Raw genomic sequence first — 115,343 nt, 5'->3', positions numbered from 1 at the left:
ATCGTGATGTTCCTGGTGGCGGCCTTGTCGCTGGCGGCCGTGCGCGCGCTGGAATCGACTAAGGTGGCGGAGCAGCGCGACCGTGAGGTCGAGCTGCTGTGGCGCGGTATGGCCTATCGCGACGCGATCCACGACTACTACGAGAATGCACCAGGCAGTATACACACCCATCCTGAAACAGTGGCCGAACTGCTGTACGACAGCCGCTTCACCAATCCGCGTCGCCACCTGCGCAAGGCATACCGTGATCCCATGGCTGCAGATGGGGCATGGGAATTGCTTCGCAACGAGGATGGCAGGGTGACAGGCGTGCGGTCACGTTCGGCTGTAGCGCCGCTCAAGCGCGCTGGCTTTCCCGAAGGATTCGATAGCTTCGCGCAAGCCAGGCGCTACAGTGACTGGCAGTTCGTGTACATTCCGGAAAAGAAGCCGCAATGAAACGAGCCAGTTTTTACGGTGGCGCGCGCGGTTTCACCCTGATTGAACTGCTGGTGGTGATCGTCATCATCGGCCTGCTGTCAGCCTTCGTGGCGCCACACTATTTCAGCCATATCGGACGTTCCAAGGCGCAGATCACCAGAGTCCAGATCGAGGCGTTCGCCACTGCGCTGGACCAATACCGCATCGACACTGGCCATTACCCGAGTACCGAAGCCGGTTTGGCCGCGCTAGTCGTGCGGCCGGCGAATGAGCCCCTTTGGCAGGGCGGCTATGTAAAGAAGGGTATTCCGATCGATCCTTGGGGGAATGCCTATGTCTACGTCATACCCGGCAGGGCAGAGCGCGAATACGACCTCTTATCGTATGGCGCCGACGGCAAACCTGACGGTAACGGCGAAGATGCCGATATCGCTAGCTGGAACTAAATCATGCAATTTCGTGCCAAGATTTTGACAACTGCGCGCACTGTCGAAGACATTTCGGTCGACGCAGCCGGCGAAGCCGAAGCCCGCCAGCTGATTGCAAGCAGCGGGGGGCGCGTACTCGAGCTGCGTGCCGGAGGGGCCTTGCCTGCGTTGCGTTCCGCCCGCAAAGGTTTCGACCTCAAGGTGTTCAACCAGCAGATGCATTCGCTGCTATCTGCAGGGCAGACCGTGGTCGATGCAATCGATTTGCTGGGGCGTAACGACCGCAAGCCGGGCAGCAAGGCCGTGTGCGAGGCACTGTTGCGGGCGTTACGCCAGGGCCAGCAACTGTCAGATTCCATGGCCGCTTTACCGTCGGTTTTCCCGGAACTGTATGTGGCCATGGTGCGCGCCAGCGAAACCACAGGTTCGATCCGGGCATCGATCGAGCGCTACATGTTGTACCAGCGCCAGGTCGACGAGATCCGCGGCAAGCTGGCCGCAGCCGCTACCTATCCCACGGTCCTACTGGGCATCGGCTCACTGGTGATCGCTTTTTTGATGCTGTACGTGCTGCCGCGCTTTGCCGCAGTGTATGACGACGTGGGCACCATGGGCGCCAGCCAGGCTGGCGTAGCCCGGTGGTGGGGCGCATTCGTGCAGGAGCATACCTTGATCGCCTGGGGCGCGGTGATTGCCACCTACGGGGCGGTGGGCGCTGCCATCCTGCATCCCGCGCTGCGGGCCGCGCTGTATATCCGGGTGATGCGTTCGCCGTGGATCGGTGAGCGCTTGCGGATGATGCAATTGGGGCGGCTGTACCGCACATTGAGCATGCTGGTCAGGAGCGGCCTCAGCGTACTCGCCGCCATGCGCATGGCGCGCGCCTCGCTGCCACTGGTCCTGCACGATAATCTGGACCAGGCAGTGCGCCTGATCAGCGAAGGACGGGCGATGTCGTACTCGATGCAGCAGTGCGGCCTCAGTACCGAGATCGCGGTACGCCTGTTGGAAGCGGGTGAGTCGTCCGGCAACCTGGAAGAAATGATGGGGCATATCGCCGATTTTTATGACCAGGAGACGGCGCGCTGGATCGACTTGGCCGGACGCTTGATCGAACCTGTGCTGATGCTGGCTATGGGCCTGGTGGTGGGCGCCATCGTCCTGATGCTGTACAGCCCGATTTTCGACCTGGCCAATATTGTATGAGTGAGATTGTTATGGAATTGCAACAAATCGCGGCCGCCTGCAAGGAGGGGGCACCTGCTAAGTGGCTGGAGCGGCTGGCCGCCCGGCACGGTTTGGCGCCCGACGACGCCTTGGAACCGGCGGCAGTCCTGCTCGGCTACCCGGTGCTGGCGGACGTGAACCTGCTTGGCGTGCAGCCAGATTTCGCGCTGGCCGAGTACGGTGAAATGGTACGCCGCCATACACTGGTTGGCCGCCTGGATGGCCAGTTGGTGGCCGTCCAGGGGCTGCCGCTGCAGGACAACTTGGGAGCATGGCTGGCCACGCTGAACATCGAGCATTGGTTCCTGGCCAATCCTGTATCTCTGCTGGCGGCACTTGAGTCGCACGAAGCCATGTTCAGTGCGGTGGCCGATGCGGTTGGTGCCGACTTGGTTGTCGAGGCGGAGCGTGACCTGAGCGGCGAACTGACGCTGACTGCTATCCAGGGAGAGGCCAGTCCCGCCGTCAAGCTAATCAATTCGACCGTGTTTGACGCCTTGCGCCTGGACGCAAGCGACATTCACCTTGAAACCTTGCCGCAGGGCCTGCAGATCAAGTTCCGCATTGACGGCGTATTGAGCCGTATTGCCATGGTGCCTAGCACCGCCTTGGCGGAGCAGGCGATCGCCCGCGTCAAGGTGTTGGCCGAGCTTGATATTGGCGAGAAGCGCATCCCGCAGGATGGCCGCTTCCGCGTGGGTTCGCGCGGGCGCGACATCGATATCCGGGTATCCATCATGCCCAGCATCTTTGGCGAAGATGCAGTGCTGCGCGTACTCGACAAGAAAGCCCTGATGGACGGCGTCCAGCGCCTGACGTTCGATTCGCTGGGTTTCGACGACCAAACGATCGGTCTGCTGCGCCGCCTGGCATCGGAGCCTTACGGCATGATGCTGGTGACGGGACCTACCGGCAGCGGCAAGACCACGACGCTGTATGCGGCGCTGACGGAAATCAATCACGGCGAGGACAAGTTCATCACCATTGAAGATCCGGTCGAGTACCAGTTGCCCGGCGTGCTCCAGATTCCCGTCAACGAGAAGAAAGGGCTGAGTTTTGCCGTGGGGCTTCGCTCGATCCTGCGACATGATCCCGACAAGATACTGGTGGGTGAAATTCGCGATGCCGAGACCGCGCAGATCGCCGTGCAGTCGGCGCTCACCGGCCACATGGTGTTTACTTCAGTACACGCCAACAACACTTTCGACGTCATCGGCCGCTTCATGCACATGGGTGTCGATCCGTATAACTTCGTCTCGTCGCTGACCGGCGTGGTGGCACAGCGTCTGGTGCGCCAGAATTGCCCACACTGCACGGTTCCCATGCAGCCCGACGCGGCTATGCTGGCCGAATCCGGCATTGCTGATCCGGGCAGCTATCACTTCATGGCGGGCGCCGGCTGCAGTCATTGCCGCAACAGCGGCTACAAGGGCCGGCGCGCCATTGCCGAGGTGCTGCGGCTGACCGACGACATGCGCGAATTGATCGTGGCGCGCGCGCCAGCACGTGCGCTGAAAGAACAGGCACGACGGCAAGGCACACGTTTCCTGCGCGACGTCGCGCTGGATCTGGTCAGGTCAGGTCGCACCACTTTACAGGAGGTCAATCGTGTCACCTTTGTGGCTTGAGCGCCGTGCGCTCGGCATCTTTCCCGGTCGGACCTGGTTATACACCGGCAGGCAGCTGGTCAGCCCGCCAATCGGCGCTGTGGCTGGCGTGGCGCTGGCCGACATGCTGCTGGCGCAGCGGCCGGCGCCGCGCTGGTGGCCCCTGCACCTGGACGTTACCTTGAGCGATGAAATAGCCCGCATGGTGGTGCTGCCGTGGCAGGATACCTTGCGCACAGCTGCCCAGCAGATGCGCTATGCGGAAGCCTGCCTGGAGGATGTTGGCGCGACAGTTGCCGCTGGTTGGACCATGCAATATGGTTACCGCCGCCACGGTAAGGCGGGCATGGCGTATGCATTGCCTGTTGTTGAGCTTGAGCGGCTGAGGACGCTCGCGGCTGCCCATCACCTGCGCCTGCGCAGCGTGCTTCCGGTGGCGGCAGCCGCGTACTGGCGCTATCCGCTAGCGCAGCGCCGTGCGGCGCTCCTGCTTCTGGCAGAAGCAGGCCGCTACACGTCGCTGCGCTTCGAGCACGGCGCCTTGGCAGCCGTCGATGTGCAGCCTGCTGGAGCCGAGCGTGATCTTGCGCTACGGCGCCTGATGCGGCGGTCGCAGGCACAGGCGAGCGCCATCGAACGGATTGGCAGCTGGAGCTTTGACGGTGGCGCGGTACCCTGCGATCCGCTCGCGGCATCCTACCCGGACGCAGTGCTGCAGACGCTGGATCACAGGAGCTGGGAATGATGGGGTCTGAGTATCAGGCCCTCATGCGTCCGCGCCCGCGTGCTCAAGCATGGCTGTGGCTGTCTGTCATTGGCATTACGGCTGCAGCTGCCTGGACGGCAGACAGGGCGCTGCAGGCAGCAACGGATGCCCGGCAGTCAGAGGCGATCCTGGCCAAGGTGCGCCTGCAGCAGCGCAGTATTCCAACACCAAAGCCGTCCCGCGAGGAAATCGAGCGGGCTAAGCGCTGGGATGCGCTGGCGGCAGAGCGGTCTTATTCCTGGTATCCCTTGTTTCGGGCACTGGAGCAGGCGAATAATCAGGATATTGAACTGCTGGAGTTCATTCCGGACAAGCTAGGGGGGAAATTGATTTTGCGCGGGGAGGCCCGAAGTGTAGAGGCATTGAGTGCTTATTTGACGTCGCTCGCTGAGCAGAGAGGATTCAATGGCGTGTATTTGGCACATCAGAAAAACGTTACGCGCAGTGGTTTAGTGGTGCTGGCTTTTGAAGTTCGTACTGACGTGGCGCCGTAACGTTCGGGCTAGGAGCGAAGATGGGGCGCACGGCGCGCGTTCTGAATAGCGTCCTTACCCACAACCGGCAAAGGAATACATTGCAAATTAAAAATAGTTGTCAAAAGTGAATATTGGTTAGAATTTAATGATTTCATTTCGCTCACAATAGTTGCTCTCTGAAATTTCGTCATATCGGCGGTTCTGGCCAATATGGTAAGAGTATTGACTGGCAGGGCAGGACGCGGTGTCAATCTGCGGGAGCTGTACGTTATGGAGCAGCCTCCGGTGCGGTTTCATCGATGCACTGGTTTAGGGGGAAATAAGTGTCCGAGGCAGCTCAAGTTCAGCAGTCTCGCGTGCCCGCAGTTCGCGTGCTGCACGCGTTGGCTTACTTGCAAGTCGGTAAGATTTTATAAAACCACCATGTGATCAGATGAGGTGGGCCGATCAGCACCGACATTTATCATTGGTACGCGTATTTATACTGCAACACTTCTGAAAAAAATGTTTTAAATTTCTATCGCAGCATTGTTCTTCGAAAAATATATTTGTTGGCCGTGCGGTGCTCATGCGTGGGAACAAAATAGTATGACTCCAAGGCTATTATGAAAATTTCGGTTGGCAAACGGTTGAACTGTCTTTTCGCATCAGCGGCAGAAAAATTGTTCACATTCTCTGCTGTGTTTTTTTCTGTCACAGTGCTGTTCTTATCCGTCCCGGATAGCGCAAACGCCGGCTGCATATCGGGTCGGTGTAATGCACCTGTCATCGATACGCTTTCACCGAATAGCGGCACCGTCTTCCCTGCGACTCAGAACATTACGGTTTCTGGTCGGGCGCTCGGCAATATTGTCTGGTCACCAATAGGCGATCCCTATACCTTTGTTATTCGAAGAGTCGATATCTATTTAGACGGCAATGTGGTAGGGCAAGCGAATTTGGGGGCGATGCAATACCGAGACGACGAAACTCCCTATAATGATTTTAGTTACACTTTTATTGGCGGCTTGCCTGTGGGCGCACATACGCTCGGTGCGAAGCCATTCGATAATGGCTCCAATGCTGCCAACGGGGCTGGCTTGGTGAGGACGGTGTCGATCACCATTTCTCCGCCGCCTAACATTCCTCCCTCAGTAAGTATTGCACAGCCAGCCAATGGTACGGTTTTTCCCTATGGCACTCGGGTTGACGTGGTCGCCATGGCGTCGGACGTCGATGGGAGTGTTAGTCGAGTCGAGTTCTTCGATAATGGCCAATACTTGGGTATCGCCAACGCACCGCCTTATTCAGTTGTACTGCCCAATCCGACATCAGGGTCACATACACTCACCGCAAAGGCCACTGACAACAGTGGCGGAGAAAAAACTGCCAGCGCGACGATTCATGTCGCAGCAAATACACCGCCTGCGGTGGCGATCGCCTCACCAGGCGAGGGGGCCAGCTTTGCCTATGCAGCCAACATACCCGTCTCCGTCAGCGCTTCGGATTCGGATGGAAAGGTTGTGAAAGTCGAAATATTCGACGGATCGATGCTCCTGGGAACCTTTTCATCTGCGCCGTATAATGTAACACTGACGCAAGCGGCGACAGGACGCCACGTTTTGACGGCCAAAGCTTACGATAACTACGGATTAACAAACGCAACTTCCGTCACGATCAATGTTGCTGATGCACCGGTTACCCCGCCACCAGTCGGCATCGATTTAAGCACTGCCGATGCAGGTACACTGCCTGGTGCCTTGAGCGTCGGGGCAGATGGCCAGGCACGGTACAGTGTCGCGTTGGCTGTGCCTCCCGGTACTGCTGGCATGCAACCGGCGCTATCACTGAATTATGTGAGCAACGGCAGCAACGGTATGGTGGGACTGGGCTGGTCGCTTGGTGGATTGTCTTCCATTCACCGCTGTGCAAAGACGATTGCTCAGGATGGCATCGCCGGGCGTATCGCGTTCGATACCGCAGACCGACTTTGTCTCGATGGGAAACGTCTGTTGCGTGCGGATGGCCCTGTTCCCGGGACAAACGAGAGCGGGCGCGACGCGATTTATTGGGCTGCCGGGGCACAGTACCGTACCGAGTTGGAGGGCTATGCGCGTATTACGCGATGGAATTCAGGTTTCAAGGTCGAAGAAAAAAATGGGCTTATTCGCTACTTTGGCATAGACGGTAACAGCGCTATTGCAGCCCAGGGGCGCAGCGACGGGCAACCATTAGTATGGGCGCTGGCCCGCGTTGAAGATCGCTCCGGCAATTACCTGACAGTCAGGTATAACGTTGACACGACCACCGGCGAGTACACGCCAAACCAGATTCACTACGGCGGCAACACCACCGCGGGTACGGCACCGGATATTATTGTCCGCTTCGGCTATGCCGGGCGCAGCGATGCGCAAACCCAGTACATGGGCGGATCGCGCAATGACTTGCGCAGCCTCCTGACGCATGTGAAAACGTACATTAATACCGCAGCCGATGGGTCAGGTGGAACGTTGACGCGCGATTACGAAATTGCTTACACCAATAGCGCAGGTAGCGGTAGAAGCTTGGTAACTTGGATCCAGGCGACGGCACGCCATCCTGTGACGGGAGCCATGGAACCATTACCGCGCACCGATTTCAACTGGGGACATGGGGGCGTGCCGAAGCTGGAGCTGAAACAGCAGTTCGACGTCTACGTGTCGGGTGATGGCGACACTTACCCCTTGGGTCCTGTTGTTACTGGCGCCGTACATGGGGACAAGGTGAGCTCGGTCCTGGTGCCTGCTATCAAATGCGGCTTCCCCGTGTGCCGCGATTTCTATTTGGAAAATACCGTCAACATATATGGTATTCACGGAGAGTTTTGGCATGTCCAGCTGGACTTCTCGCAACTGACTGGTCAGTACGACATGATGCTGGCAGGGGATCTGAATGGCGATGGTATCGACGATCTCGTTTTGCGAGGCTCCGGACGCTGGGCTTACTGTCTGGCTCAACAGCCTTCCGGCAACGTTCCAGCTTTTTCCCCATGCCAGTTTGGCGGGACATTACCAAATATTGGTAAACGGGCTGCGTCCCTGCTGGCCAATTTTGATGGTAATGGTAAGTCACAGCTGCTGTACTTCGACGAGGCAAGGCAGGCGCATGTATGTGGTTATAACGGTACCGTGACATGCCGAACAGTAACCACGAGTGCGCCTGCCGGCGTAGAGCTGCGTGATCTCATCCCCATAGCCTTGAGCAAGCAGGGACAGTCGGACTTTTATATGGTCCGCGATCCGGTGCTATATCCGGATTCTCCACAATTAAATGTAACCATTTGCCGCATGTTCCAGTCGGGACTGCAATGCAGCATTGTCGATGCCGGCGACCGTTTCAGTGCAGGTTTGGGAGCGGGGGACACCAATGGTGATGGCCTGACTGATTTCTTCTACGGCGTAACCAACGGCAGCAAACTTTGTCTCAGTACAGAGACGGGCGTCAACTGCAGACCGATGGCAGTGCGGGGCGCGGTCGCCGAAGCGCATACCCAAGTGGGGTTCGGCTATTATTTTTCCGGCATTGCCGACATGCTGGGCGATGGTGTCAATCGTTACTGGGGCTACAGCGCCCAGGCCAGTCGTCCCGATGTGTTGTGCCAGGTGAAGGATGGAGCAGAGACATGTCAGCCGGTCGACATGAGTGGCTTGCCGACAGTGTGGCCGCGCGCGAGGTCGCAACAGGTCTTCATCGATGGTAGCGGCGTTCCCGCGTCTCTTAATTGCGATCCTGAGGCACAGCCCAAAAACTCCAGTTTTATTCAGCATTGCTCGGTTACGTCGTTGGTGGTGTCTGCTGAGCGTGATCGCTTGACCAGCGTCAGTAACGGTCTTGGTTATACCATGCAGGTTGACTATGCGCGGGGCAATGATTCGGCGGTATACAGCCGCTTTGCCAACGTTGCAGGCAACTCACAGCGAGCGGTATATCCACAGAAAGAAATCGATCCAGGCGTGGTGGTGAAACAACTGCGTCACTCGAATGGACAAGGCGGCTGGATTTACAGCGATTACCGATATGCCGGCGCCATGGTCGATGCGCTCGGACGCGGTTCACTGGGATTCACCACGATGAGTGTGGTCGACGTCGCGGCAGGTTTAACCATGGAAGGCACATACTCTCAGAACTTCCCGTTTACGGGTATGGAAATCGGGAAGCGGAAGTTCTCCGGTAGCTGCGAACTGGAAAATACATCGTATAGCCTGGCGCAGACTACGCTGCCTTTGACCAGCGGCGCGGTCAATTATTTCCCCTACCTGGGGGGAGTCACCACAGTCAGCCGTGACCTGGATTGCAGTAATCTGGGTACCACGCGCGTGGTCAATGAATACAATGATGGATGGGGGAATCTGAACGTACAAACGACGAACACGGAAGGAGGCGGGCGCAGCTTTAGCCAAGTGGTCACCACCGGGTATTTCACCGATGGCGGCGTCAACTACCTGGCGGGCCTGCCACGCTCTGTCGTTACTACCCGCACCGATGGCACGAGCGTCTCGCGTGAAGTCGCATATACCTACAACAGCACCAGCGGGCTGCGTGAAACGGAAACCATCGCCCCGAACCATGCTGCGTTGACGATCAAAACCACATATGATCGTAGTGGTAATTTGTTTGGACAGGTGAACAAGGTAATCCAGACTTGGTCCGATCCGGCTTGCAGCGCTGCCGGGTGGCCCCAGGCCGGATGCGTCGCCGCCAAATCGCGTACGGTAAGCGACACCATGTACGATGCGAAAGGGCGCTTCCCTCTGACGCTCAAGAATGCGTTGGGCCACACGAGCAGTCAGACTTTCGACCCGGCGACCGGCGCCATGGTTACCCGACGCGATGCCAACAATCTGCAGACCAGCTGGACGGTGGACGGGCATGGACGGATACAAGTCGAACGCCGCGCGGATGGAAATGAGACACGCAGCTATTTCAAGCGCTGTGCTGGTGATTGTCCTTTCAATGCCAACACTGCACAAGTGACTGAAGTGTTTCATGGCAATGATCGGGTCGTGGTGCCGCAAGTGGCATACCGCGACAGTGCGGGTCATGTGGTGCGCGGCATGACTTGGGGCTTTGATGGCCGTGCAATCTTGACCGACCAGGCATACGACGAGCGCGGGCGCCTGGTCACGAGTTATCATCCCCGCTTCCTGAACGAGGCTGCGGTGCTGGCTAGCCGCCTGGAGTACGATAACCTCAACCGCGTCACCGCGACGGTAGTTCCTGATGAAGCTGGCGTCGAGCGTCGCAGTACGATCCAGTACCGTGGGCTGATAATCGAACAGATCAATGCCAAGCAACAGCAGCGAACCGAAACACGTGATGTGCTGGGACTGTTGCGCTCCGTGCTGGACTCCAACGCGCCGCGCGGCACAACCTCGTTCAGCTACGAGCCATTTGGCGCACTGTCGACGACAACCGATCCCAACGGCAATGTGATTCGGGTCGACTATGATGGACTCGGACGCAAGATCGGTTTGCGCGACCCGGATCTCGGCTGGATTGCCTACGACGTCGATCCGCTTGGTCAGGTGTATGCGCAAACGAGTCCAGTGCAGCGTGCTTCCGGCCACAAGAACTGGATGGCATATGACTTACTTGGCCGGATGACGGCGCGCTATGAGACATCTTCGGTGCACGCTCTGGAAAGTCACTGGGTCTTCGACACGGCGGCAATGGGGGTTGGCCAGCTCGCCGAAGCATTTACAGGACAAGTAAACAACAAGGACTATCGTCGCATTCACACCTATGACGAGCTCGGACGTCCCAAGCTGACGACCCAGTATCTTGCTGACGGGGCGTATTCGGCATTGACCACATATGACACCTGGAGCCGGGTTGTGGGGCAGAGCTATCAGCGCGGCAATGACGCGGCCAAGGTGTTCTCGACGCGCTTCAATAACTATGGTTTTACGGCGCGCCTGGAGCGTGGCCCATTGGTGCTGTGGCAGGCGACGCAGCAAGATGCGTCTAACCGCGCGGTGAAATCAGCACTGGGCAACGGTTTGCTTCAGTCGCAAAGCTATAACGCCTACACTGGAAGGCTGGAACATGGTGCGGTGACGTTGGCCAGTGGGGCTGCCCGACTTCAAGAGAATTATCTTTACGATGTGCTTGGCAACGTTAAAGAGCGCAGCCAGTATTGGGATGTAGGCGGTTTCCAGGAGAGCTTTGAATATGATGGCTTGAACCGCTTGTCCAGCAGCCAGGTGCTGGGCAAAGCGGCGCAGCAGTTTACCTATGATGCGGCAGGCAACATCTTGAGTAAAACAGGCCTTGGCACCTACATGTATCCGGCAGGCGCCAATGCTGTGCAGCCGCATGCGGTCCAAAGTGTGAGCGGAATTTCGGGAACCTTCGGCTACGACAACAATGGCAACATGGTGAGTGCTGCCGGCAAGACGGTGACATGGACCAGCTTTGATATGCCGTTGACCATCAAGAAGGGGGCGGCAAAGGCCACCTTCTACTATGGTCCCGAGCACCAGCGCTTGCGCCAGTTGCGTGGCGAGGACAACGTTATCTATGCAGGTGTGCAGGAGGTGGAATCGAGCGCGAGTGGTGGCGTCAAGGTAAAAACCTATTGGCCAGGTGGCGTCGGCATGGAGGTTGACGAAGCGGGCGTGACGAAACTACACTGGTCGCACGTAGATCGTCTTGGTAGCTTAATTGCTTACACGGGCGAAGACGGCACCATCCGTGTGGACGGCAGACTTGAGTACGACGCCTGGGGCAAGCGACGCAGTGTGGCCGATCATGTCAGTGTCGATGACAGTATCGATGGCGCGATTGACAATCGCGGCTTCACCGGACACGAGATGCTGGACCAGTTGGATCTGGTGCACATGAATGGGCGCGTGTACGATCCGTTGCTGGGCAAGTTTATGTCAGCTGATCCGGTGATCCAGGATCCTACGAACGGACAGAACTATAACCGTTATAGTTATGTGCTGAATAATCCGACCAACCTGACCGATCCTACTGGATTCCGGTTTGAAGGATATGTCACCGGATCGAATATATACAAGAAAGATGCATCCTATATTGATGCTTTGGTGGACACCCAGAACTTGTCATTCTCGGACGCCAATGCCATTAAAGATGGTATAAATAGTGCTGCGGGCAGACCGGCTTTGGCAAACGCGGGTACTCGTTCGGAAGGGGAAAGCAAAGGTTCGGCAAGCGGGGGAACTGCCCCGGCGACTGGTGGCGGTGAGGCTACTGGCGGCACTACTCAAGCCGTAGCAATGCAGCGTACCGCTGACAAGGTGGCGGGCGCTACTTTCGGTGCTATGGTTGGAGCGACCGCAGGTGTGGCTGTTTCGGCTGGATGTGACATCGCCTCGGTCGGGGTTTGTGCCCCGGCAAATCCCGCCATAGTTGCAACAGGCGTGGCTGGCGGTGCGGTCGTGGGTGCTTTGGTTGTACCTCCTTTCATGGAATCTAGCAGGCTACTTGCGAAGAATATCGCCGCCTTCGCCAGTCAGTTGAAATTGCCAGGACAACATTCTCACCATATTGCGGCGGAAAACGATCCGCGGGCAGCCTTGTCGGTCGCAATTCTTAATAACAATGGAATGAGTGTTAATAGCGCGTTCAACGGAATGAATATGAATAGTTCCTACCATGCTCGCATTCATACGGACGTATATCATGCTGCGGTGACGGGAGCCCTAGTTGGATCCAAGTCGTATGTTGATGTTGCTGTGAGGTTAACTGCGATCAAGGCGCAAATATATATGGGAATTTTCCCTTTTTAATATGACTAAAATTTTTCGCCCGGATCCCGATAAGATTCATTATCCAGTACTATGGAGTAATCCTAGTGACTTCGCAAAATGTACAGATCTTAACTTTAAGAGCGTTAGAGGAAATTGGCATGCGTTTAATTTTGAGTTCTATAGAACAGGAAAATCCGAAGGGCGGGAGCCTGATGTTGCCTGTGTGACTCCAGGTTTCGCTTTTAGGAGAGATCTCAAAAAACTCTTATTTCCAGAGGGCAACCAAAACATCGAACTGTTGCCTATTATTGTTGCCGGCGAGGATTGGTATTTGGTAAATTGTTTGAATTCGATTCGTGAATACAATGAAAGTCGAAGTATCGTTCATAAGGACCCTGCTGGGTCCATATTTATGGTGCAGAGGCTGATTATCGATGAATTTCCGGTAGATAGCGAGGAACTCTTTACCATTGAAAATTCAAATCGCTCTACTATCTTCGTTACTGAGTCATTTGCAAATAGAGTAAAACACTTGAACCTCAAAGGTCTACAGTTCAAGCAAATAGGAGAGGTTAGCAACAAGTGACGAAGCAGCGAGCCCGGTTCTGCAATTTAGAACGGACTTAGCCGCGGAGAAATTTGAACGATCTGGTTAGCCGCTGCGCGGTCCGGTTCTGTTGCGTTGTCGATCAGAGGGTGAAATTTTCCCAGAATGGCACTGCGGCCCTCAAACTGGACGGACCTGTTCTGTCAGCGCATAAAATCGGTCGGCGAACGATATTGCATTCGCACCGTCAAGTGCGAACTAGCCCTTGCGGATCATGTGCATGAGCTCGGCAAACAGTGAGGTCACAAGTGTCGTTAAGCAAGCGGATAGCTCGATAAAGAACTTCCTTGATGGCGGGTATGGTAACTTGGCAGGCTGGGCTCTGTAGTGGTCAACCCATCCCGGACACTACGTTAAGTTTTTCTTCGGCGACGGCCGGTGCCAGTCCCTGGTTGAACTGATGTGGTCGTATCCAGTTATACCGGTGCATCAGGTAGTGGCTGATGTCCCGTTGTGCTTCCTGTGCCGTCATGTAACCAGTTGACGGCAGCCATTCAGTTTTGAAGCTGCGGAACAGCCGTTCCATCGGGGAGTTATCCCAACAATTTCCCCGACGGCTCATACTCTGTCGTATCCGATAGCGCCACAAGCGCTGACGGAATTTTCGACTGGCGTACTGGCTACCTTGATCCGAATGAAACAGCAGCCTCTGCGGTCGACCTCGCTGCTCGTAAGCCATTTCTGTTCTTTTGCATGCCGAATTGACCCACTCTGTTTGACCCTCCCTCCATTGCCTGGCGAACGCCGCCACTCGGTCGTAAGACCCCTTGAACCCCAATTCCGTCAAGCACTCCTATCCCCTACTCATTCAGATAAGTAGGATTGTGTGCTAAACGTGGGTCAATTTTCGATGCAAATTATGCGGCTAAGTGTGGCAGTTTTCGGTGCAAATCAACATCTGGGCGCCGCATTGTGTTGCGCGGGGAGGCACGCACTAGCGATGCACTGATCAGCTATCTGGGGGCGATGGCGGTGCAGGGGAGCTTCGACGAGGTGTATCTGGCGCACCAGAAGCGCATTCAACGCGCAGGCATGTCCCTTATATCGTTCGAAGTGCGTGCCGTTATTGCGGTCCGCGCCAGCAAATAGCGGTGTGTCGACGTGCCAGAGCTGTTCGCCCTGGCGCAGCAGCGTTGGCGTTAGAACTATCCTTAAGTGGTTGAAAATAATAAATATTTAATAATTGTGACTTTTTGCTAGTTTTCACAATGTTGAAATAAGGCAAACTTTGCCTAAAATTAATTAATGGCTTGTAATGATGGGCCGCCGCTTGGGGAAGCTATGTCTAGTTTGTCGTTGGCGTGCAGATGCGCGTGCGCAATTTTGTTTCGATTCTTTCGCACTATCGCCGCCGTTGTTGGCTTGTTGTTGTTTAGTCACAGCGCCATGGCGCAAATCACCTGGAGTAATGTATTTATTTCTCCAACCAGTGGGACGGTGGACCCGTCCACTGGCACCCTACAAGTCATCGCCTCCGGCAACGTTATCGCGTCTACAGGGGACACCGTGCAGTCGGTCAACCTTTATTACGACAACGTTCTCGTCAACACGCAATTCTACCCGGTCGTCATAGACGAAAAAAAAGATATGCCCATTAACGTGGCCAGATCTCCCTGGATGACGGTGCCTGTTAGACAAGGTACCCACTCTGTATGGCTCGAGGCGACAACCTACAACGGCAATACGCTGAATACGGCGACGTACACGATCAACGCCAATCCGGTGAGCTTAGTGAATGCGGCACGATATCTGGGACAAAACGTACCTTCAACCATGGTGGCGGGGCGTACCTATAACGTATCGGTGACGATGCAAAATACCGGCACGACCACGTGGGTGGCTGATCCCTCGCGTCCGTATCGACTCGGAGCCCAAGGCAATGCGGCGTTGTTCGGTGTAACTCGCGTTGAAGTGCCAGGGACTGTTGCGCCGGGCAATAGTGGCGTCTTTAATTTTACGTTGACGGCGCCAAGTAGTCCGGGAAGTTATGCCGTCCAGTGGAAAATGTTTCAGGAGAGCGTGGAATGGTTTGGCGACTTGACACCCAACATATCCATCAACGTGGTTGTGTCGCAACCAAGCGCAACGATTACCTGGCCCGCTGAAGGAGCAAGCTATCCGGCAATTGGTAGCACCGCCAGCGTATCCTTTACCGGCAGTGCTGCGCCAAGTAGTGGTGGCACATTGAGTAGTGTGCAATTGCGCGAGAACGGTGTGGCATTCGCTTCTGGATCCGCCAACACAATCAGCGGCAGCAAAGACCTCACCATCGGCACCCATGTCATTGAACTGTGGGTGGCGGACAACTTCGGGCAAACTATCAGTACCTATCGCACCGTCAATGTCACGCTTCCGGTTCCTGGTATAACCTGGACTGGCGTGGCAATTAGTCCGAAGAACGGAACGGCGGACCCATCCACCGGTAAGCTGAAAGTTGTTGCTTCCGGGCAGGTTACAACGACGATTGGCGACAGCGTGCAGTCAGTCAATTTGTATGATGACAACGTTATCGTTGCGTCGCAGCTCTTTTTTGTCAACTATGATGACAAAAAAAATATGCCAATCAATCAGCTGAGGGAGATCGCGATGTCAGCGTTGCTTTCTCCTGGCAGCCATTCCATGCGGCTTGAGGCAGCGACCTATAATGGTCAGAGTTACTTCTCGATTCCGTACGCAGTCAATATCGCTCCACCTCCCCCCATTAATGATGCGAAATATCTCGCTCAGAGCATACCGACAACGATGGTGGCCGGACAGACATATAGTGCGTCGGTCACTCTGCAAAATACCGGCAACACTACCTGGATCCCTGACCCGACGCGGCCATATCAGCTCGGGATCAAAAATCCAGGGAACACGACGACATTCGGTATCGGCCGCGTTAACGTGCCAGGAGCAATTGCGCCCGGCGCCAGCGCCGTCTTCAATTTTACGTTGACAGCTCCGCGTAATGCAGGAAGCTACGCCGTGCAGTGGCAAATGTTGCAGGAAAACGTGGCTTGGTTCGGTGACGCCGCGCCCAATGCGGCAGTGTCCGTAACGACGGCGAAACCGGTTGCCACGATTACTAGTCCTGCAGACGGCACGGTGTATTCGACCAGCGGAGACACAATGGTTGTCACCGTAAAGGGGAGCGCCAGCCAGGTCGGGGACGTGGCCATCACAAAACTAGAGCTGCTGGACGGCAATACGGTAATCGACGCTGGAGACGGCACTGTAAATTTCAATAAGGCGATTACGCTGCCATTGGGCCATCATGCGCTGGTGCTGAGGGCGACTAATGCGGCGAGCTTATCAGGCGACAGCCTGCCGGTGTCGGTGCGGGTGGTCAGTCAGGCACCTGGTGGCACAAGTGCCGTCAACATCACACCTCCGCATTTGGGCAATGAGAACGCAGGGACGTTGCCTGGCAATCTGAGCGTGGGGAACGACGGCGCGGCGCTCTACAGCATCGAACTCGCGGTACCACCGGGCACGGCTGGCATGCAGCCTGCGCTATCCCTGAGCTATTCGAGCAACGGCAGCAATGGCATGGTCGGCCTAGGCTGGTCGTTGGGTGGCCTTTCTACCATTCATCGTTGTCCGAAGACGGTAGGCCAGGATGGTGTTGCCGGCCGTATTTCATTCGATGGGGCCGATCGCCTATGCTTGGATGGCCAACGCCTGTTGCGTGCCGACGGTGGCAACCCCGGCGCTAGCCCGAGCGCACAGGACAGCGCGTACTGGGCTTCGGGCGCCCAATATCGTACCGAGATCGAAGGCTTTTCGCGTGTCACCCGGATTGCGGCCGGCTTCAAGGTCGAAGACAAGAACGGCCGGATCCGTTACTACGGCGTCAACGCGAATAGCGCCATCGCTGCCCAGGGGCGCGGCGACGGCCAAGCCCTGCTATGGGCGTTGTCTCGGGTGGAAGATCGTTCCGGCAATTACTTTACGGTAAGTTATGAGGTTGACGCCAGCACTGGCGAATACACGCCGGCGCAGATCCGCTATGGCGGCAACACCAATGCTGGCAGTTCGCCGGACCTTACGGTCCGCTTCAGTTACACCAGTCGTAACGATGCGCAGGTTCAATACATGGGAGGCTCGCGCAATGACCTGCGCAAGCTACTCTCGCATGTGCAGACGTATATCAATACTGCTGCGGATGGCAGCGGCGGCACGCTGGTGCGTGATTACGCGCTTGGCTACACCAATAGCGCCGGCAGCGGCCGCAGCTTGGTTAGCTGGGTACAGGTCTCAGCGTTCAACGCGTTGACCGGAATTGCCGAACCAATGCCACGCACCGACTTCAGTTACGGTGACGGTGGCCGACCCAAGCTGGTGCAAAAGAATAGCTTCGAATTCAATGTAATGGCAGACGGCGAGAATATACCAATCAAAACTTATACCGGAGACTTCCATGGCCTGGGGGAAACCTCGATTTTCGTTCCATGGCAGGTGTGCATGCCGGCAATGCCGAACTGCAATCTTCGCTACTTTAACGGAAAGCTTGCCGGACGTAGCAATAGCATTTCCGGTTGGGACGCCACATTGGATATGTCCCGGCTCACTGGTAAATATGATCAGATATTGACCGGCGACTTCAACGGCGATGGCCGCGATGACATCGTATTACTGGACTCAGGAGGGCGCAGTTGGGCTTACTGCCTAGCCCTGCCAGCTGGGCCCTATAACCCGCTATTCGCGGCATGTCAGACGGGAGGCGCGCTGCCCCCAATGCGGGATTTCAATCGAGACGGCGACTTGCCCACCTTGGCGAGTGTGGATAATGACGGCCGTTCGCAATTAATGTATTTTGATGCAGCTAATCAGGCGCATATATGCAGTTACAACGGCACCGTCAGTTGCCGCACGTTGCCGACCACCACGCCAGGGGGCGTTGTGACGACGGGCTTCATGCCGATCGAACTGAGCAAGCAAGGGCAATCGGATTTTTACATGATAAATAATCCAGACCTGCAAGGTGGTGTTATATCTTATTCATCTAACGTGACGGTATGCAGACGCAGCAAAGATTCTTTTCTGTGCGACCTGTTATCGTCGAACGGCATTGGCATGTCAGGCGCTGGCGCCGGCGATCTCAATGGCGATGGCCTGACAGACTTCTTCTACAGCGATAACGGAGGCAATAAGCTATGCCTGAGCAGCGAAACCGGTGTGAATTGCCGTCCGATGACGTCACGTGGTGTCGCACTCCCGGACATGGGATCTATTGGATTTGACTATTTCTTTGCCGGTGTCGCTGACATGTTGGGCGACGGCGTCAACCGCTACTGGGGGTATATCGGAAATACGTCGGTGCCTAATGCGCTGTGCAGATTGGCCGATGGTAGCGAAAAATGCCAAGAGGTTGATGTCAGCGGCATACCGGCAGAAACGCTTGCCATTATTCGGACTGGTTCCGGAAGCCGCTCGCGGCCGTTCACTATCGATGGCAGTGGCGTGCCGGCGGCACTCAATTGCAGCGAGGTTCCCAATTTTAAGGATTCCTCATACCGTCAATCGTGCTGGATCACGTCGCTCGTCATGCCCGCATCGCAGGATCGTCTCGTTTCGGTAACCAACGGCATTGGTCATAGCGCTGAGATCGACTATACACGAGGCGATGACAGTAGCGTCTATAGCCGCTTTGCCACAGTGGTCGGCACCGAGCGCCGCCCTGTCTATCCGCAAAAGTCAACCGTGCCGGGCGTCATGGCGAAACAACTGCGCCAGGCGAACGGACAAGGGGGCTGGATCACCAGCAACATGAACTATGCCGGTGCAATGTATGATGCTGGCGGTCGTGGTTCGCTGGGTTTCGCATTGATGCGCACTACTGATGCCACCACGGGTATTGCAGAGGAGACCATATTCTCGCAGACTTTTCCTTTGGTCGGCATGGTGGAAGCCAGCCGCCGTTTCAACAGCCGTTGCACACTCGAGAGTGTTACCAATCAACTGCAGCAGCAGTCGCAGTCGATGGGCAGCGGTGCTGTCAGTTACTTTCCATATATTAGCGGGACAGGTGTCAAGCGTTCGGATTTGGATTGCACTGCGCTGGGGACGGTGACGGTTACCAATCAGTACAATGATGGCTGGGGCAATCTTACCTCTCGGAATACTGTCACTGAGGGTGGTGGGCGCAATTTCGTACAAACAGATACCACCACCTATTTCACAGCGCCAGGATGGGTCCATTTATCGGGCCTGCCGCTGAGTATGGCAATTGCGCGCACCGACGGCGCCAGCCTCACGCGCAGCACAAGCTACACCTACAATAGTACGACGGGCCTGCGGGAAACCGAAACGGTCGAACCGAACAACCTTGCGCTCGCTGTGTTGACGACCTACGACCGCAGCGCCAACCAGTTCGGCCAGGTCAACAAAATCACGCAGAGTTGGACCAATCCGGCCTGCGCCGCTGCCGGCTGGCCGGAAGCAGGCTGCATATCCGCGCAATCGCGCACAGTGAGCGACACGACGTACGATGCCAAGGGACGCTTCCCGATTTCCGTCAAAAACGCAATGGGACACGCGACGAGCCAGGCATTTGACGACGCCACCGGCGCGCCGACCAGGCGTACAGATGCAAACAACCTGACGACAAACTGGACGGTGGACCGGTTTGGTCGCGTGATGGTTGAGTTGCGACCGGATGGCAACGAAATGCGCAACTATCTGAAACGTTGCGCCGGCGATTGCGCCTTCCATGCAACAACGGTGCAGATCAAGGAGGCATTCCATGGCAATGACCGTATCGCAGTACCACAGGTGGTGTACCGCGATAGTGCTGGCCATGTCGAGCGTAGCAAGACCTGGGGCTTCGACGGCACCCCCGTTGTGGTAGACCAGCGTTACGACGACCGCGGGCGATTGGTGGAAACCGATCAGCCGCGTTTCGATGGCGCTGCCGCCTATCTGGAAACTCGCTGGGGCTATGATGATTTGAATAGAACGATCAGCACCAGCTTGCCGGATGACGCAGGTACCGTGCGGACGACAAGCACGACTTACCGCGGACTGGAGATCGAGCACAAAAATCCCGCTGGACAAGTACGTACAGAAAACCACGACGTACTGGGCCAGTTGCGCCAGGTACTAGACTCTGGCTCGCCACGTGGCACGACCAGCTTTACCTATGAGCCCTTCGGTGGCTTGCAAACCACGCTAGACCCGAATGGGAACAGGATCACGGTAAATTATGATACGTGGGGTCGTAAGATAGGTTTGCGTGATCCCGATCTCGGATTTATCGAATACGCAGTCAATCCGCTAGGACAGGTATACCGGCAGATTAGCCCGGAACAACGCGCCAAGGGGACGCGGACCTGGATGGCCTACGATTTGCTGGGTCGCATGACCGCGCGCTATGAAAGTGACCTGGAAAGCCACTGGGTCCACGATACGGCGGCGAAAGGCGTGGGGCAGCTGGCGCGGGCGTACACCGGCCAGACGGCCACGCCCGATTACATCCGTACGCATAGCTACGACATCCTGGGCCGTCCTGCGCTGACGACACAGAAGCTTTACGATGGACTCTACTCGGCCACGCCGACATACGACTCGTGGGGGCGGCTGGTAAAGCAGACCTACAAGCGCGGCAATGATACCGCCAAGGATTTTAGCTTTGCATTCAACGGTTACGGCTACCCGTCACGCATTGAGCGCGGTCCGCTGGTGCTGTGGCAGGCAACGCAGCAGGATGCCGCCGGACGTGCGCGCAAAGTGCTACTGGGTAATGGCTTGATCCAGAACCGTGATTTCAATACCTATAGCGGCAGGCTGATACATGGCGGTGTATCGACGGCAAGCAGTGCAATGCGTCTTCAAGAAGACTATGTTTATGATGTGCTGGGCAATGTGAAGAATCGTAGCCAGTACTGGGACAGTAACGGCTTCCAGGAGAGCTTCGACTACGATACTTTGAACCGCCTGAAGAGTAGTCAGGTGCTGGGTAAAACAGCGCGCCTGTTCACCTACGACGCCGCAGGTAATATCACCAGCAAGACAGGGGTGGGTACCTACGCGTACAGGGCACAGGGCGAAACGGCGGTGCAGCCTCATGCGGTGCAAACCATCTCTGGTATCCCCGGCATCTACAGCTACGATACAAATGGCAACTTGTTGAATGGCGGCGGTCGCACGATCACTTGGACCAGCTTCGACATGCCGCAAACGATCAAGAAGGATGCGATCACGGCAACCTTTAACTACGGTCCTGAGCACCAGCGCGTTGGGCAGTTGCGCCGCGGTAACCAGGCGGGAGGCACCGATGAGCGCGTGATCTATGCGGGTGCACAGGAGGTGGAATCTGGCGTCAATGGTGGTATGAAGGTGAAGACTTACTGGCCGAACGGTATCGGTGTGGAAATCGATCAGGGCGGGACGACGCAGTTGCACTGGACGCATGTAGACCGTCTGGGTAGTCCTGTTGCCATGACCGGAGAAGACGGCACGATTCGCACGGATGGCAGGCTGGAGTACGATGCATGGGGCAAGCGCCGCAGCGTGGCCGACAATGACAACACCGACGACAGCATCGACGGGAAAATCGATAACCGAGGCTTCACTGGTCATGAAATGCTGGACCAGTTGGACTTGGTACACATGAACGGGAGGGTGTACGATCCGCTCACGGCTAAATTTTTGTCGGGTGACCCACTGGTCAGTGATCCCAAGAACGGGCAGAATTACAATCGTTATTCTTACGTATCAAATAACCCTATCAATTTAACCGACCCGACTGGATTTCTCGAGACACCGCTAGGAACCGCTATTCCCGGTGGCAGTCCTCCAGCTGGTTACTCGTGCGAGGGTAATTGCTCAGCTGTTGGTTCCGGTCGTGGTGATAAAAATGGGAACTCTGGCGACAAGGAAAGTAAAGCTGCAACTGGAGGGGGGGCAGCCGCTGGCCGAGTCGAAACGGCGAAGAAAGGATCGGCAAACAATACAGTTCGCGACGCAATGCTATCGAGCCCCAACCCAGCCGTTGCGCAGGGGGCGGCATGTGTGGGGCACGAAGGAGCTTGTGCCGGAGGACTCGGTTCCTTGCTCGGTGGTGGTTGGCTAGGTACCACCAAAGTTGGACAGGTAGTCTTGGGACTCTTTGGATTCGGGTCTCAGGTACAAAACATGGCTGACGGTATTCCTCCTACTGTTATTCCATCGGTTATTGTTGCCGGGTCAAAAGCAGAGGCTGCTGCTTTAAGGGCCGCAGATGCTGCGGCGCAGGGTGAGCTGAGTTTTGGACGAAAGTTAGACTTCCTCTTCAATAGAGGGATTGATCAATCCAATGCCTATAATGCAGCGCGTGCAGCTGGTAACGCGGGACGTATTGGAATTGCTGACAATCCACTCAATCGTGCAGAGGTTACCCGTTTATTCAACAATGCATATCGAGATTCATCTACCATTGTCCCTAGCTCCGTACCTGGTCGAACTATGCATGAATTCTTTCTTCCTGGAGTAACTAGCACTGGATCAAAAATTCAGTTCGTCGAAGAAGAAGGTCGGGTAATCACAATTATTTCTAAGTAAAAATATATGGCTATTACAACTATTGAATGGACCGGAGTCGAATCCAAAAGTGCTCTTGCTTCAGTTTTGCTAGATGAGGTTCCCATGGGACATGTCGAAACCGCTGACGCGAATACTTGGGGTTTTTTTTGCTTGCCAAATGGAGAGAAAATCACTGTTGGGTATGCTAATTTGGGTTTGGTGCCAATAGGGATTTTTATAAAAGAAAATATTTTTGTGGGGGTATGTGAAATTGTTGCATGTTTTAACTCCAATAATTTTGAGAAGAAGTTTTCATATAGAATGCCTTGTGTTTTCCATGAATTTATATTTTTTTCTGGAAAATTAATTCTTCGAGATGAAATTGGATTTATCAATATTTCATTTAATGGTGATGAGAGATGGAAATATCTGACTAATGGGCCAATTGATAAATTTGAAATAAATGAAAATTTCATTAAAGGAACTACTATTGATGATGAAGGATTTTATTTTTCTATATAAGTAACATAAAATCCTTTTTCTGGAGAGTGACAGTACGATGGAAGATGGCAGCCAACTTGGCACGAGACGGGGAGTCCCCGCTCCCCCGACCATTCCAATGGATGCTGACGATAGTGACCACGTGCATTCGTGGAAATGATCGGTTGAAAATTTGTGTCCATAATCCAAAATTGTGGGCACAAATACCGTGCCAAAATTCGATCATGGATGACGCTGGTCAGGCAGTCCAGACGGTGCTAGGAAGACGCTTACTCCTGCTCAGGGCGGACGCACTGATTCATCGGGTATAACGAATTGATTTAGATCCTGGCACCCGTCTTGTTCGCACTGGTTTGTTTGAAATCTCGAAAGACACCGATTCGACCGGGTTGGTATGGGTATAGCACTCGGGAGCGAACCAGTGAAATCGTGCAATAAAGAAATATCGATGTTATCCATATGCGCGGTATTAGCTGTACAGCTAATCTTAGCTCTCTTGGGGGCGGCGGAGCCCAGCGGCAATGAGATAATTCTCAAATGGCTCGGTGGCAGTTGAATTACACGTGGTTTTGACCTGCCACGCGGGCGTGTTTTGCATTTTGCGTTGACCCACAACCCATCCTGCGCAGCCCGATGTTACGCTCCGGTAGCATAGTGAGCATCCTGAATACTAATGAATTTTACAACCTATTAGTAGTGGACCTTAGTTAAAGACCGATTACTATTCACGGGTCGCAATGCGGCATTGCTTAAGTTCCACTACCTTTTGCGGCACGCCTCTTGACCAAGTCGTCTACTGGCACTGGCCACGAACAGTTCGTCTTGCAGTATGTGTATGGCGACTTCCGCCCACCCCATTCATTTGTACAGACATGCACCGACTGACAGCGAGACATAAATTGCATCAGACCGCTTTTGCCACTTGCTAGCCACAACCTTCACCTGTTTTCTACTGCCGAAATCTTGCTTGCGGCGGACTTCGTTCTCAGGCATGGCCGTGTCTCAGAGGGAAGAACGTGTGCTGATGTGCCAGGGCGTGAAGTTGCACTATGATCTCAAGCGATGAGCGAAAAAATGTAAACAACTGCGTGGAAAACGGCTATTTATTGACATTTTTTCTTTATGATTCTGTAGAAGCCTTGAGAACAAAAGCTTACAAGGCTGTTTACACTTTTTGTTGCGCATAAACGTTCTAAGACGCACTACGGCTCATTGCTGCATAACGCCTCGCAAATCCTGGATTTGCGAGGCGTTTTTATTTGTTGTTGTGGGTCTCTTTTTTTGCGGGTCTCTTTCAGGTGCTACGGGCGTTCAGCTCAAGCAGATAACCGCTCCCTTCCTTGATATATGTTGGTTATCGCCATCGTGGCTCCCCCTATAATTTAATCACTGCTTTCAGCACTCCATCTGCCATGCCACACCAGAATCGGGAGAAAATGGTGGCTATTTCGACCAAAGCGCCCCTGGTTGTCGATCTTGACGGCACGCTGACGCCAACCGATACCCTGCTGGAATCCGTCATCCAAGTGGTGAAGCGATCCCCGCTCAATGTGCTCCGCATGCCGTTCTGGCTCATGCGAGGGCGGGCGGGCTTCAAGGTAGCCATTGCGGCGCGTGCCGGCATCTCGGGCGAACACCTCCCTTACCGCGCGTCCCTGCTGGATTACCTGCGCGAGGAAAAGCGGCAGGGCCGCATGATTGTCCTGGCGACGGCGGCCCACCATTCGATTGCCCGCAACGTGGCCGGGCACCTGGGCCTGTTCGACAAGGTGCTGGCGACGCAGGACGGTCGCAATCTCAAGGGCAAGGCCAAGCTGCAAGCCATCCAGGAGCAGGTCGGGCCATGCTTTGTGTATGCCGGCGACAGCAAGGCAGATATTCCCATCTGGCAAGCCGCCGAGGCGGCGGTGCTGGTGGATGTCGCCTGGAATACGGCCCAAGCCGTGCGGCGGCACGTTCCGATCGAACGCGAGTTTCCGGGAGCGAGCGGCGGGCTTGGTGTGTGGCTCAAAGCCCTGCGTGTCCACCAGTGGTTAAAGAATCTGTTGCTGTTCGTGCCCCTGCTGACGGCATTTTCCTTCCTCGACCTGGGCAAGATGGGCACCATGGCCGTGGCTTTCCTGGCGTTCTCCTTGGCGGCCTCCGCCACCTACATGGTCAACGACCTGTGGGACCTGGAAAGCGACAGGGCGCACCCCCGCAAGCGGCTTCGCCCTTTTGCCAGCGGCCGCCTGCCGATTCTGAAGGGCCTGGTCGTGGCCGCGGGGGCCTTGCTCCTGGCCCTCGTTCTGGCCTGGTCCGTGTCGAATGCCTTTCTCCTGATGCTCGTGCTTTACCTGGTGCTGACCAGCGCGTATAGCTGGGTGCTCAAGGAATACGTGCTGATCGACGTGCTGATGCTGTCCTTGCTGTATACCTTGCGCATCCTGGCCGGTTCCGTTGCCATTGGCACTGCCACGAGTTCCTGGTTGCTGGCCTTCTCGGTCTTCATGTTCCTCAGCCTCGCGCTGGTGAAGCGCTGTGCGGAGCTGGTCACCCTGGAGGGAAATGGCAAGGCAGCCACGCGTGGACGGGATTACCGGGTGAGCGACCTGGCCGTGTTGTGGCCCCTGGGGGGCGGGGCGGCCCTCTCCGCCGTGGTGGTGTTCGGACTGTTCATCAGTGCGCCGGAAACGCAGGGGCGCTACGGCACCCCGCAGATGCTGTGGCTGGTTGCCCTGGGATTGATTTACTGGCTTGCGCGCCTGTGGGTGAAAACTTCCCGAGGTGAAATGCACGATGACCCGGTGATCTACGCCCTCAAGGACCACGGCAGCCGCATGACCGTCTGCGCCATGGTGGCCGTCATGCTGGGCGCGCATTTTCTGGTGTTGGGTACTTACCCATGAACACGTTCTGCATTGCCATCCTGAGCATCGCGCTATCCGTCATGGCGCAGTTCTCATTGAAGACCGGCATGTCCGGTGACGGGGTGCAGGCGATGATGGCGCAGCCCAAGTCCTTCATGACCCTCATGCATATCCTCACGGACAAGTATGTACTGGGGGGATTCCTCCTGTATGGCCTGGGAGCGGTGGCCTGGCTGGGCGTGCTGTCGCAATGGGAAGTGAGCAAGGCCTATCCGCTGGCAGGCCTGGGATTCGTGCTCACCCTGCCAATCGCCTGCCTGCTGGGCGAGCAGGTCAGCCTGTCCCGTGTGATGGGCGTGGCGCTGATTTGTGCGGGGGTGTTTTTGGTGGGGAGGAGTTGATGAATGACAAGCATGATGCCCAACAACAGCGAGATTGGCTGTGGCTGGCAATCATCGCCGGCATCGGCCTCGCCCTGAGGGCGGCGGCAATTGCGGGCTTCCAGCATGTGCCGGAAGGCGATGAACTTGCCTACCGGAGCATGGCGCTTAACTTGCTTGGCGGGAATGGCATCGTCGACAGCATGGGTAACCGCGCGATGTATAACGTGGGCTATCCCCTGTTGATACTCGCGCCTGTCTTTTTTCTCTTTGGCGACGATCTCCTGGCGGTTCGCCTGGTGAACATGTGCCTGGGCGGCGCGGCAATCGTGCTGTGCTACCTGGTGGCCAAAGAGGCTGGCGCAGGCCGGTCGGGGCGTCTCATCGCCGCGGCTGCCTGGGCGCTCTATCTGCCAGGCGGCATCTACGGGATTTATCTGGCGAAGGAAAACCTGATGATTCCCCTGATGCTGGGTGTCATGTGGTGTGCGCTGAGACTGGCACGCCAGCCCTCGAAGAGCGTGGCGACCGGGTGCGGAGTACTGTTCGGTCTGTTGGCACTGACGGGTAACGCCGCCTTGTCACTGCTTGCAGTCCTTGCATGGGCGCTGCTGCTGTCTCCCGCATCGACGGCCCGGCGGGCAAGCCTGGCCATGCTCGCGCTGTCAGCGGCGCTGGTGATCTCCGGCCCATGGCTGCTCCGGAACATGCAAGTGATAGGCGCCCCTGTCTTGAACACCAATGGCGGCTTCAATCTGTATTTGGGTAACAATCCCGCCGCGACTGGCATGTTCATTTCCATCTCGGAAACACCACGCGGCCCCACCTGGGATGCCCTTCGGAAAACGGGGGAAGTCCAGGCTTCCGAGACCTTGAAACAGGAGGCCATTTCCTGGGCGAAGGCCCACCCGGCAGCGTTCCTGGCATTGGCGCTGAAAAAAGCGGCATACTTCTGGACGCCTCCCCTGCATGCGGGAAAAGGCAACCAGTCGCCGGCAGAAAAGCTTGTGCGTTTGCTGTGGGCGATACAGTTCCTGCTCCTGATTGCTGGTGCTATCGGGACTGTGCTGATGCGAAAATTAAGGAATCGGCAGGTCGCCCTGCTCTGGCTGGCGCTTGCGTGCTACACGGGCGTTCACATGCTGTTTTACGTGATCTTCCGATACCGTGAACCCATGATGCCGGTCCTGGCAGTGATGACGGGCCTGGTGCTGGAATCGCTCGTGGCCGCCCGACGCCAGGCAGCGCATCCGGCCAGATAAGACAGGGGCGGCGCTCCCGCATCTTAATGGCCCCTTGCAATAACATGGGGAGCATGTGGTGGCGCACGCGCCTCTTGCGCTGTCATGGCCGCGGAGACTCAATTGCGCAGCCGCATCTCCAGGCTGTAGCTGGCCACGGCATTCCTGCGCGCCGCATTGCGCATCAAATACACTTGCACCGTGTACTCGCCATCGGCCGGCAGTGTTGCCTCGTAACTGTTGCCGCCGCTCGAGCCGATGAACAGGGCGTCCTCCTGCCCGGCTTGACGGAGGTTGAAATAATTCGACGGTTGATTGGTCTTGAGCTTGACGCCGAGAGTCTGGCCCGCCTTGCCTGCCAGCGTGTATTCGGCCGTGGCATAGCCCTTGATCTTGCCTTTCACGCTGAGCGCAGCCTTGCCTGCCGTTAGCTCTACTGTTTCCTTGTGGACAGCATCGGCGCTCCAGGCGGGCGCCGTGAAAATGAGGGCCGCCAGCAGCAGGCTGGCGCGGATGGGCAGGTGACGATGCAGCATAAGCAATTTCCCTTGAACGTGGTGCCGGCGCACTCGCCGACGATACCGTCCATCTTACGCCAGGCGCGCGGTGGCGGCATCTTGATTGGCGCCGGCGTGATGTATGCCTATAATTCCTATTGTTCGGCATAAGCGGACAGATAATGGCGGGTTGAACATGCCCGCTTGATTATTTTTATATCGCTGAGCGTAGCGTGGCTGCAATATGCTGTGCGTATATTACGGCCATTGGTGCGCAGATAATGTCACTGGCTTAATTGAAGAAAAATCTTGTAATGCATATAGCTGTCGATTCATCAGGTTCGCAATGGCTGGTTCTGGAGCGCATATTCGGCAAGGAAAAGGGATGGCTGCTTGCATCGCTGGCGAATTTTCAAAAAAGAAAATATCTATTTCTCTTGTGCGATGTGCTGGCATTGATTTTCATCCTGATCGGACTGGCGTGGACTTTGTATCCAGGACGTATTTTTCTGCAATCTTTTCCAGTCAGCATAGTGTTATTGCTACTGGCCGGCAAAGGGCTGCGTTTTAAAACGGCCGCCGTGCCGCCCGTGGCCGGCCGGGAACGACTGGATATCTTTTTAAAAATCCATCTGGGACTATTGCTCCTTGCCATGGTGTTCTGTGTGGTACAGGTGGGATGTGCGCTGCGCCAGATCTTTTTTCTGGCCTGAAAAAGTACCGGGCCCGCCGTAAACAAAACAGGCCGCGCTTTCACGGATAGGGCGGCCTGTTTGCGTTGCATCAAGGTTCCATTGCAGCCTTAATTCACGCTGACTTCCTTGCGGTTATCGCGCGAGACCCGGTCGATCATCTTGTTGTACGGATCGACACCCACTTCAAATGGTTTTTCCTTCACCGTGATGGTGACCACGGGGTCGCTGCCGGACAACATGCGCTTGTCGGTGAACAAGACTTTTTCATCCTTCTCCCCGGCGCCCGGCGCGCGCGCGAAGATGGCGATCTCCACCGGTTCATCGTAGGCGCGCGGGCTTTCCTTGCCCTTGCCGTCGGACTCCAGCTTGGCCAGGTGCAATTGCATGGTGACATCCCATTGCCCATCCGGGCGCTTGACGGCCGTCGCTTGCGTGACGCGGTTATCGTAGAACACGATCTTCTCGAACAGGTCCGTGATCAGGGCTTGCTTGTCCTGCGGCGCTTCGGCGCGGATGTAGGCCAGCAATTCCGACGATGTGGTGAACGGCGCCTGCTGGTAACCCTTGTCCTGCAGATAGCGTTTCAGGGCACGGTTCAGGGCGGCTTCGCCGATTTCATCGCGCAGGCGGTAGAACACCAGGCTGCCCTTGTTGTAGTGGATGTATTGCTGTCCTTCCACACGCGCCAGCGGCAATTCCTCGATGGCTTCGCCGCCGCGCCCGCTCAGGTAGCGGTCCAGTTCATAGCGCAGGAAGCGGCGCATCTTGTCGCGGCCGTATTCCTTTTCCATCACCATCAAGGCCGAATATTGCGCCAGCGATTCCATCAGCATGCTGGCACCCTGCACATTGGCGCCGATCACCTGGTGGCCCCACCACTGGTGCGCCATTTCATGCGCCGTGACGTAGAACACATAGTCGATGTCATCCTTGTTGCGCAGGTCGGCGATGAAGCCGATGCCTTCCGAATACGGAATCGTATTGGCAAACGACTGGGCGAAGCTCTGGTAGCCGGGGAATTCCAGGATGCGCACCTGCTTGTGCTGGTAGGGCGTAAACTCGGTGCTGTAATAGTCGAGCGACTTTTGCACGGACGTGATCATGCGATCCGTGTTGTAGCCGTGTTTCTTGTCGAAATAAATTTCGATCGGCAAACCGCGCCACGCACCTTTCTTGACTTCCCAGCGCGCCGACAGGTAGGCAAAGAACGGCAGCATCGGCTGGTCCATCTTGTAGCGGTAATAGCGGCGGCCATCCTTTTCCCAGCTGCCTTGCAGATAGCCGGGCGCCAGGGCGATCTGCTCGCCGCTGGTGGACACCGTCGTGTCGAAATGGATCCAGTCGGCATCGCCGCCCAGCACCGTGTTGCCATACGCGGACGTGTCTTCCAGCTTGGCCATGCGCTGCGGTTCGCCCAGGCCCCGCTTGCGGCGTTCATTGCGGTCAAGCAATTCCATTTCCTTCGCATAGCCGAAGTGGGGGAAATAAGCCTGGTTGTTGAAGAAGCTGCCGTTCAGGTTGACCTGGTCCGGCGCGCCGCTGTTGGTGAAACCCTGGTGCGTGACGGCCACCGTGAAGTCCAGCGGCAGGGTGGCGCCGGGCGCCAGCGCTTGCGCCAGCTTGAGGATGCTGAAACCGAGCTCCTTGTCGTCGAGTACGACCTTGTGCGCCGGCAAGTTCAACCACGTCGTCTTCAGTTGCGGGTCGAGCTGGATGCGCAGGGTATCGAGCGGCTGCGCCGTCTTGTTTTGCAGCACATAATGGCCCTTGATCAAGACTTTACGTTGCTCAGGATAAATATCCACATTGGCCTGGACATCCGTGATCTTCGGCTGGGGCAAGTGCTGGTAGCGCTGGTACAGTTTTTCGTAGCGCGCCTGCTTGTCCATGCCGATGTTCGACGTCTCGTACTTGTTCAGCACGTTCGTGTTGTAGAAGATCCAGCCGCCCGTGCCTGCCCAACACAGCAGCACCACGGCCAGCGCGGCGCCTGCACGGCCTTGCAGGCGCTGATGGGCCAGGCCCAGGCGCGCGCGCCAGCCGTTCGGCAGGCCGCGCACCCAGAACGCCTGCGCCAGCATGACGAGGGCCACGGTAAACAGGCTCCAGTACAGCGCGAACCAGGCCCAGCCCGTCAAGAAGTGGCCATAGCCATTCATGTCCGAATACGGGATGGCCGGCGTGCCGCCAAACGCGTACAGATTGTGTTCGAAGTGCAGCATGCCCTGCACCGCTTGCGCCACCATCAGCAGGATCACCAGTAGGTAGCCGATGAACTTGTTATTCGACAACACTTGCAGGGTGAGGGCGCACAAGCCCATCAGCACGAAGAAGAGGGCGCCCAGCAGGGTGCCTTTCAGGTACAGCCCCAGTTCCACGGGCGCGCCGCCCTTGACGAGCTGGAAGCCGATGGCCGTGAGGACGCCCGCCAGCAGGTAGCCGGCGATGACGCCGATCAGGGCCGTGCATTTGGCCAGCAGGGGAACCCAGTCGGGCACGGGCATAGCGTCGCTGACGTCGGCGATCCGCGCTTGCCGTTCCTTGAAGATCAGTTCGCCCGCATAGAAGGTGACGATGATGATCAGGAGGAAGCTGAAGCTGTTGCTGATCTGCTGTAACAGCAAATGTGTCATCGGATACACGGCCGTGCCATACATATTCTTGCCGACATTCGCGGCAGCGATCAGGTTGATCATGCCGAACAGCAGCATGACGAGGAAGGGCAGGCTCTTGAAGACGCCGACGGCGTCGAAGCGCAGGATTTGCCACCACTGGCGCCAGGCCGTCGCGGCCGTCAAGGTGGGGATGCTGCGCGGCAGGTCCCGCGGCGCCGTGACGGCGGGGCCGCCCGTTTCGGCCTTGTGCTTGCCGAACAGGCGTTTTCCCGTGCCCGTGCGCTGCGGCTTGAACAGGATCACGGTGGCGGCGAACAGCACCGCCGTGATACCCAGCCACAGCAGGCGGTTGGCCAGCAGGAAGCCGGCAAATGGCGGCAACCCCGCGTTTGCTTCGGCGGACGTGAAGTAGCGCGTCATGCGGCCCAGGGCGCGCATGCCGAACGGGTCGAGCAGGACGGCGATCCATTCGTTGTTGATATCGCGCGTAAAGGCGCCGGCCGTGCCCCACAGCACGAAAAAGCCCAGCACGCCCACGTAGACCAGCATCATCGAGCGCGTGGTGGCCGCCAGCAGCATCAGCAGGGCGCCGATGAAGAGCAGGTTGGGGATCACCATCACGGCGAAGCTCCACGCATACGCCTGCAGCGGGAACGCGCCCACGCGCTGCGCATCGACCCAGGGCATGAGGGGGCCGAGCATGGTGCCGAAGGCGATGCAGGCGAAGATGACCAGGCAGGCGACAAAGCCGGCGGCGAAGCGGCCGAACAGGTAATCCCATTTACGCATGGGCGTGGCGAACAGCATGTCGGCCATGCCCACTTCGCTGTCGCGCAGCACGGCGCCGGCGATGAAGATGGTGATGAGCAACATTGACAGCAGGCTGAACATCGTCAGCAGCTGCGCCACCACGGTGGGCGCATTGCGGTTGATGTTGCCGATGGCACCGCCGATCTGGATCGAATCGCTGCTGCTGGCACCAAAGGCCAGCAAGGCCAGGATGACGGCAAATACCCACAGCAGCGGCTGTTTCAGCTGATAGCCGAGGTCAAACTTGAAAAATTCCTTCCACATGGCGCGCTCCTTACGCCGCGATGGCGGACGGTGCCGCAGCGGGAACGGCGGCGCCGTTGCGGGCAGCGTTGCGCACATGCAAGAAGTACACGTCTTCCAGATCCGGGGCGATCTGCACGAAGCCGCTGTCGGGCTGGCTGTCGGCATACACATTGATTTGCGGCTTGCCGCCCACCAGGCGCGTCGACAGCACATTGTGCGACTGCTGGTACTGCGCCAGCTCGTCCATGCCGACGCTGCGGCGCCACACCTTGCCGAGCAGGGTGTCGATGGCCGCCTGCGGCTCGCCTTGCACCAGCACTTGCCCCTTGACGATCATGGCCATGCGCGGGCACAGGTCCGTCACGTCGTCGACGATGTGGGTCGACAAGATCACCACCACCTGCTCGCCGATCTTCGCCAGCAGGTTCAGGAAACGGTTGCGTTCGTCCGGGTCCAGGCCGGCCGTCGGCTCATCGACGATCACCAGGCGCGGCGCGCCCAGCAGCGCCTGGGCGATGCCGAAGCGCTGGCGCATGCCGCCCGAATACGTGCCCAGGTTGCGCTTGCGCGCTTCCCACAGATTGGTTTGCTGCAACAGGGCTTCCACGGCTTCCTTGCGCGGCCCCTTCTCCGTCAAGCCTTTCAAGACGGCAAAGTGGTTGAGCAGGGTTTCCGCGCTGACCTTCGGATACACGCCGAAATCCTGCGGCAGATAGCCGAGCTGGCGGCGCAGGCCGGCCTTGTCCTGCAGCACATCGACGCCATCGAAATGGATGCTGCCGCTATCGGGATCTTGCAATGTCGCAATGGTGCGCATCAGCGAGGACTTGCCCGCGCCGTTAGGCCCCAGCAAGCCGAACATTCCGTTGGGAATCTCCAGGCTGACATTGTTGATGGCCTTGACGCCATTCGCATACGTTTTGTTCAGCTGTTTGATCGATAGCATGTGCAGCACTCTCCAGAGCTTGGGTATGAAAGCCGGCAGATGCGTGTCTGCCGGTCTGTGGAAGGGGATCACCCTTGTTTTTCGTCAACCGCGATGGCGGATGTTACTTAAAAACAATAATATATAACCAATTGGAAGAAAATTAATGCTTTTGCGACCAAGGGAGGAAATGCAGGCATGAAATGCGGGAGGGCGGGGGTGAGTGACGGTGATAAGATCGCGGACTGGATGGACGCCATCGTGCGGGAAAGCTCTTCATGCATGCAATAGACAAGGTCATCGCGTTGCGCGCCATTGCCCCGGGCGAAGAGGGCGCATTGGCGCAGCTGTTTCAACTGTACTGCTATGACAATTCCGCCTGGAGCGGCGAGGCGCTGCTGGCCGATGGCCGCTATGACGTGTGCGACGCAGGACTGGCGTCGTATGTGCATGCCGCCGGCCACACGGCCAGCTGGATCGAGGTAGATGGCGAACTGGCTGGCTTTGTCCTCACGGAGCCTGGCATGGCGGGTGAGCTGCCGGTGCAGGAATTCAGCGACTTTTTTGTCCTGAAGAAATACCGGCGCCGGGGCGTGGCGCTGGAAGTGGTACGCAGGGTGCTGCTGGACAGCGCGCAGGCGTGGCTGGTGGCGACATTCCGCGACGATGCCGCTGCCTGCGCGTTCTGGCAGCAGGCGTTTGCGCGTCTGCCGTTTGCCAGGGTCGAGGCGTATGACGACCCTGCGTTGCCGCAGTTCCAGCTGACTGTGCTGAAACCGGCGGCTTGAGCGCGTTTAGAAGCGTACTTTCACATACGCCGACGGCCCCGTCAGGCGCACGTTCAGGTCGGCATCGCGTTCGCTGTCGCGGTGCAGCTTGATTTTCGAGATGCCGTAGTCGGCCACGAAACCGATATTTTTGAACGGAAACCATTCCACGCCGATATTGCCGCCGTAGATGTGGCCGTTGATGCGTCCGCCATTTTTCTTGATGCCCGACGCTTCCGCATACATGCGCAAGTCCGGTGTAAACGCGTGGCGCCAGCCCACTTCCAGCAGCGGCGCGAACGCGTGCTCGCCGATGGAATCGCGCGCCGTGGCCGTCTCGCCATTGACGATGCCGGTGGCCGTGCCGTTCAGGCTGGCGTGGTAGTAGGCGGCGCCCAGGCCGATGCCGAAGGTATCGTTGCCGCTGCCCAGCCACCATTTATAGGCCAGCTTGGCCAGGTCCAGTTTTAAATCGGCATTCGCCGTGGCCGTGCCCGTGACGGGCTGGCCATTGATGATGGTGTCGCCTGTCAGGCTTGGCGTGTAGGATTTGTCGTAGCGGTAGTAGTCGAATGCCAGGCCATGGCGGTCGCCGATCAGCAAGTCCGCCTTGATGCGGGGGATGGTCGTGTGGCTTTGCTTCGATTCGGGCGCATCGATGCGGCCAAACTGCGTGTCGGCGCCGATATTGATGCGCGGATCGGCGGAAAACGCCCCCACCGAGATGCTGACGCGATCCAGCGCGGGCGACGGTTCCGCCCGCGCCGTGGCGGCGGCCGTGGCGACACCCAGCACGCCCAGCATCATGGTGCTGCGCAAGGCAAGATGGCGCAAACGTGGCGGGGTCAGGCGGGCGGGAACGGGCGTGGCAAACATGGGGCTACTCCTCAAGATAAAGTGAACGGGCCGCGACGTCGGGGCGGCTGGCGTGATGCGGTAATGCAATGAGGAAATGGTAGCAATTGTTACTTTTGGATCACGTAGCCGCACGACGCAAATTTCCGTCGGATTTGTCCTACCGTGTGTAAGAGCCGGTACACATGCCGGCATTGCCTGCAAGGGGGAACGCGGGCAGAATGGTGTGTACGAGGAGGAGACACCGCATGAAAATTGCTGCCATTTCCGATATTCACGGCAACCTCGATGCGCTCGAGGCCGTGCTGGCCGACATCGCCCTGCGTGGCGTGGACATGATCGTCAACCTGGGCGATATCGTCTCGGGCCATCTGCAGCCGCGCGCCACGGCGGCGCGCCTGATGGGGCTGGACTTGCCCACCATCCGCGGCAACCACGAGCGGCAATTGTTCGGCGACCCGGCCCGTATGGGCGTGTCGGACGCTTTTGCGCGCGCGCAACTGCTGCCTGAACAACTCGTGTGGATCAATGCGCTGCCTGCCACCTTGCGCTTGCGCAAGGATGTGCTGCTCGTGCATGGCACGCCGCAAAGCGATCTCGTGTATTTTCTCGACAGCGTCACGCCGCAAGGCAGCCGCGCCGCCACGCCGGACGAGGTGGCCGAACGGGCCGGGACGACGGACGCGGCCTTGATCCTGTGCGGCCACACGCACATGCCGCGCCAGGTGCGCTTGCCCGATGGCCGGCTGGTCGTCAATCCGGGCAGCGTGGGCTTGCAAGCCTACGACGACGACCATGGTTATCCGCACGTGATGGAAAACGGCACGCCGCATGCGCGCTATGCCATCGCCGAGCAGGGTGCCGATGGCGCCTGGACGGCGCAGTTGCACGCCGTGGCATATGACTGGGAAAAGGCAGCCCGGCTGGCGCTGGCGAACGGGCGGCCAGACTGGGCCGCGCCCTTGCGCACGGGCCGGGTCGGCTGATCAGCGGAACTCTTCGGCTACCAGGTTGTACTTCTGCATCTTGTGGTACAAGGTTTGCTTCGGCAAGCCGAGCACCGCACTCACTTCACTGACATTGCCGGAATATGCGCGCAGTTCCTGTTCGATCAGTGCGCGTTCGAAGCCGTTGACCTGTTCCGCCAGCGACAGGGGACTGGCCAGCCCGGCCGCCAGCAAGCTCGAGGCGCCGCCGGCGATGCCCAGCACGAAGCGGTCGGCGATATTGCGCAGCTCGCGCACATTGCCGGGCCAGGAATGGGCCATCAGGTTGCGCATCTGCGCGCTGGAGACGACGGGCGCGGCGCGGTTGTAGCGGGCGGCGGCGGCCAGCACGAAGTGTTCGAACAGGATGGGAATATCCTCGCGCCGTTCGCGCAGCGGCGGCAGATGCAGCACGATCAGATTCAGGCGGTAGTACAGGTCGCTGCGGAATTTCTGTTGCTGCGACAAGTCTTCCAGGTCCAGCTTGGCCGCCGCGATGACGCGCACGTCGACGGGCGTGGGCACGTTCGAGCCCAGGCGCTCGATATAGCGTTCCTGCAACACGCGCAGCAATTTGACTTGCAGGGACAGGGGCAGCGATTCGATTTCGTCGAGGAAGAAAGTACCTTGATCCGCGTGCTCGATCTTGCCCACTTGCCGCTTGGCCGCGCCCGTAAATGCGCCCGGTTCGTGGCCGAAGACTTCGCTTTCAAAAATGCTTTCGGGAATCGCGCCGCAGTTGACGGCGACGAAGTTGTGCTTGCGGCGGTGGCTGAAGTCATGCAGGCAGCGCGCCACCATTTCCTTGCCCGTGCCCGTGTCGCCATAGATCAGCACGTCGGCCGGTTCGTTGGCAACGTCGAGTATCAGGCGCCGTATGTCGCGCATCGCCACGGAATTGCCCAGCAGGCGCGCTTCGATGCCGCCGCCGTCCTCGAGCTGGCGGCGCAGGCTGTGCACTTCCAGGGTCAGGCGCCGCGTTTCCAGCGCGCGCAGGATGACGTCGACCAGTTGCTCGGATGAATACGGTTTTTCGATGAAATCGTAGGCGCCCGTGCGCATGGCGTGCACGGCCATCGTGATGTCGCCGTGGCCCGTGACGAGGATCACGGGCAGGTTGGCGTCCAGCGTCTTGACCGCCTGCAGCAATTCCAGGCCGCTCATGCCGGGCAGGCGCACGTCGCTGACGACGATGCCGGGGAAATCCGGCGTCAGCAGTTTATAGGCCAGCTCGGCCGAGTGAAACGCCAGCACGTCCAGGCCGGCCAGCTGCAGGGCCTGCTCGCTGCCTTCGCGTACGGTGGGGTCGTCCTCGACCAGCAAGACCTTCAAGCCGTCAAACATGTTTTTCCTCCTGCGTTGCAATCTGTAGTTCGATGGTGAAGATGGCGCCGCCGCCGGGGGCGTTTTCGGCGCGCAGCACGCCGCCGAACTGGCGCGTGATCTGTTCGGAAATGGCCAGCCCCAGTCCCAGTCCCAGGCCTTGCGGCTTGGTGGTGAAGAACGGTTCGAACAGATGTTCGCACACTTCCGTCGACAGGCCAGGTCCCGTGTCGGCCACGTGGATCAGCACGTGCTCCTGCGTGCATTCGACGGCCACGCGCAGGCTGCGCACGTCGCTGCCATTCATGGCGTCGAGCGCGTTGGCGTACAGGTTCACCAGCACCTGTTCCAGGCGGTTGCTTTCGCACATGGCGAAGATGTCTTCGGGCGGCAATTGCAAAGTAAAACGCACATTTTCCACCTGCAGCCGGCGTTCGACGAGGAACAGGGCGTTGCTGATCGCCGTGGGGATCGAGACGGACGTCAGGCTGGTGGTCGACTTGCGCGCAAAAATCTTCAATTGACCCGTAATGGTCCCCATCCTGGCCGCAATTTGCGAGATCTTCGCCAGGTTGCGCCGCGCGTCGTCGAGCCGCCCGCGTTCGAGCAGGATGACGGCATTGTCGGACATGGTGCGCAGCGCCGTCAGCGGCTGGTTGAGTTCATGCGTGATGCTGGCGGACATCTGTCCCAGCACGGCCATCTTGCCGGCTTGAAACAGTTCGTTTTGCGTGATGTGGAGTTTTTGCTCGGCCTTGCTGCGCACGTCGATTTCCTGGCTCAGGCTTTGCGTCATGGCATTGAGTTCCGACGTGCGTTCCTCGACCATGGCTTCCAGGTTGTCGTACGCATGCTGCAAGTCTTCGCGGGCGCGCAATTTTTGCGCCACGGCCGCGCGGCGCTGGCGCAGGTAAAAGAACAGCAGCATGAAGAAGCCCAGCAGCACGCAAGAGAAGGCGGCCGCCGCGCGCGCGCTGGCCTTGGCCTGCGCCAGGTCGGACAGGTAAATGAACGTCCAGCCTTGCGGGGACTTGAGTTTGATCTGCGTCATGACGCTGGAGCTGATCTTCGGCGGCGTGTCGGCGTGTTCCTGCTCGCGCACGCTGATCACGCGGGCGCCATTGCCCAGCTGGCGGTCGGATACGAAGGGGATGGCTGCCAGCTGCTTCGAATAATACTGGCGCGTGCGGTTGAGTTCTTCGACGATGGCGGGCGACAGCGGCGCCAGGGTCTTGTATTTCCAGTCCGCCATGGAGCTGAGGAAGATCACGCCGTGCTCGTCGGCCAGCATGACCTTGTCGGCGCCCTGCACCCAGCGTTTTTCCAGGTTTTCCAGGTTCACCTTCACCGTTGCCAGGCCCAGCATGTGGCCATTCTGGTAGATGCCGTGGGCAAAGAAATAACCGGGTTCCAGCCGCGTCGTGCCCACGCCATAGAAGCGGCCCGGCGTGCCGCGCAGCGCATCCTGGGCGTAGGGGCGGAACGAGATATTGTCGCCAATAAAACTATCGGGCTGCTGCCAGTTGCTGGCGGCCCGCGTGTTGCCGTCGAGGTTGCTGATGAAAATGGTCGATGATTTCGCCTGAGCATTCATTTGCTCGAGGTAATGGTTGACCGTATCGACCAGCACCGGGTCTTCCGGATGCTGCAGCAAGCGGATGACGTCGCGGTTCAGTTCCAGCGTCTTGGGCAGGAAATCGTATTTTTCCAGCGCATTTTCCAGGCTGCTGACATATACCTCGAGGCGCTGCGCGCCGCTGGCCTGCAGCTTGCCGATGGCGATGCGTTCGGTCCAGAAATACACGAGCCAGACGGTGGCCAGACAGGCGGCCAGCACCACGCCCCAGGCCAGCGTTTCGCGGCCCGACCGTTGCGACAGGCGCTGGCGCCAGGAAAGGGAGGGTTTCGTAGTACTGCTATTCATAAAATCAGCTGCCAACTTGCAAGAACCCACAGTATCGCATTTAAATATTGCGTAAAAAGAAAAAGCCGCCGGATATGCATCCGGCGGCTCACACTTCTATGTCACGGACAGCTCGACGTCCTTAGAAGGTATGGCGCATGCCCAGGTTGAAACCGCTGTTGCCGGTGCCATTGTCCGTGGCATTGCCGACGACGAAGGTAGCGCCGTTCTTGTTGCTGATGTGGCCGTAACCGGTGTACAGGTCGCTGCGCTTGGACAGGGCATAGAAGGCGCCGATGGCCCACTGCTGGGCGTCACGGTTGGCAATGCTCTTGTCGTTGTGGCGGATGTACGACGCGACCAGCTTGGTGGCGCCGAACGGGGCGCTGAAGCCGACCAGGATGTCGTTGCTCTTGCTGTTGTCGAGGGCGCGGTTGTCGGCGTAGCCGAAGTTGCCTTGCAGCACGCCAAAGTCGTAGCGCGTGGCCAGCAGGGTGTTGCGCGTTTGCTGGGTCGCCAGCGCATTTTCCTTGCGGTGGTGCGTCAGGGTCACGTTCAGCGGACCGTCGATGTAGTGCACGGCGCCGCCCATGCTGCGGTTTTTCGCATTGTCGCCAGCTACTTCGCCAAAGCCATACGCCAGGTCGGCCGACAGGTGGCTATAGGTCGGCGTGGTGTATTGCACCATGTTATCGACGCGGATATTCGTCACCATCAGGTTCGATGCCGTGCCGGCCAGGCCGATGACGAACGGATCGGCCACGTCGCGCAGGGCCAGGTAGTACGGGGAATATTGGCGGCCCAGGGTGACGGCGCCGGCGCTGCCGGTCAGGCCGACATATGCCTGGCGGCCGAACAACAGACCGCCCTGGCCCGAGGTGCCGGTGTCGATATTGAAACCGCTTTCCAGCACGAAGGTAGCGGCCAGGCCGCCGCCCAGGTCTTCCTTGCCCTTGAAGCCGATGCGCGAGCCGGAAGCGACGCCGGAAGCGACGCGGTTCAGGCGGTCTCCAGCCGCATCCTTGTCGAACACCAGGCCGGCGTCAGCCACGCCGTAGATGGTCACGCTCGATTGGGCCATGGCGCCAGTGGAGGCTGCGCCGAGGGTCAGCAGGGTAAACAGGACTTTTTTCATGAAAATCTCTCTAATAAGTTGGAATGACTACTGATCGCACTACCTGACTGCTTGTTACTCAACATCGACAACAAATAAATGGCCCGCTTGTGGCGGGCCATGGCGCTATCAGGCTTTGCTAGCGTGATCCGCTTCGCCCCAATGGCTTTCCGTGTTCAGGCTGGCCGCGTTGGCCGCGGCGGCTTCTTCCTCGGTGGCCAGGCCACCTTCCCACTTGGCGACGACGGCCGTGGCGACGGCATTGCCGACCGCGTTGGTGGCCGAACGGCCCATGTCGAGGAATTGGTCGACGCCCATCAGCAGCAGCAAGCCCGCTTCCGGAATATTGAACTGGTTCAGGGTAGCGGCAATCACCACCAGCGAGGCGCGCGGCACGCCGGCCATGCCTTTCGAGGTCAGCATCAGCAGCAGCAGCATGGTGATCTGGGTGCCGATCGACAGGTCGATGCCGTAGGCTTGCGCAATGAACAGCACGGCAAAGGTGCAGTACATCATCGAACCGTCGAGGTTGAAGGAGTAGCCCATTGGCAACACGAAGCTGGAAATCTTGCGGTCCACGCCGAACTGGTCGAGCGCCGTCAGCAGTTTTGGATAGGCCGCTTCCGAGCTGGCCGTCGAGAATGCCAGCAGGAAGGGTTCGCGGATCAGGCCGACCAGTTTGAAAATGCGCGGGCCGATGACCACGAAACCGGCGCCGATCAGCAGGGCCCACAGGCACAGCAGGCCTACGTAGAAACCGCCCATGAACTTGGCAAACGTGACCAGCACGCCCAGGCCGTGGGTGGTGATGACGGAAGCCATCGCGGCGAATACGGCCAACGGAGCCAGGTTCATGATGGTGCCGGTGATGCGCAGCATGACTTGCGCCAGCTGGTCGACGACGGCCGTCAGGGTCTTGCCCGATTCGCCCAGGCCGGCCAGTGCGCCGCCGAAGAAGATCGAGAATACCAGCACTTGCAGGATTTCATTGTTGGCCATGGCCTCGATCGGCGACTTCGGCACCAGGTGCGTGAAGAAATCTTTCAAGGTGAAGGCGGCCGTTTTCAGATTGGTCGACGCGTGGATGTCCGGCAATGGCAAACCGAGGTTGGTTCCCAGCTGCATCAGGTTCGACAGCACCATGCCCAGCGCCAGCGACACCAGCGAGGCCACCACGAACCAGCACATGGCTTTCAGGCCGATGCGGCCCGCCGTCTTGCCGTCGCCCATGTGGGCGATACCGACGGTCAGGGTGGAGAACACCAGCAGCGCAATGATCATCTTGATCAGGCGCAGGAAGACGTCGGTGACGATAGAAATATTGCCAGCGATTTGAGCGCTGAGCTTGGCATCAGGGAAAGCGGTGTTGCATCCATAGCCCACGGCAATGCCGAGGATCATGGCAATCAGGATGTACAGGGTTAATGGCCGTTTCTTTTTCATTTTGACTCCTCCGGTGAAACGCCGCTGTGAGCGGATTATTGATAGCGAGCAACTCAAGCTTGGAGTCAATATTTCTCAAAAACAAGCCCTTGCGTGCCAGCGATTATTTGCAGCAAAACCTGTACATAGCAAAGGATATGCCTGAAATGGGAATTTGGAACCTAACTTCTTAAGTTGTTGATTTAAGGATGCTTTTTTGTTGTTTAGATGTCGCAACTTGGCGCGCTTGCGCGAAATATTGGACGCGGCGGGATATCGCTGTATGACTTTTCATACGCTAGTCGCGGCAGGGCGGCGGTGCGCCAAAAAGACAAGATTATCAGGACAATAAAAAAGCCCCTCCGAAGAGGGGCTTGATGTGACGCAATGCGTGTTCTCTTGACGTTAGAACTTGATATTCGCCGTCAGGCTGAACGAACGGGGCTGGCCCGGGGTGTAGCGGAAGCCGGACTTGTTGATGGCCGCCACATAGGTCTTGTCGGCCAGGTTGTAGGCGTTCAACTGCACGTCGAGGTTCTTGTTGACGGTGTAGGTTGCCATGGCGTCGAAGACCCAATAGGCATCCACGCGGGCCGGCGTGCCGACGGCGCCGTCGGTGCCGCGCAGCATTTCACCCACGTAACGCGCGCCGCCGCCGATCTTCAGGCCGAATGGCAGGGTGTACGAAGTCCAGCTGGTGAACGCCTGTTTTGGCGTGTAGGTGAGGTTCTTGTCGCCGCTGGCCGTGAAGACCTTGTTCGACTCGACCTTGGTATTCATGCGGGTGTAGCCGGCGCTGACCAGCCAGTTCGGCATGATTTCGCCTACCACGCCCAGTTCCAGGCCTTGCACGCGTTTCTTGCCGGTCTGGTAATAAATGGTCGAGATGACGGGATCTTGCTCCACTTCATTCTTGACGGTGGTCTGGTAGACGGCGGCCGACAGCGACAGTTTTTGCTTCAGGAAGTCCCACTTGGTGCCGATTTCCTTGGTGATGGTTTCCTGTGGGTCATAGTTCAGGTTTTGCGCGCTGCTGGCGGCGGTGCTCAGGGCAAAATTGGTGCCTGGCGGTGCTTTCGACGTGGCCAGCAAGGCGTACACGCTGCTGTCCGGCGTCGGCTTGTACATGGCCGAGATCTTGCCGTTGGCCAGGGTGTCGCTCAGGGTCAGGTGGGTGGGAATTGGCGTGCCCACTGGCAATGGCTGTACCGCAGGCGCAGTCACGGCCCCTTGCAGGGCGACGGCGTCATACGTGGTGTTGAAATGGTCGAAGCGCACGCCGCCGTTGAAGAGCCACTTGTCGCCGAACTTGATGGTATCGAACATATACAGGCTTTGCGTGTTGACTTCGCCTTCGGTGAAGGCGCCGCTGCGCACAGGGTTGTGGCCGGTGACGGTGTCGCGCGGATTCGGCTTGTACAGGTTCGCTGCCGGCAAGGTGCCCAGGCTGGCGGGCACATAGCTGTAGTTGGTCTGTTTTTCGCTGGTGAACTCGGCGCCGGCCACCACGGAGTGCTTCAGCACGCCCGTGTCGAATTGCGCGCTGACCACGGTCTGGTTGGTCAGGATCGTGTTTTCCTGGTCCTTCACGGTGCGCAGCGAGCGCGCCAGGGTCCAGGTCGACGGATCGGTGGTGACCGGTGTCTTCAGGTTGCCCATGCTGCCCATGAAGGCCGTCAGCAGGTAGTCTTGCTTGGTCTTGCCGTAGCGCGTGGTGTTCTGGATCTGCACGTTGGGCGAGAAATCATGGTCGATGCGCAAGGTGCCCATGTCGGCCTTGATCTTGTCGTAGTCCGAGGTGGAACCGTAGAAATTCTTCGGATCGACCCTGGCGGCGCTGTTCAGGAAGCTGCGGATGACCGGTTGATCCTTCGTTGGAACGTCCGGTGTCGAGTAGCCCGGCAAGCCGATGGTCGGCACGCCGCCGTCGGGCACGTTGTTTTGATCCACGTGCAGGTAGCTGGCCGTGATGCGCGTTGGTTTACCGATGCCGAAGGTGACGGTGGGCGCGAAGGCCCAGCGCTTGTTCTTGACTTCATCGCGTGCCGGGTTGCCGCTATCCTGCGTCATCAGGTTCAGGCGCAAGGCCGTGCCCGTATCGCTGTCGAGGATGCGGTTCCAGTCGGCCGTGGCGCGTTTCTGCTTGCCGCTGCCCGCCGTCAGCAGCGAATTGAATTTGTTTTCCATGGTGGCCGTCTTGCTGACCAGATTGATCGAGCCGGTCGGCGAGCCGCGGCCGCTGTCGGTGCCCGCCGGGCCCTTCAAGACGTCGATCTGTTCGATGTTGAAGACGTCGCGCGAAATGGAGCCCACGTCGCGCACGCCATCGACATAGATGCTGCCGGACGAATCGAAACCGCGCATGTAGACGGCGTCGCCCGTGTTCGTGTTGCCGTTTTCACCGAGGAAGAAAGTGCCGACGCCCGGCGTGTTGCGCAGCGCATCCGTCAGGGTCAGCGCGCCTTGCTGTTCGATCAATTCCTTCTTGATCACGACGATGGTTTGCGGCGTGTTGACCAGCTCTTCCGTGTATTTCGGCGACGAGGCTTTCTCGGCCTTGAAATCATTTTCCTTGGAACCAATGACCTTGACTTCGTTCAGGGTTTGCTGCGATGCAGGCGCGCTCTGGCCGGCCGGATCGGCGGCCTGGGCGGCAACGGGCAGCAGCATCACGGCCAGGGCGGCGCCGATGTGCTGGTTGAAACGGGATTGGACGTGTTTGCGGCTCTTGATTGCCATCTTGCTCTCTCGAAAAGGTCAGGTAGTGGTTCCTGGCTGGCTGCGCGACGCTGTGCTGTGGCAAGCGGGCAAGTGGCTGGCGATGGACGGGTTGGCAGACATTGTAATTATTGGGCGCTAATTCGTAAATGAGAATCGTTATCAGTCTCGTTTACGCAACGAATTGGGTGTGCCGTAAAAAAAACACTGTCATGGCCCATGAATGCTTGCTTTGCTGCATGGCCGCTGCTACGCGCGCAGGCGTCCGGCAGCGGGAGTATGATGAGCAACCTTTACAAATTTCCGCCAAGCATGCTGCAGACACCCGATGCCTTCGTCCCCCTGATCGATCCTCCTGAACCGGCCCCGGCGGCAGCCGACACGCTCACATTCGTCTTTCACCGCGGGCGTTTATTGTTGCGCACGCCCGAGCTGACCCTGCCCACTGCCGCCGAGGCGGCCGCGCTCGATATCGACCTGAGCCGCGCCCAGCCCGTGGGCTTGTGGCAGGGCCGCTATTGCCAGACCGTCTGGACGGATGACGAGGCCTTGCCCGCCGATGCGCCCCTGGCCTGGCACGGCATGCGCTCGCTGTTCCATGCCGTCGACGATGCTTTCCTGGGCCTGGCCAGCCGCGCCGCGCAGCTGGCCGAGTGGGCGCGCACGCACCGTCATTGCGGCGTGTGCGCCACGCCCATGCAGCGCACGCGCGGCGAACGCTGTTTCACCTGCGCCGCCTGCGGCATGCTCGCGTATCCGCGCATTTCGCCTGCCATGATGGTACTCATCCGCAAGGGCGAGCAAGTGCTGCTGGCCATGCACAAGCATTCGCCATCGCAGCGCTTCAGTCCCCTGGCCGGTTTCCTGGAGGCGGGCGAATCGATCGAGGAGGCCGTGCACCGGGAAGTGATGGAAGAGGTCGGCTTGCGCGTGCATAACCTGCAGTACTTCATGAGCCAATCCTGGCCGTTTCCCCATTCGCTGATGATCGCGTTTACGGCCGATTACCTCGATGGCGAGATCCGCCTCGACGAGAACGAGATCGCCGAGGCGCGCTGGTTCGGCCCCGGCGATGCCTGGCCGGAAGCGAGTTCCAGCGTGTCGATTTCCGCGCTGCTGGTGCAGGCGCACCGCCCGCCGGCAGTGCCGTAAAGCGGGGGCTGCTCAGGCAGCTTGCCGCATTTTCTATATACTGGCGGCAATTGCAAATTTTAGGGTGGTTTAGCATGTCTCAAGAATTCTCCGAAAACGACTGGCGCCGGCTCATCAGCAGCTTTGGTGAAGATCCGCAGCGTCCTGGCTTGCTGGAAACGCCGGCGCGCGTGGCAAAAGCCTGGAAACATTGGACCTCCGGCTATGGCCAGGACCCGGTCGATTTGTTGAAAGCCTTTGAAGATGGCGCGGAACAGTACAACGAGCTGATCGTCGTGCGCGGCATCCCCGTCTACAGCCATTGCGAACACCATCTGGCGCCGTTCTTCGGCAAGGCTACCATCGGCTACGTGCCCAATGGCAAGATCGTCGGCCTGTCGAAACTGACGCGCCTCGTCGATTGCTTCTCCAAGCGCCTGCAAGTGCAGGAACGCATGACGATGCAGATCGCCAATGCCTTGATGGAAGTGCTGGAACCGAAATCGGTGGGCGTGGTCGTACGCTGCCGCCACCTGTGCATGGAAAGCCGCGGCATCCGCACGCCGGGCGAAGAAACCATCACCTCGGCCATGCTGGGCGAGATGCAGCCGAACCTGGCGCTGCGTACGGAGTTCCTGGCGCTGGCGCGCGAAGTATGATGATTTAAACGATGATGCAAGACGAAGGCGGCATATGCCGCCTTTTTTTATGCGTTTTTATATTTTCCTGGATTCCCGTTCCGCCAGGTAGCGGGCCGGCGGCTTGCCCACCGCCTTGCGGAACATGGTGACAAAACCGCTGGTATTTTCATAGCCGAGTTCCAGCGCCACCGCTTTCACGCTGTGCCCTTGCGCCAGCCGTTGCAAGGTCAGGATGACGTGCAATTGCCGGCGCCAGCGGCCCACGCTCATGCCCATTTCCTCCAGGGATTGCCGGGTCATGCTGCGCTCGCTCATGCCGATGCGGCTGGCCCACTCGGCCAGCGTGCGTTTATCCGCAGGCTGGGCCAGCAGCAGGGCGGCCAGGCGGCGCAGCCGCGCATCGCGCGGCATCGGCAAATGCAAGTCTTCCACGGGAGCGGCCGCCAGTTCATCGAGCAGGGTGAGCACCAGGCGTTCCTGCGCGCCCTGCAGCGCGGCCAGGGTGGGAAAACCGGCCGCCTTGGCGATCAGTTCGCGCAGCAATGGCGAGACGGCCACGGTGCAGCAGACGGCGGGCAAGGCCGGCGCCATGCCTGGCTCGACAAACAGGCAATAACATTGCGCCTCGCCCACGCCCTGCGCCGCGTGCATCAGGCCGCCCGGTATCCACACGGCGCACTGGGGCGGCACGATCCACACGCCGCTTTCCACCTCGCAATGAATCACGCCCCGCGTGGCATACAGCAACTGCCCCTTGCGGTGCTGGTGCGGCGCCTGTTCCGCATCCTCGGGCACGCTGGCCAGGCCCACGGCCAGCAAGGGACGCAGCACGCCATCGACATCGAAATCGAGGATGGAGGCGTCGTCGTCCAGGCCCAGGCGGGCCGTCAGCATGCTGGGCAAAAGGGGATGGGGCATGGGAAGACTTTGGCTGGATTGAATAATATTGTGGCTATTTTATGCAATGACGCGCAGCACTGCCAACGCTATCGTATGGCCATCCGCAGCCCCGCTTCCACGGCAACCGCCGCCGCCAGTGTTCTGATGAAGGTGAGGAGGAACGGCAACCCCCTTGAAGGAGTCATCCCATGCAACTCGATTTTTCCACATTCCCTCTCGTCTGGATGCGCCGCGACGGCGCGGCAGATACCCAGGCCGATGTGCTGTTTGCCCAGTTCGACGCGCTGCTGGCGCGCCGGCAGGCGTTTGTCATCCTCAGCGAAGAAGGCTTTGACGAGGACGGGCATGAACACCCGCAGGCGGAGCGCAAGCGCGCGTCGCTGTGGATGAAGCAGAACAAGGCCGCCATCCGCGCGTATATCCAGGGCATGGTGTTGATCGAACCGAGCGCCGCCAAGCGCCTGGCCGGCAAGGCCTTTGCCGTCTTATTTGGCAAGTTCTGGGGCTATCCCCTGCATTTCGGCACCAGCCGCGACGACGCGCTCGACATCGCCCAGCATTTGCTCAGGGCGTGGCTGCCGCCCCAAAATGATCCGACAAGGCGTCACGACGCCTGACCAAACCGTCGCGAGCGGAAGGGAGAGGTAGCCGAGAAGCGCAACCGTACTTTGTACGGGGGCGCCGAGCCGGTGAGCATCGCAGGCTGCCTATACCGACGTGCAGCAGGTTGGGTCAGGTGTTTTAGTAGCGGTAGTCGTTGACGAAATGCTTGGTGAAGTTGTACTTGCTGCCGCCGTCGAGCAAGTCGACCAGGCGTTTCGGCGCCGAGGCCGACATGAAGGCGTCGGCCGCGCCGCCCGTGCTGCGGAACTTCATGCCGGGGCTGAGGATCTGGTTGGCGCCGATCTTCAGGTGCTGGAAGCTTTTCGTTTTTTCATTGTTGAGGATGAAGTGCAATTCCTGCTTGAACGTCAGGAAGGGGATCTTCAGCCACCAGCCTTCGTCCGTGCCATAGCTGGCGACGCTGGCAAAGTGCGTGTTCTTGTCCGTCAGGGTGGGTTTGCCCAGGCGGTCGTTGATGCGTTTCATGGCTTCATTCTTGGTCATGCTGTTCTTTCGTGATTCGATCTATGCGGCGTGCATTCTGACACAGGCGCGCCGCCGCGTGCCGTGGAATGCGTCACAGCAGCAAAATCAGCGAGCCGAGCACGATCAGGCCGCCACCGAGGGCCCCTTTCAGCGTGAACGGTTCGCCCAGCACCAGCCAGCCGGCCAGCATCACCAGCGCCACGCTGAGCTTGTCGACGGGCGCCACCAGCGACACGGGCCCCAGCTGCAGCGCGCGGAAATAGCATAGCCACGACAGGCCCGTGGCCACGCCCGAGGCGATCAGGCAGGTCCAGCCCACCCAGTTGCCGCCGGCGGGCCGCTGCCATTCCGCGCGCAGCGAGATGATGGCCGCCGTCACCAGCAGGATGACGCCCGTGCGTATCAAGGTGGCCATGTTGCTGTTCAGGTGGGCCACGCCCAGCTTGCCCAGGATGGCCGTCAGGGCCGCGAACACGGCCGACAGGATGGCAAAGCCTTGCCAGCTCATGGTGGTGAACATGGAACTCCTTGCGCGGTGGGGAATGGGAGTGACTGTAGCGCAAAAGAACGGCGGCCGCTGGCCCCAATTTTATTGCAACGCAACATCAATTCTCATCAATTGTCGCAACGCATTAACAACACTGGGCAAAATTCATTGCTTCCCGGCATTGTAAATATCGGTCGTTCGAGCGTATGCTGAAGCAGTCTGAACGGTGCCGCCAGAGCACCGTCGCCGCCGCATTCCTGGCCAGCCGAGCTGGAAGCGGGCCACGCCCCTTTGCCGCAAATAGATAGTTGGAGACACAGCATGAAGAAATTGACGTTCCAGCAAAAGTTATGGATTCCCCTGATTTGCAGCCTGTTGTGCATCACCGTTATTTTTGTCTATAACGCCCTGGAAGTGCGCAAGATCCGCATCGAAGAGCGCAGTGCCGACCTGAGCAATGCCGCCGACCTGGGCCTGGGCGCCGTCAAGATGTTCGGCGACCTGGCCGCCAGCGGCGCCCTGACGAAGGAAGAGGCGCAGAAGCAGGCCACGGCCGTCATCAAGAGCATGCGTTTCGGCGAGACCGGTTATTTGTCCATTATCAACCTCGATGCCGTCGTCGTGATGAATCCCGCCGCGCCGCAAACGAACGGCAAGAACATGTCGGATTTTAAAGATGCCAACGGTACTTATCTGTACCGCGACATCGTTACCGTCGGCAAGAGCGATGCGGGCAAGGGCTTCGTCCATTACTATTTCCCCCGTCCCGGCCAGAAAACCCCCGAACCGAAGATGAGCCGCGTGGTGGCTTACAAGCCATGGGCCTGGACCCTGGTGGTGGGCGTGTACATGGATGATATCGATGCGGCCTTCCGCCAGTCGCTGCTCACCTCGCTGGGCGTGCTGGTACTGGTATGCGGCTTGCTGGCGGCCGTCGTCGTGGTGATCAACCGCAGCCTGCGCCATGCGCTGGGCGGCGATCCCGAGTATGCGGCCGACGTGGCGGAAAAGATCGCGAATAACGATTTGAGCGGCGTCGTGCGCACGCATGCCAACGACCGCCACAGCGTGCTGTACGCGATGAAAACCATGCAGACCAACCTGGTCGATGCCATCAGCGAAATCCGCCACAGCGCCGAGACGATCGCCACGGCATCGAGCGAGATTGCCAGCGGCAATATGGACTTGTCGGCGCGCACGGAAATGCAAGCCAGTTCGCTGGAAGAAACGGCCGCCTCGATGGAGGAATTGACGTCGACCGTGACCCAGAACGCGGGCAACGCCGTGCAGGCGAATGAACTGGCGCAGTCCGCTTCCGCCGTGGCGCGCCAGGGCGGCGCCGTGGTGGCGCAAGTGATCGGCACCATGGACACCATCAACGCTTCGTCGCGCAAGATCGTCGACATCATCGGCGTCATCGACGGCATCGCCTTCCAGACGAATATCCTCGCCTTGAACGCGGCCGTGGAAGCGGCGCGCGCGGGCGAGCAGGGACGCGGCTTTGCCGTCGTGGCGTCGGAAGTGCGCAACCTGGCGCAACGGTCCGCCGGCGCGGCGAAGGAAATCAAGGAGCTGATCGGCGCTTCCGTCGACAGCATCGCGGCCGGCAGCACCCTCGTCGCACAGGCGGGCACGACCATGGATCAGGTGGTCGCTTCCGTTTCGCGCGTGACCGACATCATGGCCGACATCACGGCCGCCTCGCACGAGCAAAGCACGGGCATCGGCCACGTCAACCAGGCCATCACGGAGATGGATAGCGTGACGCAGCAAAATGCGGCACTGGTGGAAGAGGCGGCGGCAGCGGCGTCGAGCATGCAAGACCAGGCGGCCGTGCTGGCGCAACTGGTGGCGCGCTTCAAGCTGTCGGCGCAGGAATCGGGGACGGCGCCGCGCCTGGCGGCAAGCTCGGCTGGCGCGCTACGCGCCGTGGCGAAAAAGCCGCTGCGCAGCCTGGCAGCGCGCTAGGGGTTTCGTTCAGGACTTACTGGGCTGGCGCCGCCGCTTGCGGCGCCGGTTCGAATTCCAGCTTGTCATCGACGACCACGAATTGCCCGATCGGCTGGCCCAGGTCGGCTTTCGGGTCGTTTTCCATTTCCGTCAGCTCATTGCAGGTATTCGTTTCCGCCTGCCACAGCTGCTTGCCCATGCGGATATTCCATATGCCGTCGCCGGCCGCAAACAGCTCGACGGTGATGTCGGCCGGCGCATCCGTCGACAGGGTATGCAGGCGCTGGCATTGCGGCAAATTGGTGGCCATCAGCTGCACTTCCACGGTATCTTGCCAAAAATAACGTTGCTGGCGGCGCACGGTCAGGGAATGGTCTTGTCCATCGAACATATAGATGGCGAAGTCCTGGACACAGCCTGACAGCAGGACGGACAGCGTGACGATCAGGAGTTTGCGCATGGTCGGCTTTCTTTGTTTGTGCTCTGGAATGTCGGGATGCCTGCGTGACGGCGCGAGTGGGCGCTTGCCTCGCTTGGGCGCCGTCTTGTTTTTCGCTTACGTGGCATTATATCCATGCATATCAGTTGCGGCGCGACAATAGTGATGCGGAGGCCGCCTGCCCTACTTATCTACCTGGAAAGACCACGATGATCGACCTGTATTACTGGACCACGCCCAACGGGCACAAAGTGACGATGTTCCTGGAAGAAGCGGGCATCCCCTACAAGCTCATTCCCGTGCATATCGGCAAGGGCGAACAGTTCAAGCCCGAGTTTCTAGCCATCGCGCCGAACAACCGCATCCCCGCCATCGTCGACCAGGCGCCGGCAGATGGCGGCGCGCCGCTGTCCCTGTTCGAGTCGGGCGCCATTTTGCAATACCTGGCCGAGAAAAGCGGGCAATTCCTGCCGGACGACGTGCGGGGACGCGCCGAAGTCATGCAGTGGTTGTTCTGGCAAATGGGCGGCCTGGGGCCCATGGCCGGGCAAAACCACCATTTCGTGCAATATGCGCCCGAACCCATCGAGTACGCCATCACGCGCTACGTGAATGAAACGAACCGGCTGTACGGCGTGCTGAACAAGCGCCTGGCGGACCGTGCATTCGTGGCCGGCGACAACTATTCCATCGCCGACATGGCGATCTACCCGTGGATCGTGCCGCACGCCCGCCAGCGCCAGAAGCTGGAAGATTTCCCGCACCTGGCGCGCTGGTTCGCGGCCATTGCCGCCCGTCCCGCCACCGTGCGCGCGTATGCGCGGGCGGCCGAAATCAATGTGCAGCCGACCGTCAGCGGCGACGCGAAAAGCGTGCTGTTCGGACAGACGGCGAAGACGGTGGCGTGATCGACGGTCAGTTTCCTCGGTAAGTGGAAAAACCGAAAGGACTGAGCAGCAAGGGAATGTGATAGTGCTGGTCGGTCTTTTCCACGTGAAATTGCACGGGGATTTCCGGGAAAAAAGTTTCCTGTTTCAGGCGCGCATAGTGCTCGCCTGTCTTGAACACGATGCGGTAATCGCCCGCCTGCAGGGGCGTATCGGCCGGATACATGGCCGCGATGCGCCCCTGCGCATTCGTCACGGCGCTGCTCAATTGCTTCCAGTCATCTCCCTTCTTGTGCTCCAGGGTCACCGTCACGCCCGCCGTCGGCTGGCCGCTTTGCAGGTCGAGGATGTGCACGCTCAAGGGATTGGCGGCGGCCAGGGCCGTGCTGGACAGGCTGGCGAAGGCCAGGGCAGCGGTGATTTTTTTCAGACAAGTCATCGTTGTTGCTTTCAAGGTGGGGTGGAATCGAGTTCAGGGAGGGCGGCCAGCGCCGCCTGGGCGCAGGCACGGTCTTGCAGGGCGCCACCGCCACCGGCGACGCCGACGGCGCCAACCACTTGCCCCTGTGCCATCAACGGCAAGCCGCCGCCCAGCAGCAACAGTTCCGGCACGGTGGTCAAATTGCTCATGTCCGGATTGTTGCGGGCCGCCACGGCCAGCGCATAGGTATCGGTTTTGGTGGACAAGGCCGTGTACGCCTTGCGCCGGCTGGCCTCCGTGTTGTGCGGCCCGACGCCATCGGCGCGCTGCACGGCGACGACATTGCCGCCATGGTCCAGTATGGTGACGACGATATGCCGGCCCTGCGCCTGGCACGCGGCCATGGCTGCGCTGGCCAGCTTGTTGGCCGCCGCCAGCGGCAGGTCATTGATGCTGCGCAATTGCGCGTGGGCGGGACTGGCCAGCAGGCACAGCAGGGTACTGCCGAGTAACAGGGTTTTCATGTGGCGTCCAGGAAACAAGATGGCGCCAGTATGGCCAGGCTTGCCCTACGCGAAGATGATCGCCGCATGACATTTTTATCATCCGCGGCGGCGTGCGTGCGGCGTAAAATGGTTTCATATTCCTATTAGAAAGCCGCCATGCGCATCCTGGTCATTGAAGACGAGCCGAAGACGGGCGACTATCTGTTGCGCGGCCTGGCCGAGTCCGGTTTCACGGTAAGCCTGGCGCGCAACGGCCGCGACGGCCTGCACATGGCCGGCAGCGAGGCGCCCGATCTGATCGTGCTCGACGTCATGCTGCCCATCATGGATGGCTGGCAAGTCTTGCGCGCGCTGCGGCTGCAGGAGGGCGGCGCGGATGTACCCGTGATTTTCCTCACGGCGCGCGACGAGGTGCAGGACCGCGTGAAAGGGCTGGAACTGGGCGCCGACGATTACCTGGTGAAACCGTTTGCCTTTGCCGAGCTGGTGGCGCGCATCCGCACCCTGTTGCGCCGGGGCCCGCCGCGCGAAGACGACGTGATCCGCATCGGCGACATGGAAATCGATGTGATGAAACGCAAGGTCAGCCGGCAAGGCCAGCGCATCACCCTGACGGCCAAGGAATTCGGCTTGCTGCATCTGCTGGCGCGGCGCCAGGGCGAAGTGCTGTCGCGCTCCATCATCGCTTCGCAAGTGTGGGATATCAATTTCGAGAGCGACACCAACGTCATCGACGCGGCCATCCGCCGCCTGCGCAGCAAGCTCGACGACCCCTTCGAACCCAAGCTGATCCACACCTTGCGGGGCATGGGCTATGTCTGTGAATTGCGCGCGCCGACCGTACCCGACAACGGCGCCGGCGCATGAAATTCTCGCAACTGCGCCGCTCGCTGACCCTGCGCGTCACGCTCGTGTTCGTGCTGATCGTGGCGCTCGTGTCGGCCGGGCTGGGCATGCATCTGTACCGTTCATTTGTGGCGGAAATCGAGCGCCGCGACGACATTTTATTGCTGGGAAAACTGCGGCAAATCCAGCAATTGCTGGGCAATGCGGGCACCCTGGACATCATCCGCGAACGGCCCCAGTATTTCCGCGACACCATGAGCGGGCAAGAGAATTCCCTGGTGCGCATCGTGCGCGCCGATGGCACGCGTTTGATCGATGTCAACCCGCACGGCGAGACAGTGGCGCATGCTGTTCCGGTGGCCGTCGATGTGCCCGTGACGGCCGGCGATATCGTCAGCTGGATCAGCCGCGACGGTTATCCGGCCAGGGTCGTGGCCGCCAGCGCGCGCATCGGAGAGCCGGCGCAGATGGCCGACATTTCCGTCGCCCGGGTCTATGGCGACCGCACGGCCATGTTTGCCGCCTACCGCTGGCAGATCGTCGTATCGGTGGCCGTCAGCGCGCTGGTGGCGGCCTTGCTGGCCAGCGTGATGTTGTTGCGGGGATTGCGGCCATTGCGTAATATCGCCGCGCATGCGGCCCTCGTGCGGCCGGGCAAGCTGGAGCAGCAACTCGATGCGCGCGGGGCGCCGACGGAGCTCTTGCCCTTGATCCAGGCGCTCAACGCCATGCTGGCGCGGCTGCAGGAAGGCTATGCGCGGCTGTCGCAGTTTTCCGCCGATCTCGCGCATGAATTCCGCACGCCTGTCACCAATCTGCTGGGGCAAAGCCAGGTCATGCTGGCTCGGCCCCGCAGCGCGCACGAGTATGAACAGCTGGTGTCGTCGAATGTGGAAGAGCTGGAACGGCTGTCGCGCATGATCGACAGCATGCTGTTCCTGGCGCGGGCGCAGCAGGATGAAATGGTGCTCGTCAAGCAAGTCTTGCCCGTGCAGGACGAGTTTTTAAGGCTGGCTGATTTCTTTGAAGGCTTGGCCGAAGAGCGGGAGCTGGCGCTGGCTTGCCACGGCAGCGGCGCGGTGACGGCCGAGCCGCAACTGCTGCGCCGCGCGCTGGGCAATTTGCTATCGAACGCCATCCGCCACGCGGCGCCCGGCAGCACGATACTGCTGCGTTCGCACGCGACGAACGAGGGTGTGGAATTGAGCGTGAGCAACCTCGGTCCCGCCATCCCCGCGCGCCACCTGCCGCACCTGTTCGAGCGCTTCTACCGCGCCGACCCGGCCCGCAGCGATTCGGCCGCTTCCACGGGATTAGGGCTGGCCATCGTCACGGCCATCATGCAGCTGCATGGCGGCAGCGCGAGCGTGGCGTCCGACGCGGCCGCCACGACGTTTACCCTTGTTTTCCCCGTTGAGAACGCCTGATAAAACCGTAGCGAGCACAAGAAAGGTTCGGCTCCCCCGAGGCAGTGAGCATCGGAGGCGGCAAATCGCGATGCGCAGCAGGTTTGCTCAGGTGTTCTACCCCATTTCCACCAAAAACTCATGCATGCCCGTATGCGGCAATTGCGCACACGCGGGCGCAAAGTGCGGCAACTGTCCCCACAGCAGCGGGTTGCCGACGATGTACACGTAATGCTGCGCGCGCGTCAGGGCCACGTTGAGCAGGTTCGGCGTGGCCGCCGCCCATTGGGCGGCGCCGGCCGTGCTGTCGTCGGCGCCGAGGACCAGCATCACCACGCTTTGTTCCTTGCCCTGGAAGGTGTGCACGGTGCCCACCATCTGGCTGCTCCACTGGCGCAATTCGCGCGCCGTCGGCGCCTTCCCATAGCCGAGGCGGCGGTCCCAGTCCATGTCGACGATGCGCGAACGCAATTCGTTGCGCACGGCCTTGAACGGCGTGATCACATACATGTCGGGCAGCTTGCCGTCGCGGCGATACAGCTTCAACAGTACTTCCAGCACGAAATCGAGCTGCACGGGCACCACCTGCTTGTAGCTGACGGGGCCGACGGCGTCGATCCAGCAACTGGAGCCACGCGTGAAGCCCCGGGCGCCGGCCGGCGGCGTGCGCTCGGCTAGCCCGTAGACCATCTTGTCTTCGTAGGCGATGCTGTTGGCCAGCGAAAACATCGGTTCCACGCAGCGGCGGTGCACGCGCAGGGGGCTGCCGATCCACAGCGGCTGTGCGCTGCCGGCGCCGACGACGGCGCCATAGCGGTTGGCCTTGTCGGCCAGGGTCTGCACGGAAACGCTGGTCGGCGCGTAACCGCCATCGCGCGTGTGCGGCGACAGGGCGGATAACGTCTGCACGAGGCGGCCCGGCACCGTGAACACGGGTTCGATCTGCAGCGGGTCGCCCACGACGACAGCGCGCTTGGCGCGCCACAGGCTGCCCAGCGCCGCTTGCGGCACGGCCTGGCCCGCTTCATCGATGAACAGCCAGCCCAGCGATTCGGGACCCATGCCCTGGAACTGGCGCGCGAACGAGGCAAACGTGGTCGACACGACGGGCACCACCATGAACAGGCTGTGCCACACCATGGCGATGTGCGACTGGTCGTAGGCGCGCTTGTTTTTCAGCAATTTGGAGACGGCCAGCAAGTTGCCGCCAAAGCCGGGTCCGCCCTTCTTCGCCACCTCGGCCAGCCACGCCTCATGCAGGGCCAGGGCCTTGGCGAACAGGCGCGAGCGCAGGCGCGCCAGGGCCGGTTCATGCCACAGGCCGCCAATTTGCAGGGCGTCGCCGTCCAGCTCGTCCAAGGTGGCCGGCGCGAGGATGGTGGGGAAGCGCATGCGCGCGCGGCGCAGCAGTTCCGTGCTGTCATCCCATTCGCGCTGGCGCGATTGCGCCGTGCGCAGGGCGACGTGCAGGCTGTTGCGGGCGCGCTCGCAGCGCGGCTCCAGTTCGCCTTTCAGCAGCAGCTTGATGGCGGACACGTCGCGCGCCGCCTGGCGTTGCGCTTCGGCATTGGCCACGACGGCATCCTTGTAGGCACGCGCCGGGGCCGTGCGGAACAATCGGGCAAAGAAGCCGGGCTGCGTCAGCGCCACCAGGCGTTCCTCTTCCAGCAAATCCTTCTTGCTGGCGAGCAAGGTGTCCTGCTGCGTCAGCGCGCCGGACAGGGCGCCGTTGGCCGCATCCATTTCTTGTTCCGCGGCAATCAGCGCATGCTGGCTGGCCTCGATGAAATCGGCTTCCGTGCACGTGCCCACGGCTTGCCACAGGGCCGCGTATTGGGCGTGCTCGGCCAGGGCCTTTTCCACCACGTGTTCCGTCTCGCGAAATTCGCGCGCGGCCTGGGCGAAGCTCACGCCCTGGTAGCTGGCCAGCCACTGGCGGATATTCTGCGCGTTCGGCGTCTTGCGCGCCGTGCTCTTGTCCCAGTCGTCGTCATAGAAATTGCTGACGAAGCGGCGGCGGTTCGCGCTGTTGCCCAGCGCACAAGACATCAAGCCCCAGGGCGCTTCCGCCTCGCCCAGGGCGCGGTTGGCGCCATTGCCGTCCGCCACGACCCGGCGCGCCACGCTTTCGAAATAGCGCGTGCGCGCCCATTCCTTGCCCAGCTGCTTGGGTTTAGGTAAATCGCCGGAAATGTTTTCCACGGCCGCATTGTTTGACGAAGCGACGACCATTTCAAAGCCCGTCAGTTCCGGGCGCAAGCGGGCAATCGTGATGGGGTCGCGCACGCCTTCGAAGGCCACGGCTACCTTGCCGATGAAGGCGTCGCCGGCGCGGTCCAGGCAAGACAGCACGGCGGCGCGGCGCACGATGTTGTCGGCGAACAATTCACGCAACAAGGTCGTCTTGCCCGTGCCCGGCGGGCCGTTGACGGAAAAGATGCCCCGCTCGTGCAAGCCCGTGCGCGCGCCTTGGATGGCGAACTGCTGCATCAGGCTCATGGCGTAGCTGGCGTCTTCCAGCCAGTGCCCGCGGTTCATGTTGGCCGGATTGAGCATGGCGGCCAGCGCCTGGCGTCCGGCCGGGCTGTACAGGTCGATGCGTTCATCCTGCGCCAGCGGCGTCAGGTAGGCGGCGACCGTCGCGGGCAGCTTGCCGCCACGCAAGGCGCGGATGATCTGTTCCAGGTCATCCAGGTAAAAACTGTTGAGGATATCGATCGAGGGTTCCACCGCGTCGCCGAAGTCCAGCGTGCGGTTCTGGCTGGCCTCCAGCGTATCGGCGTCCGTCGCGGCCACGCGTTTCTTGCGCGTGCGCAATTCCAGCACGGCCAGCGGCTGGCCGGCGGACGGGCGGAAACCGGCCCAGTCCATCAGCAGGTCGGCCAGCGCGGCGATTTCCATGCCGGACAGGGGCGACGAGACATTGCCCGCCTCGTCCGTCACCGGCTGCGGCGCGCGGCTTGCCGCGAAATTGCGCAGGCTGTCTTGCAGCGCCAGCTGGCTGTCGCTGAAGGCGTCCAGGCTCAGGCCCGACCAGTCCGGCGTGCGGGCGCGGCCCAGGGCCCACGGCAAGGTCGACACGGACACGGGATCGAACTGCGGCTCGCCCAGCGCATTGAGATTCAGGCGGGCAAAGCACGAACGTCCCAGCAGTTCTGTTTTTTCCGTGTCGGCCATGTTTTCCGGGCCGTTGGCCGGCGGACAAGCCTTGTTGATTTCGGCCTTGTCGAACACGCCGAGGAACAGGCTGAAGCCGTCGATCTCGCGGTCGGACGGCACTTGCCATTGCGTGGCGAACTGCGGCGGCAATTGCGCCAGCTGTTCGCGCTGCAGGAGGCGCACGGTGGACGGGTCTTCAACGTCCGTGATTTGATTCAGGTCAAACGGGATAAAGAATTCGATCTTGTGCCAATACTCCAGGATAGCCAGGAGGCGCTGCTGTTCTGCCTGATTCATGATGACCAATATTTTGTAAAGCGAGCGAGGATTGTAAAGCGTATGCGCGGTGCACGTTTTGCACTTTTGTCTATTGCGCGGGCTTTGCCGCAAAAAAAGTGATGATTGCGGACGAAAAAAAGCCAGGCAGCAACTTCCTGCCTGGCTTTCCCGTGGTGAGGATGTTGCTATTGGTTAAAACTCTTCCCATTCGCTCTCGGCGCCGGCATTGCTGCGGCGTGCCGGCGCGGCCGCGACGGCCTTGCGCGCGGGCGCGGGCCGGGCTGCGGGGGGCGCGATTTTCGCCGCCGCTGGTGCCGCTGCGGTGCGTACCGGCGTCAGCCTGGCTGCGCTGGCGACATGGTTGCCGGTTTTAAAGAAGCCCACGACGTGGGCCAGCTCGCCCGCCTGTTCCTGCATGCTTTGCGAAGCGGCTGCCGCCTCTTCCACGAGGGCCGCGTTTTGCTGCGTCACTTCATCCATCTGGGCAATGGCCATGTTGATCTGCTCGATGCCGATGGTCTGCTCGTGCGTGGCGGAAGTAATCTCTCCCATGATGTCGGTCACGCGCACGATGCTGTCGACGATGTCGCCCATGGTCTGGCCTGCTTCATTGACGAGGCGCGAACCCGTGTCCACGTTGGCGACGGACGCGGCGATTAATTCCTTGATTTCCTTGGCGGCCGAGGCCGAACGGTGGGCCAGGTTGCGCACTTCCGTGGCCACGACGGCGAAGCCGCGTCCCTGTTCGCCCGCGCGCGCCGCTTCCACGGCCGCGTTCAAGGCCAGGATGTTGGTCTGGAAGGCGATGCCGTCGATGACGCCGATGATGTCGACGATCTTGCGCGACGATGCATTGATGGTGCCCATGGTGTCGACCACTTGCGAAACGATGCTGCCGCCGCGCACGGCCACTTCCGATGCGCTTTTCGCCAGCTGGTTCGCCTGGCGCGCATTGTCCGCGTTCTGTTTCACGGTCGAGGTCAGCTCTTCCATGGCCGACGCCGTTTCTTCCAGCGAACTGGCTTGCTCTTCCGTGCGCGAGGACAGGTCGAGGTTGCCGGCGGCAATTTCGCTCGACGCTGTGGAGATGGCCTCCGTGCCGTGGCGCACTTGCGCCACCACGCCCAGCAGGCTCGTGTTCATGGCTTTCAGGGCGCCCAGCAGGCGGCCCGTTTCATCGCTGGAATTGACGACGATGTGCGACGACAAGTCGCCCGAGGCCACGGTTTCGGCCACGCTGACGGCCGCATTGATGGGCTGGGTGATCGAGCGCGTGATGATCCAGGCAACGAAGGCGCCCAGCAGCACGGCCACGCTGCCCAGGGCTATCATGGAGGCGCGCGCGCTCGTGCTCAGCGTTTCGGCGTCCGTCGCCGCCTGCGCCGCCTGCTGCGCTTCATACGCGACCAGGCTGTCGAGCGCGCCCAGCACGATCTTCAGGCTCGGTGCCGCCTGCTGCGTCAAAAAGGCGATCGCTTCTTCCGTCTGGCCCGCATTGCGCAGCTCGATGACCTTGTTGTTCAGCGGCGCGCCCGATTTCAGGGCCGCGTCCAGTTCGGCCATCAGCGCCGTTTCCTTGTCCGTCGAAATCTTCTTTTGCAAGGTTTCCTTGGCGGCGCCGTATTTCTTGCGCGCTTCGCCGATCTTCGCCAGTTCCGCCTGCACCAGCGCTTCCGTCGGCGCCACCACAATGCTCGTGATCGCCAGGGTAATGTTGCGCACGTTGTCGCTCATGGTATTGGCGGCCGCCATCTTGACGTTCTTGTCGGCCACGATGTCGTGCGTGCGCGCGCTCAGTTGCCCCATGGAATACAGGCCGACGAGCAAGACGGCCACCAGCAGGCCGAGGACGACAGCAAACCCGATCCCGAGCCGGGTGCCGATTTTGAATTGTGTGAGTGACATGATTGCTTTCGTGTTGCGGAAGTGAAGGAAAACGTCGACAGGCCAGGGCTACGGGTTTATACGTAAGGGCGACCAGCCTGTAATTGTTCCTCAAAATTCCGCACTGCAATACAAAAACTTGTATCAAGTCCCCGAAAAGTTTAAAAATTGGTAGCAAATTAAATAAGTTGTCGTGTGGAAACAACGAGCACGGCGCCGGATGCGGACTCAGCTTTCCGGAAACACGTGCGTGGCCAGGAAGTCGATGAAGGCGCGCAGTTTCGGCGTCAGGTGGCGGCTGCTGGGCCACAGGATGCGAAAGGCGCCGTCGTGCCGGCGGTGCGCGTCCAGCACCGGCTGCAAGCGGCCGCTAGCGAGCGCCGCGCGCACGGCAAAGTCGGGCAGGGCGGCGATGCCCAGGCCGCTTTCGGCAAAGTGCAGCAGGGTCTCGACATTGTTGCAGTTGAGCAGGGCCGGCAAGCCCGCCGCGTGCAAGGCGGGCCATTCGGCCAAAGGCCAGGCCTCGACCTTGCCGCTGCTGGGAAACTTGTACAGCAAACAAGTGTGCTGCGCCAGGTCGGCGGGCAGCGCCGGCGTGCCGTTGCGCGCCAGATAGGCGGGCGCGGCCACCAGCTGCAGCTGGAACTGGCCCAGCTGGCGGCTCATCAAACGGCTGTCGGCGCTTTCGCCCGCGCGCACGACGGCGTCGTAGCCTTCCTCGATGACGTCGACCCGGCGGTCGCTGAAATCGAGGTCGAGCTCCACCAGCGGATAGGCGCGCGCAAAGGCCGCCAGCACGGGATTGAGCAGGCTGCCCACTTGCGGCAGGCTGACGCGCAGCCGGCCTCGGGGCGCGCTTTTGCTGTTCGACAACTCCAGCTCGGCCGCCTCGACCTCGCCCAGGATACGCCGGCAGCGTTCGAGAAACACGGTGCCTTCGCTCGTCAGCGCGATGCTGCGCGTGCTGCGCTGAAACAGGCGCACGTCCAGGCGCTGTTCCAGCCGCGCGATGCTCTTGCCCACGGCCGAGGCGGAAATGCCCAGCACCCGGCCCGCCGCCACGAAACTGCGCGTTTCGGCTGCCTGCACGAAGGCCGTGAATCCCGCCAGGTTATCCATGTTGTCCCCGTTTCATCACCGTTGATTGCGGATGCCAGCGTCCGCACAGAAAGAAACTATAGCCTGTTTTTCTTTGATCGCGCCTGGCTTACCTTGGCAGCCTGATCATTTGAAAGGCTCAGCCATGACGTACAACTTCTCTCCTGCGGCCTTGTCCGGCCGCATCGATGCCTTGCTGGACCTTGTTTTGCAGCAGCAGCGCCTGGCGGGCGCCGTGGTGCTCGTGCGCCACCGTGGCCAGGACGTGTATCGCCGCGCGGCCGGCCACCTGGACCGCGAGGCGGGCACGCCCATGGTTGAGGACGCCGTCTTTCGCCTGGCGTCCGTCAGCAAACCCATCGTCTCGACGGCCGCGCTGGCGCTGGTAGGGCAGCAGCGCCTGGGCCTGGACGACCTGGTGGCGCGCTGGCTGCCGTATTTTGCGCCGCGCCAGCCGGACGGCGCCGTGGCGGCGATGACCGTGCGCCACTTGCTCACGCACACGGCCGGCCTCGATTACGGCTTTTTCCAGCCGCCGGGCGGCGCGTATGCGCAGGCCGGGGTGTCGGACGGCATGGATGCCTCCCGCATGACCCTGGCAGACAACCTGCGCCGCCTGGCCACCGTGCCGCTCGCGTATGCGCCGGGCGAGCGCTGGGGGTATTCGATCGCCACCGACGTGCTGGGCGCCGTGATCGAAGCGGTGACGGGCTTGCCGCTGGCGCACGCCGTGGCACAGTTGGTAACGGCGCCGCTGGCCATGCGCGGCACGGGTTTCCTGGCGATGGATCCGGCGCGCCTGGCCGTCGCCTATGCGGACCGCGCAGCGGGAGAATCCCGGCCGCGCCGTTTGCTGGATGCGGGGGAAGACCGCTTGCCGTTTCTCGATGGCATGGCAGGTTTTACCTTGTCGCCGGCCCGTGCCCGCGATGCGCACGCCTACCCGTCCGGCGGCGCCGGCATGGTCGGTTCCGCCCCCGACTTCATGCGCCTGCTGGAAACCTTGCGGCTGGGCGGCGCACCGCTGTTGCCGCCGGCGCTGGCGCGCCAGATGGGCGAAAGCCAGACGGGTGATTTCGACTTGCCGTTCTGGCCCGGCCGCGGCTTCGGCCTGGGTTTTACCGTGCTGACGGACCCGCAACTGGCCGCTACGCCCGAGTCGGCTGGCAGCTGGCGCATGGGCGGCACGTATGGCCATTCGTGGTTTGTTGACCCTGCGCAAGAATTGTCCGTGGTGGCGTTCACGAATACGGCATTGGAGGGCATGGCGGGGCCGTTCGTGACGGAGCTGTGCCAGGCAGTGTATGGCGTGGAGCAGGGGCAATGACCCGCCCGCATCCCATCGTCTTCCTCGCGCTGGGCTTGTTCGGCGTGTATTGCATCGAGTTTGGCGTGGTGGGTATCTTGCCGATGATCATGCAGCGCTATGCCGTGACGGCCGCGCAGGCGGGCTCGCTGGTGAGCCTGTTCGCCCTGGTGATCGCCGTGGGCGGCCCCTTCCTTGTGCTGCTGGCCACACGCTGGCGCCGCAAGCGCGTGCTGATCGTTTCCCTGCTCGTGTTCGCGCTGGCCAGCGCGGCGTCCGTCTATGCGCCCCGCTTCGAACTGCTGCTGGCGCTGCGCATCGTGCCGGCCCTGTTCCATCCCGTGTATTTCTCGCTGGCCATGGTGGCGGCCGCCGCCCTGTATCCGCCACGCGAGGCGGCGCGGGCCGGCGCGCATGCGTTCACGGGCACCAGCATGGGCATGGTGCTGGGGATTCCGCTCACCACCTGGATTGCTGCGCAGTATGGCTATGAGGCATCGTTCCTTGCCTGCGCCCTCGTCAACGCCCTGGCCGCGCTGGGGCTGTGCCTGTTCTTGCCGGACACGCCGCGCGAAGCGCCGATGGCGTATGGCCGCCAGCTGGCCGTGCTGCGCAAACCCGCCTTGTGGTTCACCATTGCCGCCGCCGTGCTGGTGTTTTCCGCCATGTTTGCCGTGTATGCGTATGCGGCCGCTTACCTGCAGCAGGTGGCGGGCTTGTCGGCGCGCCAGACGGGGCTGGCGCTGGTGGTGTTTGGCGTGGGCGGCGTGGCGGGCAATCTGTACGCGGGGCGCCAGCTGGGCACGCATGTGCTGCGCACGGTCGTGCTGCAGCCACTGCTGCTGGGGCTGGCGTACTGGCTGCTGTACCGCCACGCGGGAACTGGTCTCGGCTGGGTGCCGTTGGCCGTCTTGCTGCTGTTCTGGGGCGCGGCGCACACGAGCGGGCTGATCGTCACGCAAGTATGGCTCAGCAGCGAAGCGCGCGAGGCGCCCGCGTTCGCCATCGGCGTGTATATCGCCGCCATCAACCTGGGCGTGACGGTGGGCGCGCTGGCGGGCGGCGTGGCCATCGCCCGCTACGGCATGCAGGGGGCGCTGGCTTGCGGCGGGCTGTTCGGTGCGCTGGCGCTGGGCTTGATCTTGCTCAAGGCGTGGCGCTACCGCCCATCGTCAGTCTTGAATATGGTTGGGGATGCGAAACAGTAGATCCGTGTCGCCGATGTCCACGCCCGCCTGCGACAGCAGGGTGCTGGCCTGGCCCCGGTGATGGGTCTGGTGATTGAAGAAATGCATGAGCAGGCTGAAAAATTCGCGCCGGTTCGGCCCCTTGCTGTTGCGGTAATCGAGCATGTGGTCCAGGTCTTCTTCGCGGATGGAGGCGGCCCAGTCGACGATGAGCTGGTCCAGCCATTGCCGGTGCGCATGCATGGCGGCAAAATCCTCGGCCGCGAACAGCGGGTGCGTGAGCGACGCGGGCGGCGTGATGGCGCGGATGGGGTCGAGCAGGGGGAAACCGGCCGGATGCTTCGCATAGCGCTGCAGCCACAGGGTATCGCCCACCATCACGTGGTTCAGGGTGGCCAGCAGGGAGCCGAAGAAGGCGCCCCGTTCGCGGCTGAGCTCTTCGGGCGGCAGGCCTGCCGCCGCCGCGTAGACCTTGGCATTCATCCACTGGTTGTAATCGGCCATCAGGCAAAGGTGGGCGCAACGGCTCATGCTGGACTCCTTCAGTGGATGAGTGACTATGTTAAACGGATTTCAGGAACGCCCGTATGCCGGCGAGCAACATTTCAATGGCCATCGCCGTCAGGATCAAGCCCATCAGGCGTTCAAACGCCGTCATGACCCTTGGACCGAGCGCCCGTTGCAAGCGTTCCGCGCACAGGAAGACGGCCAGCCAGACGGCGGCCACGGCTGTCAAGCCCGCCACGTGGGCGATGACGTCGTTCATTTCATGCGAGGAAAACAGCAAGACGGTCGCCAGGGCCGACGGGCCGGCCAGCGCGGGGATGGCCAGCGGCACGATGAACGGTTCGCCGCCCATCTCGTGGTCGCTATTGCCGGCGTTGGGCTGTGGAAACACCATGCGCATGGCGATCAGGAACAGGATCACGCCGCCGCCGATGCGCAGGGCCACTTCCGACAATTGCAAGGCGTTCAGGAAATGGCGGCCGAAGAACATAAACAGCAGCAAGATGCCGAAGGCGATCATGCACTCGCGCACCACGACTTTCCAGCGCCGCTCGACCGGCACACGCTTGAGGGCATTGACGAACAGGGAAACGTTGCCGAACGGGTCGGTGACGAGCAAGAGCAGGATAAAAGTCTGGAAGAAATTCTGTGTCATGGTGGTGTGATTGAGGTCAACACCGCTGCCAGGATGGGCGCGGTGCGATAAGGCTTGCGATGATAACAAGAGCGGCGGCTATCGCCCATGATTATTGATGCATAGCAGCATTTTTTTTACGCAGCGATGACTTTTGCCTGGTAAAACGCGGTGGGCGTGGTGCCGAAATGCTTCCTGAACATGGCGGTGAACGCACTTTGGCTCGTGTAGCCATTGTCCATGGCCACGTCGATGACCTTGCTGCCGTGCGCCAATTGTTCCAGCGCCCGCAGCAAGCGCGCCTGCTGGCGCCACTGGCCAAAGCGCATGCCCGTCTGTTTCTGGAACAAGCGGTGCAGGCTGCGCTCGGTGATCGCCAGTTCCTGCGCCCAATGCGCCACCGTCTGCTGCTCGCCCGGCTGCTCCATCAGCCGCGCGCAAATGCCGCGCAGGCGCGCATCGATGGGCAGCGGCAGATACAGGGGCAGTACGGGCAGGCTGTCGAGCTCGTGCAACAGCAATTGCAGCAGATGCCAGTCGCGGCTGCCTTCCGTGAAATCGGGCGCGATGTCGACGGCCGCCACGATCAGTTGCCGCAGCAGGGGGCTGATGTCGAGCACGCAACTGTGGCGCGGCAGCAATGGCGAGCTGGCGCAATCGATGAAGACGGTGCGCATTTTCACGGCGCCGCTCATGCGCACCTGGTGCGCGATGCCGGGCTGCAGCCACACGCCGCGCGTGGGCGGCACCACCCAGCGTCCGCCCTGCGCTTCGATGGTCATCACGCCTTCGATGGCGTACAGCAATTGCGCATGCGTGTGGCGGTGCACGGAAATCACGTGGCCATGCGCATAGTCGACGGCCAGCGCCATGGCGCGCGCCGTGACGGGCAGCAATTCCTGAAAGGCGGCGGAGGAACAATCCATGAAAGAGGGTCAGTTTTGCGACAGGTATGGACATCTTAGCGCGAGAAGGCGCCGCGCGCCTGCGGCATGATGGTTCCCCCGCAACTATTCCTGGAGTGACACATGCCCGTGCGCGCCTATCTGTACCCGTTCCTGGCCATGCTGCTGTGGGCCGGCAACGTCGTCGTCTCGAAGCTGGCCGCGTCCAGCATCGCCCCCACGGCCATCACTTTTTACCGCCTGGTGCTGGTCTTGCTGGTGATGACGCCGTTTATCGCCCGCCCCCTGTGGCGCAACCGCGCCGCCCTGCGCCGCCAGTGGTGGCAGCTGGCCCTGTGCGGCGTGATGTCGATGGCCCTGTTCCAGAGCCTGTCCTACCGCGCCGCCGAATCGACGACGGCGACGAATATGGCCATCGTCACGGCGCTGGCGCCCCTGATGACAGCCCTGCTCAGCGTGCTGCTGCTGGGCGAACGCCTGACGCTGGGCATGGCGGCCGGCGGCGTGCTGTCGTTTGGCGGCTTGCTGTACCTGGTGGGGCGCGGCGACGTGCTGGCCTTGCTGCAGCAGGGCGTGCATGCGGGCGATGCGCTGATGCTGCTGGCTTGCTTGATCTTCGCTTTGTACGGCGTGCTGCTGCGCCGCTGGCGTTTATCCATTCCTGCCTGGCAAGCCATTTATTGCCAGGCGCTGGCGGCGCTGGCGTGCATGCTGCCGCTGTTCCTGCTGTTGCCGCCCGGCAGCGCCAGGCTGGACGCCACCACCTTGCCCCTGATCGGCTATGCGGGCATCGGTTCGTCCATCGTGCTGTCCTACCTGTGGATCGAAGGCGTGAAACTGCTGGGGCCGAACCGCTGCAGCATTTACGTCAACCTGCTGCCTTTGCTGACGGCTTTGCTGGCCATCGTCTGGTTGCACGAAAGCATGCATGTGTACCACCTGGTCGGCGGCGGGATTTCGCTGCTGGGCGTGCTGCTGGCGCAGACGGTGCAGCGGCCCCTGTGGCGCCAGCGTCCTCGCGTGTCCGGTCTTGCCTGAATGGCCATGCATAATGGCGGTTTTTCGGCAGTGGAGTTGACATGCGGCAAACATTTTGGATGAGCACGATGGCGGCGCTGCTGGCGCTGGGAAATGCGGCGCCGGCGCAGGCGGCGCGTTTCTATGAAGGCGTCCCCATGGCCACCGCCAAGGTTGTCGAGCGCCGCGATGGCGGCGTGGTGCTGGCTTTCCTGCGGGAAAACGGCGAAGTCAACGGCTACTATTGCCAGTGCAAGGGCATCAGCGACAAGCGCATGAACCTGGACAAGTATGGCAAGGCCAGCATCGCGGCCGTGTTCCAGGTCGACCTCGACAGCGAAGGCGAAACGACGTTCGTGCTTAGCCGCAGCGCTGGCAGTGGCACGGCGTATGGTTTGCATGCTTACCGCTACGAATCCAGCGGCGGCAAGATGTTCAAGGTGGTGACCTTGCAGCCCACCCTGGACGCCCTCGTGCGCGGCGCCAAGGTCATGGATGAAGCGCGGGTGCGCGCCGCGCTGGGCCGTTTGCAGCTGATCGACTACAGCATCGATTACGCGCCCACGGGCGTGGCCGAATTCGACGCCATCGAGCATGGCCATGGCACCCTGGTCGGCTATTTCAATATCGATGGCGAGTTATTGCCCGGCAAGCCGGCCGATAAGCCCGCATTTGCCTATAAAAAGACTTTCCAGGAGAAAGACGGTCATTTCCTCACGGTCACCTATCTGCTGGGCAAGGGCTGGCAAGGGGGGCGCGCGCCCAGTTATCACGCCAAGTGGATCACCTGGGAAACGCAGCCGCAGCATTTTGCCGCCAGCCAGGATGGCTTGTTTATCGAATATGACGTGAATTGCTGCGTGGGCAGCGTGTTTGCCCGCGGCCAGTATGCGCATGGCAAGCGTATCGGCGTATGGCACTACGAAGAGCCGAACACCATCCGCTCGTCTGGCGCCTTTGTCGACGACAAAGCGGAAGGACCATGGACGTATGAAAGCGGTGATGAAACGACGACGGGACAGATGCTCAAGGGCCAGCGCACGGGCCGTTGGGAAGTGAGCCCTGGCGTGGCCGAATGGCGCGAAGCGGACATGCACAGCTTCACCGGTTACGACCATTTCGTGAAAGATCGCCTGGATGGCCCCAGCGAGCGCCGCATCGATGGTGTGGTGCAATGGCAGGGCAACTATGTGAACGGCAAGAAGCAGGGCCAGTGGGTGGAACCTGGCGGTGGCGGCCGTTATGTCGACGACGTCAAGCAGGGGCCGTGGAAGAAGGCGACGCCGGACGGCGGCAGGCAAGTGCTGACCATGCTCGATGGCAAACCGGAAGGCAAGCTGGAACAATACGGGGCCGATGGCCAGCTGGAACTGGTCGAACATTACCGCCTGGGCAAGCTGGAGGGGCCGATGGAGAGTTTTTATCCGGATGGCAAGCGGCGCTACCAGGGGGCGTTTGTCGACGGCGAGCGCGATGGCGCGGAAACCCTGTTTTATCCCGATGGCGAATTGCCGCAATTTCACCGCAACTGGCAGCAGGGCGTGTTGCATGGCGTCAACCTCGAGAATTTCCAGAACGGAAAACCGAAGCAGATCGGCGCCTACGACATGGGCAGGAAAACGGGCCGCTTCCAGTATTTCCGCGACGATGGCCAGCTGATCGAAGAAACCATGTATTAACTTGCTGACTAGCATAAATGGCATTCCGCCGCGACCGCGCACGACAGCGGAATGCCAGTTCTGCGCAAAAAACATCATCCACTTGTTACAAATCGTGAAAATCCATGCTGGATGTTGCTACTGGTAATCTTTCCCTGTATCTTGCAGTCAGGAAATTAAAAGTACGGGAAACCTCAACCTCGTTGCCCTGTATTGCACTCCTGACGATATGCGCGGGCCGCCTTCCCCCCTGCTGCCGCACACGCCGTATCGACCTGTCCTGAACAATTCACGTGACCCGCCCATCTGGCGTTTGCCGCTATCTCGTCCGGCATGCGCAGGCATGGTTGCGCCCTTACCAAGGAAACTGCATGTTGTCGAACATAACAATAAAAATGCGCCTGATCGCCACCATGAGTGTGCTGGGCTTGCTGATCGCCGTACTGGGCGTCATGAGTATCATCAGCCTGAAATCGGCCAACAACAGCCTCAACGAGGTCTACAGCAATCAGCTGGCATCGACGCAAGCGATCGGCGAATCGCAAATTGCCCTGGGCCGCGCCCGTTTCACGATGGATCGCGTGATGGTGCACCCGGATGCGCCGGATGCCAAGGAGACCCTGGCCCGCGCGGAACAATTCCTGGAAGCGTCCAACAAGTCCTGGAAGGTGTACCTGGGCTTGCCGCAAAGCGCGGACGAAAAGCGCCTGTCCGACGACATGGACAAGAAGCGCAGCGACTATATCAACAATGGCGTGCTGGTCATGAGCAAGGCTTTGCGTGAAGGCAACATCGAGCAAGCGGACGGCTTGATGATGAAGGGGCTGACGCCGCTGTACCGCACCCTGGACCAGGCCGCCGAAACATTGACCCAATACCAGGCCACGTCGGCCGCCGCGATGTATGCGGAAAGCCAGTCCAGCTACCACACGCAGGTGACCATGGCCATCGGCGGCATGATCGTCGGCGCCTTGCTGACCATCATTTCCAGCATCCTGCTGCTGCGTGCCATCTTTGGCCCGCTGGACCAGGCCTTGCGCCATTTTGGCGCCATTTCCGACGGTAACCTGGCCAACGACATCGTCATCACGCGCCACGACGAGATGGGCGCCTTGCTGACGGGCTTGCAGAAAATGCAGGAACGCCTGTCGAGCACCGTGCGCGGCGTGCGCGACGGCAGCGGCGCCATCGCCACGGCCAGCAATGAAATCGCCTCGGGCAACCTGGATCTGTCGAGCCGCACGGAGCAGCAAGCGTCGAGTCTGGAAGAAACTGCGTCCTCGCTGGAAGAGCTGACTTCGACCGTCAAGCAGAATTCCGACAATGCGCGCCAGGCGAACCAGCTGGCCGTCTCCGCATCGGACGTGGCCGTCAAGGGTGGCGCACTGGTGGCGCAAGTGGTCGATACCATGGGCACCATCAGCGAATCGTCGAAAAAGATCGCCGACATCATCGGCGTGATCGATGGCATCGCCTTCCAGACGAATATCCTGGCCCTGAACGCGGCCGTGGAAGCGGCCCGTGCCGGCGAGCAAGGCCGTGGCTTTGCCGTCGTCGCCACGGAAGTGCGCAACCTGGCGCACCGCTCGGCCAGCGCCGCCAAGGATATTAAAGTGCTTATCGAAGCGTCGGTGCAGAACGTGGGCGCCGGCAGCGCGCTCGTCAGCCAGACGGGCACGACGATGGATGAAATCGTCTCCAGCATCCGCCGCGTGACGGACATCATGGGCGAAATCAGCGCCGCCGGCCGCGAGCAGGAACTGGGCATTGGCCAGATCAATCAAGCCGTGGCGGAAATGGATACCGTGACGCAACAGAATGCGGCGCTGGTGGAAGAAGCGGCGGCGGCCTCGGAATCGATGCAGGAGCAGGCGGCGGCGCTGGCCGAAATGGTCAGCATTTTCAAGCTCGACGCCAACCATAGCGGTCCGGCAGCGGCCAAGCCTGCCTTGCGCAAGCCTGTCGTGGCCGCTGCCAGCACGGCCTTGAAACGCCCGGCGCTGCGCCTGGCGCCGGCCGGTGCCGCTGCTGCCCCTGCCGCCGCCGCCAAACCGCGTCCGGCCAAGCCTGCAGCGGACAACAGCGGCGAGTGGGAAGAGTTCTAAGTTACTGCTTGCGTTACTGCGCTTCCAGGGCAACTTTGCTGCCCTGTTCCTGCAAGCGCGCCGCCTCGGCCAAGGCCTGGGCGCGCGCTTCCTCTGCCGCCTGTTCCGCTTTCTCCAGTGCATCATGGCGCGCTTGCAGCGCCGCGCGGGCGCGCACGAAGACGATCTTGATGGCCGCCATCACGGGCACGGACAGGAAGATGCCCACCACGCCCCCCAGCTGGTCGCCGGCCAGCAAGCCGACGATCACCATCAGCGGGCTCACTTCCACGCCTTCGCTCATCAAGTACGGGTTGACCACGTAATCCTGGAACAAGCGGTAGGCGGCGATAAAGCCGATCAGCCAGAACACGTGCTCGAAACCGCTGAAACCGGCCACGACCACGGCGATGACGGCGGCCGCCAGCGGGCCGGCAAACGGAATGAATTCCAGCAAGGCGGCCGCACCGGCCAGCAGCAGGCTGTACGGCACGCCCATCAGGGAAAAGGCGATGCTGTAGGACACAAAAGTGGCGATCGACAGCAGCAGCAGGGCGCGCACATAGCGCGACAGCAAGATGTCGAGGTCGTCGATGATGGCACCCCACAGCTTCTTGTTGGGACGGTTCAGCAGGGACAGCAAGCCGTCGCGCATGTCCGGCCCTTCCTTGATCAGCAAAAAGCTCAGCACGGGCACCAGCACCAGATAGATCAGGTTGCTGGCCGCATGCATGACGGTCAAGCCCAGTTCCTTCGCCAGCGGCATGGCTTGTCCCGTACCGCTGCTCAGCTGCGTCTGCATGAACGACAGCAGGCGCGCGCGCAACGGTTCCATGAATTCCGGCAAAGGAATCCGCTCGGCAAAATTATTGCCCTTGAGCAGGGTCGGCAATTGCGCGCTGAGTTTGCTGGCTTCTTCCTCGATGCGGGCACCGAAGATGGAGCCCAGTATTGCCACCAGCAAGATCACCACGAGGAAGACGATGCCGATGGCAGCCGTGCGCGGCAAGCGCTTCGGGCCATGGCGTTCCAGCAGGCCGATCAGCGGATACACGAGGTAGCTGAAGAAAATGGCAAAGACCACGACGATCAGGGTCGACGAGACCTTGTAGGTGAGAAAGAGCAGGAAGGCGATGAGGAAAGCCGTCCACACCATCTTGGCAACGCGCAAGTTAAAACCGAACATATGAATTCCTTAGGGCAGGATGCGACGCAAGCGTGACTGGCTTGAAGGGCAGGGTGGGCAAGGCAGGGATCGGGCCGCGCCGCACGGCCGGAAATCATACCGCAAAATGCCAAAATGCCATGCTCTTGTGCGTAATGGCAATGCTTTTCCCTGTCTGGACTCCCCTCAGGCCTATTTTTCCCGCCAGCTGGCGACGGTGATGAAGACGCCGTCGTCCTTGTCGGGTTCGCGCAGGGTCACCGTATAGCGGCCGCTCGCATCGCTGCCCGTGAACACGACCTTGTCGTCATGGCCCTTCACTTGCGCGCCCTTGGCCAGCGTGGCGTAGGTGTTGAGCACCCAGTGGAAATCGGCATAGCTGCGCAGGGTGATACTGGCGTCGGGCATGGGCTCGTCGCCAGCCTCGGCCGCTTGTGTGCGCATGGGCGAACCGGCCAGGCCCGCCGGCGCGATGAGCTTGCCGCCGCTGGAACTGCTGCTCAATTCCGCATTCGGCAGCAGCAGGTGCCGCAAGCTGGCGGGAAAGCCGGGCGGCACGTCGCGCGCTTCCCAGCCGGGCTGGCCGGGGCGGGTGGTGATGTATTCCACCGCAGCAATGCTTTGCCGCCGTTCCGGCGCGGCCTTTGCCAGCATGGCCGGCAGTTGCCGCGCCCACACGAGCAGCGGCGCGGCCATCTCGTCCTCTGCGCCCGGCGGCAGGAACACCGTCAGCACGGCGTGCGTGGACGGCAGGCAGGCGGGAGCGGCGTCGCCGATGGCTGCTCGGCAATGGCCGTTGACGAGGCCCAGGGCCAGCAGCTTGCGTTGCGGGTCGAACAGCATGGCGGCGCGCCATGCACCGTGCGTGCTGGCATCGATGGAGGCCAGCACGGAGCGCCCGTCGGGCAGCATGGTGCGCGTGATGTCGTCGAGCGACTGCATGCTGTCGAGCACCTGACGCGCGATCAGGGTGTTGCCCTGCGTATAACTGCCGCGCGCGTAGCCGAGCAGTTTCAAGACGTCGGCGCGGATTTCGGGATGCGCGCTCAGGCGCAACGGTGGCGACGGCACGGGCACGGTGGCGGCCACGAAGGCGGCATCCTCGGCAGGAGTGGCTTGTGCCATGCTGGCAAGCGGCAGGCACAGGGCGGCGCACAGCGACAGCATGCGAACAGTGATTTTTCCTGGGGTATTCAATGACTATCCTTGTCGAGACGCCATGCCGGAGGGCTTGCCGGCATGCGCGGGCCGCGATCTTAGCATTTCATGAATGAATCTCTTTCTGCTAAGCTTGGCTATTGAATCACTGTCCCCCGTTGTCATGGCCCAGATCACTATTTCCTGCAGTATTCCCGTCGACGATGAGGCAGTGACCGAGTTCCTGCACAAATATCTGGGCCGCTCGCGCCTCGGCACGGCCAGGATGTTGCGCATGGGAGAGAAGGGCTGTTTCTATACCGGCTCCTTGTATACGGACGAGCACGCCAAGGTGAGCCGTTTGATCCGCCGCATGCTGGCTTTCTTCGAGAGCAAGGATATCCCCTTGACCATCCTCAAGATCGGAGCTCAAGATAGCTGGTATGAGGTGGACCCCGAGCGGCGCGATCCCTGGAAGATTGCGCCGCAAACCTTGCTGGCGCTGCTCGATGCGGCGCCGGACGGTGGCGTTCAGGCGGCGTTGAGCACGTAGCGGTTCTTGCCGCTTTTCTTGGCCTGGTACAAGGATTCATCGGCGCGCCGGTAGCTGTGCGACAAGTCCGCTTCCTTGATCAGTTCGGCCATGCCGATGCTGACGGAGACCTTGCGTTCCGGCACGAAAGCCGCCTCGACGCTGTCGACCAGCTGCGCGGCAAAGGCGCAGGCGGCGTTCTTTTCACCCAGATAAATGACGGCAAACTCCTCGCCGCCCAGGCGGCCGCACAGGTGCTCGCCCGACAGTTCACCGATCACCTCGGCGATCTTTTTCAGCACCTCGTCGCCCACGTCATGCCCGTACACGTCGTTGATTTGCTTGAAGTCGTCGATGTCGATCATCAGGAAATACGCGGGCGTATGCGCCGTGCGCTGCAAGGTGCGGGCGCTTTGCGTAAACATGCGTCGGTTGTTGAGCCCGGTCAAGCCATCCTTGTAGGCCATCGTCGCCAGCTCGCGCTGGGCGCGGTAGTTGTTGATGCGCAAGACGAGAAAATAGATATTCAGCGCCAGGCCGATGATCACGCTGATGGTGACGGCCAGCACGGGCCAATGCTGGTCGGCCTGGCCCGCATGCACGGGAAATTGCCCCAGCCCCAGGATGGCCCACACGCACAGCGATACGCCCAGGTAATACGCGATGCCGCTGAAGATGGGCGCCGTCGTCAGCGTGATCATCACGCCCAGCGGCAAGACCCAGAAAGCGGGATCTTCCGTGCCCAGCATCAGCACGCGAAAGCTGAAAGCGATGAACAGCACGCTGATGGTGCCGCTGGCGATGATGGCTTGCAAGGACTTCGCATACACGGTCAGCAGCAGCCCGACCAGCATGCCCGTCAAGCCCAGCGCCGCCTGCGCATGATCGAGCGAAGCGCGCGGCAAGGTCAGGCTGAACGTGACCAGCCAGCAAGCCAGGCCAAACGTCAGGATGGCTATCGAAATGAAATGCAGTTCCTTGAAAAAGCGCTGCTGCTGCTCCCGTTCTCCTGAAAAGAACAGGTAATAGAAGGCAGGAGACAGGCTGCGCGAAGTGAACATTGCATTTGTCCAGGCAGACAACACGCCTTGCGGCAGGGACGCCTCCCGGCAACGGCAGGCGGCATGGCGCGCGTACAAAATTAGTTGCGCTCAGGAACTAGTGTACTGGTTTCTTGGGGGCAGTGGGGAGAGTGGCGAGGAAAACGGCTGACACTGTCCTGCCGCCGCCACAGTAGCATGTGGCGGTGCGGCAGCGCGGGTGGTCACAGGTCGCGCGCCAGCACCTGGCCGATCAAGTCCTTGCCAAAGCTGTGATGCGCCTCTTCCTCGACCAGCTGGAAGCCGGCCTTGTCGTAGATGCGGCGCGCATCGGTGAGGATGCTGTTGGTCCACAATACCATTTTCGTATAGCCGACCTTGCGGCTGAAGCGCAGGCACTCGTCGACCAGGCGGCTGCCGATGCCCAGGCCGCGCGCGCTGGGATCGACATACAGCAGGCGCAGCTTGGCCGTCGTGTCGTCCTGGCGCACGATGATGACCGAACCGATCACCTTGCCGTCCTTCTCGGCGATCCAGCAGCGCTCACGGGCCGGGTCGAATTCCCGCACGAACTTGGCGAGGATGTCGGCGACGAGCGCCTCGTACTCGTTGTTCCAGCCATATTCCTGCGCATACAGCACGGCTTGCCGATGGATGATCCAGCCCATGTCGCCCGGCTGCGGATTACGCAGGAGATAGCTGGGCGATGGTTCCCCCAGCAAACCCTGGATTTGCTCCATGGCAGCGACCAGCTCCTGCTGCGCCGTCGACGGCAGACGTTCCAGCATGGCGGCCACTTCGCGCCGCGAGGCGTCGACCAGGGGGGCGAGGGTGCGCTGTCCCTGCTCGGTCAGCTGCAATTGCGCCGCGCGCGCATCCGTGGGCGAGCGCGTCTTGGCGATCAGCCCCTCCTTTTCGAACCCGGCAATGACCCGGCTCAGATAGCCAGCGTTCAAGCCCAGTTCGCGGCACAGGTCCGCGCTGGTCAGCTGCTCCCGGTGCGCCAATTCATACAGGATGCGCACTTCTGTCAGAGAGAATGCGCTGTCCAGCAAGTGTTCATGCAGCACGCCAATCTGGCGCGTATAGAAACGGTTGAAACGACGCACGATCTCCGTGCGTTCGCCGAGTTGATCCGCCTGCATGTGATACCTCCATTTGCTTGCTTATGGCAGATTATTGCTTGCTTAAAGCAAGTATGTCAATAGGGCGGCAGGATTCTGGCAGGCATAAAAAAGCGGCCCTGAAGAGGGCCGCCTTGGCAGTCACGCAAACCAGGGAAGCTGGCTTACACGTCGATATTGCCTGCGCGCAGCGCGTTGTTTTCGATGAAGGCGCGGCGCGGTTCCACGTCGTCGCCCATCAAGGTGGTGAAGATTTGATCCGCCGCAATGGCGTCTTCGATCTGCACTTTCAGCAGGCGGCGCACGGTCGGGTCCATCGTCGTTTCCCACAGTTGATCCGGGTTCATTTCGCCCAGACCTTTGTAGCGCTGTTTCGAGACGGTGCGTTCGGCTTCGTCGCGCAGCCATTGCATGGCCTGGTGGAAGTCGACCACGGCGATTTCCTTGATGCGCTCGCCTTCGCCGCGGCGGACAAACGCGCCTTCGCCGATCAAGCCTTCGAAGGTGGCGGCGCCGCTGCTCAGCACGGCGTAGTCCGGGCCTTGCACGAAGTCGGCGTCGATGGCCGTCACTTTGACGTTGCCGTGGTACATGCGCTCGATGTGCAGCTTGTGTTTTTCCGACAAGTCGTCGGAACGCACATGCACGCGCACGGCGCTGTCGTTGATGGCCGTCTGCAGGGCCAGGGCGGAGGTTTCCGCCAGGTCCAGGGTCGACAGGTCCAGCTGCACGCCCGTCATGATGGCCGTCAGGGCGGCGCGGTCGATGACGCGCGTCAAACGCGTCATGATGGTGTTCGACAGGTTGAACTTGCGCACCAGTTCCGTCAGCGTTTCGCCGGAAATGCCTTCCGCGCCTTCGCGCGGCACCAGCACGGCCGTGTTCAGCGCCACGGTCATCATGTAGCTCGCTTCCTCGGCGTCATCTTTCAGATAGCGCTCGTCGCGGCCCGCTTTCACTTTGTACAGGGGCGGTTGCGCGATGTAGATGTGGCCGCGCTCGACCAGTTGCGGCATCTGGCGGTAGAACAGGGTCAGCAGCAGGGTACGGATGTGGGCGCCGTCGACGTCCGCATCGGTCATGATGATGATGCGGTGGTAGCGCAGTTTCTCGACGTTGAATTCGTCCGGTCCGATCGAGGTGCCGAGCGTGGCGATCAGGGTGGTGATCTGCTCCGACGACAGCATTTTTTCGAAACGGGCTTTTTCCACGTTCAAGACTTTACCGCGCAGCGGCAGGATCGCCTGGAATTTGCGGTCGCGCCCTTGTTTTGCCGAGCCACCTGCCGAGTCACCCTCGACGATGTACAGTTCGCACAGGGCGGGGTCTTTTTCCTGGCAGTCGGCCAGCTTGGCCGACAGGCCCAGGCCGTCCATGATGCCTTTGCGGCGCGTCAAATCGCGGGCCTTGCGAGCCGCTTCACGGGCGCGCGCCGCTTCGACGATCTTGCCGCAAATGATCTTGGCGTCGTTTGGTTTTTCTTGCAGGTAATCAGCCAGCGTCTTGGCGACGATCTCTTCGACGGGGCCGCGCACTTCCGACGACACCAGCTTGTCTTTCGTCTGCGACGAGAATTTCGGTTCCGGCACTTTCACGGACAAGACGCAGGTCAAGCCTTCGCGCATGTCGTCGCCGTTGATTTCCACTTTCGCCTTTTTGGCGAACTCGTGTTCATCGATGTATTTGTTGATCACGCGCGTCATCGCCGCACGCAAGCCCGTCAGGTGGGTGCCGCCGTCGCGTTGCGGGATGTTATTCGTGAAGCACAGCACCTGTTCATTGTAGGCATCGTTCCACTGCATCGACACGTCGACCGAGATATTCGTGTTCTGGTCCGACATGCGCTCGCCCGTGGCCTGGAAAATGGTCGGGTGCAAGACCGATTTGGCCTTGTTGATGTATTCGACGAAGCCGCGCGTGCCGCCTTCGAAGGCGAAGACTTCTTCCTTGCCCGTGCGCTGGTCCGACAACTTGATGTTGACGCCATTGTTCAGGAAGGACAGTTCGCGGATGCGCTTGGCCAGGATTTCGTAGTGGAATTCCACGTGCGTGAAGATTTCCTCGTCGGCCCAGAAATGCACGTCGGTGCCGCGCTTGTCCGTTTCGCCGATGACCTTGATCGGCGAGGTGGCGATGTCGCCCACCATGACGATCTGGCGGTCCTGCGGCACGCCGCGCACGAATTCCATGTGATGCACTTTGCCGTCGCGGCGGATGGTCAGTTTCAGCAATTTCGACAGACCATTGACGCAGGACACACCCACGCCGTGCAAACCGCCCGATACTTTGTAGGAGTTCTGGTCGAACTTGCCGCCCGCGTGCAGTTCGGTCATGACGATTTCTGCCGCCGAACGCTTCGGATCGTGCTTGTCGTCCATTTTCAGGCCGGTCGGCACGCCGCGGCCATTGTCGGTGATCGAGATGGAATTGTCGCTGTGGATGGTGACGTGGATTTCCGTACAGTGGCCGGCCAGCGATTCATCGATCGAGTTGTCCAGCACTTCGAATACCAGATGGTGCAAGCCGGTGCCGTCCGAGGTGTCGCCAATGTACATGCCCGGGCGTTTGCGTACGGCTTCCAGGCCTTCCAGGATCTGGATGGAGGCGGCGCCGTATTCTTCCGTTTTGGCCTGGATCGGGGTGTCTTGTGGATTCTCGGACATGGACTGCTTTCTCAAATAACGATTGCTGATTGCGGGGCCTGACCCTGTCGGATCAGACCCCAGTTTTGCATTGGGTTACGCTTAAATGCGCATCGGCATGACAACGTACTTGAAGTCCGCGTTGTCAGGGATGGAAATCAGGGCGGACGAGTTCGAGTCGCCCAGCGCGATGTTGACGTATTCGCATTTCAGGTTGTTCAGCACGTCCAGCAGATACGTCACGTTGAAGCCGATGTCGACGGAATCGCCGCCGTAGTCGATTTCCAGCTCTTCGACGGCTTCTTCCTGGTCCGCATTGGTCGAGCTGATCTTCATGCTGCCCGGGGTGATGATGCAGCGCACGCCCTTGAACTTGTCGCTGGTCATGATGGCGGCACGTTGCAGCGAGCGCAGCAGTTCATCACGGCCGATGGTGAAGTCGTTTTTGTAGCCTTTAGGAATCACGCGCGTGTAGTCGGGGAACTTGCCTTCCACCAGCTTCGAGATCAGCTCGATGTCGGCAAAGGTCAGTTTCACCTGGTTGGCGGCGATGTCCAGCTGCACCGGCTCATCGTTCTCTTCCAGCAGGCGCTGCAGTTCGATGATGGTCTTGCGCGGAATAATCACTTCCTGGCGCGCAAACGTCTGCTCGGTAGCCACCTGGCAAAACGCCAGGCGGTGACCGTCGGTGGCCACGGCGATGACATTATTGCCATCCAGAACCAGCAGCAAGCCGTTCAGGTAGTAGCGGATGTCTTGCTGCGCCATCGAGAAATGCACCATGTTGAACAGGTGCTTCAAGGTTTTCTGGGGCAGGGTGACGGACGCGTTGTAGCTTTCCGCTTGTTGCACGGTTGGAAACTCTTCCGCCGCCAAGGTTTGCAGGGCGAAGCGCGACTTGCCCGTTTGCACGGTCAGGCGCTTGTTCAGCAGGGTCATCGTGACGTCGCCCGATTCGGGCAGGGCGCGCAGGATGTCCAGCAGCTTGCGCGCGGCCACGGTGGTGCCGGTGACGTCCGCGCCGGAACCGATTTCCGCGTGCGTGGTGATCTGCACTTCGGTGTCGGTCGACAGGAAGGAGACATTTTCACCGTCTTTGCGGATGAGGATATTGGCCAGAATCGGCATAGTGTGCCGACGCTCGACAATACCGCTCACGATCTGCAGTGGCCGGAGAAGGGTATCTCGGGTGGTTTTGACCAATTGCATATTTATCCTCAATGTATAGGTATGAAGTTTAACGTAGTAATTTAACAATCATTGCAAGGGGAGCCCCGGCAGGCCGGCTGCGGCGCTCTCCCAGATAATAAGGGTAAAGCACGTTTTGAGCCAGCCTTGCCCAAGCGGCGCTTAGCCTTTTAACGTTTGTTCCAGCACATGCAATTCATGGTTGCATTCCGGGTTCTTGGTGCGGTCCAGCGCGATCTTGCGCACGGCATGCAGCACCGTGGTGTGGTCGCGGCCGCCGAACAGCTCGCCGATTTCCGGCAGGCTCTTCTGTGTCAATTCCTTGGCCAGGTACATGGCGATCTGGCGCGGCCGGGCGATATTCGCGGGGCGGCGCTTCGAATACATGTCGGCAACCTTGATATTGAAGAAGTCGGCCACCGTTTTCTGGATGTTTTCCACGGAAATCTGGCGATTCTGCACCGACAGCAAGTCCTTCAGCGCTTCCTTGACGATATCGATGGTGATATCTTTGCCATGGAAACGCGAATACGCGAGGATCTTGCGCAGCGCGCCTTCCAGCTCGCGCACGTTCGAACGCAAGTGCTTGGCGACAAAGAACGCCACGTCGTCGGAGAAGGTCACGCCTTCCTGCTTGGCTTTTTTCAACAGAATCGCCACGCGCATTTCCAGTTCCGGCGGTTCGATGGCCACCGTCAGGCCCGAGTCGAAGCGCGAGATCAGGCGGTCGTCCATGCCCGTGATTTCCTTCGGATACGTATCCGAGGTGATGATGATCTGTTTCTTTGCGGCAATTAATGCCTCGAAGGCATAGAAGAACTCTTCCTGCGTGCGGCTCTTGCCGCCAAAGAATTGAATATCATCGATCAGCAGCATGTCGAGCGAGTGATAGTAATGCTTGAAGTCGTCGAAACCCTTGCGCTGGTAAGCGGTCACTACGTCGCGAACGTACTGTTCTGCGTGGATGTAGCGGATCTTCGCGCCCGGATTGTCGGCCATCACCTGGTTGCCGATGGCGTGGATCAAGTGGGTCTTACCCAGGCCGACGCCGCCGTAGAAGAACAGCGGGTTGTACGACACGCCCGGATTGTTCGCCACCTGGATGGCGGCGGCGCGCGCCAGCTGGTTGGCCTTACCCGTCACGAAGCTGTCGAAGGTCAGGTCGGTGTTGATGCGGCTCTGCTCGCGGCGCGGCGCGGCGCCGATGCTCAGTTCCGGCACGCTCGGCTGCGGCTCCGCGGCGCGCGCGCTGGGCGCGCCGCCATTCGGATCGCTGGCCGGGGTGCTGGCGGTGACGGGTTTCTTCGGCAAGGCCAGGCGCGGGTCGAGCACGAACTGCACTTCCGTCGGCGCTTCGAAGTACTGAATGGCCAGGGCAGTGATGCGGCTGGCGAACTGGGTCTTGACCCAATCGAGCTTGAAGCGATTGGGCGCAGCAATGCGCAGCTTGCCCTCTTCGTAATCGAGAGGGATAAGCGGTTTGATCCACGCACTGAATTGTTGCGGTGTCAGCTCCAGTTCCAACTGCGCGGAACAGGCCTGCCAGAAATTATCCATGTATGTCTATGTGAAAAGGTGTGGGAGGGCGTATCGATTCTGCCCTGCGTTCACCGTGTTGCAAGGCCGGCGTCGCGCGAGGGCTCGCCACACGTAACGCGCTATTCTACTCCCGACTGCGAAAGTTATCCACAGGCACGGCTGTTATTTTTGTGTGGCGGGGTGGGGCACCGTGTGCATAAGAGGCGACTTATCCCCCGGTTATCCCGTCACAGGCAGTGCTGGCGCGGCCTGTGGCGGGGCCTTGCCGGCAGATGGGGGCCGGCGCGCAAATTTCCGGGCGATCACGGCAATCCTTGACAAGAGGGGGGCATATGCTGAATAATTCAGGGTTCCCCGCCCGTATTCCGTGTTTATTCATTTGGAACGACAATATGGACTAAGCGTGGATTAAGCGGGCGATGAGATTGGCCAGCTTGTGCCTTGGCATAAGTGCGCGATTGTCATTGGCACCAAAAACTGACGGGACGTCAGACCCGATTTTGCATTTTTTTTGTTTTTAGCGAGACCAACATGAAACGTACTTACCAACCTTCCGTCGTTCGCCGCAAGCGTACGCACGGCTTCCGCGCTCGTATGGCTACCCGTGGTGGCCGTGATGTGCTCAACGCACGTCGCGCAAAGGGCCGCAAACGTCTGGCCGTCTAGGCTTGTCGTTGACAGCTGATCGCGTGGCTAGCTGTACTCCAGTCGGCAATCAACGCGAAGGTTCACACGACTTCGCGCGCGTTCGGCGTATCGTTAAAACGGATGAATTTTCATCCGTTTTTCGTTTGCGCCCTTCGCAAAAAACAGCGCATTTTGTGCTGTACACCCGACACAATCAATTGCCGCATGCGCGGCTGGGCGTCGTTGTGGCCAAGCGTTTCGCGCCGCGCGCGGCGACCCGCAACACGATCAAGCGCGTCACGCGCGAGCTGTTTCGCAACAGCGCGATGCCGCCGGTCGACTGCGTGGTGCGTTTGTCGCGCGCCGTCAACAGCAAGGATGGCCCGGCCACCACGACGCAGCTCAAAGCCGAGCTGCGCGAGGAATTGAGCCGCCTGTTCGCGGCGCAAATCGCCGCCCAGGCCCGTTCTGTTGCTGCGCCACCACCATCCGCGCCATGAAAACCCTGCTGCTGTTCCTGCTGCGCGCTTATCAGTTGCTGATCAGCCCCATGCTGGGACAGAATTGCCGTTTCTATCCGAGCTGTTCGCATTACGCGATGGAAGCGCTGCGCGTGCACGGTACTGCCAAGGGCAGCCTGCTGGCTGCCAAGCGCCTGTGCCGTTGCCACCCCTGGAATGAAGGGGGCGTCGACCCGGTGCCGCCGGCCGATTGCAAACAATCTTCAACGACCGCTTGCGGTTGCAACCACTCCTGACAAATACCCTAATGGATATCAATAAACGTACCATCCTGTGGATCGTGTTTTCCGTCTCGCTGGTAATTCTCTGGAACGAATGGATGATCTCGAACGGCAAGCCGTCGATGTTCTCCGCGAACACGGAACAAACCGCCAAGGCGCCTGCGACCCCTGCCAAGACGGCTGCCTTGCCAGCCGCGGCAGGCGTGCCAGCCCTGCCGGGTGACGCTGTCGATCCCGCCGCGTTCAAGCGCGAAGTGATTACCATCACCACCGACGTCATCAAGGTCGATATCGACACCCTGGGCGGCCAGGTCAAGCGTCTGGAATTGCTGAAATTCAAGGGCGCGGGTAATCCGGGCTGGTTTGGCGGCTGCTTCGGCCTGTTCAAGGTATGCCAGCCGGACGACGGCAAGCAAAACGAAGTACTGTTCGACGAAGGCGCGAACCACACCTACCTGGCGCAATCGGGCCTGGTCGGCGGTCCCTTCCCTACCCATGCAAGCGGTTTCACCGTGCAGCCTGGCGTGCGTACCCTGGCTGATGGCAAGCAAATTCAACTGGTGATGGAAGCGGTCGAAGGCGGCGTCAAGCTGACCAAGACGTTTACCTTCAAGCGCGGCGACTACGTCATCGACGTGCGCCATGACGTGTCCAACGTGGGCGCGGCCCCTGTCACGCCGCAGTTGTATCTGCAACTGACGCATGACGGCAACAAGCCGGTCGGCGACTCCTTCTTCAACAGCAGCTTCACGGGCCCGACCCTGTACACGCCGCAAGACAAGTACCAGAAGCTGACGTTCGAGAAAATCGAAAAAGCGGCCTTGGAAGACGAGAAGAAGGGCAACGACAATGCCATGAAGGGCCTGCACCCGGCGACGGCGAATGGCGGCTGGTTTGCGATTTCGCAACACTTCTTCGTGTCCGCTTTCGTTCCGCCTGAGAACGCTAAGCGCGACATCTTCACGAAGAAGGTCGGCCCCAACCTGTACGCCATCGGCAACGTGCTGCCCCTGCCTACCCTGGCGCCAGGCGCCTCGGCCAGCATGGACAGCAAGCTGTACTCGGGTCCGCAAATCGCGCACCTGCTGGAAAACGTCTCGCCTGGCCTGGAACTGGTCAAGGATTATGGCTGGCTGACCATCATCGCCAAGCCGATGTTCTGGGTCATGGAACAGATCCACAGCGTGCTGGGCAACTGGGGCTGGACCATCATCGCCTTCACGATCCTGATCAAGCTGCTGTTCTTCCCGCTGTCGGCCGCCGGCTACCGCAGCATGGCGAAGATGAAACTGGTCACGCCGAAGATGCAAGCGATCCGCGAACGCTTCAAGGGCGATCCGCAAAAGATGAACCAGGCCACGATGGAGCTGTACAAGACGGAAAAGATCAATCCGCTGGGCGGCTGCCTGCCGATCCTGATCCAGATGCCCGTTTTTATCGCCCTGTACTGGGTCTTGAACGCGTCCGTGGAAATCCGCGGCGCGCCATGGATCGGCTGGATCACCGACCTGGCCCAGCATGACCCATGGTGCATCCTGCCCGTGCTGTACGCGATCTCGATGTTCATCACGACCAAGCTGAACCCGGCTCCGGCCGATCCGATGCAAGCGAAGATGATGCTGTTCATGCCACTGGCATTCTCGGTGATGTTCTTCTTCTTCCCGTCGGGCTTGGTACTCTACTGGGTCGTCAACAACGTCCTGTCGATCGGCCAGCAATGGGTGATCACCAAGAAATACGCGCCTGCCGTCAAGTAAGTCCGGCCAGCGAACAGAAAGCCCGCCTCGCGCGGGCTTTTTTTTGACATCCTACCCAGTGGCTACGATGTCAAAAAAGTGGGTTTTGCCGGTTTTCCACTGACCCCCTTCATGTGCACTCGGTTTGTCGCTGAACATAGCGCGGCTCCCGCAGCCTTCCCCGAATAATCTACAATATCCCCATGAAACTCGACTCTTCCCCTATCGCCGCCATCGCCACCGCTCCCGGGCGCGGCGGCATCGGCGTGGTACGCGCCTCCGGCAAAAACCTCGCTCCGTTAATGACGGCCCTGTTCGGCGCGCAGGCGCTGAAACCGCGCCACGCCACCTACCTGCCATTTACGGAAAGCGACGGCGCCATCATCGATCAGGGCATCGCCATCCATTTCAAGGGCCCGCACTCGTACACGGGCGAAGACGTGCTGGAATTGCAGGGCCACGGCGGCCCCGTGGTGCTGCAGTTGCTGCTGGCGCGCGTGCTGGAAGCGGGTAAGGACAGCGGCTTGCGCCTGGCCGAGCCGGGCGAATTCACGCGCCGCGCGTTTTTGAATGACAAGCTTGATCTGGCGCAAGCCGAAGCCGTGGCCGACCTGATCGATGCCTCCACGGAAGCTGCCGCCAAGTCCGCTTCGCAATCGCTGTCGGGCGCGTTTTCGAACACCATCCACGCGCTGGTCGAACAGGTGACGGGATTGCGCATGCTGGTCGAGGCGACCCTGGATTTCCCGGAAGAAGAGATCGACTTCCTGGAAAAATCGAATGCGCGCGGCCAGTTGAAGGCCGTCATCGAAGCATTGCATAAAGTGTTTGCGCAGGCGGCGCAGGGCGCGCTGCTGCGCGAAGGTCTCAATGTCGTGCTGGCGGGCCAGCCCAACGTGGGCAAGTCATCCTTGCTGAACGCGCTGGCGGGCGCCGACGTGGCGATCGTCACGCCGATCGCCGGCACCACGCGCGACAAGGTCAGCGAAACCATCCAGATCGAAGGCATTCCGCTCAACATCATCGACACGGCCGGCATCCGCAGCGCGGGCGACACCATCGACGCCGTCGAGCGCATCGGCATCGAACGCACCTGGGGCGAGATCGGCAAGGCCGACGTGATCCTGCACTTGCTTGACGCAGATCATGGCCCGACCTTGGCCGATGAAACCATCGTCGCCGCCTTCCCCGAGGGCGTGCCGGTGGTGCGCGTGTGGAACAAGATCGATCTGTCGGGCCACAAGCCCAGCGTCGACAGCCTGCCCGACGCCACCCACGTGTATCTGTCCGCGCACGAGCACATCGGCATCGACTTGCTGCGCGCCGAGCTGCTGCGCATCGCCGGCTGGCAGCAGACGGGCGAATCGCTGTACCTGGCGCGCGAACGCCATTTGATTGCGCTCAAATCGGCCGGCAAGCATCTGGACATCGCCGCCGAACACGCGGCGCAGGACGACCAGTCGCTGGACCTGTTTGCGGAAGAACTGCGCCTGGCGCAAGTGCAGCTGTCGAGCATCACGGGCGAGTTTTCGCCTGACGATCTGCTGGGCGTGATTTTCAGCCGTTTCTGCATCGGCAAGTAAGGGCACACGATGAAAATGTTGATCGCTGCCGTACTGTGCTGCCTGCCCTTGCTGGCTCAGGCAGAGGAAAAGCTGCCGCGCGACGTGGTGCAGTTCATTGATCATGCGCAAATGTGCGAACACTTTGCCGGCGAGTGGGATGACAACGACAAGGCGCGCCAGCGCGAGATCACGCAAGCCGTGGCCGCTTTTTGCGGCCAGGCGCAGCGGCAGTGGAAACGGCTGTCCGCCAAGTATGCGGGACAGCCGAAGCTGGAAAAAGTCATTGCCGACAATGCCAATGACGCGGTGCGCAGTTTCCGGAAATAACGGCTGCCCTGTGTTGCGGCGGCTCAGCTCTTCTTGCGCTTGGCTTGCTCTTCCCTGAATGTCTGGAAGGCTTCGATATGCTCGGCCCGCCGCAGCACGCGCGAGCGCGGGTCGAGCGTGTACGTGGCGCCAGCCGGCAGGGGTAGTTCGCCAAAGCCCAGCGCCATGGAAACGGTATGGATTTCCTTGCCGATACGCACTTCCACCGGCATCAGGAAGGCGAGGTCGGCAGGCGTCTTCCACAGCAGGCGCAAGGTGTCGCCGTCCCGCACGGCGGACAGCTCCGGCAGCGCGGCCTGGTACAGATAGGTCTGGAAGAACCAGTCGTAATTGCTGCCCGTGACTTTGTTGACGATGGCCATGAATTCCTGCGTGCTGCCATAGCGGGGCTGGAACTGGCCCGGCTGCGGCTGCGGCTGTTCCGTGCCGTAGACGAGCAGGCGCACGGCGCGGAAGAAGGCGTCGTCGCCGATCAGGCCGCGCAAGGTGTGCAGCACCAGCGCGCCTTTGGCATAGATGTCGCCGCCGGGCCCTCCTTTTTTCTCGTCGTAGACTTCTTCCTCGCTTTTCGGCTTGCCCGACACCATGGGCGCCTTGTTGGCGATGCCGGCGCGCATTTGCTGTAACGCAGCAAAATATTCCTGCTCTCCCCGCAGATATTGCATGTACAGCGGTTGCATGTAGGTGCCGAAACCTTCGTGCAGCCACATGTCGTCCCAGTTGCTGTTGGTGAGCTGGTTGCCGAACCATTCGTGCGCAAATTCATGCTGCAGCAGTTCGTCGTAGCCATAGCTGGTCTTGGCGAATTTGTTGCCATAGGCATTGATGGTCTGGTGTTCCATGCCCTTGTGCGGCGTTTCGGCGATGCCGACCTTTTCATCGCCAAACGGGTAGGGGCCGATGACGCTTTCAAAAAAATCTAGCATGGGCGGCAATTCCGCGAACAGGGCGCCCGCCTTGGCTTTGCTTTCCGGCAGATACCAGAATTGCAGGGGGATGCGGTTGCCGTAGCGGCTAGCGTACTCGCCCTGCAGGCTGCGGTAGGGCGCCACGTTGAGGGCGATGCCATAGGTGCTCGGGTGCTTGGCGCGCCAGTGCCAGGTGCGCCAGCCGTCGGCCTCATCCATGCCAAGCGCGACGCCGTTGCTGGCCGCCACCAGCGGCGCCGGCACCTGGATGTGCTGGTCGATCAGCTGGGCCTTGCCCATCGGGTGGTCGATGCAGGGCCAGAACAGGTCGCAGCCTTCGCCTTGCACGGCGCTGGCGATCCACGGCGCGCCATCGGCCGTGCTCGACCACACCATGCCGCCATCCCACGGCGCTTTCACGGCAACGTGCGGCACGCCGTGGTAGACGACGCGGATGGTGGTGCGCGCGCCGGCCGCGAGGGTGGCCGGCAAGGTCATGCTCAGGCGCCCGTCCGGGTTGGCGTAGTCTTGCGGCCGCAGCGCCTTGCCGTCGATTTCGATGGCATCGACGGGCAGGCTGCGGTCCAGGTCCAGCGCGAAGCGCGAGATCGGCTGCGTCGCCAGGAAGGTCAGGCGCGCGTCGCCGGCGATGCTGCGGTTGGCCGGGTCGATGCGCAAGGTCAGGTCGGCGTGTTCGAACACCACCGCCAATTGTTCCGGCGTGCGTTCGGCGCCCGAATTGAGGGTGTAGGCGGTGGGCGCCTGCGTGGCGCAGGCGCTGAGCAGCAAGCAGGAGAGCAGCAAGCAGGAGAGCAGCAGGGGGATGTGTTTCATGGCAGGCGCGCAAGTGGACGGAACACTGATTGTAGTGTGAAGTGACAATGTTGTCGTTTGGAAATTTCACGGCGCCGATGGGGCAAGCGTGGCCGCCGTTGAGAAATGTCATGGGCTTCAAACTGCGCTGACGTAATCTTGCTGAGCGGCCTTGAAGTGCCGCTAGGAAAGGAAGCGCCATGGACAGCAAACAGCCGGATGTCGTGGAATGCGGGGATGAGGTCGTGGCGCGACGATTGCCCGCCATGCCGGAATTGATCGCCACCTTGCCGCCGAAAGGCGCGTGCTGGTACTGCGACAAGCCGCTCGACGCCGTGCGCCGCTTTTGCGGCAAGAGCTGTGGCATGGCTTACGCGGAAGAGGCGCAATACCACCCTTGAGTTCGGTAATTAGCGGCGCCGCAGCAGCGCCGCCAGTGCGCCGTCGTAGTCGAACTCATGCGCGGCAGCCGCCACTTCCTGGTAGACGTGCACGCCCAGGCTGGCCGCCAGCAGGCTGGCCGAGTTTTCCAGGATGTCGATGGCTGCGCCGTCGCCTTCGCGCAGGTGGCTGGCCAGGCGCGCCAGCAGCAGCTGGATGGCGGGCGCGGCCGGATCGGGCGCCACGTCCTGCGCCGCCGTATGGGTGGCCTCCGGCGTGCCCAGCATGCTGCTGACCGCGCCCAGCAATTGATCTTGCGCCAGTTCCAGCTGCAGCATCTGCCGGGCCAGGTCGGGCGCTTGCGCGCGCAGTGCCGATTCCAGCGTTTCCGCCAGGCCGTGCACGTGGTGCGCACCGATCATGCCGGCGGCGCCCTTCAAGGTATGCGCCTTCAGGCGCGCGGAGGCATAGTTGCCCGTGTCGAATTCGGCGCGGATCTGGCACGGCGTGGTGCCGTGGTCATGCAGGAAGCGGCGCAGGATTTTCAGGTACAGGATGCGGTCGCCCATGATGCGGCCCAGTCCGTTCTCGACATCGAGAATACGGACCATGTCGGATGCCGCGAGGGCGGCATCATCATCGCAAGTGGCGTGTGGTTTCATCATGCCTGGTGTGCAGAGGGCCCCAAAACTTGTCAATTGCATTCACGCAATATCTATCATTTTACATCCAGTTGCCCTCGCTACTGCGTCCGCTTGGCAGACGCTGCCAGACTAACGCGTCGTGAATGACCAGTTGCGCGTGACGCTCGCACCATTGACTTTGCCGATGAAACTCACGTCATAGGTGGTGGCCGCCAGCAGGGGGGCCAGCGGGATGATGGCGGCTACCGAGCGCGATGTATTGACGGCATCGGTTTCCTTGCTGAGCAGGCGTACCGTCAAATCCGCGCCGGTGCCACGCTGGCGCACGGTGAATGTCGTCACGCTGAGGGTGGCGTCGAAATTCGCATGGACGCTGATGGGGTAGCCGACCACGTCCTGGTTGGGTACGGGATCGGGTTCCTCTTCATTGCTGGCGAAACTGGTGGCGACCTTGGTCTGTCCGTCGAACGGGTAGCTGACGATCTGGCCGGCCGGCAAGCCGGGACCGTAGCGGCTGTTGCCCGCCAGGTCGGTGGTGAAATACGCATAGCCGCTGTTGTTGACGGCCGCGCCGGCGCCGCCTTCCTTGAAGACCGGTTCAAAGATGAGGAAGCGGTGATACACGGCCGTGATCAGGTTTTCCGCCATGTAGAAACCGGAATTGGTCGACACGCCCGCGATGACTTCGCCCCAGACGGAAGTGACGCCATAGCCGGACGCGGTCAGGCGGTCATACAGTGTTTCGCCGGTAAAGCCGGGCTTGCCTTTGACTTGATTGTGCACCACCACATTATTGCTGTTCAGATAATTGGAGTGGCCGAGTGCCGCGTTGTCGATCTGGCTATTGCGCACCAGCGGCGCCAGGCCGATCTGGCCGCGCCGGTAATTGATCCAGTTGAAACCATCGGTGGCGATATTGTTGCTGAGGACGGGAGCGCCCGGCTCCTGTGTCAGCTGCCCGGCCTGGGTCGAGGTGTTCAGCGACGTCTTGCCGCCGTTATCGCCGCCGCCGCAGGCGCTCAGCAGGGCTGCACTCAGCAGGGCGGGTATCCAGTACTTCCAACGCAGTGACGAGACAATCAAGTTGACTCCTGTATAGGTAGGCGGGCAGCGGTGGGGGCCGGCGTGCTGCCCTGTGAAACGATTCTAAGGCATTTTTATGTGCCGTAGAGCATCAATGACAAGATATGTCGCGTGCTCGTGCGCAGACGGTGCCGCAGCTGCGCAGGGTAGAATGAGCATAGTGCAGCGTTTGCCGCTGCGTTGCCTCATTTCCGCTACTTTGATTGCCCACAAATTTGAACACATTGCCCAAGTCGCGCCTGCAGCGCGCCAAATACGCCTTGCCCAGCATGGTGACTTTGCTTTCGATAGCCTGCGGTTTTGCCAGCATCGTCATCTCCGTCGATAACGCCGGTGTCGGCAACCCCGCCGATTACCGGCTGGCGGCCGCGCTGCTGGTGCTGGCCGGCGTGTTCGACGCGCTCGACGGCTACGTGGCGCGCCTGACGAACACCAGCTCGCAGTTCGGCGTGCAGCTCGATTCCATCGCCGACGTGATGAATTTCGGCTGCGCCCCGGCCGTATTGCTGTACTGCTACGGCTTCGTGCAGATGGGCGTGCACGATCCGCTGCTGCTGCGCTTTGGCGGCATGGCCAGCTTCTTCTTTGTCGCCTGCGGCGCCATGCGCCTGGCGCGCTTCAATGTGAACGTGGGACGGACGGATCCCCTGTATTTCGTCGGCATGCCGATCACGGCCGGGGCCGCGTGCGTGGCGGCCGTCGTGGTGGCCTGGCCGGCGCCCATCGATTCCATGCTGCACAGCTATTTGCTGATGCTATTGCTGGTGGGCGTGGGCAGCCTGATGGTGTCGACCTTGCGTTTCCCCAGCTCCAAGCAAAAGAAAAGCCTGGCCGCGCTGCTGGTGCTGATCGTCGCCGTCGCCCTGCTGGTGTGGCTGAAGACCAGCTTCTTCGCGCTGTTCTTCGCCGTCTACATCGGCGCCACCCTGGCGCTCAACCTGGCGTGGCACCTGGGCTGGCGGGGTATTGCGTTGCCGCAAGTCTTTAATGACCCGGACGAGATAGACTAAGCCACCTCGTGCCCGCGCGCGGCGCGCAGGATGGCGAACCAGTCGCTGCGGCTGAGCGCAAATTGCGTGCCTTCCACGGCCACGCCGACGGCTTCGATGCGGCCCGTGCCCGTCAGCGGCAGGGGGCGGCATGGCAGTTGCATGATCCAGGCGAATACCACGCTGGCAAACGGACGCTGCAGTTCATCCGCGATCTGCTTGATGACATTGCGCAAGTTCTCCACATTCGCATCGCCGCCCTGGAACAGCCGTCCGCCCGCCAGCGGCGACCAGATCATCGGCGCCACGCCCACGTCCTGCAAGCCGTCGAAAGTTTCATCGAACAGCGGTGTCACGTGCAGCGGTGAAAATTCCACCTGGTTCGTCACCAGCGGGAAGCGCCGGTGCAGGCACTCGAACTGGTGGCGGCTGAAATTCGACACGCCAAAGTGCAAGACCTTGCCCGCCGCTTTCAATTGCGTGAAGGCGCCGGCGATCTCGTCGAAATCCATCAGCGGGTCGGGGCGGTGGATCAGCAGCAAGTCCAGGCGGTCCGTCTGCAACTGGCGCAAGGTCTGTTCCACGGAACTGGTGATGTGCGCCGCGCTCGTGTCGTAATGCTGGATGGCATGGCCGGGACGGTGCGGCGACAGCAGCTTGATGCCGCATTTGCTGACCAGCTCCATCTTGTCGCGCAAGCCCGGCTGCAGGGCCAGCGCTTCGCCGAACAGACCTTCGGCGCTGTAATCGCCATAGATGTCGGCATGGTCGAAGCTGGACACGCCCAGCGCCAGGCATTGTTCGATGAAGGCCAGGCGTTGCTGCGCAGACATATTCCACTCGCCGATGCGCCACATGCCGGCGACGATGCGCGACAGTTCGGGACCGTTGCTGCTCAAACGGCTGCGCGGCGCTTGCAGGCTGGCGGGAAATACATGGCTCATGGGCTGGCTTTCTGATGGTGGCGTAAGGGGACTCGCCACGATTATAGCCAGCTAATCTAGAGCATGCTGCGGATAAAGCGGCAACACCGCTCCTGCAAGGCCGCATCGAGCTGGCCGCCCAGCTGCATCTGGTACACGAGCGCCGATTGCAGCATGAAGGCGAACAGGCGCAGGTCGAGGTCGGCGCGCACGCCGATGTTGAGCAGGCGCTGCACCACCAGGCTGATCCACGGCGCGACGATCTGCTCGCGAAAGCGCAGCTGCGCCGCCGCATCGTTGTGGATCAGCACCAGCAGATCGCAGGTGAAGCGGCCGTCGGCGTTCAGGTTGTCGAAGATGCGCGCGCAGATCGCTTCGATTTCCTGGCCGTCCGGCATGTCGAGCGCGCGCTGCAGCTTTTCCGCCGTACGCTTGACGAGCGCATCGAGCAGCATGTCTTCGCGGCGCGGCCAGCGCCGGTAGATCGTCTGGCGCCCCACGCCGGCAGCGTCGGCAACCATCTGTATCGTCACCGCGTCGAGCCCATGCAGGCGCACCAGCATGACGATCGCTTCCAATACCGCATCTTCCACACCCGCCTTGCGCGGGCGGCCACGCGCCACTGCCTCTTTTTTGATCACGTCTAACCTGTCTCTGAATGTTTCTTTTAATTATGGTACGATGCGCACCGTAAATGTAAAGCAACTGCTTGTCAATCATCCTGATCAATTAACCGACAGGCAGGTACGCCGCGCCGCGATACTCCAGTCATCTCTACGTGAAATCTGCACTCTCCGCGGCGCGTGTCCGCATTTTCTCTCTGACTCCCACATCCATCACTGTGGCGGCTCGTGCCGCCTGAGGAAAACCTATGAAAATCATCGGGATTTCGCCCCATCGGCGTAACTTCCTGCGCAAGGCCGTCGGCGCCGCGCCTGCCGTGGCCTTGCTGGCCGGCGCCGGCGGCGGCCTGGCCATGGCCGTCTCCAAGGACCAGCCTGCCTACAAACCGCGCTTTTTCGACGCCACCGAATGGGCCACCCTGACGGCGCTGGTCGACCGCCTGATCCCCGCCGACGGCGAAGGGCCGGGCGCGCTGGAATCGGGCGCGCATGAATTCATCGATGCGCAGATGAACACGCCCTACGCGTATGGCGCGCTGTGGTACATGCAGGGGCCGTTCGTGCCGTCGATCGAACAGTTCGGCTACCAGTTCCACATGGCGCCGCGCGAGCTGTACAAGAGCGCCCTGGCCGGCGTCAACGCAGCCGTCCATAAACAGTCCGGCAAGCCTTTCGTGCAGCTGAACGGGGCCGAGCGCGACGCCGTCATCACGCAATTGCAAAAGGGGACGTTGGACATCGGCGAAGTGCCGGCCAAGGTCTTCTTTAATCAATTGCTGCAAAACACGCGCGAAGGTTACTTTTGCGATCCCGTGCACGGCGGCAACAAGGACATGCTGGCCTGGAAGATGGTCGGTTTCCCCGGCGCGCGCGCCGACTACATGGATTGGGTGGAACAGTATGGCAAGAAATACCCGCTGCCCCCTGTTTCTATCGCATAAGACTTTTTGTAGCAGATCAAAGAAAAAGAAAAACCATCATGAGTGATATCAAACCAGATGTAAAAATGAAGCCTGTCGATGCCGTGATTGTCGGCTTCGGCTGGACCGGCGCCATCATGGCCAAGGAATTGACGGAAGCGGGCTTGAACGTGGTCGCGCTGGAACGCGGCGAGTACCGCGACACCTATCCCGACGGCGCCTATCCGAAGACCCTCGACGAGCTGACCTACATCCAGCGCAGCAAGCTGTTCCAGGATATGTCGAAAAGCACGTTCACCTTCCGCCACAGCATCACGGGCGTGGCCGTGCCCTACCGCCAGATCGGCGCCTTCAAGCCCGGCACGGGCGTGGGCGGCGCGGGCTTGCACTGGTCGGGCATGCACTGGCGCGTCTTGCCGGAAGAGCTGCAGATCCGCAGCCATTACGAACGCCGCTACGGCAAGAAATTCATCCCCGAAGGCATGACGATCCAGGACTTTGGCGTGACTTACGCCGAGCTGGAGCCGCACTTCGATTTTGTGGAAAAAGTCTTCGGCACCTCGGGCCAGGCATATAAGGTCAACGGCATCGTCGTCGGCGACGGCAATGTGTTCGAGGGCGACCGCTCCGACAATTACGCGCTGGCGCCGCAAAAAGTGCCGTACACGGCCGAACTGTTCCGCCGCGCGGCCAAGGCCGTCGGCTACCACCCGTTCGTCAACGCTTCGTCGAACGCATCCGGCCCGTACACGAACCCGTACGGCTGCCAGATGGGACCGTGCAACTTCTGCGGCTTCTGCTCCGGCTACGCCTGCTACAACTATTCCAAGGCTTCGCCCAACGTCAACATCATGCCGGCCCTGCGCATGGTGGCCAACTTCGAATTGCGCGCCAACTGCAACGTCGTGCGCATCAACCTCGACGGCAGCAAAAAACGCGCGACGGGCGTGACCTATATCAATGCGGATGGCAAGGCCGTCGAGCAGCCGGCCGACCTGGTTATCGCCAGTGCCTTTGCCTACAACAATGCGCACCTGTTCCTGTTGTCGGGCATCGGCAAGCCATATGACCCCGTCAGCAATGAAGGCGTGGTGGGACGCAACATCGCCTACCAGATGATGTCCACCATCCAGACCTTCTTCAAGGAAGACACGAACACGAACCCGTTCATCGGCGCCGGCGGCACCGGCGTCGCGCTCGACGACTGGAATGGCGACAACTTCGACCATGGCCCGCTGGGCTTTGTGGGCGGCTCGCCCGCCTGGTGCAACCCGGCCGGCTCCAAGCCGATTTCCGGCATCGCCACGCCGGACGGCACGCCCGCCTGGGGTTCTGCCTGGAAAAAGGCCGTCAAAAAGAGCTACCTGAACACGGTCTCCTTCGACTGTCACGGCGCCAACATGACGTATCGCGACTGCTATGTCGACCTCGACCCCACCTATACGGACAAGTATGGCCAGCAATTGCTGCGCTTTACCTTCGACTGGAAGGAAAACGACATCAAGATGAGCCGTTTCGTCACGGACAAGATGATGAAGGTGGCCGAAGCCATGAATCCGGAAGCTATCAAGGTGTCCGTCAAGAACGTGGGCGACCACCTCGATTTGCGCAACTACCAGACCACCCACTGGGCGGGCGGCACGGCCATGGGCGCGGACCGCAAGACCAGCGTCGTCAACCGCTACCTGCAGAGCTGGGACGTGCACAACGTGTTTGCCGTCGGTTCCAGCGTGTTCCCGGTCGGCATCGGCTACAACCCGACGGGCCTCGCTTGCGCGCTGACCTACTGGTCGGCCAAGGCCATCCGCGAGCAATACCTGAAAGATCCCCGTCCCCTGGTCGCTTGATGAAGAACAAGAAGATGAACAACACATTCACCCATACCGTGGGCGCGCTGCTGCTGGCGCTCGCCTCCGGCACTGCCTGGTCCGCCACCACGGCCGCTGCCACCACTCCGAACGCCCAGCTGATACGCCAGGGCGAATACCTGGCCCGCGCGGGCGATTGCATCGCCTGTCATACGGCCGGCACGAAAGGCCATCCGTTCGCGGGTGGCCTGGGCATGGAAACGCCGATCGGCAAGGTGTATTCCACCAACATCACGCCGGACAAGAAGGCCGGCATCGGCGACTGGAGCTTTGCCGATTTCGACAAGCTGATGCGCACGGGCGTGACCAAGCACGGCTATACCGTGTATCCGGCCATGCCGTATCCGTCGTACTCGCGCCTGAGCGAGGCGGACATGCAGGCGTTGTACGCCTACTTCATGCATGGCGTGAAGGCGGACCCGACGCCGAACAAGGCGGCCGACATCCCGTGGCCATTGTCGATGCGTTTCCCGTTGACCATCTGGCGCTGGGCCTTCGCTCCCACGCCGCAGCCGTATAAAACGCCGGTCACGGGCGACGCGCAATTGCTGCGCGGCGCCTACCTGGTGCAGGGCCTGGGCCACTGCGGCGCCTGCCATACGGCGCGCGGCGTGGGCATGCAGGAAAAGTCGCTGACGGACGAGGGCAATACCACCTTCCTGGCGGGCGGCGGCGTGATCGACGGCTGGTCCGTGCCCTCGCTGCGCAATGAACACGGCGGCGGTTTGGCGCGCTGGAGCGCGGCGGAGATCGCCGAATTCCTCAAGACGGGCCGCAACAGCCATACGGCCTCGTTCGGCGCCATGAACGACGTGGTGGCCCATTCCATGCAGCACATGACGGATGGCGACCTGGCGGCGATGGCGAAATATTTGAAATCCCTGCCGCCATCGAATCCGGCCACGCCTGCCTTCGTGGCGGACGACAAGCTGGGCAAGCAATTGTTCAGCGGCATCGTCAATTCCACGGGCGCGCAGCTGTACCTGGACCGCTGCGCCGGTTGCCACCGTTCCGACGGCAAGGGCTACGACAAGGCTTTCCCTGCGCTGGCCGGCAATGCCGTGCTGCAGACGAACGATCCCACGTCTGCCATCAACATCGTGCTGTCGGGCGGCGCCGTGCCCGCCACGCGCACGGCGCCGTCGGCGCTGACGATGGCGCCGTATGCCGACATCTTCAACGATGAGCAGACCGCCCAGGTGGTGACCTTCATCCAGACCAGCTGGGGCAACCGCGGCACGCCCGTGACGGCGGCGCAGGTGGCCAAGGTGCGCAAGGTGTCCGTGCCGGTGGAGCCATCGCAGACGGAAGCGACGTTTGCGGCAGGCCGCCACGGCACCTTCCCGCCCGTGGCGCGCCAGCCGCACTTGAAGGATTTGCCGGCGAAGTAATTGACGTAACGCAAGACGAAAAAAATGCCCGCAGTATCTGCGGGCATTTTTTATGGGGAACGCTAACTGCTTATTTCAACCACAGGCGCATCGAATCCCAGGCGCGGCCGAAGATCGTGGCCTGGTTGATGGTTTCCAGCGCAACGACCGGCAGTTCCAGCAGGACCTTGTCGTCGACCATCATTTTCAGCTTGCCGACAGGCGCGTTTTCAGCCAGTGGCGCGACCAGCGGGTCCTTGCGTTCCAGCACAGGTTTCATCTTGGCAGCCGTGCCTTTTGGTACGGTGACGAGCACATCGCGGGCGAAACCGATTTTCACGGTGCCTTTCGAGCCCTTCCACACTTCCGGCGTGGCCACGGCCTGGCCTTTCGAGTACAGCTTGACCGTATCGAAGTTCTGGAAGCCCCAGTTCAGCAGCTTCTGGCTTTCCTGCGTGCGGGCCTGGTCCGACGTGGTGCCCAGCACCACGGAGATCAGGCGGCGCTCGCCCGTGCCGCCTGGACGGCGGGCCGAGGCGATCATGCAATAGCCGGCCGCTTCCGTGTGGCCCGTCTTCATGCCGTCCACGGTTGGGTCCAGCCACAGCAGGCGGTTGCGGTTAGGCTGGGTGATCTTGTTGTACGTAAAGCTTTTCACGGAATCGATTTTGTAGAATTCCGGGTAGTCGGCGATCACGCGCTTGGCCAGCACGGACAGGTCTTGTGCTGTGGAATAGTTATCTGGGCTAGGCAAGCCATGCGGATTGGCAAAACGCGTGTTTTTCAGACCCATGCGTTGCGCTTCGCGGTTCATCAGCACGACGAAGGTGCCTTCATCGCCGGCAACGGCTTCAGCCAGAGCCACGGCGGCATCGTTACCCGATTGAATCATCAGGCCATGCAGCAAGTCGTCGATCGACACGGGCGTGGCCGGGTCGATGAACATCTTCGAGCTGCTCGAATCGACTTTCCAGGCACGCACGGACACATTCACTTTTTGGTCCAGCGCCAGTTTCTTTTCGCGGATGGCGGCAAACGTCAGGTAAGCCGTCATGATCTTGGTCAACGAAGCCGGCTCGATGCGCGCGTCCGGATCTTGCGAAGCAATGATCTGGCCACTGGTGGCGTCAAGCAACAGCCAGGACTTGGCGGCGATGGTCGGGGCTGGAACGCTCTGGGCGTAGGCGGCGGAAAAGAACAATACACTGGAGGCCAGTGCCGCTAAAAGTTTTTTCATGGGGCTGGTCTGCGAGAAAAAGATGAAGGCTGAGGGCCATGCTGTTGCTACCTGCATGGCCGCGTGGAAAAAACGGATCAATTATAGCCGTGGAGGCGCTAGTAAGCCCACACTTCAATGATCATCTGCTGCTATTGCGGGTTTGTCACCATGCCACAGGGCAATCACGAGGTTCTTGATGTGATTGAGCTTGCGGTGGAAAAAGTGGTCGGCGCCGGGGATCACGATCACGGGAATGTCTTGTGGACGGGCCCAGTCGAAGACGGCGGACAGGGGAATCGTGTCGTCCAGTTCGCCGTGGATCAGGATGGTGTCGGCGGGAATGTCCGCCATGGCCCACTTGCCGGCCGCGCTGCCGATCAGCGCCAGGCGCTCGGCGGGCGTGCCGGCGGCGGCCAGGCGTTCCTGCAGTTTCGATTGCACGAAGGTGCCGAACGAGAAACCGGACAAGGCCACGGGCAAGCCCGGATACAGGCCGCGCATGTGTTCATACAGCAACTGCATGTCGTCCGTCTCGCCCACGCCATGGTCGTGCACGCCTTCGGAAGCACCCACGCCGCGGAAGTTGATGCGCGCCACCACGTAACCGAGCGCGACAAACGCGCGCGCCAGGGTTTGCGTGACCTTGTTATCCATCGTGCCGCCGTACAGCGGATGCGGGTGGGCAACAAGGGCGATGCCGCGCGGAGTGTCTGCCGGGAAATCGAGCAAGCCTTCCATGCTGCCTGCATGGCCGGCGAGGGTAAATTTTTCCGAGTTTCTGTTCATGATGCTCATACTGGTGGGTATCTCTTAAATTGGCATTAAATCTTGAGGCGTTCGACAATTTTGCCGCCCACCAGGTGCGTATCGATGATTTCATCGATATCGCTGGTGTCGACATAGGTGTACCAGGTCGCTTCCGGGTAGATCACCAGCAGCGGGCCTTCTTCGCAGCGGTCCATGCAGCCGGCCTGGTTGATGCGGATCTTGCCCGCGCCATTCATGTCGAGTTCCTTGATGCGGCGCTTGCAATGTTTTTGCGCCGCTTCCGCGCCATGGTCGCCGCAACTGTTGCGGCCGTCTTCACGTTTATTCATGCAGAAAAAAACGTGGCGTTCAAAATACGGTGCGTCGCTCATACTATTCTCCTGCTGATTCATCAATGCGCCATGATAACGCTTATGGGTGGTCTTCGCGACGCTGGCGCTGCGCGTCTTCCTGCCGGTTCAGGCGGTGCGAGGGCAGGCACAGGAACCACAGGGCCATGAAGGGCCACAGCAAGGCGAGGAATTGCGCCGCGCCATTGAAGTTGAGGAACTTGCCTTGCACCCAACCTTGCAAGGTCGACATGAAATACGGGTTGATCGGCGTCGTATTCACCATTACCAGGCTCAGCAGCAAGGTGGCGGCCGCGATGCGGCGCTGTGCCACGTGCGGCGCGAACGCCAGGCCGCCCAGCATGATCAGGCCGATCAGGAAACCGCCCTGGGCGCCCGGCGTGATCCAGACGAAGGCGTTTTCCGGCGAAAACAGCAGCGCGCTGGCCATCGAGCGCACGGTCAGGGCGGCGGCGATGAGGATCAGCATCAGCACGGCGCGGGGCGCGGCGCGGCGCAGCAGGCACAGCAAGGTAAGCACGGCGCCCGTCATGCCGCAGGCCGTGATAATGGTTTCTGAAAGCCAATATTGCTCGACAGTTAAGATCACGTCGGGCCGCAGATAGGTGGCCAGGTCGATCTCCATGCCCGCCAGGCGCGACAGCCAGTCCGACAGGATGGGCAGCAGCTGGCCCAGGCCGAACAGATAGCCTTGCGGATAGATTTGCGCCAGCGGCCACAGGGCCACCAGCACCAGGCCCTGGCTGGCGTGCTGGGCAAACCAGCGCTGGCGCAGGCGGTACAAATGGCTATGGTCGAGCAGCTTGCGCGCCGTCAAGGCGCCGATGAGGGAACCGATGAAGCAGCCGGCCGAGTTCGTATAAAAGTCCAGGTTCGACGAGACGCGGCTGGGCAGATAGGTTTGCACGGCTTCCATGCTGCCGGAAATCAACACGCCGCACAGGCTGGCGACGATGACTGCAAAGAAACCTGTGATCCTTGGAAACAGCGAATACACGATCAAGGCGCCCAGCGGGATGTAGCCGACGACGTTGATGCCCACGTCGAAGCCCGTCCAGTAACGGGGCATGCGCGTGTTTTCCAGGAACGTCAGCGGCGACAAGCCATTGCTGTGCCAACCCGTGAATGGAAACCAGCTGGCGTACACGATCAGGAAGACGTAGGCGAGCAGGGTCGCGCGCGACACGGGCGAGGAGCGGACGGGCGGCAGTGGTGCCGCCGGACTGGCGGGAGAAGCTGGCGCCGTCATTCTTTCGGGATGGTCAGCGTGCCCAGCCAGGTCAGCAGGTCGGCGGCGATGGCGTCCGAGGCCGCCGCCAGCGCCTGCGCGCCCCCTTGCGCGTCGGCGCTGCTTGCCGGGCCGCTGCGGCTGAAGGTTTTCTGGTCGATCAGGCGGTGGCCGCGGAACAGCGAGGCGCGCAGCGACACGTGGCCGCTGCTCTGCGTCTGCGTATCGAAGTTTTGCGAAAAATCATCGACGTCGATGCGCAGCAGGGGCATGCCGGCGGCCGCGTCCGTGGTCGACAGCACTTTCACGCCGCTTTGCGCCACGCGCGTCTTCAGGCGCTGGCTCAGCAATTGCAGCGGCGGCGTGTTCCAGCGGTTGTAGGCGTACGGCCGCGATTGCTGCGCGTCGGCGTACAGCAAGCGGTAATACATGCGCTGGCTGTCCAGCCAGGAGGGACCGTTGGCGTCGGCGATCACCAGCACGGGCACGGCAGGCGCGGCCGGTTGCGCGGCTGCCGGCGGCGCGGCCGGGCCGAAGTCATAGAAAGTGGGGACGGGGCCGCGGCTGGCGCAGCCGCCGAGCAACAATGCCGTGGCCAGGGTCAGCACGCTGACAGGGGAAAAGCGGGGGAAGTTCATCGTGCAATCTCCTTATTTGCCCGGCGCCGAAAAACCGGGCTCGCCCGGGCCGGGCGGAATGTCTGGGGCGCCGAACAAGATGCTCTGCGGCTGTTCATTGAGCGTGCTCATGGTGGTTTTCAGGGCGCGCATCGAGGAACGCGCCTCGCCGCTCAGCTCGATTACCTGCGGCAAGACTTCCAGCGATACGCCATTCGCCACCGTTTCCACCGAATTGCCGACCCGGTCGACCGTGCCATTGACCTTCTCGAGCACGCCGCCGGGCGCCTGGATATCGTTGCCCAGCTTTTTCCACGTGGCCGTCAAGTCCGACACGTTCTTGCTGGCCGTACTGACGGCCGTCAAGGTTTGGCGCGTTTGTTCCGTCAACTGCGGCAATTGCGTCAAGGTCGGTTCCAGCTGCTGCGGAATGGCGCCGAAGGCCTTGGCCGCCTTGCCCACTTCGTTGAAGGCGCCCAGCATGGCCGCCTGGTTGTCGGGGCTGAGCAGGTTATTCACCTTGTTGGTGATCTGTTCGGCCTGGTCGAGGATGCGCTTGCCGCGCTTTTCCAGCTGGTCGAGCAAGCCCGCGCGCAGGGGGATCAGCGAGGGCTTGTCCTTGCTGGTGCCCAGCAGTGTCGAACCCACGTGCTCGTCGTCGAGCTGGATGTAGGCGATACCCGTTACGCCCTGGTAGCCCAGGGTGGCAAAGGTGGTGTTGGTGACGGGGGTGTCCGGCGCCACGCTGATGTGCACGAGGATTTGCCCCGCTTTTTGCGTGTCGAAGTCGATGGCGTCGACCTTGCCCACTTCCAGACCCCGGTAGCGCACGGTCGCCTGCGGATTGAGGCCCGGCACGGACAGGGTGGTGGCGAGCAGGTACGGCACCCGTTCCACGCGGTCGCGGTTGAACCAGACGCCGAACAGGATGGCGGCCACCAGCAGGGTGAGTGTAAAAAATCCCGTCATCAGGGCATGTGATCTGTTTTCCATTACTTCTCCGCTTTCTTGTCTGTGCCGGCGTCGTCGCCCGGCTGCGCCGCCTTGCCGGCCGCCTGTTTCTCGTCGAGGACGGCCAGCGCGCGCTTGCCGCGGTCGCCGAGGAAAAATTGCTTGATGAACGGGTGGTCGACTTCGATCACCTCGCGCGTGGGGCCGATGGCGATCACGTGTTTTTCCGCCAGCACGGCGATGCGCGTGGACAGGGCGAACAAAGTGTCGAGGTCATGCGTGACCATCACCACCGTCAAGCCCAGTTCGCGGTGCAGCGACTGGATCAGGGACACGAAACTTTCCGACAGGTCCGGATCCAGGCCGGCCGTCGGTTCGTCGAGGAACAGCAGCTTCGGTTCCAGCGCCAGGGCGCGCGCCAGAGCCACGCGCTTGATCATGCCGCCCGACAAGTCCGACGGCATTTTCAGCGCATGTTCCGGGCCCAGGCCCACCATATTCATCTTCAATAGTACCGCGTCGTGCACCAGCGCCTCGGGCAGCACGCGCAATTCGCGCATCGGCTGGGCCACGTTGTCGAACACGGTCAGGGCCGAATACAGGGCGCCTTGCTGGAACAGCATGCCCCAGTGGTTGCGCAACTGCTGCAACTGGTCGGAACTTGCCTGGTTGATATCTTCGCCAAAGACTTTGACGCATCCGCGCGCCGGATGTTCCAGGCCCAGCATCTGGCGCAGCAGCACCGTCTTGCCCGTGCCGGAGCCGCCCACGATGGAAAGGATCTCGCCCCGTTCGATTTCCAGGTTCAAGTCCTGGTGCACGACGGTGCGGCCGAACTTGGTCCACAGATTGGTGATTTCCACCACGGGCGCGTCGCCATGCAGGTTGAACTGGCCTTCCTTGCCCGTGCCACAGGCGATATTGGTGTCGTCCGCCATCAGTAGCCCACTCCATTGAAGACGATGGCGAACACGGCGTCGGCCAGGATCACGACCGTGATGGCCGTGACGACGGCAGTGGTGGTGCCGCGCCCCAGGCTTTCCGTGTTGGCCTTGATGCGCAGGCCGAAATGGCACGAGACGAGCGCGATCAGCATGCCGAAAATCACGCCCTTGCCCAGGCCGATCATGTAGTTGGCCAGCGGCACGGCATCCGGCAGCTTCTGGATGAAGTAGCGCGCCGACAGGTTCAGTTCCACCTTGGCCGCCACCATGCCGCCGATCAGCGCGGCCGTGTCCGTCCAGATGACGAGCAGGGGCATGGAAATGGCCAGGGCCAGCACTTTCGGCATGATCAGGCGGAAACCGTGCGAAATGCCCATCACCAGCATGGCGTCGAGCTCTTCCGTGACGCGCATGACGCCCAGCTGGGCCGTGATGGAGGAGCCCGAGCGGCCCGCCACGAGGATGGCGGCCAACAATGGCCCCAGTTCGCGGATGACGCTCATGCCCAGCAGGTTGACCAGGTAAATGTCGCCGCCAAAGGCGCGCAGTTGCTGCGCGGACAGATAGGACAGCACGACACCGATCAGGAAGCCGACGAGGGCCGTGATGCCCAGCGCCTGGAAGCCCGCATGGAAGATATTGGCGGAAATTTCGCGCCACGGCCCGCGCATGGGATGGCGCGCAAAGCGGCCGATATCCTGCGTGACCTGGCCCACGAGGGCGATAAAACCCTTTAAATGTTGGAAAAACAGCAAAATAGCCATGCCCAGCTTCATCACGGGCGTGAGGCGGTTGGCGCGCGAGGGCGGCGTTTCCAGTGGCCCCGTTTCCTCGATGCGCCGGAAAAACTCTTCCTGCGACGGCGCCAGGGTCAGTTGCGCGGGACGCCGCTTGCCCCAGGCATTCCAGAACAGCTGGGCGCCGATATGGTCCATGCTGTCGATGGCGGACAGGTCCCATTGCGCCTTCGCATCGCCCTGCAAGGGCTTGAGCTGGGCCTCGATGGCCTTGATCGCATTGTCATGCGCCAGCGCGTGCACCTGCCAGGTGCCGCTGGCAGTGACAAGGGCTCCCTGTTGGGAGCTGGTCTGGGAGAGGGTCAGTTTCGGCGATTGTACAGTCGGCATCGTGCCAGTTTAAGGGAGAATGGCGCAGACCGCCACCGCTGTTCAATCGCCGGCCTGTCAGGACGCCAGGTGGCGCGCCTGCCGCTGCGGCAGGGCGACGTCCGGACGCACCTTGGCATTGCTAGTACTCACTTCGGCTGGCTTGGCGTGCGCGGCCGCCTGCGCGCCGCCCGCATAGTCGCTGGCCACGAGGGCATTGGCTTCAAGCGCGCTCATGCCGCGCGTCTGCAGCCATTGCGCCACCAGCTTGGCCAGGCGTTCCATGGCGATGCGGTGCGTGGCATCCGTGTGGGCGTACAGCCAGTTCGAAAAGTCCATGAAGTTTTCAAACGGCGCATCGCCCAGCATCCATTGCACCGTATTGGCGAAGCGGCCCGAGTTGGCCACCAGGTCCCAGTAGCGGGCGAAGCGCACGAGGCGCTGCATGCTCATGAAATCGAGCTGTTTGTTCGCCAGGATGGTGTACGGCGGGTGCGGGTCGAACACCATGCCATAGTTTTCCGTATGGCGGATGATGGGCGTGCCGCGCAGCCGTTTTAATATGCCGAACTGGATTTCATGCGGTTTCAGGGCCACCAGCTTGTTGAAGCCGGCCGCGAAGCTCGCTTCATCCTCGCCCGGCAAGCCGGCGATCAAGTCCACGTGCAAGTGGGCGTTCGATTCTTCGCACAGCCAGCGGATGTTGTCGGCCGCCTTTTGATTGTCCTGCTTGCGGCTGACCAGCGATTGCACGTCCGGATTGAAACTCTGGATGCCAATTTCAAATTGCAGCGCGCCGGGCGGGAATTTGCTGATGCCTTCCTTCAAGGCGTCGGGCAAGTGGTCGGGCACCAGTTCGAAGTGGGCGTAGATCGGATCGTCCGGATTCGCTTCGATCTTGTCCAGAAAGAACTGCATGATCTTCAGGCTGGTCTTGATGTTCAGGTTGAAGGTGCGGTCGACGAACTTGAACAGGCGCGCGCCGCGCGCATGCAGGGACTCCATCTCGGCCAGGAAGTTCTCCAGCGCGAAGGGCCAGGCCGTCTTGTCCAGCGCCGACAGGCAGAATTCGCACTTGAACGGGCAGCCGCGCGACGCTTCCACGTAGATCGTGCGGTGGCGGATATCGTCGTCCGTATACAAGGAGTAGGGCAGCTGCAGTTCCGCCAGCGGCGCCTGCACGCCCGCGTGGATCTTCATCAGCGGCTTGGGGCCGTGGAGGATCTCGCCGCACAGCTTGGGGAAGGTGACGTCGCCCCAGCCCGTGATCAGGTAGTCGGCCAGCTTGACTATCTCTTGCTCGCCTGCCTCATGCGACACTTCCGGCCCGCCCAGCACGATGACGACCTCGGGCGCCACGCGCTTGAGCATGGCCACCAGCTTCGTCGTTTCCTCGACGTTCCATATATACACGCCAAAACCGATGATGCGCGGCTTGTTGACGAGGATGCGCTCGACCAGTTCCGTGGTTTTCGTGCCGATGACGAATTCCTGCAGCCGCGTCTGCGCTTGCAGCGGCCCCATATTGGCCAGCAAATAGCGCAATCCCAGCGAGGCGTGGGTGTAGCGGGCGTTCAGGGTGGAGAGCAGGATGGTCATGGGAGGCGATTGAAACGGCGAAACCGCTATTTTACGCTGTCGCGTCAGCTGTGCGCTGCGGCCACAAATGCCATGTTACCATTTGTCAATAATTACTAACTTGTCAATGCTACGGCGGGTAAAAAGGGATATACGGTGCTGGCGAAAAAAGTACTCAATAAGAAAGTTCTGCTCGGGGCGCTGGCTGGCGTGGCCGTGGTGGCTGCCGCGCTGGTCGGCTACCGGGTCTTCGGCTGGGGCATGCTGGGGCCGGTCAACGGCTTGAAGCTGGACTTATCCAGGCCCGACGCGCTGGTCCGCACGAAAAGCCTGTCGACCTTGCCGCGCGACTTGCTGACGGTGCCGCTGGCGCGCGACGTGCTGCGCGAGGATTTCCTGTTCTATTACGAGCAGAGCGAAGACCGGCTGGGGCTCAAGGGCAGCTTGCGCCGCATCGCCTACGAACATGAACTGGGCTGGGGCGACCAGCTGCTGCGCATGGTGCTGGACCAGCCCGCGGAAGTGGCCCTGTGGCGCGACGCCGACGGCTCGCTCAAGCATTTTGCCATCGCCGTATCGCGCAACCAGCTGACGCGCCTGCTCGAGGAAGCGGGCAAGATCGCCTTGAAGGATACGCAGATGCGCGTGGCCGGCAGCTTGCGCGTCGATGGCGGCCAGGTGCCCGTGTATGCGCTCAACTACGCCTACCAGCGCACCTTGCTGTTTGCCGCGCACGGCCAGCGCCTGGTCATCCTGTCCCATCCCGGCATGCTGTATGGCGGCAGCGACGGCAAGAGCGGCGATGGCACGGCCGAGAAAACCGTGGCCAGCCTGCTGGCGCCCGAAGCCGCCAAACAGAACGTCTTTCATGCGCAATTCCATCTCGACGGCGCTCCGCCCGAGGGCCACAGCATCGCCGTCAAGGCGGATTTCCTGTCGTTCGGCTACCAGCCCTTCTTCGGCGCGCTCGAAGCGCTGCGCTTCGATTTTCAAAAGGGCGCCTGGCAGTCCAAGGTGCTGCTCAATGCGGACAAGCTGAAAAACGGCGGCTATGACAGCAGCGCCCTGTGGCCCGTGCTGCCGCACAGTCCCAGCGCCTGCTTCAGCGTGCCGGTGGACTGGGCCGCGCTGCAGCCCGTGCTCAAGCGCCTGGGGAGCAAGACTTCCGAGCCGGTGGTGCCGCTGGCCGGGCACTTGCAAGGGCCGGCCGCCGCCTGCTGGTACGGCACTTCGCGCCTGCATACGCCGGTGTTTGTCGCCACGCGCAGCGCGCAGGCCGGGGATGACGCTGCATATGGCAGCCTGTTCGAGGCGGCCATCGGCGGCAAGGACCCCGTGCGCAAGACGACCGGCAAGGATGCTAAAGGTGAATTCGTACGTTGGGAGCGCAGCGTCGCCACGGCCCTGGGCCAGTCCACGCCGGCGCTGGCTGTGGCCGGCAATACGGTTGTCTTCTCGGCCGACGGCAAGCTGGTGGACCAGGTGCTGGCCGTGCGCCGCAAGCAGGCGCCGGCGGCCAGCGACCTGCTGCCCGATGGCGCGCACACCATCGGCCTGATCGCGCCCGCGTCGCTGGCCCGGCTGATCCAGCTGGAAGCCTTCGATACCCTGCCGGCGAATAACGAACCGGTACTGCGCGCGGCCGCCAACGAACACCTGGTGCCGCGCCTGAACGCCTTGAAAAAATATCCGCCGCTGCGCATGGTGCTCAAGCGGCAGCCAGCCAGCGGCACCGCATGGGAAGCGCTGGAATGGCAGGAGACTGCGCGATGACGGTGCGGCACGCGCGCCGCGCGGCCTTGCGCTGGCTCGCGGCTTGCGCCGCCACCGCGGCAGTGCCCCGGGCGTGGGCCCTGCGCGCGGCCGCCGAACCGCAAGTGCAGCTGTCGCAAGCCCAGAGCCGCGCCTTCCAGGCCTGGATGTTGCGCATTGTCAATGTGCAGATCGAACGGGGGCCGTCGCCGCGCTGGACGCACCGCGATTGCGCAGGCCTCGTGCGCTTTGCCGTCAATGAGGCGCTCACCGTGCATGACGCGAAATGGCTGCGTGCGAACGGCATCGCCAGCGACCGGCGCCTGCCGCCCGAACTGGGATTGAGCGGGGCCCAGGCGGCCTTGCGCAACCGCTGGGTGCAGACGGATGGCACGGTCGGCCACTTCGTCACGGCGCTGGCGCTGGTGCAGCACAACAGCCGTTTCATCGCCCGCGAAATCAGCCAGGCGCTGCCCGGCGACCTGCTGTTTTTCGACCAGGGCGATGAACAGCACCTGATGGTCTGGATGGGGGCGCGCATCGCCTACCACACCGGCACCGTCACCCCCGACGACAATGGTCTGCGGACCGTCGATATCAAAGAACTTACGAGCTGGAAGGACACGCGGTGGCAACCTGTGGTCAACAATCCGAATTTCGCCGGTGTGTTCCGGCTGGCGTTCCTGTCATGAAGCTTCTCATGAAGCTGTTATTTTCCAGCCTGCTGGCGTTGGTCCTCATTGGCGGCGCCTCGGCGCAGGAACGCGAACCGAGCAACTACGCCACCTTCAAGGGCGAACCCTTCTTTCTGCTGTCGGACGCCAGCTACGGCAGTCTTGATGAAGCGCGCGTGCGCCTGGAAGTGCCGGGGCGCGACATGGGGCGCATGAACCTGGAAGCGTATTCGGGCGCCGACATCGTCGTCTACCGCGTGCCCGAACCGATGGAATTCCTGAAAAAGCAGCGCAATCTGCACCGCATCCAGGTCGAGGGCAATTACCAGGGCGAAGGCCTGGCCAATACCCTGAGCTTTCTGTGGGATAGCTGGTGGAAGCAGTCGCGCCTGGCCTGGCGCAAGCTGTTTTCCGGCGAGGCGCGCCTCGCGGTAACGAAGGAACAGCCGCAATTGGCGACGAATGACGCGATCCGCCGGCGCACTGTGTTCGCCAACCATCCGCAATACAAGCCGATCAAGGGCATGGAGCTGGTCGACAGCTTCCGCTATCCGATCTGGCAAGCCAAGGCCATCACACCGCCGAAAGGCGTCAAGCTCGATGGATCGAGCAGCGATTTCATCGTCGCCGGTGCCGGTAACGTGATGATCCCGCTGGGCAAACGCCAGCCTGGCTTGTACCTGATCGAAGCGATCATCGGCGAACACCGCGCCACCACCCTGGTGTTCGTGTCGGATACGGTGGCCGTCACCAAGGTATCGTCCGGCCAGATGCTGGTGTGGACGGCGCGGCGCGACAACAGCGCCGCCGTGGCCGGCGCCAGCGTGGCGTGGACCGACGGCACCGGCGTGCTGCAGTCGGCCACCACGGGCGCCGACGGCGTCGCCTCGCTCGAGCGCGGCAGCCCCGAACACACGTATGTGCTGGGCCAGGACCGCGCCGGCGGCGTATTCGTGTCCGAGAATTTTTATTACGACAGCGAGATCTACAACACCAAGATTTATGCGGTGACGGATCGCCCCCTGTACCGGCCAGGCGACGAAGTCAACGTCAAGTTTGTGGGCCGCGAATTCACGTCGGCGCGCAACTCGCAGGCGGCGGCCAGCGCGCCGTTAAGCTTGATCGTGCTCAATCCGAATGGCACGCCGCTGCTGACGCAGACGCTGCAGTTATCGGGCGACACGGGCGCCGATACGCGCTTCCGCCTGCCGACGGAAGCCACCGCCGGCGGCTATCAACTGCGCTTCAACTACAAGGACGGCGCCTATGGCGCGGCCTTCCGCGTGGCCGAATACATCAAGCCGCACTTTGAAATCAACGTCCAGCCAGCGAAACCGGAATTCAAGACGGGCGAAGCGGTCAAAGGCAGCATCGCGCTGCGCTACCCCGATGGCAAGCCGGTGAAAAACGCGAAGATGACCCTGTCGCTGCGCGGTCAGCAGAACACCATGGTCGAGGGCGAGTTGCGTTACAGCGGCCTGTTCCCCGTGGCCTTGAAGACCGAGGAAGTGACGAGCGACGGCAGCGGCAATGTGGACTTCACCTTGCCGCCCGCCGCCGATCCCTCGCGCTATATATTGACCGTACTGGCGACCGATGGCGCGGCCTACCGCGTCAAGGCGACGCGCGAGCTGATGATAGAACGCTCGAGCAGCAGCTACCAGTTGAAGGCCGCGCGCCAGTTTTCCGATCCGGGCCAGTCCGTGCATTTCGACTTGCTGGCCGATGGCCAGGGCGCGGCCAAGCCCGTGCGCTGGGAGATGGTGCAGCTGGAAAAACAAGGCAAGACCGAGGGCGCGTTCGATCCAAACGCCAAGGGCTGGGACGTGACATTCCCCGCATCGGGTTCGTATCAGCTGGCGCTGCGCGACGAACGGGGCAACCTGCTGGCCGCCGCCAGCCACTGGGTCGCCGGCGATGGCGTGCAAACGACGCCGGGCAGCATCGAGATCGTGCTGGACCGCGCCCGCTATCGTCCGGGCGACACCGCCGAAGCCTTGATCACGTTCTCGGACAAGGTCGACCAGGCGCTGTTGACGCTCGAACGCGACAAGGTGGAGCACCATGGCTTGATGGCCGGCGCCGCGGATTGGTACCAGGCGAAGCGCGTGGCGCCGCGGCAGTGGCGCGTGCGCATCCCCGTCAAGGAGGAGCACGGCCCGAACATGACGTTTTCGGTGGCATACACGCGCCATGGTGATTTCGTTTTCGAGAATGCGGGCCTGCAAGTGATCGAGCCGCGCATCGCGCTGCAGTTCAAAAGCGACAAGGAGGTCTACCAGCCTGGCGAGAAGGTGACCCTGGACGTCAAGGCCACCCTCGACGGCAAGCCGCTAAGCACCATGGTGGCGCTGGGCGTGGTCGATGAAATGATTTATGTGCTGCAGCCGGAAATCGCGCCGGATATCGGCGACTTCTTCTACCATCCGCGCCGCAACAACGTGCGCACCACGGCCAGCCTGTCTTTCATCAGCTACGACATGGCGCATGGCCGCACCGCCGGTGCGCCCGCGCGCCACAATTACAACGAGCGCGGCGTCAAGGTGCTCGAACGTCCGCGCCGCGACAATATCGATACGGCGTACTGGGCGCCATCGCTGAAGACCGACGCGAATGGCAATGCGCGCGTGAGTTTCACCATGCCGGACGCGCTGACCCGCTGGAGGATTACGGGCCGCGCGATGGACGAGCAGGGGCGCGTGGGCCAACGCACGGCCTATCTGCGTTCGGACAAAAACTTCTATGCCAAGTGGACGGCGCCCGACTGGATGCGCGCTGGCGATGCGCCGCGTGCCTCGGTGGCCGTGTTCAACCAGACTGGCAAGGAGCAGGCGCTTGACGTCGTTCTCTCCGGCGGTGCGCAGCCGAAGACGGAAAAACTGTCCGCCAAACCGGGCGTCAACTACGTCGAGTTTCCGCTCGCTGCTGGCGCTACCGGGCCGCTGCGCCTGGAGCTGAAACAGAACGGCAAGCTGGTCGACGCGCTGGACACGGCCATGCACACCTTGCCCGCCGCCTGGAGCAGTCCGCGCACCCTGGTGCTGCCGCTCGATGGCGCCGCCGGTGATATTCCACTCAAGCTGCCGGCGGACGCGCGCAATATCCGCATCTCGTTCGCGCAAGGAGCAGCCAGCCAGTTCGCGCGCATCGCCGACGACCTGATCGACTATCCATATGGCTGCGTGGAGCAGACGGCGAGCCGTTTGATTCCGCTGGCGCTGGCCACGCAAAGCCTGGGTCCGGACGCCGGCGCGGCGGGCGAGCGTCTGCAAACGCTGCTGACGGCGCAGCGCCTGCGCCTGGTGTCGATGGCGGGCCCCAACGCCGTCTTCGGTTGGTGGGGGAACGCCACGGCCGGCAATGCCTTGATGACGGCCTACGCCTATTACGCGGACTGGTACGCTGCGCGCGCGCTGCGCATCGAGCTGCCGCCCGAGCACTGGAACAAGCTGCTGGCCGTCTACAGCGAACATGGCTTGAAGGATGCGATGGGTGATCGCGCGCTGGTGCTGTGGATGGCGCGCGAAATGGGCTTGCCCACGCAGACATTGGCAGCCGGTCTGGTGGACGACAGCGCCATCGCCGTCCTGGGCGGCAAGCCGCGCCAGGCGGGCGACAGTAGCAGCCTGCTGCTGGGCGGAGCCCTTGACCGCGAAGCGCAAGCGATGTCGCTGGGCCTGGTGGCGCTGGTGGCCGGCCAGAATGGCATCGCCTTGCCGCATGGGCTGCAACTGCAAGTGGCCAGCGCCTGGCAAGTCTTGCGCGAATCGAAAGCGCCGGTGGCGCAAGCCTTGCTGATGCTGGCCGGCGAAGTGCCGCCATCGCAGGCCGACGCGGTGCTGGCTGGCGTGCGCGCCGAGATGCCGACCCTGGACCGCGCGATGACGTTGATGTGGGTGCAAAAGAAACTGGGTGGCGCATCGTTCGGCAAGGGACCGGCCGTCACGCTGGATGGCGCCTGGCAAAAACGCGACAGTCGCAGCGGCCAGCCGGTCTGGCGCTGGAGCGACGCCAAGGGCCAGCCTGACAAACTGCGTCTCGCGGCACCGGTGCCCGCAGGCACGGTGGCCGTGCTGCAGTACGACAGCCACGCCGTCGAAGTGCAAACCTTGCCGGTTGCCGTCGAGCGCCGCATCCTGCGCATGAAGGCGGGCAAGGGCGGCTACACGACGGAGCTGGTCAAGCCGGGCGAGGCGCTGAGCACGGACGCGCTGTACCTCGATGAAATCACCTTGAAGGCTGCACCGGGAGCGAAGCACCGCTTTGGTTTGCTGGAAGTGGCGCTGCCACCTGGCGCCATGGTCGAATCGACGACATGGGGCATGGTCATGGCAGGTGACAAGCCGGCCGCGCTGGAACGCGCGCGCCACACCGAACGCCGCGACGGCTATGCCGTGCCGATCGAGCCTTTGGCCGGCGACGTGACGGTGCGCCATTTGCTGCGCTTTGCGCAGAAGGGCAGTTATGTGCTGCCGCCAGCACGCTTTTACCGCATGTATCAGCCGGAGCAGAAAGCCTTCGAAGGCGGCGGCAAGACCACGCGCGCGCTGAAGGTCGAGTGATGCGCGTGGCACTTCCTGCATTGACGGCAACCCTGCTGCTGGCCGTACCTGCGTGGTCTGCATCGCTGGACGTGGCCTGGTGGCGCGATGGCAAGACGGAAGTGCGGCAGTTGCGCCAGGGCGGCGCCACGCAGCCCCCCTCGCCGCCGTTTGACGGCGCGCGGCAAGTACCGCTGGCCAGCCTGTGGAAGCTGTTCGTATATATATACGCGACGGATAACAAGGTGGCGATGCCGGATTACCGCTGCGGTGGCCGCGATCCGGAAGAGGTGTATTGCTGCGATGCGGGCCAGAGCATCGATCACGACGCGGCGCTGGCGCAGTCCTGCGGCCCATTTTTCTCGCCCAGGCGCTTGATGATCACGGCAGCGCCGTGGCGCAACTACTGGACCGGCCGTCTGGGGAGCGCGCCGGCAGGCGACTTTGCCTGGCTGGCGGATCCCGCGCAGATGGCGCCGGCGCGCACGGTGCGCCTGGATAGCCTGCTGCGCGCGCTGGACAGCATCCCGGCCGCCAGCCGCGTGGATGCCGAGGCAGCGCTGCTGCGCGTGGTGCTCGACGGACGCGGCGCCGGTACGGCGCGCTGGTTCGGCAGCCAGCTGCGCGTAAAGACGTATTCCTGGCACGAGCAGAAAAAGGGTCAGGCAGAAGAGCGTATCGGCGGCGCGGCCGGCTGGCTGGCCGACGGCACGCCGATCTGGTTTGGCGGCGCGGGCGGCAGCAGCAATGTCTTCGCACAGTGGGCGCCCAAGCTGGCCGCCAGTTTGCCGAAAGTGGGCGCGGCCGACGATGGCGGCTGCGTGGTCGTCGATTACTTCAAGCGCTATCCGATCCGCGCCGTGCGCGGCGAGCGTGGCGTGGCCGCAGCTGGCCCGCTGAATGGCCGCTACCATGTGCAATTCGAGAATGGCCAGAACCTCGCCTTGCGCAGCACCGGTGAACTGATGCTGTTGCAGGATAAGGGCGGCCGCCCGCAATTGCGCGGCCGCTTCGGCGTCAATGAATATGTGGCGCGCGTGCTCGACCGCGAAGCGAGCGCCGGCGAGCCGGAAGCGGCCAAGGCGCTGGCAATCGCCGCGCGCACGTATCTGCAGCAGAACGCGGTGACGGTGGCGGGCTGCCAGCAGATCGCCGACAGCAGCGCGACCCAGCGTGTCAGCCCCAGCCCCGCCACGCCGGCGGCGCTGGCGATTGCGCGCTGGACCGACCAGCTGATCGTCGATGGCGTCACCGTGCGCTATCACACTAACCAGCCGTCCGAGGGGACGATGGCGTGGAGCGAGGCGGTGCGCCAGGCCAGACAAGGCAAGCACTATGATGAATTGCTGGCGGCGGCGTATCCTGGCGGCGCGCTGAGCACCTTTGGCAATACCGGCGCGCGTTGCCGGCGCCTGGCGCAGAACGAGGACTGGCTGGCGCGGTCCGTGCCGCGCTGGCAGCGCGTGCTGCTGCGGGAGGCCGGCTACGAGGCGCCGTCGCAAGCGCCGCTGGTCTGCGCCTTGCAGAGCGGCGCGCCGTATTCGGAACAATCGCGCAACCGTATCTTCATGCGGCCGCTGGCCACGCGCGAAGACCGCATCACCTTGGCCCATGAATACCTGCATCTTGGCCTGCGCAACCATCCGCGCGGCCAGGACGAAGAATATGTCGAGCGGCTGGCCCGCCGGCTCGTCGACCTTAACCTGGAGGCCCTGTGAGTTTTTATATCCGCTGCTCGATTCCGCTAATGCTATTGCCAATCTGGGCGCAGGCCCAGGTCACCATCGACGCCCCCAGGAGCGGCTGGCGCAATTCGGCCGGCGCCAGCGAGCAATACACGCAAGCGGTCAACTACCCCGCCGCGTCGGTCAACCTGCAGCCGGGCCAGGCCGAGACGGCGCAGATACGGGGACGCATCGCAGGCGCCGTCAAGGGCAAGCCCGCTACTTTGGTGGTCAATGGCGTGGCGATGCCGATGGAAGTGGGCGAGGATGGCAGCTATGGCCGTCCGTATGGCTTCGGCAGCGGCTCGAACAGCGTGGAAGTGCGCTCGCCGGATGGCAGGAGCCGCGCGCGCACCCAGTTTGTCGACAGCTACCAGGGCAAGACCCAGGCGCGCTTGCGCATCGTGCTGTCCTGGGACAGCGCCGGCACCGACCTCGATATGCACGTGGTCACGCCGGACGGTGGCCATGCCTGGTACGGCAATCGCGTCCTGAAAGATGGCGGCGCGCTGGATGTGGACGTGACCACCGGATATGGCCCGGAAATTTTCTCCAGTGCGGCGCCCGTGAAGGGGAACTATCACGTCTATGTGAATTACTACGGCAGCGGCGAGAACACCGCCATGCTGACCGTCGCCCGCATATCGGTCATCACCAACGAAGGCACGCCACGTGAAAAGTTGCAGAGCTTCCAGGTGCCGATGCGGGCCGCCGGCGAACTGACCTTGGTGAAATCGTTCGTCTTGCCATAAATGGCTCTTGCGGACACGCTGTTGCTTGGCTATAATTCGCCCCCTCGCTGAACGACGCATGCAAATGCAGCGTAAAGTGAGAAAAGTTTTTAAGCGCAATGCGCTGAAAAACGGGGTTGACGGACGTAGCAAATTGCTTCATACTCTTCCTTCTTCGCAGCTGACAAACACAACGCTTTGTCGATAGCGCGAAAGCAGTACCGAATACAGTTCTTTAACAATTAACAGTCGATAAGTG

The 115,343-nt window shown here is 61.1% G+C and carries 88 protein-coding genes and 1 pseudogene (1 of these 89 running past the window's edge); 46 read left to right on the top strand and 43 right to left on the bottom strand.

All coding sequences use genetic code 11. The features are described 5' to 3' along the window. The 8 genes from O3301_RS23490 to O3301_RS23455 form a co-directional block, all read left to right on the top strand. A protein-coding gene (locus O3301_RS23490; protein WP_305057656.1) for a type II secretion system protein crosses the window boundary here: on the top strand, positions 1-438 show its 3' portion. Its footprint begins 30 nt before the window's first position; the window shows 438 of its 468 coding nt (coding positions 31-468); its start codon lies beyond the left edge, outside the window; it ends in the stop codon at positions 436-438. Further along, on the top strand, positions 435-866 hold the full coding sequence (gspG, locus tag O3301_RS23485) for a type II secretion system major pseudopilin GspG (RefSeq protein WP_305057655.1): 432 nt from the start codon (positions 435-437) through the stop codon (positions 864-866). Before O3301_RS23490 ends, gspG begins: the two co-directional genes overlap by 4 nt. 3 nt (positions 867-869) lie before the next feature. Then, positions 870-2,054 (top strand): type II secretion system F family protein, encoded by a 1,185-nt coding sequence (locus O3301_RS23480; protein ID WP_305057654.1) that lies wholly within the window; start codon positions 870-872, stop codon positions 2,052-2,054. A gap of 11 nt (positions 2,055-2,065) precedes the next feature. Continuing rightward, complete coding sequence (locus tag O3301_RS23475; RefSeq protein WP_305057653.1) at positions 2,066-3,703, top strand: GspE/PulE family protein; 1,638 nt, start codon at positions 2,066-2,068, stop codon at positions 3,701-3,703. Continuing rightward, on the top strand, positions 3,684-4,427 hold the full coding sequence (locus tag O3301_RS23470; RefSeq protein ID WP_305057652.1) for a hypothetical protein: 744 nt from the start codon (positions 3,684-3,686) through the stop codon (positions 4,425-4,427). Before O3301_RS23475 ends, O3301_RS23470 begins: the two co-directional genes overlap by 20 nt. Then, positions 4,424-4,942 (top strand): hypothetical protein, encoded by a 519-nt coding sequence (locus tag O3301_RS23465; protein WP_305057651.1) that lies wholly within the window; start codon positions 4,424-4,426, stop codon positions 4,940-4,942. The genes O3301_RS23470 and O3301_RS23465 overlap by 4 nt, the downstream gene beginning before the upstream one ends. Positions 4,943-5,529: 587 nt before the next feature. Next, the gene (locus O3301_RS23460; protein ID WP_305057650.1) at positions 5,530-12,696 is read left to right on the top strand and encodes an Ig-like domain-containing protein; all 7,167 of its coding nucleotides are present in this window, start codon (positions 5,530-5,532) and stop codon (positions 12,694-12,696) included. Position 12,697: 1 nt separating this feature from the next. Beyond that, on the top strand, positions 12,698-13,243 hold the full coding sequence (locus tag O3301_RS23455; protein ID WP_305057649.1) for a hypothetical protein: 546 nt from the start codon (positions 12,698-12,700) through the stop codon (positions 13,241-13,243). Positions 13,244-13,595: 352 nt separating this feature from the next. Here O3301_RS23455 and O3301_RS23450 read toward each other — a convergent pair. Further along, positions 13,596-13,955 (bottom strand): annotated as a pseudogene (locus tag O3301_RS23450) (integrase core domain-containing protein); the annotation flags it as partial. Between the two features lie 695 nt (positions 13,956-14,650). Between O3301_RS23450 and O3301_RS23445 the strand changes: the two are divergent. The 5 genes from O3301_RS23445 (at position 14,651) to O3301_RS23425 (ending at position 27,739) form a co-directional block, all read left to right on the top strand. Further along, on the top strand, positions 14,651-22,786 hold the full coding sequence (locus O3301_RS23445) for an NBR1-Ig-like domain-containing protein (RefSeq protein WP_305057648.1): 8,136 nt from the start codon (positions 14,651-14,653) through the stop codon (positions 22,784-22,786). Between the two features lie 6 nt (positions 22,787-22,792). Next, complete coding sequence (locus tag O3301_RS23440; RefSeq protein WP_305057647.1) at positions 22,793-23,269, top strand: hypothetical protein; 477 nt, start codon at positions 22,793-22,795, stop codon at positions 23,267-23,269. Positions 23,270-24,660: 1,391 nt separating this feature from the next. Next, positions 24,661-26,136, top strand: a complete 1,476-nt coding sequence (locus tag O3301_RS23435) for a UbiA family prenyltransferase (protein ID WP_305057646.1) — start codon at positions 24,661-24,663, stop codon at positions 26,134-26,136. After that, positions 26,133-26,498, top strand: coding sequence for a hypothetical protein (locus O3301_RS23430; RefSeq protein ID WP_289914025.1), 366 nt, complete (start codon positions 26,133-26,135; stop codon positions 26,496-26,498). The genes O3301_RS23435 and O3301_RS23430 overlap by 4 nt, the downstream gene beginning before the upstream one ends. Beyond that, positions 26,498-27,739, top strand: coding sequence for a glycosyltransferase family 39 protein (locus O3301_RS23425; RefSeq protein ID WP_305057645.1), 1,242 nt, complete (start codon positions 26,498-26,500; stop codon positions 27,737-27,739). The genes O3301_RS23430 and O3301_RS23425 overlap by 1 nt, the downstream gene beginning before the upstream one ends. Positions 27,740-27,837: 98 nt before the next feature. Here O3301_RS23425 and O3301_RS23420 read toward each other — a convergent pair whose 3' ends face one another. Continuing rightward, complete coding sequence (locus O3301_RS23420; RefSeq protein ID WP_305057644.1) at positions 27,838-28,254, bottom strand: hypothetical protein; 417 nt, start codon at positions 28,252-28,254, stop codon at positions 27,838-27,840. Here O3301_RS23420 and O3301_RS23415 point away from each other — a divergent pair. Both O3301_RS23415 and O3301_RS23410 read left to right on the top strand, forming a co-directional pair. Continuing rightward, positions 28,246-28,386: a hypothetical protein gene (locus tag O3301_RS23415; protein ID WP_305057643.1), complete on the top strand. Its 141-nt coding sequence runs from the start codon at positions 28,246-28,248 to the stop codon at positions 28,384-28,386. The genes O3301_RS23420 and O3301_RS23415 overlap by 9 nt on opposite strands. 143 nt (positions 28,387-28,529) lie before the next feature. After that, positions 28,530-28,928 carry a hypothetical protein gene (locus O3301_RS23410; protein ID WP_305057642.1) on the top strand — a complete coding sequence of 133 codons (399 nt, stop codon included), beginning with the start codon at positions 28,530-28,532 and terminating at the stop codon, positions 28,926-28,928. A gap of 89 nt (positions 28,929-29,017) precedes the next feature. Here O3301_RS23410 and O3301_RS23405 read toward each other — a convergent pair whose 3' ends face one another. Together O3301_RS23405 and O3301_RS23400 are read right to left on the bottom strand one after the other, a co-directional pair. Beyond that, positions 29,018-32,599: a M1 family aminopeptidase gene (locus O3301_RS23405; RefSeq protein ID WP_305057641.1), complete on the bottom strand. Its 3,582-nt coding sequence runs from the start codon at positions 32,597-32,599 to the stop codon at positions 29,018-29,020. 10 nt (positions 32,600-32,609) lie between these two features. After that, positions 32,610-33,527: an ABC transporter ATP-binding protein gene (locus O3301_RS23400; protein ID WP_305057640.1), complete on the bottom strand. Its 918-nt coding sequence runs from the start codon at positions 33,525-33,527 to the stop codon at positions 32,610-32,612. Positions 33,528-33,784: 257 nt separating this feature from the next. Here O3301_RS23400 and O3301_RS23395 point away from each other — a divergent pair, with 257 nt between their 5' ends. Continuing rightward, positions 33,785-34,294, top strand: coding sequence for a GNAT family N-acetyltransferase (locus tag O3301_RS23395; RefSeq protein ID WP_305057639.1), 510 nt, complete (start codon positions 33,785-33,787; stop codon positions 34,292-34,294). A gap of 6 nt (positions 34,295-34,300) precedes the next feature. Here the strand turns inward: O3301_RS23395 and O3301_RS23390 are convergent, their stop codons facing one another. Next, complete coding sequence (locus O3301_RS23390) at positions 34,301-35,149, bottom strand: hypothetical protein (protein WP_099666128.1); 849 nt, start codon at positions 35,147-35,149, stop codon at positions 34,301-34,303. A gap of 227 nt (positions 35,150-35,376) precedes the next feature. On the opposite strand from O3301_RS23390, the gene O3301_RS23385 reads away from it, so the two are divergent. Next, positions 35,377-36,114 carry a metallophosphoesterase gene (locus O3301_RS23385; RefSeq protein WP_305057638.1) on the top strand — a complete coding sequence of 246 codons (738 nt, stop codon included), beginning with the start codon at positions 35,377-35,379 and terminating at the stop codon, positions 36,112-36,114. Here the strand turns inward: O3301_RS23385 and O3301_RS23380 are convergent, their stop codons facing one another. The 5 genes from O3301_RS23380 to O3301_RS23360 form a co-directional block, all read right to left on the bottom strand. After that, complete coding sequence (locus O3301_RS23380) at positions 36,115-37,458, bottom strand: sigma-54 dependent transcriptional regulator (protein WP_289900513.1); 1,344 nt, start codon at positions 37,456-37,458, stop codon at positions 36,115-36,117. Further along, the gene (locus O3301_RS23375) at positions 37,451-39,361 is read right to left on the bottom strand and encodes an ATP-binding protein (RefSeq protein ID WP_289900512.1); all 1,911 of its coding nucleotides are present in this window, start codon (positions 39,359-39,361) and stop codon (positions 37,451-37,453) included. The genes O3301_RS23380 and O3301_RS23375 overlap by 8 nt, the downstream gene beginning before the upstream one ends. Positions 39,362-39,482: 121 nt before the next feature. Further along, on the bottom strand, positions 39,483-40,475 hold the full coding sequence (locus O3301_RS23370) for a porin (protein ID WP_289919916.1): 993 nt from the start codon (positions 40,473-40,475) through the stop codon (positions 39,483-39,485). A gap of 108 nt (positions 40,476-40,583) precedes the next feature. Continuing rightward, complete coding sequence (locus O3301_RS23365; protein ID WP_077398166.1) at positions 40,584-41,897, bottom strand: dicarboxylate/amino acid:cation symporter; 1,314 nt, start codon at positions 41,895-41,897, stop codon at positions 40,584-40,586. Positions 41,898-42,281: 384 nt separating this feature from the next. Next, complete coding sequence (locus O3301_RS23360) at positions 42,282-44,615, bottom strand: catecholate siderophore receptor Fiu (RefSeq protein ID WP_289919918.1); 2,334 nt, start codon at positions 44,613-44,615, stop codon at positions 42,282-42,284. 291 nt (positions 44,616-44,906) lie between these two features. Here O3301_RS23360 and nudC point away from each other — a divergent pair, with 291 nt between their 5' ends. Both nudC and folE read left to right on the top strand, forming a co-directional pair. Beyond that, positions 44,907-45,746, top strand: coding sequence for an NAD(+) diphosphatase (gene nudC, locus O3301_RS23355; RefSeq protein ID WP_289919987.1), 840 nt, complete (start codon positions 44,907-44,909; stop codon positions 45,744-45,746). A 74-nt stretch (positions 45,747-45,820) separates the two neighbouring features. Continuing rightward, the gene (folE, locus tag O3301_RS23350; protein ID WP_099666133.1) at positions 45,821-46,384 is read left to right on the top strand and encodes a GTP cyclohydrolase I FolE; all 564 of its coding nucleotides are present in this window, start codon (positions 45,821-45,823) and stop codon (positions 46,382-46,384) included. Between the two features lie 57 nt (positions 46,385-46,441). Here the strand turns inward: folE and O3301_RS23345 are convergent, their stop codons facing one another. Beyond that, the gene (locus tag O3301_RS23345) at positions 46,442-47,260 is read right to left on the bottom strand and encodes a helix-turn-helix domain-containing protein (RefSeq protein WP_369812235.1); all 819 of its coding nucleotides are present in this window, start codon (positions 47,258-47,260) and stop codon (positions 46,442-46,444) included. Between the two features lie 194 nt (positions 47,261-47,454). Here O3301_RS23345 and O3301_RS23340 point away from each other — a divergent pair, with 194 nt between their 5' ends. Continuing rightward, complete coding sequence (locus O3301_RS23340) at positions 47,455-47,883, top strand: hypothetical protein (protein ID WP_305057636.1); 429 nt, start codon at positions 47,455-47,457, stop codon at positions 47,881-47,883. A 124-nt stretch (positions 47,884-48,007) separates the two neighbouring features. Here the strand turns inward: O3301_RS23340 and O3301_RS23335 are convergent, their stop codons facing one another. Both O3301_RS23335 and O3301_RS23330 read right to left on the bottom strand, forming a co-directional pair. Then, entirely contained in the window at positions 48,008-48,373 is a 366-nt protein-coding gene (locus O3301_RS23335; protein WP_034781254.1) for a hypothetical protein, read from the bottom strand. 73 nt (positions 48,374-48,446) lie between these two features. After that, positions 48,447-48,875, bottom strand: a complete 429-nt coding sequence (locus tag O3301_RS23330; protein ID WP_305057635.1) for an EamA family transporter — start codon at positions 48,873-48,875, stop codon at positions 48,447-48,449. A 288-nt stretch (positions 48,876-49,163) separates the two neighbouring features. Here O3301_RS23330 and O3301_RS23325 point away from each other — a divergent pair, with 288 nt between their 5' ends. Then, entirely contained in the window at positions 49,164-50,810 is a 1,647-nt protein-coding gene (locus O3301_RS23325) for a methyl-accepting chemotaxis protein (protein ID WP_305057634.1), read from the top strand. A 16-nt stretch (positions 50,811-50,826) separates the two neighbouring features. Here O3301_RS23325 and O3301_RS23320 read toward each other — a convergent pair whose 3' ends face one another. Beyond that, a complete protein-coding gene (locus O3301_RS23320; protein ID WP_251351680.1) occupies positions 50,827-51,252 on the bottom strand; it encodes a hypothetical protein in 426 nt (141 codons plus the stop codon). 188 nt (positions 51,253-51,440) lie between these two features. Between O3301_RS23320 and O3301_RS23315 the strand changes: the two genes are divergently transcribed. Next, positions 51,441-52,139 carry a glutathione binding-like protein gene (locus O3301_RS23315; protein ID WP_289914011.1) on the top strand — a complete coding sequence of 233 codons (699 nt, stop codon included), beginning with the start codon at positions 51,441-51,443 and terminating at the stop codon, positions 52,137-52,139. A 7-nt stretch (positions 52,140-52,146) separates the two neighbouring features. Here O3301_RS23315 and uraH read toward each other — a convergent pair whose 3' ends face one another. Beyond that, the gene (gene uraH, locus O3301_RS23310) at positions 52,147-52,557 is read right to left on the bottom strand and encodes a hydroxyisourate hydrolase (RefSeq protein ID WP_289919925.1); all 411 of its coding nucleotides are present in this window, start codon (positions 52,555-52,557) and stop codon (positions 52,147-52,149) included. 11 nt (positions 52,558-52,568) lie between these two features. Beyond that, the gene (locus O3301_RS23305; protein ID WP_305057633.1) at positions 52,569-53,063 is read right to left on the bottom strand and encodes a heme-binding protein; all 495 of its coding nucleotides are present in this window, start codon (positions 53,061-53,063) and stop codon (positions 52,569-52,571) included. A gap of 138 nt (positions 53,064-53,201) precedes the next feature. Between O3301_RS23305 and O3301_RS23300 the strand changes: the two genes are divergently transcribed. Together O3301_RS23300 and O3301_RS23295 are read left to right on the top strand one after the other, a co-directional pair. Next, entirely contained in the window at positions 53,202-53,912 is a 711-nt protein-coding gene (locus O3301_RS23300) for a heavy metal response regulator transcription factor (protein ID WP_305057632.1), read from the top strand. Further along, complete coding sequence (locus O3301_RS23295; RefSeq protein ID WP_305057631.1) at positions 53,909-55,318, top strand: heavy metal sensor histidine kinase; 1,410 nt, start codon at positions 53,909-53,911, stop codon at positions 55,316-55,318. The genes O3301_RS23300 and O3301_RS23295 overlap by 4 nt, the downstream gene beginning before the upstream one ends. A gap of 96 nt (positions 55,319-55,414) precedes the next feature. On the opposite strand, the gene O3301_RS23290 is transcribed toward O3301_RS23295, so the two are convergent. The 3 genes from O3301_RS23290 to O3301_RS23280 form a co-directional block, all read right to left on the bottom strand. Continuing rightward, a complete protein-coding gene (locus O3301_RS23290; protein ID WP_305057630.1) occupies positions 55,415-58,753 on the bottom strand; it encodes a DEAD/DEAH box helicase in 3,339 nt (1,112 codons plus the stop codon). A gap of 174 nt (positions 58,754-58,927) precedes the next feature. Next, positions 58,928-60,640, bottom strand: a complete 1,713-nt coding sequence (locus O3301_RS23285) for a methyl-accepting chemotaxis protein (protein ID WP_305057629.1) — start codon at positions 60,638-60,640, stop codon at positions 58,928-58,930. Positions 60,641-60,847: 207 nt separating this feature from the next. Beyond that, the gene (locus O3301_RS23280; protein ID WP_305057628.1) at positions 60,848-61,738 is read right to left on the bottom strand and encodes a LysR family transcriptional regulator; all 891 of its coding nucleotides are present in this window, start codon (positions 61,736-61,738) and stop codon (positions 60,848-60,850) included. 124 nt (positions 61,739-61,862) lie between these two features. Here O3301_RS23280 and O3301_RS23275 point away from each other — a divergent pair, with 124 nt between their 5' ends. Together O3301_RS23275 and O3301_RS23270 are read left to right on the top strand one after the other, a co-directional pair. Further along, positions 61,863-63,044 carry a serine hydrolase gene (locus tag O3301_RS23275; RefSeq protein WP_289919938.1) on the top strand — a complete coding sequence of 394 codons (1,182 nt, stop codon included), beginning with the start codon at positions 61,863-61,865 and terminating at the stop codon, positions 63,042-63,044. Next, positions 63,041-64,231, top strand: coding sequence for an MFS transporter (locus O3301_RS23270; protein ID WP_305057627.1), 1,191 nt, complete (start codon positions 63,041-63,043; stop codon positions 64,229-64,231). The genes O3301_RS23275 and O3301_RS23270 overlap by 4 nt, the downstream gene beginning before the upstream one ends. Here O3301_RS23270 and O3301_RS23265 read toward each other — a convergent pair. From O3301_RS23265 to O3301_RS23255, 3 genes are all read right to left on the bottom strand, one after another. Continuing rightward, positions 64,196-64,741: a DinB family protein gene (locus tag O3301_RS23265; RefSeq protein WP_305057626.1), complete on the bottom strand. Its 546-nt coding sequence runs from the start codon at positions 64,739-64,741 to the stop codon at positions 64,196-64,198. The two genes, O3301_RS23270 and O3301_RS23265, sit on opposite strands and share 36 nt — an antisense overlap. Positions 64,742-64,772: 31 nt before the next feature. Then, the gene (locus O3301_RS23260) at positions 64,773-65,372 is read right to left on the bottom strand and encodes a MarC family protein (RefSeq protein WP_077398149.1); all 600 of its coding nucleotides are present in this window, start codon (positions 65,370-65,372) and stop codon (positions 64,773-64,775) included. A 116-nt stretch (positions 65,373-65,488) separates the two neighbouring features. After that, entirely contained in the window at positions 65,489-66,277 is a 789-nt protein-coding gene (locus O3301_RS23255) for a helix-turn-helix transcriptional regulator (protein ID WP_289900497.1), read from the bottom strand. A 102-nt stretch (positions 66,278-66,379) separates the two neighbouring features. Here O3301_RS23255 and O3301_RS23250 point away from each other — a divergent pair, with 102 nt between their 5' ends. The 3 genes from O3301_RS23250 (at position 66,380) to O3301_RS23240 (ending at position 71,036) form a co-directional block, all read left to right on the top strand. Next, positions 66,380-67,294 carry a DMT family transporter gene (locus O3301_RS23250; protein ID WP_305054725.1) on the top strand — a complete coding sequence of 305 codons (915 nt, stop codon included), beginning with the start codon at positions 66,380-66,382 and terminating at the stop codon, positions 67,292-67,294. Positions 67,295-67,335: 41 nt separating this feature from the next. Next, positions 67,336-68,952, top strand: a complete 1,617-nt coding sequence (locus O3301_RS23245) for a toxin-antitoxin system YwqK family antitoxin (RefSeq protein ID WP_305057625.1) — start codon at positions 67,336-67,338, stop codon at positions 68,950-68,952. A gap of 350 nt (positions 68,953-69,302) precedes the next feature. Beyond that, a complete protein-coding gene (locus tag O3301_RS23240; protein ID WP_305057624.1) occupies positions 69,303-71,036 on the top strand; it encodes a methyl-accepting chemotaxis protein in 1,734 nt (577 codons plus the stop codon). A 13-nt stretch (positions 71,037-71,049) separates the two neighbouring features. Here O3301_RS23240 and O3301_RS23235 read toward each other — a convergent pair whose 3' ends face one another. Together O3301_RS23235 and O3301_RS23230 are read right to left on the bottom strand one after the other, a co-directional pair. Next, the gene (locus O3301_RS23235) at positions 71,050-72,201 is read right to left on the bottom strand and encodes an AI-2E family transporter (RefSeq protein ID WP_289919947.1); all 1,152 of its coding nucleotides are present in this window, start codon (positions 72,199-72,201) and stop codon (positions 71,050-71,052) included. Positions 72,202-72,372: 171 nt separating this feature from the next. Then, positions 72,373-73,377 carry a hypothetical protein gene (locus O3301_RS23230; RefSeq protein WP_305057623.1) on the bottom strand — a complete coding sequence of 335 codons (1,005 nt, stop codon included), beginning with the start codon at positions 73,375-73,377 and terminating at the stop codon, positions 72,373-72,375. Between the two features lie 124 nt (positions 73,378-73,501). On the opposite strand from O3301_RS23230, the gene O3301_RS23225 reads away from it, so the two are divergent. Continuing rightward, positions 73,502-73,870, top strand: coding sequence for a hypothetical protein (locus O3301_RS23225; protein ID WP_305057622.1), 369 nt, complete (start codon positions 73,502-73,504; stop codon positions 73,868-73,870). On the opposite strand, the gene O3301_RS23220 is transcribed toward O3301_RS23225, so the two are convergent. From O3301_RS23220 to dnaA, 5 genes are all read right to left on the bottom strand, one after another. Then, positions 73,849-74,910: a diguanylate cyclase gene (locus tag O3301_RS23220; RefSeq protein ID WP_099666155.1), complete on the bottom strand. Its 1,062-nt coding sequence runs from the start codon at positions 74,908-74,910 to the stop codon at positions 73,849-73,851. The two genes, O3301_RS23225 and O3301_RS23220, sit on opposite strands and share 22 nt — an antisense overlap. 203 nt (positions 74,911-75,113) lie before the next feature. Then, entirely contained in the window at positions 75,114-76,034 is a 921-nt protein-coding gene (locus O3301_RS23215) for a helix-turn-helix domain-containing GNAT family N-acetyltransferase (protein ID WP_305057621.1), read from the bottom strand. A 143-nt stretch (positions 76,035-76,177) separates the two neighbouring features. Next, positions 76,178-78,676, bottom strand: coding sequence for a DNA topoisomerase (ATP-hydrolyzing) subunit B (gyrB, locus tag O3301_RS23210; RefSeq protein ID WP_099666165.1), 2,499 nt, complete (start codon positions 78,674-78,676; stop codon positions 76,178-76,180). 81 nt (positions 78,677-78,757) lie between these two features. Then, complete coding sequence (dnaN, locus tag O3301_RS23205) at positions 78,758-79,864, bottom strand: DNA polymerase III subunit beta (RefSeq protein ID WP_034754341.1); 1,107 nt, start codon at positions 79,862-79,864, stop codon at positions 78,758-78,760. Between the two features lie 141 nt (positions 79,865-80,005). After that, on the bottom strand, positions 80,006-81,400 hold the full coding sequence (dnaA, locus tag O3301_RS23200) for a chromosomal replication initiator protein DnaA (protein ID WP_034781304.1): 1,395 nt from the start codon (positions 81,398-81,400) through the stop codon (positions 80,006-80,008). A gap of 513 nt (positions 81,401-81,913) precedes the next feature. On the opposite strand from dnaA, the gene rpmH reads away from it, so the two are divergent. The 6 genes from rpmH to O3301_RS23170 all read left to right on the top strand — a co-directional run bounded on the left by rpmH (position 81,914) and on the right by O3301_RS23170 (position 86,379). Beyond that, complete coding sequence (gene rpmH, locus O3301_RS23195) at positions 81,914-82,048, top strand: 50S ribosomal protein L34 (RefSeq protein ID WP_010401996.1); 135 nt, start codon at positions 81,914-81,916, stop codon at positions 82,046-82,048. A gap of 23 nt (positions 82,049-82,071) precedes the next feature. Continuing rightward, entirely contained in the window at positions 82,072-82,509 is a 438-nt protein-coding gene (gene rnpA, locus O3301_RS23190) for a ribonuclease P protein component (RefSeq protein WP_099380766.1), read from the top strand. Next, the gene (gene yidD, locus O3301_RS23185; RefSeq protein WP_010401993.1) at positions 82,506-82,766 is read left to right on the top strand and encodes a membrane protein insertion efficiency factor YidD; all 261 of its coding nucleotides are present in this window, start codon (positions 82,506-82,508) and stop codon (positions 82,764-82,766) included. Before rnpA ends, yidD begins: the two co-directional genes overlap by 4 nt. Before the next feature lie 11 nt (positions 82,767-82,777). Continuing rightward, a complete protein-coding gene (gene yidC, locus O3301_RS23180) occupies positions 82,778-84,508 on the top strand; it encodes a membrane protein insertase YidC (RefSeq protein ID WP_077408891.1) in 1,731 nt (576 codons plus the stop codon). Between the two features lie 182 nt (positions 84,509-84,690). Then, positions 84,691-86,070 (top strand): tRNA uridine-5-carboxymethylaminomethyl(34) synthesis GTPase MnmE, encoded by a 1,380-nt coding sequence (gene mnmE / locus O3301_RS23175; protein ID WP_289919953.1) that lies wholly within the window; start codon positions 84,691-84,693, stop codon positions 86,068-86,070. Positions 86,071-86,079: 9 nt separating this feature from the next. Next, on the top strand, positions 86,080-86,379 hold the full coding sequence (locus O3301_RS23170) for a hypothetical protein (protein WP_305057620.1): 300 nt from the start codon (positions 86,080-86,082) through the stop codon (positions 86,377-86,379). A gap of 23 nt (positions 86,380-86,402) precedes the next feature. Here O3301_RS23170 and O3301_RS23165 read toward each other — a convergent pair whose 3' ends face one another. Beyond that, complete coding sequence (locus O3301_RS23165) at positions 86,403-88,121, bottom strand: M1 family metallopeptidase (protein ID WP_305057619.1); 1,719 nt, start codon at positions 88,119-88,121, stop codon at positions 86,403-86,405. A 179-nt stretch (positions 88,122-88,300) separates the two neighbouring features. Here O3301_RS23165 and O3301_RS23160 point away from each other — a divergent pair, with 179 nt between their 5' ends. Further along, complete coding sequence (locus O3301_RS23160) at positions 88,301-88,501, top strand: hypothetical protein (RefSeq protein ID WP_077408887.1); 201 nt, start codon at positions 88,301-88,303, stop codon at positions 88,499-88,501. Between the two features lie 9 nt (positions 88,502-88,510). Here the strand turns inward: O3301_RS23160 and O3301_RS23155 are convergent, their stop codons facing one another. Next, positions 88,511-89,146 carry an Hpt domain-containing protein gene (locus O3301_RS23155; RefSeq protein WP_099666169.1) on the bottom strand — a complete coding sequence of 212 codons (636 nt, stop codon included), beginning with the start codon at positions 89,144-89,146 and terminating at the stop codon, positions 88,511-88,513. Between the two features lie 108 nt (positions 89,147-89,254). Continuing rightward, positions 89,255-90,208 carry a CAP domain-containing protein gene (locus tag O3301_RS23150; protein ID WP_369812230.1) on the bottom strand — a complete coding sequence of 318 codons (954 nt, stop codon included), beginning with the start codon at positions 90,206-90,208 and terminating at the stop codon, positions 89,255-89,257. 269 nt (positions 90,209-90,477) lie between these two features. On the opposite strand from O3301_RS23150, the gene pssA reads away from it, so the two are divergent. Continuing rightward, positions 90,478-91,218 carry a CDP-diacylglycerol--serine O-phosphatidyltransferase gene (gene pssA, locus O3301_RS23145; RefSeq protein ID WP_289907057.1) on the top strand — a complete coding sequence of 247 codons (741 nt, stop codon included), beginning with the start codon at positions 90,478-90,480 and terminating at the stop codon, positions 91,216-91,218. Here the strand turns inward: pssA and O3301_RS23140 are convergent. Both O3301_RS23140 and O3301_RS23135 read right to left on the bottom strand, forming a co-directional pair. Beyond that, entirely contained in the window at positions 91,215-92,141 is a 927-nt protein-coding gene (locus tag O3301_RS23140) for an aldo/keto reductase family oxidoreductase (RefSeq protein ID WP_305057618.1), read from the bottom strand. The genes pssA and O3301_RS23140 overlap by 4 nt on opposite strands. Before the next feature lie 56 nt (positions 92,142-92,197). Continuing rightward, the gene (locus O3301_RS23135) at positions 92,198-92,761 is read right to left on the bottom strand and encodes a TetR/AcrR family transcriptional regulator (protein WP_218965297.1); all 564 of its coding nucleotides are present in this window, start codon (positions 92,759-92,761) and stop codon (positions 92,198-92,200) included. A 230-nt stretch (positions 92,762-92,991) separates the two neighbouring features. Here O3301_RS23135 and O3301_RS23130 point away from each other — a divergent pair, with 230 nt between their 5' ends. Genes O3301_RS23130 through O3301_RS23120 form a run of 3 tightly spaced genes read left to right on the top strand, consistent with a single transcriptional unit; the run spans position 92,992 to position 96,922 of the window. Continuing rightward, on the top strand, positions 92,992-93,684 hold the full coding sequence (locus O3301_RS23130) for a gluconate 2-dehydrogenase subunit 3 family protein (protein ID WP_289900485.1): 693 nt from the start codon (positions 92,992-92,994) through the stop codon (positions 93,682-93,684). A 38-nt stretch (positions 93,685-93,722) separates the two neighbouring features. After that, on the top strand, positions 93,723-95,510 hold the full coding sequence (locus O3301_RS23125) for a GMC family oxidoreductase (RefSeq protein ID WP_257218818.1): 1,788 nt from the start codon (positions 93,723-93,725) through the stop codon (positions 95,508-95,510). 14 nt (positions 95,511-95,524) lie between these two features. Next, positions 95,525-96,922 carry a cytochrome c gene (locus O3301_RS23120; RefSeq protein WP_305057617.1) on the top strand — a complete coding sequence of 466 codons (1,398 nt, stop codon included), beginning with the start codon at positions 95,525-95,527 and terminating at the stop codon, positions 96,920-96,922. Positions 96,923-96,992: 70 nt separating this feature from the next. Here O3301_RS23120 and O3301_RS23115 read toward each other — a convergent pair whose 3' ends face one another. The 9 genes from O3301_RS23115 to O3301_RS23075 form a co-directional block, all read right to left on the bottom strand. Next, complete coding sequence (locus tag O3301_RS23115) at positions 96,993-98,138, bottom strand: D-alanyl-D-alanine carboxypeptidase family protein (RefSeq protein ID WP_099668326.1); 1,146 nt, start codon at positions 98,136-98,138, stop codon at positions 96,993-96,995. Positions 98,139-98,252: 114 nt separating this feature from the next. Continuing rightward, positions 98,253-98,906: an alpha/beta hydrolase gene (locus O3301_RS23110; protein ID WP_305057616.1), complete on the bottom strand. Its 654-nt coding sequence runs from the start codon at positions 98,904-98,906 to the stop codon at positions 98,253-98,255. Between the two features lie 35 nt (positions 98,907-98,941). Beyond that, positions 98,942-99,259: a ferredoxin gene (locus O3301_RS23105; protein WP_034781335.1), complete on the bottom strand. Its 318-nt coding sequence runs from the start codon at positions 99,257-99,259 to the stop codon at positions 98,942-98,944. A 40-nt stretch (positions 99,260-99,299) separates the two neighbouring features. Beyond that, complete coding sequence (locus O3301_RS23100) at positions 99,300-100,487, bottom strand: VanZ family protein (RefSeq protein ID WP_289906929.1); 1,188 nt, start codon at positions 100,485-100,487, stop codon at positions 99,300-99,302. After that, positions 100,484-101,104: an ABC-type transport auxiliary lipoprotein family protein gene (locus O3301_RS23095; RefSeq protein ID WP_305057615.1), complete on the bottom strand. Its 621-nt coding sequence runs from the start codon at positions 101,102-101,104 to the stop codon at positions 100,484-100,486. Before O3301_RS23095 ends, O3301_RS23100 begins: the two co-directional genes overlap by 4 nt. A 12-nt stretch (positions 101,105-101,116) precedes the next feature. Beyond that, positions 101,117-102,076, bottom strand: a complete 960-nt coding sequence (locus O3301_RS23090) for an MlaD family protein (RefSeq protein WP_099666176.1) — start codon at positions 102,074-102,076, stop codon at positions 101,117-101,119. Then, a complete protein-coding gene (locus O3301_RS23085) occupies positions 102,076-102,972 on the bottom strand; it encodes an ABC transporter ATP-binding protein (RefSeq protein ID WP_289913963.1) in 897 nt (298 codons plus the stop codon). The genes O3301_RS23090 and O3301_RS23085 overlap by 1 nt, the downstream gene beginning before the upstream one ends. Continuing rightward, positions 102,972-104,105, bottom strand: coding sequence for an ABC transporter permease (locus tag O3301_RS23080; protein ID WP_289906926.1), 1,134 nt, complete (start codon positions 104,103-104,105; stop codon positions 102,972-102,974). Before O3301_RS23080 ends, O3301_RS23085 begins: the two co-directional genes overlap by 1 nt. A gap of 57 nt (positions 104,106-104,162) precedes the next feature. Then, positions 104,163-105,683, bottom strand: a complete 1,521-nt coding sequence (locus O3301_RS23075) for a B12-binding domain-containing radical SAM protein (protein ID WP_305057614.1) — start codon at positions 105,681-105,683, stop codon at positions 104,163-104,165. A gap of 135 nt (positions 105,684-105,818) precedes the next feature. On the opposite strand from O3301_RS23075, the gene O3301_RS23070 reads away from it, so the two are divergent. Genes O3301_RS23070 through O3301_RS23050 form a run of 5 tightly spaced genes read left to right on the top strand, consistent with a single transcriptional unit; the run spans position 105,819 to position 115,105 of the window. Beyond that, a complete protein-coding gene (locus O3301_RS23070; RefSeq protein ID WP_305057613.1) occupies positions 105,819-107,435 on the top strand; it encodes a DUF2138 family protein in 1,617 nt (538 codons plus the stop codon). Next, entirely contained in the window at positions 107,432-108,106 is a 675-nt protein-coding gene (locus O3301_RS23065) for a DUF1175 family protein (RefSeq protein ID WP_305057612.1), read from the top strand. The genes O3301_RS23070 and O3301_RS23065 overlap by 4 nt, the downstream gene beginning before the upstream one ends. A gap of 8 nt (positions 108,107-108,114) precedes the next feature. After that, positions 108,115-112,650: an alpha-2-macroglobulin gene (locus tag O3301_RS23060; RefSeq protein ID WP_305057611.1), complete on the top strand. Its 4,536-nt coding sequence runs from the start codon at positions 108,115-108,117 to the stop codon at positions 112,648-112,650. Next, positions 112,650-114,347 carry a DUF2300 domain-containing protein gene (locus O3301_RS23055; RefSeq protein ID WP_305057610.1) on the top strand — a complete coding sequence of 566 codons (1,698 nt, stop codon included), beginning with the start codon at positions 112,650-112,652 and terminating at the stop codon, positions 114,345-114,347. Before O3301_RS23060 ends, O3301_RS23055 begins: the two co-directional genes overlap by 1 nt. Before the next feature lie 29 nt (positions 114,348-114,376). After that, complete coding sequence (locus O3301_RS23050) at positions 114,377-115,105, top strand: YfaP family protein (RefSeq protein WP_099666184.1); 729 nt, start codon at positions 114,377-114,379, stop codon at positions 115,103-115,105. Positions 115,106-115,343: the final 238 nt, after the last annotated feature.

It is taken from the genome of Janthinobacterium sp. SUN211 (genome assembly GCF_030587315.1).
Taxonomy (GTDB): Bacteria; Pseudomonadota; Gammaproteobacteria; order Burkholderiales; family Burkholderiaceae_D; genus Janthinobacterium; species Janthinobacterium kumbetense.
Note: the sequence above shows the minus strand (reverse complement) of the source record. Positions and strands in the feature narration are given on the sequence as shown.

Bases quoted from the DNA above. Each gene is read 5' to 3' on its own strand.
- gspG (WP_305057655.1), top strand. From the start codon at position 435: ATGAAACGAGCCAGTTTTTACGGTGGCGCGCGCGGTTTCACCCTGATT.
- O3301_RS23480 (WP_305057654.1), top strand. From the start codon at position 870: ATGCAATTTCGTGCCAAGATTTTGACAACTGCGCGCACTGTCGAAGAC.
- O3301_RS23475 (WP_305057653.1), top strand. From the start codon at position 2,066: ATGGAATTGCAACAAATCGCGGCCGCCTGCAAGGAGGGGGCACCTGCT.
- O3301_RS23465 (WP_305057651.1), top strand. From the start codon at position 4,424: ATGATGGGGTCTGAGTATCAGGCCCTCATGCGTCCGCGCCCGCGTGCT.
- O3301_RS23460 (WP_305057650.1), top strand. From the start codon at position 5,530: ATGAAAATTTCGGTTGGCAAACGGTTGAACTGTCTTTTCGCATCAGCG.
- O3301_RS23455 (WP_305057649.1), top strand. From the start codon at position 12,698: ATGACTAAAATTTTTCGCCCGGATCCCGATAAGATTCATTATCCAGTA.
- O3301_RS23445 (WP_305057648.1), top strand. From the start codon at position 14,651: ATGGCGCAAATCACCTGGAGTAATGTATTTATTTCTCCAACCAGTGGG.
- O3301_RS23440 (WP_305057647.1), top strand. From the start codon at position 22,793: ATGGCTATTACAACTATTGAATGGACCGGAGTCGAATCCAAAAGTGCT.
- O3301_RS23435 (WP_305057646.1), top strand. From the start codon at position 24,661: ATGCCACACCAGAATCGGGAGAAAATGGTGGCTATTTCGACCAAAGCG.
- O3301_RS23430 (WP_289914025.1), top strand. From the start codon at position 26,133: ATGAACACGTTCTGCATTGCCATCCTGAGCATCGCGCTATCCGTCATG.
- O3301_RS23425 (WP_305057645.1), top strand. From the start codon at position 26,498: ATGAATGACAAGCATGATGCCCAACAACAGCGAGATTGGCTGTGGCTG.
- O3301_RS23415 (WP_305057643.1), top strand. From the start codon at position 28,246: ATGCAGCATAAGCAATTTCCCTTGAACGTGGTGCCGGCGCACTCGCCG.
- O3301_RS23420 (WP_305057644.1), bottom strand. From the start codon at position 28,254: ATGCTGCATCGTCACCTGCCCATCCGCGCCAGCCTGCTGCTGGCGGCC.
- O3301_RS23410 (WP_305057642.1), top strand. From the start codon at position 28,530: ATGCATATAGCTGTCGATTCATCAGGTTCGCAATGGCTGGTTCTGGAG.
- O3301_RS23405 (WP_305057641.1), bottom strand. From the start codon at position 32,599: ATGTGGAAGGAATTTTTCAAGTTTGACCTCGGCTATCAGCTGAAACAG.
- O3301_RS23400 (WP_305057640.1), bottom strand. From the start codon at position 33,527: ATGCTATCGATCAAACAGCTGAACAAAACGTATGCGAATGGCGTCAAG.
- O3301_RS23395 (WP_305057639.1), top strand. From the start codon at position 33,785: ATGCATGCAATAGACAAGGTCATCGCGTTGCGCGCCATTGCCCCGGGC.
- O3301_RS23390 (WP_099666128.1), bottom strand. From the start codon at position 35,149: ATGTTTGCCACGCCCGTTCCCGCCCGCCTGACCCCGCCACGTTTGCGC.
- O3301_RS23385 (WP_305057638.1), top strand. From the start codon at position 35,377: ATGAAAATTGCTGCCATTTCCGATATTCACGGCAACCTCGATGCGCTC.
- O3301_RS23380 (WP_289900513.1), bottom strand. From the start codon at position 37,458: ATGTTTGACGGCTTGAAGGTCTTGCTGGTCGAGGACGACCCCACCGTA.
- O3301_RS23375 (WP_289900512.1), bottom strand. From the start codon at position 39,361: ATGAATAGCAGTACTACGAAACCCTCCCTTTCCTGGCGCCAGCGCCTG.
- O3301_RS23370 (WP_289919916.1), bottom strand. From the start codon at position 40,475: ATGAAAAAAGTCCTGTTTACCCTGCTGACCCTCGGCGCAGCCTCCACT.
- O3301_RS23365 (WP_077398166.1), bottom strand. From the start codon at position 41,897: ATGAAAAAGAAACGGCCATTAACCCTGTACATCCTGATTGCCATGATC.
- O3301_RS23360 (WP_289919918.1), bottom strand. From the start codon at position 44,615: ATGGCAATCAAGAGCCGCAAACACGTCCAATCCCGTTTCAACCAGCAC.
- nudC (WP_289919987.1), top strand. From the start codon at position 44,907: ATGCTGCAGACACCCGATGCCTTCGTCCCCCTGATCGATCCTCCTGAA.
- folE (WP_099666133.1), top strand. From the start codon at position 45,821: ATGTCTCAAGAATTCTCCGAAAACGACTGGCGCCGGCTCATCAGCAGC.
- O3301_RS23345 (WP_369812235.1), bottom strand. From the start codon at position 47,260: ATGCTGACGGCCCGCCTGGGCCTGGACGACGACGCCTCCATCCTCGAT.
- O3301_RS23340 (WP_305057636.1), top strand. From the start codon at position 47,455: ATGCAACTCGATTTTTCCACATTCCCTCTCGTCTGGATGCGCCGCGAC.
- O3301_RS23335 (WP_034781254.1), bottom strand. From the start codon at position 48,373: ATGACCAAGAATGAAGCCATGAAACGCATCAACGACCGCCTGGGCAAA.
- O3301_RS23330 (WP_305057635.1), bottom strand. From the start codon at position 48,875: ATGTTCACCACCATGAGCTGGCAAGGCTTTGCCATCCTGTCGGCCGTG.
- O3301_RS23325 (WP_305057634.1), top strand. From the start codon at position 49,164: ATGAAGAAATTGACGTTCCAGCAAAAGTTATGGATTCCCCTGATTTGC.
- O3301_RS23320 (WP_251351680.1), bottom strand. From the start codon at position 51,252: ATGCGCAAACTCCTGATCGTCACGCTGTCCGTCCTGCTGTCAGGCTGT.
- O3301_RS23315 (WP_289914011.1), top strand. From the start codon at position 51,441: ATGATCGACCTGTATTACTGGACCACGCCCAACGGGCACAAAGTGACG.
- uraH (WP_289919925.1), bottom strand. From the start codon at position 52,557: ATGACTTGTCTGAAAAAAATCACCGCTGCCCTGGCCTTCGCCAGCCTG.
- O3301_RS23305 (WP_305057633.1), bottom strand. From the start codon at position 53,063: ATGAAAACCCTGTTACTCGGCAGTACCCTGCTGTGCCTGCTGGCCAGT.
- O3301_RS23300 (WP_305057632.1), top strand. From the start codon at position 53,202: ATGCGCATCCTGGTCATTGAAGACGAGCCGAAGACGGGCGACTATCTG.
- O3301_RS23295 (WP_305057631.1), top strand. From the start codon at position 53,909: ATGAAATTCTCGCAACTGCGCCGCTCGCTGACCCTGCGCGTCACGCTC.
- O3301_RS23290 (WP_305057630.1), bottom strand. From the start codon at position 58,753: ATGAATCAGGCAGAACAGCAGCGCCTCCTGGCTATCCTGGAGTATTGG.
- O3301_RS23285 (WP_305057629.1), bottom strand. From the start codon at position 60,640: ATGTCACTCACACAATTCAAAATCGGCACCCGGCTCGGGATCGGGTTT.
- O3301_RS23280 (WP_305057628.1), bottom strand. From the start codon at position 61,738: ATGGATAACCTGGCGGGATTCACGGCCTTCGTGCAGGCAGCCGAAACG.
- O3301_RS23275 (WP_289919938.1), top strand. From the start codon at position 61,863: ATGACGTACAACTTCTCTCCTGCGGCCTTGTCCGGCCGCATCGATGCC.
- O3301_RS23270 (WP_305057627.1), top strand. From the start codon at position 63,041: ATGACCCGCCCGCATCCCATCGTCTTCCTCGCGCTGGGCTTGTTCGGC.
- O3301_RS23265 (WP_305057626.1), bottom strand. From the start codon at position 64,741: ATGAGCCGTTGCGCCCACCTTTGCCTGATGGCCGATTACAACCAGTGG.
- O3301_RS23260 (WP_077398149.1), bottom strand. From the start codon at position 65,372: ATGACACAGAATTTCTTCCAGACTTTTATCCTGCTCTTGCTCGTCACC.
- O3301_RS23255 (WP_289900497.1), bottom strand. From the start codon at position 66,277: ATGGATTGTTCCTCCGCCGCCTTTCAGGAATTGCTGCCCGTCACGGCG.
- O3301_RS23250 (WP_305054725.1), top strand. From the start codon at position 66,380: ATGCCCGTGCGCGCCTATCTGTACCCGTTCCTGGCCATGCTGCTGTGG.
- O3301_RS23245 (WP_305057625.1), top strand. From the start codon at position 67,336: ATGCGGCAAACATTTTGGATGAGCACGATGGCGGCGCTGCTGGCGCTG.
- O3301_RS23240 (WP_305057624.1), top strand. From the start codon at position 69,303: ATGTTGTCGAACATAACAATAAAAATGCGCCTGATCGCCACCATGAGT.
- O3301_RS23235 (WP_289919947.1), bottom strand. From the start codon at position 72,201: ATGTTCGGTTTTAACTTGCGCGTTGCCAAGATGGTGTGGACGGCTTTC.
- O3301_RS23225 (WP_305057622.1), top strand. From the start codon at position 73,502: ATGGCCCAGATCACTATTTCCTGCAGTATTCCCGTCGACGATGAGGCA.
- O3301_RS23220 (WP_099666155.1), bottom strand. From the start codon at position 74,910: ATGTTCACTTCGCGCAGCCTGTCTCCTGCCTTCTATTACCTGTTCTTT.
- O3301_RS23215 (WP_305057621.1), bottom strand. From the start codon at position 76,034: ATGCAGGCGGATCAACTCGGCGAACGCACGGAGATCGTGCGTCGTTTC.
- gyrB (WP_099666165.1), bottom strand. From the start codon at position 78,676: ATGTCCGAGAATCCACAAGACACCCCGATCCAGGCCAAAACGGAAGAA.
- dnaN (WP_034754341.1), bottom strand. From the start codon at position 79,864: ATGCAATTGGTCAAAACCACCCGAGATACCCTTCTCCGGCCACTGCAG.
- dnaA (WP_034781304.1), bottom strand. From the start codon at position 81,400: ATGGATAATTTCTGGCAGGCCTGTTCCGCGCAGTTGGAACTGGAGCTG.
- rpmH (WP_010401996.1), top strand. From the start codon at position 81,914: ATGAAACGTACTTACCAACCTTCCGTCGTTCGCCGCAAGCGTACGCAC.
- yidD (WP_010401993.1), top strand. From the start codon at position 82,506: ATGAAAACCCTGCTGCTGTTCCTGCTGCGCGCTTATCAGTTGCTGATC.
- yidC (WP_077408891.1), top strand. From the start codon at position 82,778: ATGGATATCAATAAACGTACCATCCTGTGGATCGTGTTTTCCGTCTCG.
- mnmE (WP_289919953.1), top strand. From the start codon at position 84,691: ATGAAACTCGACTCTTCCCCTATCGCCGCCATCGCCACCGCTCCCGGG.
- O3301_RS23170 (WP_305057620.1), top strand. From the start codon at position 86,080: ATGAAAATGTTGATCGCTGCCGTACTGTGCTGCCTGCCCTTGCTGGCT.
- O3301_RS23165 (WP_305057619.1), bottom strand. From the start codon at position 88,121: ATGAAACACATCCCCCTGCTGCTCTCCTGCTTGCTGCTCTCCTGCTTG.
- O3301_RS23160 (WP_077408887.1), top strand. From the start codon at position 88,301: ATGGACAGCAAACAGCCGGATGTCGTGGAATGCGGGGATGAGGTCGTG.
- O3301_RS23155 (WP_099666169.1), bottom strand. From the start codon at position 89,146: ATGATGAAACCACACGCCACTTGCGATGATGATGCCGCCCTCGCGGCA.
- pssA (WP_289907057.1), top strand. From the start codon at position 90,478: ATGGTGACTTTGCTTTCGATAGCCTGCGGTTTTGCCAGCATCGTCATC.
- O3301_RS23140 (WP_305057618.1), bottom strand. From the start codon at position 92,141: ATGAGCCATGTATTTCCCGCCAGCCTGCAAGCGCCGCGCAGCCGTTTG.
- O3301_RS23130 (WP_289900485.1), top strand. From the start codon at position 92,992: ATGAAAATCATCGGGATTTCGCCCCATCGGCGTAACTTCCTGCGCAAG.
- O3301_RS23125 (WP_257218818.1), top strand. From the start codon at position 93,723: ATGAGTGATATCAAACCAGATGTAAAAATGAAGCCTGTCGATGCCGTG.
- O3301_RS23120 (WP_305057617.1), top strand. From the start codon at position 95,525: ATGAACAACACATTCACCCATACCGTGGGCGCGCTGCTGCTGGCGCTC.
- O3301_RS23115 (WP_099668326.1), bottom strand. From the start codon at position 98,138: ATGAAAAAACTTTTAGCGGCACTGGCCTCCAGTGTATTGTTCTTTTCC.
- O3301_RS23110 (WP_305057616.1), bottom strand. From the start codon at position 98,906: ATGAACAGAAACTCGGAAAAATTTACCCTCGCCGGCCATGCAGGCAGC.
- O3301_RS23105 (WP_034781335.1), bottom strand. From the start codon at position 99,259: ATGAGCGACGCACCGTATTTTGAACGCCACGTTTTTTTCTGCATGAAT.
- O3301_RS23100 (WP_289906929.1), bottom strand. From the start codon at position 100,487: ATGACGGCGCCAGCTTCTCCCGCCAGTCCGGCGGCACCACTGCCGCCC.
- O3301_RS23095 (WP_305057615.1), bottom strand. From the start codon at position 101,104: ATGAACTTCCCCCGCTTTTCCCCTGTCAGCGTGCTGACCCTGGCCACG.
- O3301_RS23090 (WP_099666176.1), bottom strand. From the start codon at position 102,076: ATGGAAAACAGATCACATGCCCTGATGACGGGATTTTTTACACTCACC.
- O3301_RS23085 (WP_289913963.1), bottom strand. From the start codon at position 102,972: ATGGCGGACGACACCAATATCGCCTGTGGCACGGGCAAGGAAGGCCAG.
- O3301_RS23080 (WP_289906926.1), bottom strand. From the start codon at position 104,105: ATGCCGACTGTACAATCGCCGAAACTGACCCTCTCCCAGACCAGCTCC.
- O3301_RS23075 (WP_305057614.1), bottom strand. From the start codon at position 105,683: ATGACCATCCTGCTCTCCACCCTGAACGCCCGCTACACCCACGCCTCG.
- O3301_RS23065 (WP_305057612.1), top strand. From the start codon at position 107,432: ATGACGGTGCGGCACGCGCGCCGCGCGGCCTTGCGCTGGCTCGCGGCT.
- O3301_RS23060 (WP_305057611.1), top strand. From the start codon at position 108,115: ATGAAGCTGTTATTTTCCAGCCTGCTGGCGTTGGTCCTCATTGGCGGC.
- O3301_RS23055 (WP_305057610.1), top strand. From the start codon at position 112,650: ATGCGCGTGGCACTTCCTGCATTGACGGCAACCCTGCTGCTGGCCGTA.
- O3301_RS23050 (WP_099666184.1), top strand. From the start codon at position 114,377: ATGCTATTGCCAATCTGGGCGCAGGCCCAGGTCACCATCGACGCCCCC.